Here is a 114275-nt window from a genome sequence, read left to right as displayed (position 1 = left end):
GTCCGGCGCTGAACATCCTTGTGAACAACTGAACCTTCCACAGGGATAAGTCACACAAGTCATTGATTTCAAACAACTCGCAAGCGCCCGATTAAAAAACAGGCAATCCATCATCACCCCACGGCCTTGGCAAACCAGCTACAAACACGGGTTTGCATAGCCCGATTCCCCAGCCCATGTCCAACGACTCTGCTTTCGCCCCACCTTTTTTTATCGCCAAGTGCGAGCCCAGCGGCCAGCAGGTCGATGCATGGGCTGACCAGTCCCTGCTGGACTCTCTGGAAGGCGGCGGCGTGGACTGGCCCAGCTCCTGCCGCAACGGCACTTGCCGCACCTGTCTGGGCCAGATGGTGTCGGGCAGCGTGCGCTATGACATTGAATGGCCGGGCCTGACGCCCGAAGAAAAGGCCGAGGGCTATGTGCTGCCCTGCTGCGCTTTTCCTGAAAGCGATGTGGTGCTGAAAGACGCCCCCTGAGCGGCTTTGCCGCTTCCCCTAAATTGGGAGGGCATCTTCGCGGCGGGACAGCCCTTGCTGGATCCCACTGATTTGAAGTCCGCCCCGTTTTTGCACAGGATCATGGTTTCAGAGGTCACTGCCGCGGCGAAAGCTCGCACTGCAATAGAATGGGGGTTTTCCGCAAGGCCTTGCCCTGCAGAAAGCGGCTTACCCGCTTCACACGTTCTTTGGAAGTCCTGCCATCGCCCTTTTCGCGGCGCTGGCAATGCCTCACTGGTGCGTGTCGTGCGCCAGCCCTGACTGCTTGCATCGCATCAAGATCACGTCCAAGAAGGCATTCCATGAACAGCTCCCTCCAACCCGTGCCCATCTCGCCCGTCGAAGACATCGTGGCGGAAATGCGCGCTGGCCGTATGGTCGTTCTCGTTGATGAGGAAGATCGTGAAAACGAAGGCGATCTGGTACTAGCATCCGACCATGTCACGCCTGAAGCCATCAACTTCATGGCCCGTTTTGGCCGTGGCCTGATCTGCTTGACGCTGACCCGCGAGCGCTGCGAATTCTTGAAGCTGCCCCCCATGGCCGCGCGCAATGGCACGGTTTACAGCACAGCATTCACCATCTCCATTGAAGCCGCCGAAGGCGTGACCACCGGCATCTCCGCCGCTGACCGCGCCCGCACCATTCAAGTGGCCGTGGACAAGAACAGCCAGCCCACCGATCTGGTGCAGCCCGGCCACGTGTTCCCGCTGCAAGCGGTTGATGGCGGCGTGCTTATGCGCGCTGGTCACACTGAAGCCGGTTGCGATCTGGCCGCTCTGGCAGGCTGCTCGCCCTCTTCCGTGATCTGCGAGATCATGAATGACGACGGCACCATGGCCCGCCTGCCCGATCTGCAACTGTTCTGCGCCGAGCATGGCATCAAGATCGGCACGATTGCAGACCTGATCGAATACCGCAGCCGCAATGAATCGCTGCTGCAAAAAGTGGGCAGTCGCCCCATGCAGACGGCCCACGGCGAATTCATCGCCCATGCCTTCCGCGACGTACCCAGCGGCTCTGTGCACCTAGCACTGGTCAAGGGCGAATGGCAGACCAACAACACCGTGCCCGTTCGCGTGCACGAGCCTCTGTCAGTGCTGGATGTGCTGGAAGTGGGTCGCAACCAGCACTCATGGTGTCTGGATGAAAGCCTGAAATACATTGCCGACAACGGCCAGGGCGTGGCCGTGCTGCTGAACTGCAGCGAGTCCGGCGACGAGCTGATGACCCAGTTTGAAGGCAAGGCACGCTCTGCCCAGGCGCCCGAACGCGGCCGCATGGACCTGCGCACCTATGGCGTGGGCGCGCAGATTCTGCGCGAAGTCGGCGTGAGCAAGATGCAACTGATGGGCCAGCCCCGCCGCATGCCAAGCATGGCTGGCTACGGACTGGAAATCACCGGCTACATCCCCAAAGCATAAGAGACGGAAAATACAAGATGCAAAACGCAGAACAAGGCCAAGGCCTGAACATGAACGGCGCTGATCTGAAGATCGGCATCGTGCAAGCTCGCTTCAACGAAAGCATTACCAACACCCTGTTTGCCTCCTGCCGCGATGAGCTGCTGGCACTGGGTGTGAAGTCCGAGAATATCGACCATGTCACAGTCCCCGGCGCACTGGAAGTGCCCGTGGCCCTGCAGACACTGGCCGACACCGATCAGTACGACGCCCTGGTGGCGCTGGGCTGCATCATCCGTGGGGAGACATACCACTTCGAGCTGGTAGCCAATGAATCGGGCTCGGGCGTTACACGCCTGTCCCTGGACTACCGCCTGCCGATCGCCAATGCGATCATCACCACTGAAAACATGGAGCAAGCCATTGCCCGCCAGGTGGACAAGGGTCGCGACGCCGCCCGTGTTGCCGTGGAAATGGCCAATCTGCTCAACGCCTACGACGATAACGAACCATCATGAGTGAAGAACAATCTAGCGATTCCGGCGCCAACCGCCCTGCCCGTCAAAGCCGCACGGGCTTGACCAGCACTGGCGTGCGCAAGGCAGCATCAAAGTCCAACCGCAGCCGCGCACGTGAATTTGCACTGCAAGGCCTTTACCAGCACATCGTGGGTCATAACGAAGTGCTGGAGATCGACCGTTTCACACGCGAACTGGCCGGTTTTCACAAGGCCGATGTGGTGCACTACGACGCACTGCTGCGCGGCTGCGTAGAAAACGAAGCCGCACTGGATGCCTTGATCACCCCCAAGCTGGACCGTGGCCTGACCGCTATCTCGCCCATCGAACATGCCTGCATGTGGATTGGCGTGTATGAGTTCCAGAATTGCCTCGACGTGCCATGGCGCGTTGTGCTGAACGAATGCATCGAGCTGGCCAAGGAATTTGGCGGTACCGACGGTCACAAGTATGTGAACGCCGTGCTCAACGGCCTGGCTCCAGAGTTGCGCGCTACAGAAGTGACGCACGACCGCTCGGCCCAGAAAAAGTCTGCCAGCTAAGCTGAGCTGACCCATGGGCCGTACTTGCGCGGCCCTGCTGCCGCCTCATGCATAGTCAATGCAAATACTGCAACCAGGCCACAGGTGCTATCGTGCACCCGCTGGCTGGTTGCAGTTTTTTATGAGCGCAGCCTTAGAGCATGCTTGCGCCCATTGCTGATTGATTGAAAGATTTTCTTCGTCCATGTCCGTTATTGAGCTTTCCCGCCGCGCCCAACGCATCGAGCCTTTTTACGTCATGGAAATGGCCAAGCACGCGCAGGAAGTGGCACGCCAGTCCAGCGCCAGCGGCTCACCCATGATCTACCTGAACATTGGCGAGCCCGACTTCACCGCCCCGCCTCTGGTGCAGCAAGCCGCTGAGCGCGCCATCCGCGCCGGACGCACCCAGTACACACAGGCCCCCGGCCTGCCCGAGCTGCGCGAAAAGATCAGCGCCTGGTATGCCAGCCGCTTCGGCATCAATGTGCCTGCGCGCCGCATCATCATTACCGCTGGGGCCTCGGCAGCGCTGCAGCTGGCCTGCCTGGCGCTGATTGATGAGGGCGACGAAGTACTGATGCCCGACCCTAGCTACCCCTGCAACCGCCACTTTGTCTCGGCTGCTGAAGGCAAGCCGGTGCTGATTCCCTCATCGGCTGCAGAGCGCTTTCAACTCAGCGCTGCCAAGGTGGAAGCCGCTTGGGGCGAGTGCACACGCGGCGTGATGCTGGCGTCACCGTCCAACCCCACAGGCACCTCCATTGCCCCCGATGAGCTGCGCCGCATTCACGAAGTGGTGCGCGCTAAGGGTGGGCTGACCATCGTTGATGAAATCTATCTGGGCCTGTCTTACGACGACGCCTATAGCAAGTCGGCACTGGAGCTGGGCGATGACATCATCTCCATCAACAGCTTCAGCAAGTATTTCAATATGACCGGCTGGCGTCTGGGCTGGATGGTGGTGCCCGAATCGCTGGTTGCCCCTATCGAGATGCTGGCCCAGCACCTGTTCATCTGCGCCAGCACCATCTCGCAATATGCGGCCCTGGCCTGTTTCGAGCCTGAGAGCATTGCCGAGTACGAACGCCGCCGCGCCGAGTTCAAGGCCCGCCGCGACTATTTCATTCCGGCCCTGGAATCGATTGGCCTGCCCGTGCCCGTCAAGCCCGATGGCGCCTTCTACGCCTGGGCCGACTGCCGCGCCGCCGCTGAAAAGCTCGGCGTCAAGGGAAGCTGGGACTTTGCCTATGCAGTGATGAATCAGGCCCACCTAGCCATCACGCCCGGCCGCGACTTTGGTCATGCCGAGACGGCAAACTATGTGCGTTTTTCCACAGCCAACTCCATGGAGCAGCTGCAGGAAGCCATTGCGCGCCTGAAGAAGCTCCTGGGCTGATGCACCATGGCTTTTGAGTTCCCTATTCGAGTTTATTGGGAAGACACTGACGCAAGCGGCCGCGTCTTCCACGTCAACTACCTCAAGTTCTTCGAACGTGCGCGCACCGAATGGCTGCGCTCGCTGGGCATTGCTCAGCAAAATCTGCGGGAACAAACCGGCGGTATCTTTGTCGTAACCTCTGCGCAGCTTGAATATCTGCGCCCGGCCCAACTTGATGACCAGCTGAGTGTCACCGCAACCCTGAAAAGCGCCGGCCGCGCCTCGCTCGTCATTGAGCAGCAGGCGCTGCTGGTAAACCCCGACAATCAAGCTTTGGAGCCAGCGCTGCTGTGCACTGGCTCCATCCGCATTGGATGGGTGGATGGCAAGACCATGCGCCCCACGAGAATTCCAAACCATATCCTGGAGCAACTTTCATGAACTCCCAAGACATGTCCATCCTCAGCCTCATCATGCAGGCCAGCTGGGTGGTTCAACTGGTCATGCTGATTTTGGTGGTCGCATCCATCGCCAGCTGGGCCACCATCTTCAACAAGGCCAAAACCTTGAAGCGTGTGCGCACGCTGAACGACAACTTCGAGCAAGACTTCTGGTCGGGCACCAGCCTCAACGACCTCTACGCCTCTGCGGCGCAGAACGCCAAGACCGGCGGACCCATGGAGCGTATTTTTGCCAGCGGCATGCGCGAGTATCAAAAGCTGCGTGAGCGCCGCATGGATGATGTTGCCACGCTGATGGACGGCACACGCCGCGCCATGCGCGCCAGCTTCCAGCGCGAGCTCGACGAGATCGAATCCGGTCTGTCCTTTCTGGGTACAGTGGCCTCGGTCTCCCCTTATGTCGGCCTGTTCGGCACTGTCTGGGGCGTGATGCACGCCTTCACCGGTTTTGCCAATATGGAACAAGTCACGCTGGCCACCGTTGCCCCCGGTATTGCCGAAGCACTGGTGGCCACGGCCATGGGTCTGTTTGCCGCCATTCCTGCGGTGACGGCTTACAACCGCTACGCGCACAACGTGGACCGCATTGCCAGCCAGGAAGAAACCTTCATCGAAGAGTTCTCCAACATCTTGCAGCGCAATGTGGGCTCCACCAGCAGCCACAGCGCCTCCGGCCACTGATGACCCAGCGCAAGGAATGACGCCATGGCAGCAATGAGCTCACGCGGCCGCAATCGCCGCACCGTCAACGAAATTAATATGGTGCCCTTCATCGACGTGATGCTGGTGCTGCTCATCATCTTCATGGTGACAGCCCCCATGCTCACGCCGGGCTCCATCAATGTGCCAAGCGCAGGCAAGTCCTCGCGCCCGCCGACCAAGAACATTGCCTATGTGCTGCTCGATAAAGACGGCAGCATACAGTTCAAGAACGGTAGCAGTACACAAAGCGTCAAGCTCGATGACCTCAAGGGCCTGGCCCAGTCCTGGCAAGAAAGCCAGAGCGAAGACAGCGCCATTCAGATCATCGCCGACAAGGGCCTGCCCTTTGAGGACGTCATGAAGGCACACACCACGCTTTCCAAAGCCGGCATCAAACGCATCGCCTTTGGCGTTGTTTCTTCTTCCAGCAATTGAACCCAGTCATAAAGCTCTGCCACGCCACTCTTGAACTCAAGCGTGGCTGCCAGAGCAGACCCCTCATTCACCATGCCTAACCAGCAAGATCGCGATCAGTTTGCGCCCCCCCGCCACCAAGGCCGGGTGCGCTCATGGTCGCTCGCTCTGGCCGTGCACGGGCTGCTGATTGCGGCTCTGCTGTGGACAGTGCGCACCCCCAAAGAAGCCGAGGAAGCCATGGTCGAAGCCGAGGTCTGGAGCAGTTCTGCCCCTGCCTCTGCCGCGGCTGTGACGCCACCACCTCCGCCACCCGATCCCACGCCCGAGCCGGTACCCGAGCCACCTCCTCCGCCCCCCCCTCCACCGCCACCAGAGCCGGTGGTAATGCCGACACCGGCTCCTGCGCCCACCCCAAAAGCCCAGGCCCATGACGACGATCACGAGGCCGAAGTGGCGCTGGCCAAAAAGAAGAAGCAGGAGCAGCTGAAGAAGGAAAAGGCCGAGCAGGAAGCCCAGGAGAAGCGAGAGCGCGAGAAGGATCGCAAGGAAAAAGCGGAAAAGGACAGGGCTGAAAAGGCGCATCAGGACAAACTGGACAAGCAAAAAGCCGAGAAGGCCGAAAAAGCGGAGAAGGAACGCAAGGAAAAAGCCGAAAAGCTCGCCAGGGAAAAAGCAGAAAAGGAAAAATCCGAGAAGGCCGAAAAAGATAAAGCGGCCAAGGACAAGGCCGCCAAGGAAAAAGCCGAAAAGGCTGAAAAAGAGAAAGCCGAGAAGGACAAAGCCGCTAAGGAAGCCAAAGAGAAGGCTGCCAAGGAGGCTAAGGAAAAAGCAGCCAAGGATGCCAAGGCGGCCGATGACCGCCGCAAGGCCGAACTGGCGCGTCTGCAAGGGCTGGCCGGCGGCTCTGGCAATGCCGGCGGCAGCGGTGGCAGCGACCACAGCGGCGCTGGCGGCAGTCGCACCGGCGGTGCGGGCAGCAGCGCCAGCGGCGGCCCCTCTGCCGGCTACGGTGCCAAGGTGGCCGCGCGCGTCAAGCCCAATATCGTCTATCCAGACGCCATCGGCGGCAACCCGCGCGCCGAGGTTCGCGTGCGTACAGCGCCGGACGGCACCATCACCAGTGCCACCATCTCCAAGTCCAGCGGCAATGCCGCCTGGGACGAGGCCGTGGTCCGCGCCCTGCACAAGACCGACAAGCTGCCGCGCGATATCGACGGCAAGGTGCCGTCGGAGCTGGTCATCGGCTTCCGGCCGCAGGACTGACGGCACGCAAGCCGCTGGAAACTATGAAAAACATAGCTTTCAGCGTTTTATAGACAAGGGCTTGAAGGCTAAAAGCCTTCAAGCCCTTTTTTGATTCTGAGACGTTCGGAATGCGTCTGCGATCACCACGCAGTTATTCGCCTCTCGGTGGCCTGCGGCGCAATCGATACGGTGCTCGCATCAGATGAATGCCAGGCGCAACGCCGATTCAATCGCTGTTGGCACTGAAATTCTGCTGCTCGGCAGCAGATTTGAGCGCGAGGTTCATACGCTCAAAATCGGGGCGAAATTCTTCAACGTCCATCCACCAGAGCAACACGCCCCTAAACCTCTCCCCATGCATCAGCCGTGTGCGCGGATGAGAAGTACCCGGCTGCTGCATTGGCTGCAACTCAAAGAAATGCTCGCCGTCAAAAATACGAGGAAAAAACAGCCGCCCACGCCAGCGCAGTTCGCGGGCGGCTTGAACCGTCAGAACCTGCGGCCTGAACTCCATGCGCCTGCCTCGCGAAGACTGCAGCTGGTTGATCAGCCTGCCCCCCTGCACCAGCTCGCCCTGCATGGAAACAATGAACGGGTTCCATTGACCGTAACTCCCGGGATTCCCCAACAGCTCCCAGACTCTTTCCGGCGTGGCGTCGATCTCGATGCAGGTGTGCAGTTCTGCCTGCGGAGCCCTCAAGAACGCCAGCCCCAGCGCTATCGAAAAAATGAGAACCGAAATCAGCAAAATCCCAAGCATGGCAAGCCTTTCAAGTCATGATCGAGAAATGCTAGGCAAACCTCAGCTAAACTAAAATTAGCTAAATACTTGCAATTGATATACAAAAATCAATGAACCAAGCATCTTCTGAGCCCGAGCAGAACAACACGCCAGCACAGCCCAGCTGGGAGCTTTGGCGCAGCTTTCTGGCGGTTGTGGAACACGGCAGCCTCTCTGGTGCAGCCCGGGCCTTGAAACTGACGCAGCCAAGCATCAGCCGACATATCAACGCACTAGAGCAATGCCTAAATGCGGCGCTGTTTACACGCTCGCGACATGGCCTCAATCCCACGCCACTGGCGAATTCATTGCTTGCACAGGTGCAGACCATGGCGTCTGCAGCCAATAGCCTGATGCGCACCGCATCCGCAGCGAGTACCCAGGCACAGGGTACCGTGCGCATCTCTGCCAGCGAAATGGTTGGCACCATGGTCTTGCCTCCCATGCTGGCTGCATTTCGGGAGCAGCATCCGGCCATTGTGGTCGAACTGGCCCTGTCCAACCGCAATGAAGACCTACTGCAGCGTCAGGCCGATATCGCGGTACGCATGCAGCGTCCCACGCAGGCGGCACTGGTTGCACGCCATGTGGGCTCTGTCAAAGCAGGGCTGTTTGCCCACCAGAGCTATGCCCGCAGACATGGCCTGCCCAGCGATTTGCAAGCGCTTTTTATACATCCACTGATTGGTGTGGACCGGGATGAAACGCCTTTGCAGCATCCGGCTCTGGCAAAGCTTGGCCTGAGCCGTGAAAGCTTTGCCCTGCGCTGTGATAGCGAGGTGACGCAGTGGATGGCCGTTCAGGCTGGTTTCGGCATCGGTGCCTGTCAGCTCTCGCTGGTCGTTGGAGACCCCCAATACCTGCATGTACTGCCTGAAGAGGTCCAATGGAACTATGAGATGTGGCTGGCCATGCATGAAGACCAGCGCGACACCTTGCGAATACGCCTGCTGTTTGACCATCTGGCCAATGGCTTGCAGCGCCATCTATCGCAGACGACAACAGTACCTCAGCTACCCGGACCTCACGCCTAGAAAAGCATATACACGCCCAGCGCCATCAAGCTACCCATCAGCAGCTTTTTGAAACGCGCGGTCGAGAGCTTTTCGCGCAGCACCTCGCCCCAGTGCATGCCAGCCAAGGCGGGAATCAGCATCAGGCCCGAAACCACCAGACCAAGACCAAGACCCAGACCGCCCGAAACCGCGCCCTCCTTGCCAAACCACCACATGCCCAGCCCCAAAGCCAGAGTGGACACAGTAAAGCACAAGCCCATGGCCTGCATCAGCGCCGCGCGCGCCAGTCCCAGAGACTGCAAAAACGCCACCGCAGGCACGACAAACACGCCCGTCAGCGCGGTAATGCCTCCGGACACAAAGCCGACGACCAGCCCCAGCCAGGCCTGATGCCGCAGCGGCACCAGCCATTGCGGGCCGCACAGCCCCCAAAGCCCATAGACCACCAGCGCCAGCCCCAAGGCCAGATGCGCCTGCGGCAAGCTGCCCAAGCTGCCCCAAACGGCCATGCCACCCAACGTGCCCGCAGCGATTCCCAGCTGCATGCCGCCCAGACGCTTGAGCAGCGCTGGCAAGGTATTCATTGGCCGCATCTGCACCACATTGGTCACCAATGACGGCAGCAACAATAGCGCAGCCGCCTGCGCTGGCGGCATGAACAGCGCCAGCAGGGCCATGGAAACCGTGGGCAGGCCCAGGCCCACCACGCCCTTGACCAAGCCCGCCACGCCAAATACGCCAATGGCCAACGCAGCCATCCAACCTTCGCTCCACATCATCAATCCTTCGTTTCAGTCTAACCACCAAGCATCAGCAAGAACTGTCAATATTCTTGTGAACGTTGATAATCCGCCGATATGTAGCCAATGACTATCGGGAATTTTGAAAGCAATACTTCGCTAAAAACTGAGGCTTGAACCACCCATGAAAACCCATGCGTTTTGACCTGACCGACCTCCAGCTGTTTGTGCACATCCTCGACAGCGGCACGCTGACGGCGGCGGCACAGCGCTGCCATCTCACGCTGGCCTCGGCCAGCGAGCGCGTGCGCGGAATGGAGGCGCTTCTGGGCACGGCGCTGCTCGTTCGCCAGGCACGCGGCGTGCAGCCCACGGCTGCAGGCCATACCCTGGGCCAGCATGCGCGCCAGGTGCTGGCGCAAATGCAACAGCTGCGCGGCGCCATGGGCGAATTCGGGGCCGGCCTGGCCGGGCAGATACGCCTGCGCGGCAATACCTCGGCCGTGCGCGAGCATCTGCCGCTGGCTATTGGTGGATTTTTGCTGCTGCACCCGCAGATTGCGCTGGAGCTGCAGGAATGTCCCAGCGCCGAAGTGCTGGGTGCACTGCACCAGGGCCTGTGCGATATCGGCGTGGCGGCAGAGCCGCAGGACGCGAGTGCTCTCAGCGGCCTGCACTGCGAGCCCTGGAAAGCAGATCCGCTGGCAGCCGTCTTGCCGCAATGCCATGCGCTGGCCAAACACCAGCAACTGACGCTGACCGAGCTGCTGCAAGAAAACTGGGTTGGCCTGCCACGTGATTCCGCCCTGCAACAGCTGCTGCAGCGCCAGGCCCAGCAGATCAGCGGCCAGCTGCTGCGCACCCAGGTGCAGCTGCCGCATTTCGAGGGACTATGCCAGTTGGTAGGCCAGGGGGTAGGCATTGCGGTGCTGCCTCTGGCCGCCGTGCAGCGCCATGCCACCAGCACCGGCGTGGTGGCTGTGCCTTTGAGCGAAACCTGGGCACAACGCCAGCTGCTGCTGTGCATGCCTGTGTCGACGGCAGCGTTGTCATTGCCTGCACGCCAGTTGTACCAGCATCTGCTACAGACCACGTAGCCTTAGCAAGCCACGGTGAAAAGCGCTATGCGGGACAATAGAGGAATCATGACCCTCAAAGCCCCCGAACTCTTGCTGCCCGCCGGCTCGCTCGACAAGATGCGCGCCGCCTATGACTTTGGTGCCGACGCTGTATACGCCGGCCAGCCGCGCTACTCTCTGCGCGCGCGCAACAACGAATTCCGCCTGGAGCAGATCGGCCAGGGCATTGCCGAAGCGCACGCGCGCGGCAAGAAGTTCTTCCTGACCAGCAATCTGATTGCCCACAACGATAAGGTTCGTACCTATCTGCGAGACATCGAGCCCATCATCGCCATGAAGCCGGACGCCATGATCATGGCCGACCCCGGCCTGATCATGATGGTCAAGGAAAAGTGGCCAGAGCAGGTCATTCACCTGTCCGTACAGGCCAACACCACCAACCACGCCACCGTGAAGTTCTGGCAGAAGATGGGCGTGGAGCGCATCATCCTGTCGCGCGAGCTGAGCCTGGACGAGATCGAAAAGATCCGCCAGGAATGCCCCGATATGGAGCTGGAAGTGTTTGTGCACGGCGCTCTGTGCATTGCCTACTCGGGCCGTTGTTTGCTGAGCGGCTACTTCAACCGCCGCGACCCCAACCAGGGCACTTGCACCAACGCCTGCCGCTGGGACTACAAGACGCATGACGCCAATGTGGACCCCAACACCGGCGAAGCGCTGGGCCAGACCATGGAAAACGGCTTCAACTTCGAAGACGCCAAGAACGACCTGGACAACCAGTTCACCAGCACCTGCGGTGACCAGCAGCGCCACCCTAAAGCTGACGCGATTTACCTGCTGGAAGAAAAAGGCCGCCCCGGCGAGATGATGCCCATCATGGAAGATGAGCATGGCACCTACATCATGAATTCCAAGGACCTGCGCGCCGTGGAGCATGTGGAGCGCCTGACCAAGATTGGCGTGGATTCGCTCAAGATCGAAGGCCGCACCAAGAGCCTGTACTACGTGGCCCGCACGGCCCAGACCTACCGCCGCGCCATTGATGACGCAGTGGCCGGTCGCCCCTTCAACCCCGAGCTGATCACCGAGCTGGAAGGCTTGGCTAACCGCGGTTACACCGGCGGCCTGATGGAGCGCCGCCCCGCCAACGATTACCAGAACTACGAAACCGGCCACAGCGTGCTGCAACGCAGCCACTTTGTGGGCGAAGTGCGTGCTTACGAAAACGGCATGGCCGAAATCGAGACCAAGAACCGCTTCTCGGTCGGCGATACGCTGGAAATCATTCACCCCACGGGCAACCGTCAGATCAAGCTGGAAAAGATGTTTGACCTGGAAGGAAAGCCCGTGGAAGTGGCCCAGGGCAACCCCATCCGCGTGCGTATTCCGCTGGAAGGCCCGATCGAAGGTGCGCTGATTTCGCGTCTGCTGTAAGCTCTGACCACGCTATTTGCCAACGCCCCATACGCTGGGGCGTTTCTCTTTTTTTCATAGCATGTAGCGCCTGTATTTATTGAGTATCAAGCTTTATTCGCCCTCAAACCTAGATACGGCAAGCGCTAGCTGCTCCTCATTCAAAAGCACCCCCATGGAACTCCAAATTGACGAAGGCCTCAAGGCCTATATCGACCCGCTGACCGCTGACGAGCACGAATCGCTGGAGCGCAGCATCCTCGCCGAAGGCTGTCGCGATGCGCTGGTGGTCTGGGGCGAGCTGCTGATCGACGGCCACAACCGCTACGGCATCTGCCAAAAACATGGCCTGCCCTTCAACACCATTCAGGCCACGCAGTTCAAGACCATGGACGATGTGCATCTGTGGATGATCGACCAGCACCTGGGCCGCCGCAGCGTCTCCGACTTCCAACGCGGCGTGCTGGCCTTGCGCAAGCGCGAAATCATTGCTTCGCGCCGTGCAGCAGCCGCCGCTGCGGTGAATGCCGCCAAGGCCTCCCAGCCCGCCAGCGAAGAAGCCCCCTGGGAAGGCGATACCGACCCCGCTGTCGCCCAGGCACTGGCCAGCGTGGCCAAGGTGCCTGATGAGGCGCTGGACACGCGCGAAGCGCTGGCCCGTGCCGCCCGCCTATCGGCTGGTCAGGTCAAGATGATCGAGACGATTCAGGAAAAAGCGGCGCCTGAAGTGGTGGCCGCCGTGAAGGCCGGCGAGCTGTCGCTGAATGCCGCTGCCGTGGTTGCCACCCTGCCCGAGGAAGAGCAGCAGGCCGTGGCCGCCGAAGGTGCCGATGCGCTCAAGCAAGCCGCCAAGCGGGTGCGCGATGCCAAGAAAAAGCCCAAGGCCGCCAAGCCCGAGGCCGATGAATCGGCAGAAGCAGCGCCCGCCGCCAGCGCCGAAGAGCTGCAAGCCCGCGTGACCGAGCTGCAAGCCGAGAATGAGCGCCTGCGCATGCAGGTCAAGACTTTGCAGGAGCTGCTGGCCGAACAGGTTTAAGCAAGCACACAGTCGCAAAACAAGCAGCCTCCTCAGCTGGCGAATGCCGGTTGGGGAGGCTGTTGTATTTTGCGCAGCTGCATAACCACAAACAGCCAAATGACAGCTGTTCTCATTAATATCGGCGCCTGCCTACAAATACCACATAGCCAAGCGCGCTTTTGACGTAGTCCGTGCCGCCACGGAACTACGCCCTGACTGCAAGCCAGCCATTGTGTGTGCACACACAACACCTTATGGCCAACCAAAATCACCCCTCTCATCGCGCATTCCGTTTGAGCTGCGCAGCCGCCGCTGTCGCCGCCGTCTTTGGCAGCGTTGCCAGCCCCGTTCATGCACAGACCACGGCCGCACCCGAAGCCGCCCTGGATTCGGTCACCGTCACCGGCAACTGGCTGGATGGCGACACGCCCAATGCCGAAAAAGTGCTGGAGCACCCCGGCGCCCGCACCATTGTCGAACGCGAGCGTATCCAGGAAAGCGGCGCCACCACACTGCGCGAAGCGCTGCGCCTAGTGCCTGGCGTGCAGGTACAGGACAGCAACGGCACGGGCGGCAGCGATATTTCGCTGAACCTGAGCGTGCGCGGCCTAACAGCACGCCTCTCGCCACGCTCGTATATGCTGCAGGACGGCATCCCCATCTCCTATGCACCTTACGGCCAGCCGCAGCTGTCTCTGGCCCCCGTGGCGCTGGGTAATCTGGAATCCATTGACGTGGTACGCGGCGCCGGCTCTGTGCGCTACGGCCCGCAGAACGTGGGCGGTATCATCAACTTCACGACCCGCGCCATTCCCAAGACCTTCGCGGCCGAAGCCTCCATAGGCACGGAAATCTACGGCCACAACGGCAACACCAAAACCAGCCCCAGCCTGTTTGTGGGCGGCACCAATGAGTCTGGCCTGGGTCTGGCCCTGCTGTATTCGGGCACGCATGGCAAGGGCTGGCGCAGCAGCAACGACAGAACCGATGTCGACGATTTGCTGCTCAAGGGCAGCTACCAGCTCACGAGCAAGAGCAGCCTGTCCGCATCGCTGCACCATTTCGAGGGCAAGGGCCAGATGCCCGGCGGCCTGACCACCAAGCAATACGCGGCCGACCCGTTCCAGAGCACGCGCAACTACGACCAGTTCACGGGCCGCCGCACCGACGGCTCGCTCAAATACAGCTACAAGGACGGCCGCGACAACTTCGAAGTGCTGAGCTACTACGTGGACTCCTTCCGCGGCAGCTACATCGAACGCGACGCCACCGGCGCCAATGCCGGCAAGCGCAGCCTGACGGCCGCGCCACGCAACTACAGCTACTACGGCGTGGAGCCGCGCTATTCGCGCATTTTCGAGACCGGCTCCGTGGTGCAGGAAGTCAGCGTGGGCTACCGTTATCTGAAAGAAAAGAGCTCGGAGACGGCCTTGGCCACCTCGGGCTTTTATGTGCCGGGCCAGGTCAACGCCATGGCGCTGCCGCTGAACGTCACCCAGACCAGCCAGGGCGGCACCACGGCCAATGCTTTCTACATCGACAACCGCATCGACGTAGGCAACTGGACCATCACGCCCGGTGTGCGCTATGAGCGCATACGCTCCTTCAACAATGTGGTGGACTACAAAGGCTCCACCGCTGCGGCCATCTACCCGACGGCCGCCGCCAACGAATGGCTGCCCACGCTGTCGGTGCTCTACCGCGTCAACAGCCAGTGGACGGTGTTCGCCAATGCCGGCAAGTCCTTCGGACCGCAGCAATATGCACAGCTGGCCCAGTCGTCCAACAACCAGCTCTACCCCGAATCGGCCAAGACCTATGAGCTGGGCACGCATTACAAGAGCGACACCTGGAATGGCGAGCTGACGCTGTTCAACATCGACTTCGACAAGGAGTTGTTCCTGGACCGTCCCGGCGACGGCACGGGTAACGGCATCTGGACCGATCTGGGTGCCACCCGCCATCGCGGTCTGGAATCGGCACTGCGCTACGACTTCGGCAAGCACTACCCTGCGCTCAAGGGCTTCTCGCTGGGCGCGACCTACACCTTCACCCAGGCTACCAGCCAGGCCGGGCCGTTTGCCGGGCGCGATCTGCCGCTGTACGCCCGCCACACCGCCGGGCTGTCAGCGCGCTATGCGGTCGATCGCTGGACCTTCAACGCTGAGCTCAACGCCCAGTCCAAGCAACGCTCGCCCGGCACGCCAGGCACCAGCGGCAAGCCCAACTCCTACATCACGCAGGAAGATGCCAACGGCAATCTGGGCGACATCCCCGGCTTCGCGATTCTGGGCCTGCGCACCAGCTATCAGGGCGGCAAGGAGCTGAACAATCTGCGCCTGACTGTGGGTGTGAAGAACGTGTTGGACCGCCGCTACTTCACCCGCTCCACCGACAACAACGGTGGCGGAAAGTACGTGGGCATGCCACGCACCGTCTATCTGCAGGCCTCGCTGCCGTTCTAAGCACCAGCGACCCATGTCATCCAGCCCTCGCGGCTGAATTGCATGGCGCGCGACGACCTCTGACTCCATGACTTCGCTACGTTCTCTGTGGCTGCGGCTGCATCGCTGGTTTGCTCTGAGCCTGGGCTGGATTCTGATTCTGGCCGGGCTCACGGGGGCCGTGCTCATCGCCGCCCAGCCACTCGATCGCCTGGCACATCCCCAGCTATTCAAAGCTCCAGCAGCTACGCCTGCCGCGGCGCTGACACCGATACTGGAGCAGGCGCGCCAGGAGTTCGGCGACAAGGCGAGCTTTCGCTTCAAACTGCCCCAGGAAGCTGGCGACAGCCTCTGGCTCAGGGTGGAGTCGCACAGCTGGCGCGGCACCGTCTACCTGAACCCTGAATCTGGACAAGAGCAAGGCCGCCGCGGCGAGACAGAGGGCTTTGTCAACATCTTGTTCAAGTTGCACAGCACCCTGCTGCTGGACGCCAACGGCAAAGCCCTCCTCGCCTGGACGGCACTGGCCTATGTATTGCTGCTACTGACCGGCATCATTCTCTGGTGGCCAAAGCGCTGGCCTGGCAACTGGCGCATCGAACTGAACAAAAATCTGATGCGCGCCCTGTTCGATCTGCACCGCATCGGCGGTGTGCTCATGGGCTTGCTGATTGCCGTCTTGGTCGTCACCGGTGCCTATATGGCCTGGCGGCCGCTGGGCGATGTGCTCAATATGATTAGCAGCTCCAAAGCAGTCAAAGCCCCCAAGCTGCCGCCGCTTTCCGCAGATGCATTGCCCGCTGCGCCCAGCCTGGATGCCATGCTGGCCAGCGCACGCGCTGCCATGCCCGATGGTCAGGCCAGTTTTGTGCAGATCGCGGCCAAGACCACCGATCCCAAGCAAGCCATGCGCATCCGTTTTCGCGCCCCCGACGAGCCGCACCCCAATGGCATCAGCTCGGTGTGGCTGGACCCACGCACCGGTTCCGTCCTAGCCGTGCAGCGCTGGCATGAGCTGGACCCCGGCGCTGCAGCGGTGGCCATTGCCTATCCGCTGCATACGGGCGAGCTGGGCGGAGTGCTGCTGGAGATCATCAACGGCCTGACCGGCCTGGTGCTGGCTGGGCTGGGCCTCAGCGGCGTCTGGCTATGGTGGCAGCGCCGCAAGGCCAGAAAACTGGCTAAAAGCCGATTGTCCTGAGAGTTCATCTTGGGCAGACCAAGCATCCTCGATGCTCCCACCCAGCGACAACTGACGCGGTCCGGACATTCGAGGCCTCGTCCGCTTGCATCACGCCGCCAAGCACCTCAGCATCGCAACTCCACCAACGCGCAAGCAAGGAGTTCGTGATGGCAATGAATCCCGTAGGCTGGTTCGAGATCTATGTTCAAGACATGCAGCGTGCCAAGACCTTCTATGAGGCCGTTCTCGGCCACCAGCTGCAGGCACTGCCCATGCCCGAGGGCGGCGAGCATCCGGATATGGAGATGTGGGCTTTTCCGGGTCAGCCCGACCAAGCCGGCGCGACCGGCGCGCTGGTCCACATGCCTGGCTGCCCAACCGGGGGCGGCAGCGGCGGCACCATGATCTACTTTGTCTGCGAAGACTGTGCCGAGCAGGCCGCCCGTGTGGCGAAACATGGCGGCAGCCTTCAGCGCGAGAAAGTCTCTATCGGCCCTTATGGCTTTATTGCCCTTGCGACCGACACCGAGGGCAATATGTTCGGCCTGCATTCCATGAAATAGCCTAGTCCAGGACGTAAAAAAGGCCTGCCGCGCAATCGAGCAGGCCTTTTGCTTTTCAGCCGCCTCAGCTCAGCAACTGCCTGAGCACATAGGGCAGGATGCCGCCGTGACGGTAGTAGTCCACCTCGATAGGCGTATCGATGCGCAGTTTGACGGTGACCGTTTTCTTGCTGCCATCAGGCTTGGTGATGATCAATTGCGCATCGCTTTGCGGAGCCAGGTCTGCAGCGGGAATCACATCAATGAACTCCTCACCTGTCAGCCCCAGACTTTGCCAGCTGTCATTGCCCTTGAACTGCAGCGGCAGCACGCCCATGCCGACTAGGTTGGAGCGATGGATGCGCTCAAAGCTGCGTGCCACCACGGCCTTGATGCCCAGCAACTGCGTACCCTTGGCCGCCCAGTCGCGGCTGGAACCTGTGCCGTATTCTTCGCCCGCCAGCACTATGGTGGCACGGCCTGCAGACTGGTACTTCATGGCTGCGTCGTAGATGGACATCTTCTCCACCTTGCCATGGTCATCACGGTAGAGCGTGACACCGCCCTCCTCGCGTGCACCATCGGACTGCGCAGGAATCATCAGATTCTTGATGCGCACATTGGCAAATGTGCCGCGCATCATCACCTCATGATTGCCGCGTCGTGAACCATAGCTGTTGAAATCAGCCTTTTGCACACCATGAGCCAGCAGCCATTTGCCTGCCGGCGAAGTCTCCTTGATGGAGCCTGCAGGCGAGATATGGTCGGTGGTGATGGAGTCTCCAAACAAGGCCATCACACGTGCGCCATGCACCATATATGGATTTGAGCCTTTTTGGCCCGTAGCGCTTTCTGCACCTGTGGAGGGTGCTTTCAAATCAAGAGCAAAATCGGCAAAGAATGGGGGTTCTGCGATATAGGTGCTCTCAGGCCATGTGTAAGTGGCCCCCGTCACGCCCTTGATTTTTTCCCAGAGCTTGCCCGGCTCACTGGCCACCTGCTCATAGTTGCTGCGGAAGGCCTTGCCGTTCATGGCGTACTTGAGCAGACCTTGAATCTCCTCGCTGCTGGGCCAGATGTCACCCAGGTACACATCCTTGCCACCCTTGCCTTTGCCCACGGGCTCGGTCATCAAGTCCTTGCGCACTGTTCCCGCAATGGCGTAAGCCACCACCAGCGGCGGGCTGGCCAGAAAATTGGCCTTGATATTGGGGTGGATGCGCGCCTCAAAGTTGCGGTTGCCCGAGAGCACGGCCGCGCAGACCAGATTGTTCTGCGTGATGGAGGCATTGATCTCGGGCGTCAAATCACCGGCATTGCCAATGCAGGTGGTGCAGCCATAACCGGCAAGGGCAAAGCCCAGCTTTTCCAGGTAAGGCAGCAAACCGGCCTCTGTCAGGTAGCGCGTCACCAACCGCGAGCCGGGGGCCAGCGAGGTTTTGATATGCGGCTTGACCTTGAGCCCTGCCTCCACCGCCTTTTTTGCCAGCAAGCCCGCCGCCAGCATGACACTGGGGTTGGAGGTATTAGTACAGCTGGTAATGGCCGCAATCAGCACATCGCCGCTGCCAATATCAAAGCTCTTGCCGGATGCGGCAACCGCACTGCTTGCATCAACGGCGATAGCGCTGGCCTCGGCCTTATCGGTCGTTGGCTTGTTGCTCACCATCTCGACTTTGTTGCGCTCAGCATTGGCAGGTATCGGCTTGCTCTCGGGCTGCAAGGCCTCTGGCCCATCGGGATGCACAAGATGGCGGCGGGCCAGTTGGTCGGCGGGCAAGTTGAAGCCATTTTGCGCAACCGGTGCGCTGAACAGCTCATCGAACTGAGCAGCCACATTGCCGATCTCGATACGGTCCTGTGGCCGCTTAGGGCCAGCCAGACTAGGCGCGACCTTGCCGAGATCCAGCTTGACCACATGCGAGTAGTCGATATCGCCCACCTTGGGAACGCCGAACAGGTTCTGAGCCTTGAAGTAAGCCTCGAAGGCCTGAATTTCGCTCTTGGTACGACCCGTGCCCTTGAAGTACTCGATGGTTTTTTCATCGACGGGGAAGAATCCCATGGTCGCGCCGTATTCAGGCGCCATATTGCCAATCGTGGCCCGGTCGGGCAGTGAGAGACTGCGCGTGCCTTCGCCAAAGAATTCGACAAATTTGCCGACGACTTTTTCCTTGCGCAGGATTTCTGTGACCGTGAGCACCAGATCAGTCGCCGTCACGCCTTCGCGCAACTGGCCGGTCAGCTCAAAACCCACGACATCGGGCGTGAGGAAATACACGGGCTGGCCCAGCATGGCCGCTTCGGCCTCGATACCACCCACGCCCCAGGCCACGACACCAATGCCGTTGATCATGGTGGTGTGACTGTCGGTACCGACCAGCGTATCGGGGTAGTAGACGCCATCCTTGGTCTTGTGCACACCACGTGCCAGATACTCGAGATTGACCTGGTGGACGATGCCAAACCCTGGCGGCACCACGCCAAAGGTGTCAAAGGCCTGCATGCCCCATTTCATGAACTGGTAGCGCTCCTGGTTGCGCTGAAACTCCAGCTTCATGTTCAGGTCCAGCGCCTTTTTGGTGCCGAAGTAATCGACCATGATGGAGTGATCAACCACCAGATCCACAGGCACCAGCGGCTCAATGGATTTGGGCTTCTTGCCCAGCTTGGCGGCTGTGCTGCGCATGGCAGCCAGATCGGCCAGCAAGGGCACGCCGGTAAAGTCCTGCAGCACCACGCGCGAGACAACAAACGGAATTTCATCGACCCGCTCGCTCTTGGGTTTGGCCTGCCAGCGCGCCAGTTGCTCGACATGGGCTGCGGTGATTTTCTCGCCGTCGCAGTTGCGCAGCACCGATTCGAGAACGATCCGGATCGACACCGGCAATCGCTTGATCTCAGGGAACTGCTTGGCCAGGGTGGGCAAGGAATAGAACTGACCTTTTTTGCCGCTTTCGGTCTCGAAAGACTTCAGGGTTTGGGAATAGGCGTGACGCATCGTGAGACTCTCCATCGAAGAAAATACGGGGATAACTCTGGTGCAGTCCATTGTGCACAGTTCACGACAACTGCGGTGTGGGAGTCCATGCCCCATGAAGACTTAACTGATCAAGATCAGCGCGGCAACCCAAGACACAACGCTGCTTCAAGCCCTCGTTCACCCTTCGCACAATGCTATATATTAAAGAGCACATAAGCCAAATTCTGTAAAGCGCACGAAGCAGCGCTAATGAGAACAGAATCTGACGATCGTGCTAGCTCAGTCGCTGATAAGCCACCTCCACCAACAGCTGCAGAAGCTCGCGCGAAATGTCGGCACCGAGGATATAGCCCTGTGTCACCTACTCGCTGATCCACTGAAAAGCCATGGGTGCTAGCGTTGCCCCTGCTTGGACAACACAGAACCATAAAGCGTCAGACGCTGACCGGCTGCATCTTCGTGCATGAACTGCACACTTGCCTTCACTGTGTCGCCGGGCAGCATGAGCCCTCCATTTGGAACAGGTGGCAGGCTCGGCAAGACCTGCGATCACCACGCCATCAGGCGACTGACTTGTGGCCCTCGTCCGGGCGGGTCCCAGCCGTCAGAAAATCCCGGCCCTCACTCAGAGGTGCAAACCGGTAGCTGGCCGGCGTGCGGCTGAGCTTGATCGGTGCGCCAAGTCCCTGATAGTCCCCCATCCTGACAATCATCTCCCGGTGCTCGGTATGCGGATGCTCCAGCGCCTGCGCCACATTGAGAACCGGTGCCGCAGGCACGCCGATGGCCATCAGCTCATCGGCCAGACTCACGCCATCGAACACCAGCAAAGCCTCTTCCAGCAAGGTCTTGAGTTCGACCCGGTTGACCGATCGCTGGCCGGCCGTGGCAAAGCGTGCGTCCTGCGCCAGCGCTTCACGCCCCACATGGCTGCACAACAGCCGGAACTGCCGGTCATTGCCCACGGCCAGAAAAATGGGAGCACCGCCGGTATTCAAGGCGTCATAGGGATAGATATTGGGATGGGCATTGCCCGAGCGCTGCGGCACCTTGCCCCCCATGAACCAGTTGGCCGCATGCGGGTGCAGCAGCGACAGGCCGGAGTCGTACAGCGAGGCATCCACCAATTGCCCCTGGCCGCTGCGTCCACGCTCATGCAGTGCCAGCAGCACGCCTATCGTCGCGTTCAGGCCGGTAACCATGTCCACCACCGGCAGACCCACGCGCAAGGGCTCGCCATCGGCTTCGCCGTTGATGCTCATGATGCCAGCCATGGCCTGGATGGCTGCGTCGTAACCTGGCAGACTGCCCAGCGGACCGTCGGCGCCAAAGCCGGTGACACGGCACCAGATCAAGTGAGGAAACTCGGCATGCATCTGCTCGTAGCCGATGCCCCATTTCTCCATGGTGCCGACCTTGAAGTTCTCCACCACCACATCGGCTTGGGCCATCAGCTCGCGCACGCGCGCTTGCCCGTCAGCGGCAGACAAATCCAGAAACTGGCTGCGCTTGTTGCGGTTTAGTCCGAAGTAATAGGAAGCCACGCCCTCCTGAAATGGAGGGCCCCAGGTGCGCGTATCGTCGCCCTGTGGCGGCTCGACCTTGAGCACATCGGCACCATGGTCGCCCAGTATCTGCCCGCAAAACGGGCCCCCGAGGATGCGCGACAGATCAAGAACCTTGACGCCTTGCAAGGCTCCTGGGTGGATTGTGGCGGGTTTGTGCATTTTTCAATTCCTGGCAAGGTAGGCGCTTTCGCACCCGACCGATTCTCGACAATCTCTGCTTTACGTGGCGAGCAATGGCTCAAGCCAAGGACTTACGGCCCACGCTCTGGATCAACAGAGTCAGCCGCTGATGGAACAGATTGAAGCTCTTGTCGGACTCCGCCTGCGTGGCTGTGGACTGGCGAACATGCTTGCCTTCTGCTTCCAGCTTGCTGCGGATTTCCGCATTCATCAATGCTTCGCCGACGGCGCTGCGCAATACGGCAACCCGGTCGGGCGGCGTGTTTTTTCTGACGAAGTAGCCGGCGCTGACCGTGTACTCGAAGTCCGGGCTGTATTTGCTCTGCGATATCAAAGGGACATGGCTCAAGTCCTTGGGCAAGGCTTTGGAGAAGCTGGTCAAAATCTTCAGCCGCCCCTGCTTGGCCATGCCTTCAAAGCTGGCCTGGTAGGGCAGGATGGCAAAGTCCACCTGCCCCCCGGCCAGATCCTGCAGGGCCGGGGCTGCCCCCTTGTAGGGCACATGCAGGAACGGCAGCTGCAGCTTGGCGGCCAGCGCATCGCCCATGAGGTTGTACATGGAGTCAATGCCAACTGTCCCGTAGGTCAGAGGCTGACCCTTGCGGCTGCGCGCATAGTCGATAAACCCGTCATAGCTGCTGACGGGCAGACCCTCTCTCACCATCAGCACAATGGCGGCATCCGTCGTAGGCGCCACTTGCATGAAGTCACTCGGCTTATAGCGCGCTGCCGCATTCAGCATCGGGGCCAGGAACACCTCATTGGCCGAGCCGTGAAAGAACATATAGCCATCGGCAGGCGTGTTGAGCACCTTGTTTGCGGCGATCAGACCGGTGCCTCCCCCGAGATTTTCCACAATCACCGGCTGCTTGACGCTGCGCCCAATGGACTCGGCAAAAATTCGCGCGGCCACATCGCTGACCCCGCCGGCGGGGTAAGGAACCATGAGGGTCAAAGGCTTGGAGGGAAAAGATTCCGCAGCCCATGCACTGCGGCCCACGAGCGCGGCAGCACTCGAAAGCGCTGCCGTGTGCTGCAAAAAGGTGCGACGGTGATAGGTGTTCATTTCTGTTGTCTCCTTTTATAGGTATCAGATGTGTCGCTTCAAGCCAGATAGCTTTGCGCCAGATGCACCCAGAAGGCCGCGCCTACAGGCAAGGCCTTGTCGTTGAAGTCATACAGCGGGTTGTGCACCATGCAACCGCCGTCTTCGCCCACTCCGTTGCCGAGACGGATGTAAGCCCCCGGGCGCTTTTGCAGCATGTAGGCAAAATCTTCACTGCCCATCGTGGGCGTACGCTCTCCCACGTTGTCCGTACCCAGCAAGCGAATGGCCGCCTGGCGCGCATACTCGGTCTGCTCCCTGCAGTTCACGAGCACCGGGTACTTGTGCACATAGGCGATCTCGCAACCGAGTTGATAGCTCTCTGCCTGGGCCTGGATAAAGGCCTTGATGCGCCTTTCCACCCAGCTGCGCACATCGGGGTCCAGCGCCCGCACCCCGATCTTGAGTACCGCAGTTTCAGGCACGATATTGAAGACCTCGCCCGCCTGGATGGACCCCACCGTGATGACGGCCGCATGCTGGGCATCTATCTCCCGCGTGATGATGGATTGCAAGCCGAGCACAATGCTTGCCGCGCATTGCATGCTATCGATGCCGTGGTGCGGCATGGCTCCATGGGCGCTGCGCCCGCGCAGCGTCACGGTGACCCGATCAAACGAGGCCATGGCCGGCCCCTGACTGATGGCCATCTTGCCCACCGGCAGACCCGGCGCGTTGTGAAGCGCATAGATTTCATCGCAGGGAAACTGCTCGAACAGGCCCTCATCCACCATGCGCAAGGCGCCGCCCTCGTTTTCCTCGGCGGGCTGAAAGATCAGATTCAACGTTCCGTTGAACTCCGCCTGTTCGGCAAGGTATTGGGCCGCACATAGCAAGATGGCGGTATGTCCGTCATGTCCGCAAGCATGCATCTTGCCCGGCAGGCGGCTGGCGTAATCCAGCCCTGTGCGTTCATGAATGGGCAGAGCATCCATGTCGGCCCGGATGCCCAAGGATTTTCCACCCAGGCCTTTTTTCAGAACGCCGACCACGCCGGTCGTGCCAAGGCCTCGATGCACCGCATAGCCCCAGCGCTCCAGGCATTCGGCCACGATACTGCTGGTACGGTTTTCCTCAAAGGCCAGCTCGGGATGGGCATGGATGCTGCGGCGAATATCCACAAACTCGGCTGCCGTGGCCTGCAGCTGCGCCAGCAAATGGGGAGGGCTTGAAATTGTCATATCCAATCCATGATGTGAAGCCCATGGATCACAGCGATCTCTCTCATGGGCAGTGACGGGCAGAGGGACCGCCTCCAGCGCTGTCAACCGACGAAGGCGCGATGTGCTCATCAATCGAGCTTGACGCCCGCCTTTTGCACCACCTCAGTCCATTTGTCGACCTCGGTTTTCACCAGGCTTGCCAGATAGGCTGGCTTGGTGTCGGCACCGCGCTCCAGCCCCTGGGCGGCAAACGCTTTTTTGACATTCTCGGAGTCCAGGGCCTTGGTATAGGCGCGGTTCAGCAGCTCCACCCGATCTGCAGCCATGCCCTTGGGGCCGACCACGCCAAAGAACACGCTCACGTCATAAGCCGGCAGGCCTTGCTCGGCGATGGTGGGGATTTGCGGCATGGCGCTGGAATGCTTGGCCGTGGCAATGCCCAGGGCCTTGAACTTGCCTGCCTTGATATAAGGCATGGCCGTGAGGATGTCGGTAAAGGCCATGTCCACCTGCCCTGCCAGCAAATCATTGAGCGCCGGGCCCGTGCCCTTGTAGGGCACATGCTGCAACTGGGTACCGGCCATGCCGTTGAACAGCACCCCCGCCAGATGAGAGGAAGCCCCATTGCCGGACGAAGCAAAGTTGAGCTTGCCGGGCTTGGCCTTGTCCAGCGCAATCAGCTCCTTGACATTGCTCACGCCCAGATCCGGGCGCACCACCAGCACATTGGGCAGATAGCCCACATAAATAATGGGCGTGAAGCTGGTGCGCGGGTCGTAATTGATGGACTTGTACAGCGGCTTGTTGATGGCCAGCGGGCCCGAGGTGCCGAACATCAGTGTGTAGCCATCGGGCTTGGCGCGGGCCACGGCATCGGCACCGATATTGCCGCCGGCACCGGCCTTGTTTTCCACGATCACGCTCTGGCCCAGTTCCTTGGTCAGCTCGGTGGCCAGAATGCGGGCCATGGCGTCTGTGGGCCCGCCCGGAGGAAAGGGCACGACAAACATGATGGGGCGCTCGGGAAATTTCTCGGCCGCCACGGCGCCCAGCGAAGTTCCCAGACTCAGGGCGGCACCGGCCATCACGCCAGCGCCCACGAACAGACGACGATTCACACTCATGGCTTGTCTCCTTGGTAAATCTGCCAATCAAACGTTGGCTTATAAAATTGATAGCTGCTAGCGCTTGTCTATATTGCGCTGCAGCCGTATTTCATTCAAATCATGTATTCCACTGCGCCGGCAGCTGGGCCGACTCCAGCGGATCGCGCGACAGCACGCGGTGCAGCAGCACCAGCTGCGACAGGCGCAGGCGCTCGGCCGAGCCGGTCTGGCCCGCCTCCCAGGCCATGGCAATGGCCGTGGTGCAGTTGTAGAGGCCGGTAGCCGCCTGGCGGGCCAGCACATCGCCACCCTCTTCTGCCGCTTTCTCTGCCAGTGCGCCGGCCCGCGCCAGCGCTGCTTCCAGCGCCTGGCGGTAAGCGGCGCTGAGCTGCGCCTCATCCAGCAGCTTCGTCAAATAGGCTTGCAGCACCGGCAGCGAACCTTCGCGCTTGATGGCCCGAATCACATCAAGGGCCACGATATTGCTCGTGCCTTCCCAGATGGAGCCCAGGTGGGCATCGCGCACCAGACGCGGGTCGCTCCACTCCTCGATATAGCCGCAGCCGCCACGCACTTCCATGGCATCGCCCGTGACCTTGCGCGCATCGCGGCAGGCGCGGAATTTGAGCATGGGCGTCAGAATGCGCAGCAGCGCATAGGCATCGGGCTCGCCGGCATCGGAGCGCATCAACGTCTGCGCTGTCTGGAACACCATGCTGCGCGCCTGTTCGGCCGGCAGGCGTAGCTTGTCGAGCTGGCGCTGCATCAGTGGCATGTCCTCAATGCGCTTGCCGAAGGCGATGCGCTCATGGGCGATGAACTCGGCCTCGGCCACGGCGCGGCGCATCATGCCGGCCGAACGCACGCCGTTCGACAGACGTGAGTTGTTGACCATATCGGCCATCTGCACAAAGCCCCGGCCCTGCTCGCCCACCAGATAGGCACGGGCATCGTCCATGCGGATTTCGCCGCTGGCCATGGAGCGCGTGCCCATCTTGTCCTTCAAGCGAACGATGCGGTAATGGTTGTCGCTGCCGTCGTCCAGGCTCCGCGGCAGCAGAAACAGCGAAATGCCCTTCATGCCGGGCGGCCCGCCATCCACGCGCGCCAGCACCATGGCAAATTCCGCATCGGGGTTGGAGCAAAACCATTTGTCGCCCGTCAGGCTCCAGCTGCCATCGGCCTGGGCATAGGCTATGGTCTGGGTGTTGGAGATGTCCGAGCCGGCCGCCTGCTCGGTCATGAACATGGCTCCTTGCGCCTGTTCATCCCAGTCCAGCGACAGCAGTTGTGGCAGGTATTTGTCCACCAGCTCACTGCTGCCGAACTTCTTCAAGGTGCGGGTCAGCGAATCGGTCATGGACAGCGGGCAGCACAAACCGAACTCGGACTGCACGAACAGATAGGTCAGTGCGTATTTGACGATCGGCGGCATCTTGCCCTGCCAGCCCAGCATGTCGTCGCGGTGCGACATGGCCTGCAGGCCGAACTCTCCATAGGCAATTCGCTCCAGCTCTTCATAGGCCGGATGCTTGATGATGCGCTGGCGGTCCTGGCCCGAGCGCGTGCGGTATTCCAGCTCGGGCGGGTTCTTGTCGGCAATGCCGGCCAGCTCGTCGATGCGGCCACCGGCCAGCTCGCCCATGCGCTGGAAGTACGGCTGCAGATGGGCCAGCAGATCGGCTGGCAGATAGAGCTTGAGCAGCGATTGCAGCTCGGCGTCGGTGGCATAGAAATTGGCACCGTGGCGGTCGGGCACCGGGTGAGCCTGGGCGTTGACGGCCTGGGTCACGGCATGCATCTGAGGCTGGTCATTGGCGGACATGAAGGTCTCCTGCTGGAATCAATTACGGTAAATTTCAGCACCCTGGTGTATTCGCGTCAAATATTATTAAAATCTTTATCAATACTTTTTAAATATTATTAACACCATGGAACTGCGGCTGCTGCACTACTTCGTCACCTTGGCCGAAGAGCTTCACTTCAGCCGCGCGGCCCAGCGGTTGTCGATCTCTCAGCCCCCGCTGTCCGTGGCCATCAAGCAGCTCGAGCAAGAGCTGCAGGCCCAGTTGTTCGAACGCAGCAGCAAGGGCGTGCGGCTCACGGCAGCAGGCGAACATCTGCTGGGCAAGGCTCGCCAGCTGCTGGCCCTGAGCCAGCAGGCCGCGCAGGAAACACGTGACGTGGCACAGGGCACGCGCGGCCATCTGCGCCTGGGCTTTGTCGGCTCCAGCCTGTACCGCGGCCTGCCCCAGGCATTGGAGCAATTCCAGCTCCTGCATCCCCAAGTACGTGTGGACATGCTGGAAGCCAACAGCGCCGAACAAATCCTCGACCTGCAGCAGATGCGGCTGGACATGGCCCTGGTCCATTCCATACAGCCGCCCGAAGGCATTGCCAGCCAGCTCATCATGGAAGAGGCTTTCGTGGTCTGCATGCCCGAGCACCATGCTCTGCAGGCCTGCGAAGCCGTTGACCTGGCCGAACTGAAGAACGACCGGCTGATCCTGTTTTCCCCCATGGTTTCGCCGGCCTACCACCAGCGTATCTACGAGATGTGCCTGGCCCACGGCTTTGCGCCCGAGGTGCGCCACGAGGTGCGGCACTGGCTGTCGGTGATTTCGCTGGTTTCGCTGGGCCAGGGCCTGGCGCTGGTGCCCGCTGCGCTGGAGCGCGTGGGTATGCCGCGCCTGGTGTTCCGCCCACTGCAGGGAGCGCACCCCTCGTCCGAGATGCTGGCCATGTGGCGCCGCGATCCCGCCAATCCGCTGGTGCAGACGCTGCTGACCTGCCTGAAGCAGGCCGTGGCAAGGCTCTGAAAAGAGCCGGCGTCCTGGCTCGTCAATGCGAATACACCTGCTTACAGCCCGCATCCAGAGCGCTGGCGCTCGGGAATTGATAGCCATCCTGGTTTGCTGAAGCCAGCCGCGAGATACTTCAGGCTTCGCAAACTCAACGAGAACAACAAATATGCAAGGCCACCCCGCTGTCGTCGACTATCTGAAGGACCTGCTGCGCGGCGAGCTCGCAGCGCGCGACCAGTACTTCGCGCACTCGCGCATCTATGAAGACCAAGGCTTCACCAAGCTCTTCACGCGCCTGGATCACGAGATGCAGGAAGAGACCCAGCATGCCGACGCACTGCTGCGCCGCATCCTGATGCTGGGCGGCCACCCCGACATGCGCCCCAAGGAATTCACGCCCGGCGAGACCGTTCCCGAGATGCTGAGCAAAGACCTGGCTACCGAGTACGAGGTGCGCGCCGGTCTGCAGCAAGGCATAGCGCTATGCGAACAGCACCGCGACTATGTGAGCCGCGACATGCTGCTGACCCAGTTGCGCGATACAGAGGAAGACCATGCCTACTGGCTGGAGAAGCAACTAAGCCTGATCAATATGGTTGGGCTGCAGAACTATCTGCAAAGCCAGACCTGAAGCCAAAAACGCAACTAAAGATTCAAAGGCTGCCGTCATCAGGCGGCCTTTTTCATTGCCAACCGCATCAAGGCGAAAAAAAGCCCCTTCGAGAAGGGGCTTGGATTGCCGCGGCGTGAAGCCGCCTGCTCAGGGCGCAACAGCCGCTGGCGCTGCCGGCATGCGCATGCTGCGCACAATCGTGGCCAGCACCACGCCATAGGCAGGAACGAATAGCAGCAGACTCACAGCCAGCTTGATGACGTAATCGACCATGGCGATTTCCATCCAGTTGGCGGCCATGAAAGCATCGGTGCTGTTCCAGAAAGCAATCGAGAAGAAAGCTGCCGTATCCAGCAGCTGACCGAACACCGAGGCAGCGGCAGGCGCCAACCACCAGGCATGGCTTTTCTGACGAATGCGGTCGAACACCTGAATGTCCAGCAACTGGCCCAACACATAGGCAGCAAAGCTGGCCAGAGCGATGCGAAACACAAAGCTGTTGAAGGACTCCAGCGTGTCCCAGCCATTGAAGCGGCCGTCATGGAACAGCACGCCCACTACATAGGACACCAGCAGCGCAGGCAACATGGCCCGTGTGATGACGCGCCGTGCTTCCACCTTACCGATCAGACGCACGGTCAGGTCGGTGGCCAGGAAGATGAACGGAAAGCTGAAGGCACCCCAGGTGCTGTGAAAGCCCAGCAGCGTGATCGGCAGTTGCACCAGATAGTTGCTGGCGATGACGATGGCGATGTGGAACACCACCAGAAGCGAGAGGTATAGCGGCAGGCGCGACGATGGCGTCTGCACGGCATGAGCGGATGTCATGACAGTCCTTTTTGGTCTATGGGGGCGAGGGAACCCATGGTTGCGAAGAGTGCGCCAGCGCGGCGCAGCCGTGGATTTTAAAGCTTCGAAATTATCTCTGTTGCCCCAGACAAAGTTATCCGCCGAAGGACATGGTTGGTATAACGAAAAACATAGCTCGCAGCGCCTATCAAATCTGGATTTCGATATGAAACCACTCCTACTCCTATTGAATGGCGGGCGCTTGCAGCTCACTTTTTTGACTGAGTCAGACTACGACTCTGGCCGTGGATCGCCAATGCCGAAACGCAGACGGGTTTGCAGCAGCCATCGCAGCCGGAGTAAAAAAGCAAAAGCCCGCAGAACTTTCATCCTGCGGGCTTTGGGAGCAAGGCCTTTGAAAGCCTTGGCTTCTGAGGCTTAGATCTTGGCAGCCACTTCAGCGTACTCAGCGATTTCGTTGAAGTTCATGTAGCGGTAGACAGATGCCTTGTCGGCATCGATCACGCCCATTTCCTTCAGGTACTCTTCCTTGGAAGGCAGGTAGCCCAGACGCGACGCGATGGCGGCCAACTCGGCCGATCCCAGGTACACGTTGGTGTTCTTGCCCAGACGGTTGGGGAAGTTACGAGTCGAAGTCGAGATGACAGTCGCACCTTCGCGCACTTGGGCCTGGTTGCCCATGCACAGCGAGCAGCCGGGCATTTCGGTACGCGCACCGGCGGTACCGAAGGCGGCGTAATGGCCTTCCTTGATCAGCTCGGTCTGGTCCATCTTGGTGGGAGGAGCCACCCACAGCTTGACAGGGATGTCGCGCTGGCCGCCCAGCAGCTTGGCTGCGGCGCGGAAGTGACCGATGTTGGTCATGCAAGAACCGATGAAGGCTTCGTCGATCTTGACACCGGACACGTCGGACAGGGTCTTGGCATCATCAGGATCGTTAGGGCAGCAAACGATAGGTTCCTTGATGTCGCCCATGTCGATTTCAATGACGTGAGCGTACTCAGCATCCTTGTCGGCAGACAGCAGATCAGGGTTGGCCAGCCAGGCTTCGACCTTTTCGATGCGGCGCTGCAGCGTCTTGGCGTCAGAGTAACCGTCGGCGATCATGTTCTTCATCAGAACAATGTTCGAAGTCAGGTATTCCTTGATTGGCTCAGGGTTCAGCTTGATCGTGCAACCAGCGGCAGAACGCTCGGCAGACGCATCGGACAGCTCAAACGCTTGCTCGACCTTCAGGTTAGGCAGGCCTTCGATTTCCAGGATACGGCCCGAGAATTCGTTGATCTTGCCAGCCTTGGCAACGGTCAGCAGACCTTGCTTGATGCCATACAGAGGAATCGCGTGCACCAGATCGCGCAGGGTCACGCCGGGCTGCATTTCGCCCTTGAAGCGAACCAAAATCGATTCGGGCATGTCCAGCGGCATCACGCCGGTAGCGGCACCGAAGGCCACCAGACCGGAGCCTGCGGGGAAGGAGATACCGATAGGGAAACGGGTGTGCGAGTCACCGCCGGTACCAACGGTATCAGGCAGCAGCAGGCGGTTGAGCCAGCTGTGAATCACGCCGTCACCAGGACGCAGGGCCACGCCGCCGCGGTTGGAGATGAACGAAGGCAGTTCGCGGTGCGTCTTCACGTCCACAGGCTTGGGGTAAGCGGCTGTGTGGCAGAAGGATTGCATCACCATGTCGGCGGAGAAGCCCAGGCAAGCCAGGTCCTTCAGCTCGTCACGGGTCATAGGGCCGGTGGTATCTTGCGAGCCAACGGTGGTCATGCGGGGTTCGCAGTAAGTACCGGGGCGCACGCCTTGACCTTCAGGCAGACCACAAGCGCGGCCGACCATCTTCTGGGCCAGTGTGAAGCCAGCCTTGGTTTCAGCAGGCGCTGTAGGCAAGCGGAACACGGTGGATGCGGGCAGACCCAGAGTTTCGCGCGCCTTGGCGGTCAGCGAACGGCCGATGATCAGGTTGATACGGCCACCGGCTTGCACTTCGTCCAGCAGCACATCGCTCTTGAGCTGAAATTCGGCAACGGTTTCACCGTTCTTGACGATCTTTCCGGCGTAGGGCAGCACGTCGATCACGTCACCCATTTCCAGCTTGGAAACGTCCACTTCGATAGGCAGAGCGCCGGAGTCTTCTTGTGTGTTGAAGAAAATGGGAGCGATCTTGCCACCCAGTGTCACGCCACCGAAGCGCTTGTTGGGCACAAAAGGAATGTCAACGCCCGTACCCCAGATGATGGAGTTGGTGGCCGACTTGCGCGAAGAACCGGTACCGACCACGTCACCCACGTAGGAGACGAGGTTACCCTTCTTCTTCAGGTCTTCAATGAACTGCATGGGGCCGCGCTTGCCGTCTTCTTCGGGCTTGAACGCCGCGTCGGGACGCGTGTTCTTGAGCATGGCCAGGTAGTGCAGAGGAATGTCAGGACGGCTCCATGCGTCAGGAGCGGGCGACAGATCGTCGGTATTGGTCTCACCGGGCACCTTGAAGACGGTAACGGTAATTTTTTCTTCAACCTTGGGGCGCGATGTAAACCATTCGGCATCCGCCCAGCTTTGCATCACTTCCTGGGCCTTGGCGTTACCTGCCTTAGCTTTGGTGGCGACGTCGTTGAAGAAGTCAAACATCAGCAATGTCTTCTTCAGAGCGTCAGCAGCCACACCGGCGACTTCCGCGTCGTCCAGCAGCTCGATCAGGGGGTGAACGTTGTAGCCGCCCACCATGGTGCCCAGCAGCTCGGTGGCCTTGGCCTTGGAGATGAGACCCACCTTGATATCGCCGTGAGCCACGGCAGCCAGGAAGGAAGCCTTGACCTTGGCTGCATCGTCCACACCAGGCGGCACGCGATGAGTCAGCAAATCCATCAGGAATGCTTCTTCGCCAGCGGGTGGGTTCTTGATCAGCTCGATCAGGTCAGCAACCTGCTTGGCATCCAGAGGCAACGGGGGGATGCCCAGTGCGGCGCGTTCTGCCACATGGTCACGGTAGGCTTTCAACATGGGGGTCTCTCCAATGGTTTTTAAAAAAGGCTGCGCGGTTAGCGCGAATTACAGGGCTGACACATGTGCGATAGGTCAGCCCTCAGCCTCGCGGGACTTACTTGTTGTCCAGCAGGCTAGGAGGTGGGTTCTTGCGAATGGCTTCAGCGACTTGTTGTTGCTCGGGGCTCATGCATTCGTCAGCCAGGCGCTGACCCGCTTTCTGGTTCATCAGCATCGACTTGTTGGCGATCTGCAGCCACACCGCACCAGCGGCCTTGTCTTCCAGGCGCACGGTGCCGGTCGAGGTCTTCACGGGGACCATGTGGTACTTGAAACCACGGCCGTCCACGATGAAGTAGCCGGGGTTGGCCGTATCAGCGTTCACGTTGACAAAAGCACCCAGTTCGCAGGCGATACGACCTTTGTGCACACGCTCGGCCACGGCCAGATCTTCTGTGCTCAACGCAGCAGAAGCGGGGCCGGCGGCCACCACAGCAGCGCCGCCCGCAACGGCTGCTGCAGCAGCGGCTTTGCCCTTCTTGGCAACAGGAGCCTTTTTGGCAACGGGAGCCTTCTTGGTAGCCACAGTCTTGGCCTTGGTTGCGGTTTCGGCCACAGCAGAGTGGCTGATTGCAAGCAAAGGGGCTGCAATCATTAAAGTAGCGATCAGGGTCTTCATAGGAATAGCTCCTGCAGACTTGTTATGAGTTCGTTTGGGGGTCAGTGCGAGGCAAACCAGGGTTGAACTTCAACTGGCAAGGCCTGCCCCGTCTGGTGAGCGCGCTCAAGCAATTGCCAAAAATAGCGGTAGCTGGCGCGGTCGTGTAGTACACCACCAAAATTGATGGGCGCCCAATTCTGCACTGCTGCAGCGGTAAGAATCTGTGCCGCTTGCTTTACTTCGTCTTCCGCAGGAGAAAAAGCGCGCAAGATGGGCCGAATCTGATCCGGGTGAATGCTCCACATGCGCGTGTAGCCCAACTCGCGCGACGCTTTTTGCGCACAAGCCTCAAGAGCCTGTGGATTCTTGAATTCAGTCACTACGCAATGCGACGGCACTTTGCCGTAGGCATGGCAAGCGGCGGCGATCTCCAGCTTGGCGCGCACCACCATGGGGTGCTCAAACTGGCCCTGCGCCGTCATGGCCGCTGCCGGAATAGCACCACCGTGGGCCGAGACAAAGTCCATCAGCCCGAACGAGATGCTTTGCACGGCCGGGTGGGCGGCAATGTCAAAGGCCTGCTGCACTGCGGCAGGCGATTCAATCAAAACATGTAGCGGTACGCGCTTGCCTGTAGCGCGCTGCAAGGCTTTTTCAGCCTGGAGCACGTCATCCAGACTTTCGACTTTGGGAATCATGATGTGGCACAGGCGCTCTGCGGCGTTGCCAGCAATGATGTCCATATCCTGCTGAAAGTGCTCGTGGTCCACCGCATGTACCCGCGCTGCGACGCGCGCGCCATGCTCAGCGCCGTTGGCCAGCTCGGCCACCAGCTTTGCGTGCTGCGCTTCCTGACCCACGGGGGCACCGTCCTCGCAGTCCAGCGTGACGTCAAACACGCAGGTACCGAACTCTTGCATCATCTCTGCCTGCAACTGCAGGCTTTTGCGCATGCGCACTTCCACGCCGCTGTAGTGATCACAAACAGGCAGACGCTGAGCACCGCCTTGTGCGTCCAGCAAGACCTGAGCAGGGTGAACCAATTCTTTCGTCATGACTTGCGCTGCGCCACTATGAAAAGTCGAGGAAAAGCCAACAGGCGCTTGCCGTCGGCTCGCAGGGGGTAGGCCGCCTCAATGCGGCGCTCGTATTCAGCCAGAAACTCTGCTTGCAACGCGGCGGGCAGGCCTTCTACAAAAGGCTTGAGGCCCGTGCTGCTGAGCCACTGCACAATGGCCGCCGCCGAATCCATGGGGTGCTGGTAGATGGTGTGCCACACATCGACGCTTGCTGCCTCATTCTCGGGCGCAGCCAGTAAATCGTAATAAGCCCCTAGAGGCAAAATTTCGGTTCGCACCTTGTCTGCATCGCCGATGTACCGGGCAAACTGCGGCAATTGCGCGACTTCGCGCATCAGCCGGTGCGAGGGTTGCTGACGGTTGTCAGGCATCTGGATCGCCAGCACGCCACCGGGCGTTAACAGCGAAAACAGACGGGGAATCAGGGTTTCATGCTCTCCGACCCACTGCAGGGAGGCGTTGGCGTAGATCAGATCAGGTGCCGCTTCATTGCCAGCCAAAGTCCAGGTGGCGATATCACCTGCTTCAAACCGGGCCGTGGGCAACTGCTTGCGTGCAGTCTCCAACATGGCCTGAGAGTTGTCGATACCGAGCACGCTCGCATTGGCAAAGCGTGCGGCTAGCAACTCGGTAGAGTTACCCGGCCCGCAGCCCAGATCCACGATGTGGAGGCTGCGAGCCGCTTGCTCGACCAGATTCACCCGTGCCAGCAACTCTGCTGCCGGGCGCGTGCGCTCATTGGCAAAGCGCAGATACAGCGCGGGGTTCCAGTCTTGCATGGTGCTTATTACAGCAGGTGCTTGACGCCGTCTTGCTCGCCTTGCAGCTCAGCCAGAGTCTTGTTGATGCACTCTTGCGAGAAGGCATCAATTTCCAGACCTTCGACGATCTTGTATTCGCCGTCAGCAGTCGTGGTCACGGGGAAGCCGAACACGATGCCAGCAGGAATGCCGTATTCACCGTTGGAAGGCACGCCCATGGTGACCCATTCGCCGTTAGAGCCCAGAGCCCAATCGCGCATGTGGTCGATAGCAGCGTTAGCAGCCGAAGCAGCCGAGGACAGGCCACGAGCCGCAATGATGGCGGCACCGCGCTTGCCAACCGTGGGCAGGAACACGTTGGCGTTCCATTCCTGGTCGTTGATCATTTCCTTGACCGACTTGCCGTTCACGGAAGCGAAACGGTAGTCTGCGTACATGGTGGGCGAGTGGTTGCCCCAGACGGTCAGTTGCTTGATGTCGCCCACAGCGAAGTTGGCCTTGGCAGCCAGCTGGGAAGCAGCGCGGTTGTGGTCCAGACGCAGCATGGCGGTGAAGTTCTTGGCAGGCAGATCAGGTGCCGACTTCATGGCGATGTAAGCGTTGGTGTTGGCGGGGTTGCCCACAACCAGAACCTTGACATTGCGCGAGGCCACAGCGTTCAGAGCCTTGCCCTGAGCGGTGAAAATCTGAGCGTTGGCAGCCAGCAGGTCAGCACGTTCCATGCCTGGGCCGCGAGGACGGGCGCCAACCAGCAAAGCGTAGTCGGTGTCCTTGAAAGCGGTAAGAGGGTCGGCGTGGGCTTCGATACCAGCCAGCAGAGGGAATGCGCAGTCTTCCAGCTCCATGATCACGCCCTTCAGAGCGTTTTGAGCCTTTTCGTCGGGGATTTCCAGCAGCTGCAAAATGACAGGCTGATCTTTACCCAGCATTTCGCCGGATGCGATGCGAAACAACAGGGCGTAACCGATTTGGCCAGCTGCGCCAGTAACGGCGACACGGACGGGCTTCTTGCTCATGGTGAAACTCCAATATTGGAAAAAAGTGAGATGTTATGGGCGCGAGGTAACACCAGCGTAACCACCAGTAGCACAAGCTCCGCAAACATGCGGCAAGTGTACTGCTGATTTCAAATCCCAGTCAATTTGTCTTATGTCTTATATAAGATATGATCCTCACCTAGCGGTCAACGCAAACCTGCTTGTAACCTGTTTGTTTTTGCACATTGCATCGCGGAGGCGATCCCCTCAAAAAACTACTATGGCCACCCTTCACAACACAGTCCCGGACAACAACGCCAGCAATAACACTGGCACCGGCGTCTCCACCCCAGCATTCAGCCCTTTGTATCAGCAGATCAAAGGTCTGATCCTCCAGGGACTGGAAGCTGGCGAATGGCGCCCCGGAGAACTGATTCCCAGTGAAATGGAACTGGCTGCCCGCTTCAAGGTCAGCCAAGGCACGGTGCGCAAGGCGATTGATGAACTGGCCGCTGAAAACCTGGTCATGCGTCGTCAAGGCAAGGGAACGTTTGTAGCCACTCACGCCGCACAACAGGTTCAATACCGCTTTCTGAATCTTCGCCCCGATGCTGGCGATCTGCAAGGCGAAGGCCGCGCAGAGCGCCGCATCCTCGAATGCCGCCGCCTGCGCGCGCCGGCCGAGGTGGCCCGGGCTCTGGCGCTTCGTACTGGCGACGCCGTCATGCATGTGCGCCGCATCCTGTCTTTTGCAGGAATTCCGACTATTTTGGAAGACATCTGGCTGCCAGGCAACGCCTTCAAGGGCCTGACTGCAGAACAAATGTCGAATTACCAAGGTCCAACTTACGCCATGTTCGAGCTGGATTACGGCGTGCGCATGGTGCGGGCCGATGAGAAAATTCGAGCCGTTCTTCCGGATGCAGAGCAGGCTCAATTGCTCAACATTCCGAGTGCCACGCCCTTGCTCAGCGTAGAGCGCACGGCTTACACATATAACGATGTTCCCATGGAGTTACGACGTGGTTTGTACCTCACGGACACTCATCATTACCGCAATGCCTTGAACTGAATCCCCCCGTAAAAGCGTTGATTGCGCCAACCGCCAATCAACGCTATGCAAATTCGGCTAACGGATTCTGCTGCATTGCAATAGAATTTTGTGTCGCTTCGCACTAGCGATTACAACGCAGTTACATCCACGAAAGTACCCTGCCATGACAGAGCAAAAAGCAAAACAGCGGCCAGAGTTCCGCAACATCAACTTCTTCTCGGACCTTCCGACCTATCGCCTGCCTCTGGCAGGCGTCGTGTCCATCTTGCACCGCATCAGCGGTTTGCTGATGGCGCTCTTGCTGCCGTTCATCATCTGGATGTTCGACAACTCGATCTCGTCGGAAATTTCGTTTGATTCCTTCACCTCGGTGTTCGCCGGTCAATTCGGCTGGCTTGCCAAGCTGGTCTGCCTGGCACTGATCTGGGGCTATCTGCACCACTTCTGCGCTGGCGTTCGTCACCTGGTGATGGACGTGAACCACCACGCTGTGAACAAGCAAACCGGCAAGTCCACTGCTGTTGGCGTGCTGGTTATCAGCGTCGCACTGACCGTGGTGCTGGGCGCCAAGCTGTTCGGTCTGTACTGATCGGCCCCGGTTAACAACATCCCACGATAAGGAAACAACCATGTCCGTGAATTACGGCTCCAAGCGCACCGTTGTCGGCGCGCACTATGGCACCCGCGACTTTCTGGCTCAACGCTCTACAGCTGTCCTGATGGCTCTGTACACCGTAGTGCTGCTGGTTCGCTTTCTGACAGTCGGCGGCCCCGTGGGCTACGAGCAGTGGGCTGGCATCTTTGCCCCCCAGTGGATGAAATTTCTGACCCTGGCCCTGTTTGTGGCTCTGGGCTGGCACGCATGGATTGGCGTGCGTGACATCTGGATGGACTACGTCAAGTCTGTGGGCCTACGCCTCTCGCTGCAAGTGGTCACCATTGTCTGGCTGCTCGGATGCGTCGGCTGGGGCATCCAGGTTCTGTGGCGTCTCTGATTGAGACACGGTCTCCACGATTGAAGGTTAAGAATGAGCTACTCCAAAGCAAATATCACCAAGCGCAAGTTTGACGTCGTGATCGTCGGTGCTGGCGGCTCCGGCCTGCGCGCCGCGCTGGAACTGTCGCGCGCCGGTCTGTCGGTCGCGTCCCTGTCCAAGGTTTTCCCTACACGTTCGCACACTGTGGCTGCTCAAGGCGGCGTGTCCGCTTCGCTGGGCAATATGTCCGACGACAACTGGCACTACCACTTCTACGACACCATCAAGGGCTCTGACTGGCTGGGCGACCAAGACGCCATTGAGTTCATGTGTCGCGAAGCACCGAACGTCGTGATCGAACTCGAACACTTCGGCATGCCTTTCGACCGCAACGCTGACGGCACGATCTACCAGCGTCCTTTCGGCGGCCACACCGCCAACTACGGCGAAAAGCCCGTGCAACGCGCCTGCGCTGCCGCTGACCGTACCGGTCACGCCATGCTGCACACGCTGTACCAGCAGAACGTCAAGTCCAAGACCAACTTCTTCGTGGAATGGATGGCTCTGGACCTGATCCGCAACTCCGAAGGCGATGTGGTCGGCGTGACCGCACTCGAGCTGGAAACCGGCGATCTGTACGAACTGCACGCCAAGGCTGTGCTGATGGCAACTGGCGGTGCTGGCCGTATCTTCCAGGCATCGACCAACGCTTTCATCAACACCGGTGACGGCCTGGGCATGGCAGCACGCGCTGGCATTCCTTTGCAAGACATGGAGTTCTGGCAGTTCCACCCCACCGGCGTGGCTGGTGCGGGCGTGCTGCTGACCGAAGGCTGCCGAGGCGAAGGCGCAATTTTGCTGAACAGCGAAGGCGAGCGCTTCATGGAGCGTTACGCTCCTACCCTGAAGGATTTGGCCCCACGTGACTTCGTGTCGCGCTCGATGGACCAGGAAATCAAGGAAGGTCGTGGCTGTGGTCCTAACAAGGACTACATCCTGATGAAGCTGGACCACCTGGGTGCAGACACCATCCGCAAGCGCCTGCCTTCCGTGGAAGAAATTGGCCACAACTTCGCCAACGTGGATATCACCAAGGAACCCATCCCCGTGGTTCCTACCATCCACTACCAGATGGGCGGCATCCCCACCAACATCAACGGCCAGGTTGTGACCTACGACGGTACACAAAACCGCGTTGTGAACGGCCTGTACGCAGTGGGCGAATGCTCTTGCGTGTCAGTGCACGGCGCCAACCGCCTGGGCACCAACTCGCTGCTGGACCTGCTGGTCTTCGGCAAGGCTGCCGGCAAGCACATTGTGGAATTCGTCAACGGCTTTGGCTCGCACCGCGAAGTGCCCGCCGACGGCGCTGACCGCACCCTGGCTCGTCTGAACCAGCTGCAAGACTCCAAGGAAGGCACCTACGCCCAGGATCTGGCAGGCGAAATCCGCACTTCCATGCAAACTCACGCTGGCGTGTTCCGCACCCAGAAGAGCATGGACGAAGGCGTGACCAAGATCAACGCCCTGCGCGAACGCGTAGGTTCCGTGACGCTGAAGGACAAGTCCATGGTGTGGAATACCGCACGCATGGAAGCTCTGGAAGTGGACAACCTGATCGAAGTGGCACAAGCCACCATGACATCGGCCGCAGCCCGCAAGGAATGCCGTGGTGCACACACCGTGTACGACTACGAGCACCCTGCCGACCACGCCGAATTCCCGCTGGGCCGCAACGACAAGGAATGGCTCAAGCACACACTGTGGGATAGCGCCACAAACGGCCTGTCTTACAAGCCTGTGAACCTGAAGCCCCTGACCGTTGCAAGCGTACCCCCCAAGGTTCGTACGTTCTAATCCAGTAGCCCACGAGAGAAGATCAAAATGAAGCGCACATTCAAAATCTACCGCTACGATCCTGATCGGGACGCCAAGCCCTACATGCAAACCGTGCAAGTCGAACTCGACGGTCACGAACGCATGCTGCTGGACGCCCTGGTCAAGCTCAAGGAAATGGATCCATCGATCTCGTTCCGTCGCTCCTGCCGTGAAGGCGTATGCGGCTCGGATGCGATGAACATCAACGGCAAAAACGGTCTGGCCTGCTTGACCAACATGAACACCCTCAAGGGTGACATCGTGTTGAAACCCCTGCCCGGCCTGCCCGTGGTTCGCGATCTGATCGTGGACATGACCCAGTTCTTCAAGCAGTACCACTCGATCAAGCCTTACCTGCAAAGCGATGTGTACGCAACGCCAAGCAAGGAACGCCTGCAGTCCCCCGAAGAGCGCGAAGAGCTCAACGGCCTGTACGAGTGCATTCTGTGCGCAAGCTGCTCCACCAGCTGCCCTTCGTTCTGGTGGAACCCCGACAAGTTCGTGGGCCCGGCCGGCCTGCTGCAGGCTTACCGCTTCATCGCGGACAGCCGTGACACGGCCACGGGCGAGCGCCTTGATAACCTGGAAGATCCTTACCGACTCTTCCGCTGCCACACCATCATGAACTGTGTGGACGTGTGCCCCAAGCACCTGAACCCCACCGCAGCGATTGGCAAAATCAAGGAGCTGATGGTTCGTCGAACCGTCTGATGCTGATGACGAATACTCTGCTCGGTGAACGTGAGCGCGACCTGCTTAAGTGGCGCAGCCGCCGTGGCCTGGTTGAGAACGATCTCTTCATTGAGCAGTTCTTCGCCACCTACGGAAGCCAGCTCACGCAACAAAACGCGGCTGGCATGTCTGCCTTGATGGATCTGGCAGACAACGACCTGATGGATCTTTTCTTGCGTCGCAAGGAACCAGAAGGTCAACTCGACACCCAAGAAGTAAGGGAAGTCCTGGAGATGCTGCGCAAGCGCGTCCCCGGCGGCTCACCCCAGTAGGCTAGGCAATTTAGAGAAGGAAGTTTGAAATGAAACTCGCTGACAACAAAGCAACGCTGTCTTTTAGCAATGGCGCCCCTAGCGTCGAATTGCCGGTCTATCAGGGCAGCATCGGCCCTGACGTGATCGACATCCGTAAGCTGTACGGTCAATCCGGCAGTTTCACTTATGACCCGGGCTTCCTCTCTACCGCTGCCTGCCAGTCCGCCATCACCTACATTGATGGCGACAAGGGCGAGCTGCTGTACCGCGGCTACCCTATCGAGCAACTGGCCAAGAACTGCAACTTCCTCGAAACCTGTTACCTGCTGCTGTACGGAGAGCTGCCAAACGAAGCCCAGAAGGCTGAGTTTGAAAACACCGTGACCCAGCACACCATGGTCAACGAGCAGATGCAGTTCTTCCTGCGTGGATTCCGCCGTGATGCACACCCCATGGCTGTGCTGACCGGTCTGGTGGGCGGCATGTCGGCGTTCTATCACGACAGCACCGACATCACGAACCCTGAGCACCGCAACATTGCTGCCATCCGTCTGATTGCCAAGATGCCTACCCTGGTGTCCATGGCATACAAGTACGGCGTGGGCCAGCCCTACATGTACCCGAAGAATGACCTGTCCTATGCAGGCAACTTCATGCGCATGATGTTCGGCAACCCTTGCGAAGAGTACAAGGTCAATCCCGTGATTGAACGTGCTCTGGACCGAATCTTCATCCTGCACGCAGACCACGAGCAAAACGCGTCGACATCGACCGTGCGCCTGTGCGGCTCGTCCGGCACCAACCCCTTCGCAGCCATCTCCGCTGGCGTTGCTTGCCTGTGGGGCCCTGCCCACGGCGGTGCCAACGAAGCCTGCTTGAACATGCTGGAAGACATCCAGGCCAACGGCGGCATTGCCAAGGTTGGCGAGTTCATGGAAAAGGCCAAGGACAAGACCAGCGGCGTGAAGCTGATGGGCTTTGGCCACCGCGTGTACAAGAACTACGACCCCCGCGCCAAGCTCATGCAGGAAACCTGCAACGAAATCCTGCAAGAGCTGGGTCTGGAAAAGGATCCCCTGTTCGCCCTGGCCAAGCAAGTCGAGAAGATTGCCCTGGAAGACGACTACTTCGTCTCGCGCAAGCTGTACCCCAACGTCGACTTCTACTCCGGCATCGTTCAGCGCGCTATCGGCATTCCAGTGAACCTGTTCACCGGCATCTTCGCTCTGGCCCGTACCGTGGGCTGGATCGCTCAGCTCAACGAACAAATGGGTGACCCCGAGTACAAGATTGGCCGTCCTCGCCAGCTGTACACCGGCGCTGCTCAGCGCGACGTTCAGCCTATCGGCAAGCGTTAATCGCTTTCAGGCCCGGTTACCGGGTCTGCCAAGGTGCAAAAAGCCCGCAGCTTGCAAAAGCTGGCGGGCTTTTTCTTTTACTTGATCAAGCCGCAGCCAGTCGCTATACAAAATAGAAGCAGCTACCGCCTGTAAACAGCGCTCTTCAGACTGATTCGAGCAGAAAATCAATATACATAGGTCGCAAGCAGCTTCCTATTTCATAGCAACCTAGCTTGCTTACGGCACCAGCAAGATAGGCTGAACCGCGCCATGCGCCTCCAGTGCGCGGTGGGCTGCTGCGGCATCTGCCAGCGCAAACTCCTGAGGTACGCCCATGCGAAAATGCTTTTTACGCAGCGCCTCAAACACGCGCTCGGCCATGGCTTCGCGCTCGGCAGGCTTTTTCACAAAATGGAAAACCATGGGCCGACTCACGCTGTTTGACTTGGCCGCAAGCCGCGCAATCTCCAGCGCAGGCACCGGGCCAGACGATTGCCCATATATCACCAGCTGCCCGCCAATGTTCAAACTGGCCAGCGAGCCATCAAAGCTGACCTTGCCCACCGCGTCATAAACCACATCCACGCCTTCGCCATGCGTCAGCTCCAGCACGCGCTCCGCCACATCCTCAGCGCCCTCACCCCGGTAGCGAATCACCTCGACACAACCGACCTGATCGGCCTTCTTCGCCGTGGCATCGCTGCCCGCCGTCCCTATCACCATCGCGCCCTGGCGCGTGGCCCACTGACTCAAAATCTGTCCCATGCCGCCGCCCGCAGCCTGCACCAGAATGCGCGTGCCCTGCCCCACATGGGCTACGCGGTGCAGCAGCACATCAGCCGTTAGCCCGCGCAGCAAGCTGGATGCCACCAGTGCATCGCTCAAATCATCGGGCACGGCAATCAGCTCATCGGCCGCAATCACGCGCTCTGCCGCGTAAATGGCATAGGCCGCAGAGATATAACAAACCCGGTCACCCACTTTGAAGCGGCTCACGCCCTCGCCGACTTCAGCGACCACGCCCACAGCCTCGATACCGGGCGTGCCCGGCAGCGCCAGCGTCTTGTACAAGCCTGAGCGCACATAGACATCGTGAAAATTCACACCAATGCGTGTGTGCTGCACGCGGACCTGACCAGCCGCCAGAGCCTGCGAAGCTACAGAGGCAATCTTCAGCACCTCTGGGCCGCCGTACTCGTTAATCACGATGGCTTGATGCATGGCCTGGCTCATGTTTTTGCTCCTTGTTTCTTGAATGGAATGACTGTAGCTTGTCCCTGCGCCCTGCTGCGACGCGGTAATTCCCGCACAATGCGCCTCCTGCACACTGCTATTGATTCTTTTCATCCTGCCTCTATGTCTTTTGCCCCTCTAGGCCTGCGTGCCGAGCTTTTGAATGCTGCCCAGGACCTGGGCCTGCACAACGCAACGCCGATCCAGACCCAGGCCATCCCCGCCGTACTGGCCGGGCGTGACCTCTGGGCCTGTGCGCCCACGGGCTCGGGCAAGACTATGGCTTACCTGATGCCGCTGCTGCAAGGCTGGATGGCGCAAAAGCGCAACCACACCGGCTTTGTACGCCCACTGGCCACCCTAATCCTCGTGCCCACACGCGAGCTGGCTCAGCAGGTGCATGAAAGCCTGAGCGACCTGACACGCAAACTGCAAGATCAGCCCCGCAGCCGCGTGGTTTACGGCGGCGTATCCATCAACCCGCAAATGATGCAGATGCGCGGCAGCGCCGACTTTCTGGTCGCCACACCCGGCCGACTGCTCGATCTGGTCAGCAGCAACGCCGTGCGCCTGAATGCAGTGCAGCACTTGGTGCTGGACGAGGCCGACCGCCTGCTGGATCAAGGCTTTGCCGAAGAACTCAACCGCGTGCTGGCCCTGCTGCCCGCCAAGCGTCAGACCCTGCTGTTCTCTGCCACCTTCCCACAGAACGTGGAAGCCCTGGCTACTCAGCTGCTGCACGACCCCGTGCGCGTGCAGGTCGATGCCGACAGCACTGCCGAACACTCGGCCAGCCCCGAAAACATCACCCAGCGCGCGATTGCCGTGGACAGCCCTAGCCGTACCCAGCTGCTGCGCAAACTGGTCAAAGATGGCGAAGGCCAACCCGAATGGGAACGCGCGCTGGTCTTTGTCGCCAAGCGCCACACTGCAGAAATGCTGGCAGACAAGCTGTACAAGGCCGGCATCTTCGCCACCACCTTCCATGGCGACATGAGCCAAGGTGCCCGCAAGGATGTACTCGAGCAGTTCAAGTCCAAGCGCTGGCAGCTGCTGATTACCACCGATCTGGCCTCGCGCGGCATTGATATTGCGCAGCTGCCTACGGTCATCAACTACGACCTGCCACGCTCTCCCGCCGACTATATTCACCGTATTGGCCGCACAGGCCGCGCCGGACATGCGGGTGCCGCTATCACTTTTGTTCCACCCGCAGAAACTGCACACTGGGAGCTGATCTGCAAACGCAACCAGCTAGACATTGCACTGGAACAGATTGAAGGTTTCGAGCCCACCGAAGAAGTGCCGCCACCTCCCGTCGCGCAAGACGGCAACGGCGGCATCAAAGGCCGCAGACCCAGCAAGAAAGACAAGCTGCGCGCTGCAGGACTTTTACCTGTCAACAGCAACAGCGACGGAAAAATCTAAATCTGGCATCGCATTCAAACCAAAAGCCGCAGCAATGCGGCTTTTTTGTTGCCGTTCCTCAGAGAGCCACCCCAGATAAAGACATTTGATTACATCCTCGCGGGATTCATTTGTAACTTTACAAAATTGTTCATCGATAAGCTGGACTTAGACGAACCAAGCTGATTTCTCAACAAGGCAGCCTAAGCGCTGAAAATCGATGAAATGCCCTAAAGTGTTTGTGGAGTCATCTCTGTTGATCTTCTGCTCGGCGCTTCACGCTGAGGAGAGTTGGTCTCTCAATCTGCATACGTTCAGCCATCACTTCTCCGAAAGAGCGCATGGCCAAAAATGGAATGAAACCAACCCAGGTCTTGGTCTTAGAAGAGACTTTGGCAGTGACTTCTCCATTCAGGCGGGCTTCTACAAAAACAGTCTCAGCAAGTGGAGCACCTATGCCATTGCAGAGTATTCACCCCTTTCCGTCGGCAGCTTCGATGCAGGCTTGTTTGCAGGCATTCGAACCAACTACCAAAACCCCGTCGAATTCGCTGGTGGTGCGCTCATTCGTTGGCGTGTCACAGAGCACATCGAAATTACCGGCCGCCTAAGCCCCAAAACCTGCAGCTACTGCTCTGGGTTTGTCAGTGCTGAATTGGGCTGGAAGTTCTGATTGGAAGGTCATTGGTTCGCTCATGCAAACCACTTTGGAATGCCCGTCCTAGCAGCTCCAAAGGTACTTTGTACTGGAGGCCCCAAGCTGCACAGCACTGGAGCCATACACTTTTCCCAGTACAGTCAGTGCCAACTGATTGATCTGGGAAACCCATGTCCGCCAACGAGAATTCAAGCGCAGCCTCTGGCTCGGAAGGCAGCGCTTCTGGCGATGCCTTCGCCGCTGTGCCAGCTGCAGTCGCCTTGCCCTCCTCCCCCATCGCCCTACAGCTGGAAAAAAGCCGCCAGTCGCTGCTGGACCTATCCACACGCAACCGGCTGCTGAGCCTGCCGCAGGCCGCCACAGCCAAGCTGCTGCACTTTGCCGATGAGCTGACGCCCGAGATTTACCGCCTGCTGGTGACGGATGGCAAGGCCATGAGCTTTGTGCCGAGCAAGACCGATGAGACTGCGCAGGAAGCCGCCGAAGCACCGCATCCCGCCCTGCCCCAGCCCGAAGACGATGCCTGTGCAGAACGCGACGAGCGCGGCGTGGCGCAACGCCACCGCGACCTGAAGCTGCAGACGCGCCTGAACAGCGAAAAGCTGCAGCGCCGCTTGCTGGACATGCATTCCGATGCCCGCACCTTTGTGGAAGAGCAAGGCGTCAACATCCTGTTTCTGGCCCTTGGTCACCTGCAATGGTTTGACCGCAATGCGCCCGACAAGCCGCGCTTTGCGCCATTGATTTTGCTGCCTGTGGCACTGGAACGCAAAAGCGCTGCCGAGCGCTTTACCTTGGGCTGGCTGCAGGAAGATGCGGCCGAAAACCTTTCGCTTGCTGCCAAACTCAAGGCAGACTTTGGTCTGGAGTTGCCTGAATTCAAGGTCGGCGATGACTTTGACCCTGTCGCCTATCTGGCGCAGGTCAGCAGCATGGCGGCTGCCCAGCCGGGCTGGCAGGTCTTGCCCGATGCGATGACGCTGGGCTTTTTCAGTTTTGCCAAGTTCCTCATGTACCGCGACCTGGACGCGAGCACCTGGCCGCAAGATAAGCGACTGGATCAGCAGGCGCTGATTGCCTCTGCGCTGCAGGATGGCTTTGAGGCCCGCGGCGAAATTTTTCCCGAAGATGCCGATGTGGACGAATTGATTCCCGTCGTCAGCCAGCGCCATGTGGTGGATGCAGACAGCTCACAATCGCTGGCCATCGAAGCCGTGCGCCGTGGCGAGAATCTCGTCATTCAAGGGCCACCTGGCACCGGCAAGTCCCAGACCATCACCAACGTGATTGCCGCCGCGATTGCCGATGGCAAGAAGGTGCTGTTCATCTCCGAAAAAATGGCGGCGCTAGAGGTAGTGAACCGCCGCCTGAAAGCCGTGGGCCTTGGCCCCGCCTGCTTGGAACTGCACAGCCACCACACCAACAAGCGCAAGGTTCTCGAAGAACTCAAGGCCACGCGTGACCTGGGCCGCCCGCGTGTGGAGCACCGCGACCAGATCATCAACGAGCTGACCCACGTACAGCAGCAGCTCAATGCGCACAGCGAAGTCATGCATCAGGCGCTGGTGCCCTGCGCGCTGACGCCTTATCAAATCCTGGGCCAGCTGGCCAAGCTCGATGCGGTGCAAATTGCCCACCTGCCCGACTTGCTGCAAGGTGCGCAGGACTGGACACCCACGGACTTTTCTGCACGCCAGCAAACCGTGCAGGCGCTGCGCCAGGCCGCCAGCAAGGTCATGCCCATTCAGCAACATCCATGGCGCGGCGTCTGCCACCCCGCCCTGCTCAAAATGGATGCCGAACGCTTTGCCCAGCAACTACCTGCTGTGCAGAATTTGCTGCAGCAGACGCTACAAGATAGTGAGCAGCTCGCGCAATCACTGAATGCGCTAGCGCCGCAAAACATTCAAGATATTGAAGAGCAGATTGCACTGGCTCAGCAACTGGCCTCTGCGCCCACGCTAGACAGGCAGTCTGTCGCCAGTGCCATCTGGAGCCATGGCCTGGGTCAGTTGCAAAAGCTGCTGGAAACGGGCCTGCAATTCAGCCAGCAGGCACAAGGCCTGCGCAGCCGCTTTGCAGAGTCAGCCTGGAACCAGGACTGGAACAGCGCCCGCCAAAGCATTGCCGCCCATGGCGATTCACTGTTTCGCCTCTTCAACGGCGGCTACCGCCAGGCGGTTGCCAGCGTCAAGGCGCATCTCAAAGAGGCGCTCCCCAAAACCAAGGCCGAGCGTATTCAGTGGCTGGATGCGCTGTTGCAGGCACAAGGACTGCGCCAGACACTGGCCCAGCAAAGCGCCGATGGAACGGCCGCCTTTGGCCAGCTCTGGCTGGGCGAGCAAAGCGATTGGAGCCAGCTGCAGGCGGTGCTGCGCTGGATGAGCGGCCCGGACGGCCAAGGCCGTAGCGAGTCCTTCCGTCAGCTTTATGCCCAGCTGCCATCGCCTGCGCACTGTGCGGAGCTGGCCGCAACAGCGACAGCATCGCTACAAAGATTTGAGCAAGCAGCGTCGGCCATGCTCTCCAATTACCAGTTAGATACGCCAGAAGCCTTTGGTGCTCCAGCGCTATCCGGCATTGCTTTTACCGCACTGAATGCGCGACTGGCACAGTGGATAGCCCAGCCCGCCGCCCTGCTGGACTGGACCCAATACCACGCCACCCGCGAGCAGGCTCGCGCCTCGGGGCTGGCCCCGTTGGTCGAGCAGTTGGAGCTGGACGCCATCACGCCGGATGCCATGTCGCCCAGCTTTGAGCGCGCCTATTACGAAGCACTGCTGCGCCAGGCCACGCAGACGCATCCTGCGCTGGTGGCTTTCAACGGTGACCAGCACAGCCAGAAGGTGCGCCAGTTCCGCGCACTGGATATCGAACGCATTGAGCTGGCGCGTGCCCAGTCTGCGCTATCGCATTACGAGCAGGTACCGCGCACGGCCTCTGGCATAGGACCACTTGGTGTCATCAATGGCGAGATTGCCCGCAAGCGCGGCCACATGCCGCTGCGCAAGCTCTTCAAGCTGGCGGGCGAGGCGGTGCAGGCCATCAAGCCCGTATTCATGATGAGCCCGCTGTCCGTGGCCCAGTTTCTGGAGCCCGGCGCGGTCGAGTTTGACCTGCTGGTCATTGACGAGGCCAGCCAGATCGAGCCTGTGGATGCGCTGGGTGCCATTGCCCGCTGCAAGCAGCTGGTGGTGGTGGGCGATGACCGCCAGCTGCCGCCCACGCGCTTTTTCTCACGCATGACCAGCGAGCAGGACGAGTTGGATGACGAGGACGAAGAACAGCTCATCGCCGGTGCCGCAGATGTGGAAAGCATTCTGAGCCTGTGCCTTGCCAAGGGCATGCCCCAGCTCATGCTGCGCTGGCATTACCGCAGCCGCCACCAGTCGCTGATTGCAGTGTCCAACCAGCAGTTCTACAACAGCGGTCTGTTCATCGTGCCCAGCCCCTACACGGCGCGCGCGGGCATGGGCCTGCGTTTTCACCATCTGCCAGAGGGTCGATTTGACAGTGGCGGCACGCGCGTCAACCGCATCGAGGCGCAGACCATTGCGCGCGCCATCATGGCGCACGCACTGCAAACACCTCAGCTCAGTCTGGGCGTGGCCGCGTTCTCGCTGCAGCAAAAAGTCGCCATTCAGGACGAGCTGGAACTGCTGCGTCGCCAGCAGCCCGAGGCCGAGTCCTTTTTTGTCGCCCATCCCAACGAACCCTTCTTCATCAAGAACCTGGAAAACGTACAGGGCGACGAGCGCGATGTGATCTATATCTCGGTGGCCTATGCGCGCAATGCTCAGGGCTATCTGCCCATGCGCTTTGGCCCGGTGAGCGCCGATGGCGGTGAGCGCCGTTTGAACGTACTGATCTCGCGTGCCAAGCAGCGCTGCGAGGTGTTCTCGTCCATCACGGCCGATGACATCGATCTGGAGCGCGGCAAAGGCAAGGGCGTGGCCGCCCTCAAGGTCTTCCTCAACTACGCAGCGACCGGCAATCTGGCTGTGGCGAGCATCAGCGGGCGCGATCTGGAATCACCGCTGGAAGAAGATATTTACGAGGCGCTGACCGCGAAACTCACGCCCCTAGGCCTGCAGATCGAAACGCAGTTTGGGATTGCCGGCTTCTTTATCGACCTTGCCGTGGTGGACCCCGAGCAACCGGGCCGCTATCTGCTGGGTATTGAGTGCGATGGCATGAGCTACCACCACAGCCGCTCCGCCCGCGACCGTGACCGTCTGCGCCAGTCGGTGCTGGAGAGTCAGGGCTGGACCCTGCTGCGCATCTGGGGCTGCGACTGGTTTCGCCAGCCACGCGCCGAGACGGAAAAAGTGCTGGCCGCCGTTCAGCGCGCGCAGCAAAACCTTGAACCCAATCTGCCGCAAGCCCAGATTCCATCTGCGCCAGCAGCTATTGAAGTGATAGAGCGCGTCGAGCCCGCAAAAGATGCCAGCAACAGCGACCAGGCAAGGCCTGAAGTCGCCTATGCCGAGGCCAGCCTGGATGTGCCCTCCAAGGATCTGCACAGCCTGCCGACCTCGCTTCTGGCGCAACTGGTGCTGCAGGTGGTGGAGCAGGAAGGCCCGGTTCACTTCGACGAGCTCACCACGCGCATGCGCACTCTTTGGGGTCTGCAACGCGCGGGCAGCCGCGTACGCGATGCGCTGGATGCGGCCCGCCAATCGCTGCTGGCCGATGGCGCCATCACCGCCGAAGCCGATTTTCTCGATCTGCCGGGCCGCACGGTGCGCGTGCGCGACCGCTCTGCCGTCAGCTCGGCAAATCTGCGCCGTCCCGACTGTCTGCCGCCTGCCGAAGTGCGCCAGGCCATCAAGCAGGCGCTGCAGTCCAGTCTGGGCGGCCAGCGCGACGAGCTGCCTGCGGCCGTGGCGCGCATGCTGGGGCTGAATGCCGTCACCGTTGCTGTGCGCGAGCTGATTCTGGGCCAGCTCGATGCGCTGCACCACAGCGCCGAAGTCAGATTCAACGGCACGCTGTACCAGTTGCCTGCCTAATTGGAGGCTTGCAGAAAAACGCCCTGAAGTCCTCAGGGCGTTTTGCATGACAGGCATCCCAAACAGCTTCAGCCCTTGTCCACCTTGTGGTCCTCGCTCTTGGCATCCTCCATCGCTTCGGGCTCCAGCTCTTCGGCAGAGCGGTTCAGGTGCACAAATAGGCCCCAGCCACCCATCAGAACACCCACTGACACCAGCAAGGCAGCTGAGTACAGCAGCTTCTCGGGCTCTTCCTGCGCCTTGAAGGTGGCCACCAGTCCCTCTATCGCCAGGGCCACCACCAGCACCACCATGAAGCGCGACAGAAAGCGGCGCACCCGCGTCGGACCGCTGATATGGGCGTCGCGCATCACCTCTTCTTCCATGACTGTCTGGGCAATCTGCAAGGCCACCACGCCGGAGGCCAGCGTGCCCAGCGCTTCGACAAGGTGCAGCGTGACACTGCCCTCCATGCCGCCATGGATCACCTGCCAGCCTTTGCTGGCCGCCACCCAGACCAGGGCCACGGCGGCAAGCGCGAACAACAAGGCAATCAAAGAATGCAGGGCGATAAAAACAGCGTGCAAAATTTTCATGGGTGCTCTCCTGGGTGCTTCGCCGATATTTGCACTACAGCCTTGGTCTGGTCGTAGGAAATTGTCAGTAGCAGCATCGACAAGCCCAGTACCAGCCTCCAGGAGCACTACCATTGGCATATGCCTCGCCAGAACACCAGTCCCGCAGACTTTCCGCCAGCCATCCTTGCGCAGATCGAACAGCTTGCTCAAAGCATAGTGGCCCAGCGTAAAAGCCGGGGCGAGACGCAGGCCCAGTGGGCGAGCAAACTCGGCATCTCTCAGCCGACCATGGCGCGTATTGAGCGCGGGGACCCGGCAGTGGCGATGGCGACTTATGTGTCTTGCCTGTGGCAGCTCAACCCGGCGCTGGATCTGGGGCAGTTACTCCCAGCCCAAGTGAGCCAGTCCTCAGCCCAGAACGCTTCCATTTCGATAGCTGCTAGCACAATCATTACAAAGGCCAGAGGTCAAAAAGACTCAAAACTGCAGAAAGAAGCCTCTAGCAAAGCAGCCGCCATAGAACAGCAAGCGCAGATTGAACGCAACTTTGCTGCGGCCAGGGCGGCGCTGGATTTCTTCAAGAGCCCGCCATTTTGAAGTTCTGAAGCTCTGAAAACAAAAAACCCGGCCTGCAATTGCGAGCGGGGTTTTGCTTTGAATAATGCCCAGTAAAACGCCTACTAGAGCGCCTAGTAGAGCGCTTCAACCCATGCGCTGCCCCATGGCCAGCACGGCGGCAATATTGCGCGCCGATGAGCGTACGTTGTGCTCGGCCTCGGCCAGCGCATCTTGCAGAGTGCAGATACGGCTGAGCACGCTGAAGATGGCGTCAATGCCATGCTCGTGCACCACTTGCGCATTGGTGCCCAGACCACCGGCAATGCCGATGACGGGTTTGCCAAACTGCTTTGCCACGGTGGCCACCCCAAAGGGCGTTTTGCCGAAGATGGTCTGCTGGTCAATGCGGCCTTCACCGGTGATGACCAGGTCGGCATCACGCACGGCAGCTTCCAGACCCACAGCACGCGCAATGATTTCGCAGCCGGGGCGCAGTTGCCCTTTGAGGAAGGCCATCATGGCCGCGCCCATGCCGCCTGCGGCACCGGCGCCCGCCACGGCATCCACGGCCACACCCAGGTCGCGCTGGATGATGGCGGCAAAGTGCTTGAGGCTGACATCCAGCGACTGCACCATTTCAGGCGTGGCACCTTTTTGCGGGCCAAAGATGGCCGATGCACCGCGCTCACCAGTCAGCGGGTTGTCCACGTCGCAGGCCACTTCAATCTGACATTCGGCAAGGCGCTTGTCCAAGCCACTCATGTCAATGCGGGCCAGCAGCGCCAGCGGCGCACCGCCGCGTGCCAGCTCAACGCCTTGCGCATCCAGCAGTTGCACGCCCAGCGCCTGCAACATGCCAGCGCCGCCATCATTGGTGGCGCTGCCGCCAATGCCCAGAATCAGGTGGCGGGCACCGGCATCCAGCGCTGCAATGATCAATTCCCCCGTGCCGTAGCTGGTGGTGACGTTGGGGTTGCGCTGTGCAGGCGGCACCAGCGCCAGACCGCTGGCCGCAGCCATTTCGATCATGGCGGTGCGGCCGTCGCCCGTCAGGCCGTAGAAGCCGGTGATGCGCTGACCCAGCGGGTCTGTCACTTCGACTTCAACCTGGCGGCCCTGCGTGGCCTCGACCATGGCCTGCACCGTGCCTTCGCCGCCATCGGCCATGGGCACTTTGACGTACTCGGCGTCCGGAAAGATTTCCTTGAATCCCAGCTCGATCTGCATGGCCACTTCCAGTGCGGACAGGCTTTCCTTGTAGGAATCGGGGGCGATCACAATTTTCATGATGCAGTGCTACCGGTTCAGAGCATGAAGGCGCTGGCCACCCAGATGCAGGCGAAGCTGACCATACCCATGACGATGGTGGAGGTGGTGAAGACGCGCAGCGAGTCTTCCATTTCGATCTGGGAGAACTTGGTCACCACCCAGAAGTAGGAGTCGTTGGCGTGCGATGCCACGATGGAGCCTGCACCAATGGCCAGCACCGCGAAGATGCGGCCCGTTTCCGAATCCAGACCAAAGGTGGCCAGGCTAGGCGCAATGATGGCAGCCGATGTCAGCGCAGCCACGGTGGACGAACCCTGCGCCGTCTTGAGCAGCGCGGCAATGATGAACGGCACCAGCAGACCGATAGAGGCATTGCCCAGAGCCTGGCCCAGTGCGCCGCCCACACCGGTTTCCTTGATGATGGCGCCGAACATGCCGCCTGCAGCGGTAATGATCAGCGTGGGGCCGGACTTGATGATGGCCTCTTCCAGCACGGCGCTGAAGTCACCCTTTTTGCCGCCGTTGCAGGCCAGCAGCCACATGCCGCACAACATGCCCACCAGCAAGGCGACAGGGGGGTTACCCATGAAGTGGAAAATGGTGGCAAAGCCATCTTTGTAGCCCAGTGTGGTGAGCAATGTGGAAATCGAGATCAGCACCAGTGGCAGCACCACGGGAAGCAGGGAGAAACCGAACGATGGCAGGTTGGCGGTGGATTGCTGCTCGCTCTCTTCGGCCACGGCAGGTGCGTAGTCCTTGCCCTTGCACATCCAGTTGGCCCAGTAGTAAGCAGCCAACAGACCGGGAATGGCAAACAGCACGCCAGCCAGCACCAGCAGACCCAGATTGGCATTGAGCGTGGTGGCAGCTGCCAGTGCGCCAGGGTGTGTGGGCACCAGGCAGTGCACGGCATACAGCGATGTACCGAGGATGGAGGCGATCAGCGGCATGGGCACCTTGGAGCTGGCGCTGATGCTGCGGGCGATGCCGCTCAGAATGATGTAGCCCGTGTCGCAGAAGATGGTCAGGCCGGGGATGAAACCCGTCCAGGCCATGGCGGGCCTGGCGTTTTGCTTGCCTGCCAGGTTCAGGATGTGGGTGGCAATGCTCAGGGCGCCGCCACTCTTTTGCATGCACACGGCAATCGCCGCACCAAAGATGATGATGAAGGAGATGCCGCCCAGCGTGTTGCCAAAGCCAGTCTTGAGCGCATCCATCACCTTGGGCAGGGGCAGGCTGGTGCCGAACACCGCCAGCAGCAGCGAAACAGCAAACAGCGCGCCAAAGACGTTGGCTTTGAGCTTGGCCGTGAGAAAAATGATGGCCAGAATACTCAGGACCACCAGAATGGAAGAGATAGCAATACTGCTCATGATGACTTTAGATAGCTGAAATTCGGGTCACACGGCCATGCATCGTTCGCAATGGGAACGGATACTGGAGCTACTTCTGAGCCCCGGGCCTCTCCGTGTGAATCGCCGCGAAGGGCTAAAAGCACCTGCAGCAATGGCGGCGCGATTATAAAAGTTACAGGCGACAATGAAGGCTCATGCTCACTTACCCATGAGTCATCCTCACATATAGAAGAGCACCCCGCCAGCTACTGACGTTTTATGGTCAATCAATCCCCGAAGCGCTCCCGGTAGGCCACAGGCGTAATGCCCAGCTTCTTCACAAACAGGTGGCGCAGCGCCTGCTCCGAGCCCAGGCCCACATGGGCGGCCACGGTCTTCAGCGGCCGCTGGCTTTGCGCCTCCAGCAGCTGCTTGGCCGCTTCAAGCCTTGCGTTTTCTACAAAGGCCGATGGGCTTTGCCCTGTTTCTTGCTGAAAGACTCGGCGAAAGTGCCGCTCACTCATCGCGGCCTGCTCGGCCATCTGGGCCAGCGTCACGGGCTTCTCAAGGTGGGCAAGCACCCATTGCTGCACCGCCTGCACACCTCGGTGCTGGGTGGATTGCGCCGCCAGCGGCACGCTGAACTGGGACTGGCCGCCGGGGCGCTTGAGGTACATCACCAGATCCCGCGCCACCTCCAGCGCCAGCGCATGGCCAAAGTCCTGCTCCACCACGGCCAGCGCCAAATCAATGCCTGCGGTCACCCCGGCCGAGGTCCAGATCTGGCGCTCGCCATCGCTGTCTTTCACATCGTCACGCACATAAATGGCATCGGCATCAACCTGCACACGCGGGTAGCGCTGGGCCAGCAGCTTGGCTACGCTCCAGTGCGTGGCGGCGCGGCGCTCATCCAGCAGACCTGCCTCGGCCAGAAAAAAGCTGCCTGAGCACAGGGCAATCAAACGCGGCACGCGAACAGCCATGACTTGCAACCACTGCACCAGCTCGCCCGATGTGCCCAGCACCGTCTCGATATGGCGCGAGCCCACGACGATCACCGTGCAGCCCGTGCCGCGTTCAGCCAGCTCGCCCAGCGACTGCGTGGCCTGCAGCGCCATCAAGGTATCGGACTGCACAACGCCCTGAGCTGCCGACGTGATGCGCACCTCATACCCATCACGCTGGCCGCGTCCGCGCAGGTGGATGTTGGCGTAGTCGAAGACAGACATGGGACCAATCGCCTCCAGCGACTTGAAGCCGGGGTAGACGATCAGATCAATGCGGTGAGGAAGTGTGTGCGGGTGGGAGTGGCGATGTTCCATCAGGCATGGACGAAGGTAAAAACAGGGCTGAATTTTAAAAGCCAGCCACAAAAATGGCCGCAAGCTCAATAAACCACCATATTCGGCCAAAGCCATTGAAACAGCGGCCATGGTCAGGCGTTGTTCAGCCACCATGCCCTACAGTCTGGGCTTCGCTGAAGCGAATGCCGCAGCGCTTCGCCCGCCCCCGACATCCACAGAAAGACAGTCATGAAATCACGCGCCGCCGTTGCCTTCAAAGCCGGAGAGCCCCTGCAAATCGTCGAGATCGACGTCGCGCCGCCCCAAAAGGGCGAAGTGCTGGTCAAGATCACCCACACCGGCGTCTGCCACACCGACGCCTTCACCTTGAGCGGTGACGACCCCGAAGGTATCTTCCCCGCCGTGCTGGGCCACGAAGGCGCAGGCATTGTGGTCGAAGTCGGCGAAGGCGTGACCAGCGTGAAGCCGGGCGACCATGTGATTCCGCTGTACACCGCCGAATGCGGCGAGTGTCTGTTCTGCAAGAGCGGCAAGACCAATCTCTGCGTGGCCGTGCGCGCCACCCAGGGCAAGGGTGTGATGCCCGACGGCACGACCCGCTTCAGCTACAACGGCGAGCCCATCTATCACTACATGGGCTGCTCGACGTTCAGCGAGTACACCGTGGTGGCCGCCGTGTCGCTGGCCAAGATCAGCCCCGATGCCAATCCCGAGCAGGTCTGCCTGCTGGGCTGCGGCGTGACCACGGGTCTGGGCGCCGTCAAGAACACCGCCAAGGTGCAACCCGGTGACACAGTGGCCGTGTTCGGTCTGGGGGGCATCGGTCTGGCCGTGATCCAGGGCGCGCAGCTGGCCCAAGCCGGACGCATCATCGCCATCGACACCAACCCCGGCAAGTTCGAGCTGGCCAAGACCTTTGGCGCCACCGACTGCATCAACCCCAAGGACTTCGACAAGCCGATTCAGCAAGTCATCGTCGAGATGACCGGCTGGGGTGTGGACCACAGCTTCGAATGCATCGGCAACACCCAGGTCATGCGTGCCGCACTGGAATGCGCCCACCGCGGCTGGGGCCAGAGCGTCATCATCGGTGTGGCCGGTGCCGGTCAGGAAATCTCCACCCGCCCCTTCCAGCTGGTGACCGGCCGCAAGTGGATGGGCACGGCCTTTGGCGGCGTCAAGGGCCGCAGCGAGCTGCCCGGCATGGTGGAAGACGCCATGAGCGGCAAGATCCAGCTCGAACCCTTTGTGACCCACACCATGGGCCTGGCCAAGATCAACGAAGCCTTTGACCTGATGCACGAAGGCAAGTCGATCCGCTCCGTTGTCAACTACGCTGAATAATCAAAACCATAGCTGCTAGCGTTTTAAAAGCAAGGGTTTCAGGCATCAAAAGGCTTGAAACCCTTTTTCAACATGCGCATGCAGCTTTCTATTCAGGAGCATCTGATGTCCTCTTCTTTCGAACTCAAGAGCGCCCACGCCTGCTTTGGCGGTGCCCAGCGCTATTACGAGCATTTCTCCAGCGAGATCGGCCTGAACATGAAGTTCTCGGTCTACCTGCCGCCCAAGGCAGTGCTGGGCGAGAAGGTGCCCGCGCTGATTTATCTGGCCGGTCTGACCTGCACCGAAGAAACCTTTATGGCCAAGGCTGGCGCGCAGCGTCTGGCGGCCGAGCTGAACATCGCCCTGATCTGCCCCGACACCAGCCCACGCGGCGCGGGCCTGGCGGGTGAGGCGGACAGCTGGGACTTTGGCGTAGGTGCAGGCTTTTATCTCGACGCGACCACCACGCCCTGGGCGCTTCACTGGCGCATGGAAAGCTACATCCTGAACGAGCTGCTGCCGCTAGTGGGCAGCAAGCTGCCTGTGGACATGGCGCGTCTGGGCATCTTCGGTCACAGCATGGGCGGCCACGGCGCACTGACACTGGCGCTGCGCCACCCCGGCATTTTCAAGTCCCTGTCGGCCTTTGCACCCATTGCCAACCCTGTGAACTGCCCTTGGGGCCACAAGGCATTCACCGGCTATTTGGGCAACGACAAGGCCGAGTGGGCCAAGCATGACGCCAGCGAGTTGATGAACACGCAGACCAGCGTGCCCTACCCCGGCGGCATTCTGATCGACCAAGGTTTGGCCGATAAGTTTTTGATCGAAAAGCAGCTGCTGCCCGAAGCCTTTGAAGCGGCCTGTGCCAAGGCAGCTCAACCTCTGACGCTGCGCCGCCAAGCCGGTTATGACCACGGCTACTACTTTATTCAGAGCTTTATCGACGACCACCTGCGCCACCATGCGGCGCAGCTTGGCCTCTAAGCTTCAGCGCTTGCCCATGCCCACCTGACAGGGCTGAGTCAGGCCATGCCGCACTCAGCCATACCCTGCCTGGCAATGAACATCTGATCCCCGCCCTGAACCTTGGCCATGTACAGGGCTTGATCAGCCCTGCGCATGATGTCTTCCAGACTTGTGTCTGTAGGCATAAAGGATGTGATGCCCAGACTCAGCGCCGGTACAGGCCCGCCTGTGGCATAACACTTCAGCGCCCGCTGACCGGCATCCAGCACTTGCTGCGCCAAGGCGGTGATGTCCACCTCAGAGCACCTGTCGCTCAGAATGGCAAACTCATCTCCACCCACTCGGCAAAACACCTCATCAGGCTGGACCAGCTGGCGCACGGCAGCGCACAGATCTCGCAACGCTTGATCTCCTGCGGGATGACCCAGTCCATCATTGATGGCTTTGAAATAATCCACATCAAAGCTCATGAGGCATGCCTGCTTCCCTTGGAGCAAATAGGCCTGATAGGCCTGCTCCATGGCACACATGAAGCCACGGCGATTTTTCAGGCCGGTCAACTCGTCATGCAAGGCCTGCTGCTGCAGTTTCTGCTGCATTCGCTTGTTGTCCGTGATGTTGCAGGCCACCCAGATGACGGCTCTTTCTCCGTCAAAGCACTCACTCAAGGTGCTGATACGGCCTTCAAACCAGACAGGCTCCACGGGCCCTTCTTTCGGCAGCCCCAGCACGTCGTGCACGCTCAATTCATACTCCAGCACCAGCATCTGTTGACTAGCCAGTGCCTCCTGAATTCTTTGCACAAACCATTGCGCTTTGGCGGGCGACAGCACATCAGCAATGAACTTGCCCACCAGTGAGGTGCCGTCGTGGTAATAGCGCTTGTCTTTGCCACCCAATACCGCTGCATAGCGGCCCGTCTCCGTCAGAACGAAAGCTGGATCGGGCAGACTGTTCAAAATAGCGGCGTACTGGCTGGCCGTAAAAGACTCGGTGTGGGACATGGGAAAACTAAGCGAGAACAGCAGGCTTTTGTAGATTCATTCGTTTACAAATCATACAAGTACACGCTCGCTTCCATATGTCAACCCGTACAAGTGGAGCACTGCACCGGCACTAAATTTCTCAGTCCATCAAACCCTCAGTAGCCGCGTTGCTCACGCTCATACGCACGCTGCGTATTCACATACAGCTGCTCGACCTGCTCGCGCGCCCAAGGCGTTTTGCGCAAAAACTTCAGGCTGGACGCAACACTGGGGTCCTGGTTAAAGCAGCGTATTTGCACGCGGCGACCCAGTTCGTTCCAGCCGTAGTAATCCACCAGATCGGAGACGATGCGCTCCAGTGTCAGGCCATGCAGCGGGTTGTGCGGTTGTTCTTGAGAAGTCATGTGCGCATTGTCGAGGAATCGCCCGGACGAGGTCGCCCAAGGGAAAAGACCAAACAAGCACAAGCCGCATCTCCCGTTTTCTGCTGCTGCCTTGATCCCCAGCCTGCCATGCCGACAGCATGGGCTTGCCCTTTCCTATGCGCCGACGAGAGATCACACTTTTGAGCAGAGCACTGGTCATGCCAAACGGCGCAACAAAAAACGCAGCAAAAGCTCGTTGTATTGAAGGCTTTGGCTGAATTTGAAGGAGCGCAAGATGCCCCACGAACAACAGGCACCCGAAACAAAGGGTGTGACGGTGAAGTTGCTTTCAACAGTCGACCTTGGCCCCGAGATCGACGGCATGACGGGGCGCCAGCTTCGCATGCGGCTGGTGACCATAGCGCCAGGAGGCGTCTTTGGTCCGGTTCACAACCACAAGGACAGACCCGGCACGGTCTTTATTCTTGAAGGCACGATCACCGACCATCGCAATGGCGTGGCGACGGACTATGGACTCGGAGTGGGCTGGCCTGAGGACAGAAACACCACGCACTGGCTTGAAAACCGGGGATCAATCACCGCTGTAGAGATCTCGATCGATATCGTCAAGCAGGGCTGAACGGGACCGCCCATCCACTCAGGTGGCACGCGGCTGGCCGACCTCATACACCCGCAAATCCCTGTCTCCAATCTCCAGCACAGGCCACGCAGCACGCCAAGCCTGGATGTGGGCCGATGCGAAATGTGCATCCAGCGCGGCCTGGTCGCTCCACAGTTCTTTGACATGAATGAGCCCAGGCACAAATACATCTTCCGCGTAGCCATACTCAAGGCATCCCACTTCGGCACGGGATGCCTCTGTCATGGCCAGCATGGCCGGTCTGGCACGTTCAAGATTCTCGGGCGGCAGTCGCACCGTCCCCACGATCAGCAGCATGGTTTATCTCTACAAAGCAAGCGGCCAGCAAAAGAGCCACTGCAAATATCGTAGCAAACAGCGCAATAAAAAGGAGGGCCAAGCCCTCCTTTAAGTCCCATCCACGGGAATCAATTCCATCACGCCAGCATGAAGGCCTCAAAGTACGCGCTCAGCGCGGCGTGGTCGTTCAAAGGCAGAACCTGGGCCACATACTGGTCAGGTCGCACGATGACCAGCGCGCCCTGCTGACGGTCTACACCGCGCATGTCATAGATGTCCTGAGCTGCACTCTTCAGATCAGGGCTGAAGACTTTTTCATAGTCAAGCAGGCCCAGCTTGCCCTTGCTTGGCAATAGCAGCGCGGGCAGCTTCTCCAGCGCCACATCGGTATAAGCCTGCGGAAAAATAGCGCGCACATCAAAGATGCTGTCCATGTCCTGCCCTGCTGGCGTAAAGCGGCGCAGGGGCGATGTAGGGTCAGTCTCCAGATAGCGGCACAGCGCCAGCAGACCGGATTCAGGTTGATCCAGATCCGCCTGGCCTGCAAACGCATACAGACGCCAGCGGCCATCGGCTTTGCCGCAGTGGCCCAGATGCACAGGCTTGGCATCCGACACGCGCACTACAGGTGCTGAGTGAAAGCGCATACCCACCGTAAAACCGCTAGCCAGAGTTTGGTTCGCAGCCTCACCCGTCAGCACGGAAGGTGCGTAATGCGTGCCCACGCCTGCGGTAAAGCGGCCATGCTGCTCAAAGTATTTCTGGAACTCTTTGGGGTCCACACCGCCCTCGCCGCCTTCCTTGGCGCGATCGCTGAACATCTGGGCCCACTCGCGGTCAAAGTCAATCAGTTGCTGGGCAACGACCTGACGCTCAGACGAGTAGGTGTGCAGCAGTTCGGGCACGCATTGCTTGCGCAGCACGGCGGCCAGCTTCCAGCCCAGATTGAAGGTGTCTTGCATGGAGAAGTTCATGCCCTGACCGGCCTTGGGGCTGTGGGTGTGGCAGGCATCGCCAGCGATAAACACATGGGGCAGCGGCGAATCTTCGGTGGCGACGGCATCCGTCACATCGTCGTACTTGTCGCAGATGCGCTGGCCGATCTCATACACCGACCACCAGGGCACATTCTTCACATCCAGCTTGTAGGGGTGAATGACGCGCTGTGCGGTTTCGATCAATTGCTCCACCGTGATCTGACGATTGGCCACGCGCTCGTCCACGCCCAGCTTGTCCATCTCCACATAAAAACGCACCAGATGGCCGCCTTCACGCGGAATGATAAGCACATTGCCATGCTCGGACTGAATGGCAGCCTTGAAGCGAATATCAGGAAAGTCCGTAACCGCCAGAACGTCCATCACACCCCATGCGTGGTTGGCCGAATCACCCACCAACTGGCGTCCCATGGCACGGCGCACATTGCTGCGCGCGCCATCGCAGCCCACCACATAGCGGGCCTGCACGGTTTCGATCTGCCCGGCGTGCTCCGCATCAACGCGCTCCAGCGTCACGTTCACAGGGTAATCTGCAGCACTGTGGTCCACCTTCACATCCACCACGCGGCGGGCGTAGTGGGGCTCCATCTTGCTGGGCGAGTTGCGCATGCGCTCCAGATAAAAGTCATGAATACGCGCCTGGTTCAGGATGACGTGCGGGTACTCCGACAGACCATCTTCCGTGTCCTGCACACGGCCGTGGCGGGCGATGTTGCCGGGAGTCTTGTCATCAGGCTTCCAGAAGGTGACATCGTTGATCCAGCAGGCTTCCTTGATCACCTGATCCGCAAAGTCAAAGGCCTCGAACATCTCCATGGTGCGGCAGGCAATACCGTCGGCCTGGCCCAGTTGCATAGGACCTTCTTTCTGCTCGACGATGCAGGTATGAATGTCAGGAAACACCGCCAGTTGCGCGGCCAGCGTCAGGCCTGCAGGGCCACAGCCCACGATGAGGACATCCACCTTGGCGGGCGCGGTTTCGGTATGGGCATGTGCCAGTGGAGAGGCCTCAGCGACCAGCGGGCTGCCGGGACGAAAACCATTGAGATGAAATTGCATGAAGGCCTCTAGTGCGTCGGGTGAATCTTGTGCGGAAAGCGCTGGCGGGCGGCTTTCGCTTCATTTAGATATGCATGCATATAGTATGCATACATACCAGATGTATGCAGCGTATTATCTGCACATCAAAACGCAAACAAAATAAGGGTTAACCATGAATAAAGCAGACTCTCGGGAGATGGCTTCAAGCAGTGACAACAGCCAACCCGCCTTCCCTCGGCTGGAGGTTGAGACCTTTCCCGGCCATGGCATTCGCCGCCTGCAACAAGTGGCTGTGGCCATGTTTACGCAGGCAACTGATGCATGGGGCATAACGCCCCTGCAATTTGCCGTGCTGCAAAAACTGGTGCACCTGCCCGGCATTGATCAGCGCACGCTAAGTGTGGAAGTAGGCTTTGACAAAGCCACTATTGGCGGCGTCATCGACCGCTTGGAAGTACGCGGCCTGTTGCAGCGCCAACAAACAGCCAAAGACCGCCGGGTGCGCCTGCTTTCGCTTACTGCTGATGGAGAAGCCCTGCTGACCAGCGCTGGCCCAGCCGTGCTGCAAGCCCAGCAGCGCATGCTGGACCCGCTGAGCGAAGAAGAACGGGAGACTTTTGCGCAGCTGATGCGCAAAGTGATTGAACACCATGAGCAGGGCGGCCCAGAGGCCAGCACAGCAGCTGGCGATGTGGCCTGAGCACCAGTCTCGCCAGCGAGTCAGTGCGAAGGCCTTATCAAAAAAGGGCTGCCCCGCTGGCAGCCCTTTTGCATTTTCTTTTCTGCGTCTCTGCCCACATCAAACCGGTTTGCGCCCGGCTCGCATCTCCGCAGCAATGCTTTGCAGCACGGCGGGCAAATCGATCACGCTGCGCACCACGTAATGCGCCCCTGCTTTTTTAAGCTTGGCCTCGGCAGAAGCCACGCGGGCGTTGACTTCACCTGCAGGAGCATTGGCAAATTCCTGCACGCTATAGCCCACTTCATTGCCCGACAGGCTAAGCCCCACGGTCCACATGCCCGCGCGCAGACCTTCTTCAATGCCGGGCACGGTATCGTCCACCTTCACGCAGGCACGCACATCGCCAATGCCCAGCGCCAGCACATTGGCCAGCGCCATGAAGGGGCCGGGACGGCCACCGGCAGCTAGCTCATCACCTGCAACAACATGATCGGGCTTGACACCTGCGGCTTCAGCCTGCGGCAGCAGCTGATTGAGCACTTCGCGCGGATAGCCCGAGCAGGAACCGACCTTCAGTCCGTTGGCACGCAGCCATTGCAGGGTCTGCACCGCACCTTCGATAGGCGCAGAAAACTCGCCCACCTTGGCAATTTGCATTGGCATGAAGCGGGCGTAGATGGCATCCACATCCTCGTTGCTCGGACTGTGGCCAAAGCGGGTCTGCCATTGCGTGGCAATGCTTTCATCCTGCAGCAACTGGTAGATATGGTCCCACTTGGACAGACCCATAGGCCCGCGCGCCTGCGCCAGCGTGATGGTGATGCCGAAGGTGGCAAAGGCTTCCACAAAAATCTGCGTGGGTGCGAGCGAGCCAAAGTCCACCAGCGTGCCGGCCCAGTCAAAGATGACGGCTTGTAGCGGTGACAGGTCGGCTGTGGCGGTAGTGGATGCCTTGGAAACGGCTTGCTCTTCGGAGTGAGTGATGGCGTTCATGATTAAAACTTAGGTTTCGAATTTAAATGCTGCGAATAAAGTTGCGCCCGCGCGGACCGCTGGCGGCCTTGTTCACCATGGTCTGCCAGTCAGCGGAGGCGATGCCGTAATGCGCGGGGTCAGTCGCCACACCCAGCTGCTGCAAAAACTGCTGCAGGCGCTGCACGGCAACGGCAGGTGTCATGGCATCAAAGATGGAGAGCAGCGCCGCGTCCGTCACGGCATCGGCCCCCAGCGCCATCTCCAGCACCAGCGGCAGGCTGAATGAGCAGGCAATGCCATGCGGCACGCCATGCTGCAGCGTGATGTCGTATGAGAGCGAATGCGCCAGCGCCGTCTTGGTATTGGAAAAAGCCAGCCCGGCCAGCAGCGCGGCCTCAGCCATATCGCTGCGCAGTTGCGGGTTGAGCAAATCACGCATCAGCGCGGGCAATGTGGCCAGCGTGCGGCGGGCCGACTGCACGGCCAGCGCCATCGATATGGGGTTACGGTTCACATTCCAGATGGATTCCAGCGCGTGCGATAACGCATCCAGCCCGGAAGCCAGCGAGGCACCAGCGGGCAGACTGGTCATGAGATCGGCATCAATCACCGCAGCCTCGGGCCAGGTGCACTCCTGATGGAGCGAGTACTTCTGACCCGCCGCCTGATCCCAGATCGTGGCCCAAGGCGTCACTTCGCTGCCCGTGCCTGCCGTGGTGGGAATCGCAATCAAATGCTTGTGTGGCGCTGGTAGCAATTGCGCTCCCTGCTGCAAAATCGAGAGCAAATCGGAAAATTTTCCGGATTCTGTTGCGCACAGCAAGGCCTTGGCTGAGTCAATGGCGCTGCCGCCGCCCAGTGCCACGATGACGGGCACATCGGCATGATCGCGCTGCACCTGCTCGTACAGCGGGGCCAGCCATTGCACATCGGGGTTGGGCGAAATGCTGTCAATCACGCCGCGCAGCTGACTGCCCAGCAGGGCTCGCACACGCTGCACCAGCCCCAGACCTTCGGCCTCAGGAAAAGTGACCAGCAGGCAGTTGCGGCCAGCCAGCAAGGCAGGCAGTTGGTTCAGGCTGTTGCGGCCCACATGGGTGTGCACGGGGTTGTGATAAGTCCACACGAGAAAATCCTTTGAAGATTTTTGAGCGAAATCTGCCCTCAGCGCTTTCTATACAAACGCTTTAAGCTCATTTTTTTGAAGATTCAGAAAGATTGCGATGCATGCTGGCATCGCAGCTCTATCAGTGGCGTGCGCCCTGCTGAATGCGGCTGCGCAGCCAGTTGGAAACCATGTCAGCGGCAATCACCATCACCGTGATGACGATGATGCAAGTGGCTGTTTCTTGATAGCGAAACAGCTTGAGGCTGCTGACCAGCTCAAAGCCCAGCCCGCCCGCGCCCACCATGCCCAGCACAGTGGCTGAGCGCAGATTGACCTCGAAGCGGTAGAGCACCACGGCAATCCACGCGGTGATGACCTGCGGCACCACGCCAAAGGCAATGATCTGCAGCTGAGTGGCACCGGCGCTGCGCAGGGCTTGCAGCGGGCCTTCGTCGATTTCTTCAATCGCCTCGGCAAAGAATTTGGCCAGCATGCCCATGCCGTGCAGGGCCAGCGCCAGCACACCGGGGAAAGGTCCCAGGCCCACAGCCGAGACAAAGACCAGTGCCAGAATCAGCTCGTTAATGCTGCGCACCACGTTGAGAAACTGCCGCGTGATGCGGCGCAGCCAGTGCCAGCTGTGCAGATTGCTGGCCGCGATAAAGGACAGCGGCAGCGCCAGCAGCACAGACAGCAAAGTGCCCCAGACGGCAATCTGAATCGTCTCTAGCGCCGGTGCCCACAGGCGCGGCAAGATGCTCCAGTCCGGCGGCACAGAACGCGAGAGAAAGTCGCCAATCTGCGGCATGCCGCCCGCCAGCTCACCCCAGCTCATCTGCGCGCCCTCTGCGCTCCAGTGCAGTACCCAGACTATCGCCAGAGCCAGCCCTGCATACCCCAGCCAGCCGCTGATGCCTGCGGGGCGTGCCGCCGTCCATTGCCAGCGGTCTGGCGTGTTTTTCAAGGGGTGACTGTTCATTGCAAACCTCCTGCAGTGGCTACGGCAGGCATGGCCTTCGGCAACCATGCGCCGGGCGCGGTCAGCGCAATGCCAGCCTCTGCGGGTGACTGCGGCGGATGCTGCACATCACTGCTGTAGATAGCGTTGAGCGCATCTTCATTGAGTAACTCAGGCGCTCCATCAAACACCATGCGCCCTTGCGAGAGACCGACGATGCGGTCGCCAAACTCCTTGGCGTAATCGACCTGATGCAGATTGCAGACCACGGCAATACCCAGCTCCCGCGTGGCTTCACGCAGATACTGCAGCACGCTGCGGGCGGTCTTGGGGTCCAGACTCGCAACCGGCTCGTCCGCCAGAATCACCTGCGGCTGCTGGGCCAGAGCCCGGGCAATGCCGACGCGCTGCATCTGTCCACCCGACAGCGCTTCTGTGCGCTCATCAGCCTTATGGGCCAGGCCCACGCGCTGCAGGCATTCATCGGCTAGCGCGATATCGCTTTGCCTGAACAGCTGCAGCACCGATGCCAGCGTGCCCACCTGCCCCAGCCGCCCGGTCAGAACGTTCTTGCGTACCGATAGGCGCTGCACCAGGTTGTGGTGCTGAAACACCATGGCCACATGACGGGCCAGCTCGCGGCGCGAATGTTTTTGCATCAGGTCAATGCCGCCCACCTGCAGCGTTCCGCTGTCAGGCTGGTTCAGGCCATTCATACAGCGCAGCAAGGTGGATTTGCCTGCGCCGGACAAGCCCAGCATCACTACAAACTCACCCGCCTTCACATCCATGTCGATGCCGTGCAGCACATGGTTGCTGACATAGCTTTTGCGCAGATTGCGGATGGTGATCATTTCATCTTCCCCAGGTCCAGATTCAGGGCCTTGGCGGTGTTGCGCACCACGTCGTAGGCCTGATCGCTGGTCGGGGCAAAGCCATTGAGCTCACCCCGGTCGCCCCAGGGCAGGCCCTTGATTTCGGCCAGCGCGGCGGCGACTTTTTTCTTGGTGGCCTCGTCTAGGTTCTTGCGCCAGGCCATGGGGGACTCAGGGATGGGCTGCGACCGCCAGATGATCTGGAAGTCCTCGGCCTTCACATGGCCCTTGGCAATGGCTGTCTGAAAGATGGGATCGGCTACGGCTGCTGCATCCACCTTGCCGTTGGCCACCGCCATGATGCTGGCGTCGTGGGAGCCCGAAAAAATCACACGCGAGAAGTATTTGTCGGTGTCGACCCCGTCACCCTTGAGACCTGCCTTGGGAAACAGATGACCCGAGGCCGAGCTGGGGTCGACAAACGCAAAGGTCTTGCCCTGCAGCTGCGCCACAGTGGCTGGGCCTTTGTCTTTCTTGCTGATGATCAGGCTCTGGTATGAGCTTTTGCCCGACTTCTTGGCCACAGGAATGGCAAAGGCCTCGGCATTGGCCAGCTGGCTGGCCAGCACATATGAGAACGGGCCAAAGTAAGCCACGTCAATCTTGCCCGAGCGCATGGCTTCGATCACGCCGTTGTAGTCATTCGCCACAAAGGGCTTGACCTTCATGCCGGTCTTCGCAGCCAGTTGCTCCATCACCTGCTGGCTGGCACGCATCATGGCCTGAGCGTCTTCAGAAGGGATCAGGCCCACGCGCAGCTCGGTGGGCTGCTGCGCCATGATGCCGGTGGTAGCTGCCAGGGTCAGGCTGGCGACTGCGGCTTTCAGCCAGGTTTTGCGGGTCATCGTCATGGAGTTCATCCTTTGCATGTGCGTCTGTAGAGTGCGGCTCTCGCCGGAGCCATCGCACCGTTATTGCAGTGCGTTGACGCAAATGTTAGGGACGACATATGACTGTCATGTGAAGGTTTCAAAATCAGTTTTGACAGCTTCTATAGATTCAACCTTGAGATGAGATTTGCATGAGTACCGCCCGCTATCGCGCCTTTATCTCCGTGGCACAGCAAGGCAGCCTGAGCGCTGCGGCCCGCAGCCTGGGAGTGAGCCAGCCTACGGTCTCCAGCCAGATCGCCACACTGGAGAGGCAAAGCCAGATCGAGCTGTTTCACCGTCAGGGCTATCGCATGACGCTGACCAGCGCAGGGCACAAACTGATGGCGCTGGCACAGAAGCTGCTGGCGCTGGAGTCGGAAACCGAGTTCTTTCTGCGTGACTCGGGCCAGCTCAATCAGGGCGAACTCAAGATCGGGGCCGTGGGACCCTTTCATGTGATTGAAATGGTGGCCAGTTACCGCGCACGCCACCCAAAGCTACAGTTGTCTATACGCATGGGCAACTCTCAGCAGGTGCTGCAGGATCTGGAGAACTACACCACCGACGTGTCTGTGCTAGCCGGTCTCTACGACAGGCCCGAGCTGCTGGCCCGCGAATATGCGCGCCACGCCATCATCATGTTTGCCCATGTCGATCACCCGCTGGCACGGCGCGAGCAGATTGAAATTCATGAGCTTCGAGGCCAGCCCCTGCTGCTGCGCGAGCAGGGCTCCACCACACGCTCTGCACTGGAGAAAGCGCTCAGAGAAGCGGGTATTGAGCCCCGCACTTCACTAGAGATCGGCAGCCGCGAAGCCATTCGTGAAGCCGTGGCGCGTGGTCTGGGCGTAGGCACCGTGTCCGAAGCCGAATTCATTGCAGACCCGCGCTTCAAACCCGTTCGGATTGCGGGCGACCCAGCCAGAACTACCACCTATGTGTATTGCATGAAAGAGCGCAGTGAAAGCCTGCTGGTACGCTCTTTTCTGAATGCCATTGAGCGCTCGGAAAGCCCCCAGACAGCAGGCCAGCAAGCCTTTGCTCCAAAACCCTGATCCGTCTGAAGCCATCAAATACTGGCGTCATTCGTCAAGCGGCATCTCAGGGCTCCATCTGAGAATTTTTGACATCGTGTGACGTGGCATTCACCGCTGCGACGCCGGCGCACCCAGAACCATGCCTCAAGCATTTGGGCGTAAGGTTTTTGGGAAACAGACCAGAACAAACGGAGACAACGATGAGCAAGACAATTCAATGGAAAGCGGTCGCGCTGGGTGCCTGCCTGAGTGTGACGGGCGTTGCCACAAGCTTTTCAGCCCATGCGCAAACGCCAGCATGGCCCAGCAAACCCATTCGAATGATCGTGGGCGGGCCTGCAGGCGGCAATGCAGACTCTCTCGCTCGCCTGCTGGCAGACGGCATGCAAAAGCAGCTGGGAAAACCCGTGATTGTGGAGTCCAAGCCCGGCGCTGCCGGAGTGCTGGCCGTGACAGACTTGCTCAATAACGGCAAAGATGCGCATACGTTTTTGTTGATCCAGGGCGGCATCGTCAGTGAAACGCCCCTGGCCTACAAGGTCAACTATCAGCCCTTCAAAGACCTGAAGCCGCTGGCCCAGCTCAGCCGTAACGGCCTGGTACTTATCGCCAACAAAGACTTCCCGGCCAGCAATCTGCAGCAGCTCAGCGCCTATGGCAAAAAGCAGCCAGAAGGTCTGGACTTTGCCTCCTATGCTGCGGGCATGCGCGGCCATACCTCGGGCATGCTGCTGGGGCATCTGATGGGCATCAAGATGAAGCACCTAGGCTACAAGGGCTCGCCCCCTGCCCTGACCGATCTCATGGGTGGTCATATCCCACTGATGATGGACGGTCTCACCACCTCCCTGCCCCTGATCAAGGCCGGCAAAGTCAAGGCTCTGGCCGTGAACTACCCCAATCGTATGGAGCAATTGCCCGACGTACCCACCTTCAAGGAGCTGGGCTACCCACAGCTATCTGAGGTGAGCTGGTTTGGCGTCTGGTCCCGCCCTGACACGCCAGCCGATGTGCAGGCCAAGGTCCGCGAGATTGCTCTGCAGTACTTCAAGCAACCTCAGATCGCCGCCAAGGTCAGGGATATGGGAATGGAATCTGGCACTGATGCAACGTCTGAAGCCCTGATGAGCGAGCTGCAAAAGGCTTATCAGCGCCAGCAGGCGCTGCTCAAGTCGATTGACTATCAGCCTCAGTAATAGCCAGCGTCTGTAAAAACACAAAGGCTGGAGTCATTGAGACTCCGGCCTTGTGCGTTCTTGCTCACCCGGCTGTCAGGTTCGCTCCATCAGTTCACCGCTACGCTCGCAAAATTCACGGCGCGCCAGTTGCTGGGGCTTTGTTGAAACTCTGCATTGAACCAGCGCGTAAAAGAGCTGTTCTCGGCAAAGCCGGTCTGCAGGGCCACGTCGCTGATGGACAGACGCGGGTTCTTCAGCGCCCGGGTCGCAGTCTGCATACGCACGGCATTGAGCGCCAGCTGAAAACTGGTGCCCGAACTATCCAGATTGCGCTGTAGCGAGCGCGTGCTGAACCCAATGGTGCTGGCCACCTGCGCGATGCTATAGCGACCATGGGGCAACAAGGCCTGAATGGCCAGCTTGACCTGCTGCTCAATATCTGGCCGGGCTCGCACAGGCGCCATGGTGTCAAGAAAGTGGCGCGCATACTGCTCCATGCTTTCGTCATAAGCGGGGTGAATCTGGTCAAGGTCTGCGCAAGAAAGCACCAGTCCGTCGAAATCAGAATCAAACACCATGTCCGAGCCAAAGATACGCCGATGCTGCACCGTGCTGATCGGTGCCTCATGTGTGAAATGCGTGCTCATAGGGCACCAGTTGCGACCCAGCTGATGGCGGCACAAGGCCTGCAGCACCGCCACGCCCAACTCCACCGGGTGACGCCCCGGCTGCTCCCGGCCCGTAGTCAAGTGCAGCTGAATGATGGCAACTTTGTTCTGCCGCACCACATTGACGCTAATTGTGCTGCTGAGCAGGTGCGAGTACTCAGAAATGGTAGCAATCGCCTGCCCTAGGCTGGCTTGGTACTGAAGGGCGAGGCTTAAATAACCAAAATCAGAAAGCTTCCACAGCGCGCCCATTAACAGGCCTATCGATGCATTATCAGCAGCGCTGGATGTTTTTTGAAGCAAATGGGCAAAATTGGTTTCAGGCACCCAAATTTCAGAAGCCTGCAGCCAGCTGGATTCAAGCCCCACCTGTCGGAACATTCGTAATTGATCAATTCCCAGATCAGTGGCAATCTGAGAATATTTTTTGAGACTGATATTACGAACACTGCGCTGATTCATGACTTACCCACTTCTGAATCAATAAACAAAGCCATTGGCTTACCATAGAATATTTTCACAAACCCCATTGATCAAGGTCAATCGGGCATCTACTGAGAGCAAGCCTTCCCTTACAAATAAAATGACGCAAAAAGGCAAGAGCTGTCGCCATCGGACAAAAATCATTTAACCATGAATTACCATAATGAAATTTATTAAAAAAAATCACCTACTTATCTGAAAATAAAATTATCGAAATTATTTAATTCATGCAAATTTTAAAATAATACCAAATACATTCAAAAATAATTTTTAGTTTTACCGAATTCTACGCACATGAGTATTAATGATTTAAAAATTGGATGAAAGAGACAACTCTTGAAACATCGCAATCAATACCGTGTCAATCAAGAGTTTTAAATTTTCTATAAAAACAGAATCAAGCCCTTTACTGGCAGGCGTAACACGCTACTTAAAGAAGAGCAAACATTAAACTTAATTCGCACTGACCCAGTGCGAGATGACTTGGCACTTCCGCATCCTTGGCTGACAATACAGGGAATGCACCAATTTGGTGCCTATCTGCATGCCTTGGCCCGGACAACACCGTTGCCCGGGCTTTTGTCCGTTCGCGCAACGCCAAAGCGTCAATTACTGCATCTCGCAAGGGAGTCACACCATGGAGCGCAAGCCCAACATCACTTTGTCGTCTCTGGATCTGGAACGCATCGAAACGCTGCTGGAAAAGAACAACAGCCTGTTTCCGGGCCGTGATGCACTGGAAGCAGAGCTGGATCGCGCAGATGTGCTCGACCCGGAAGATATGCCCCCCAATGTGGTGACCATGAATTCGACGGTGCGCTTCACCATGCTCGAAATCAACAAGAGCAACACGCTGACACTGGTCTACCCCAAGGACATGGATGGCAGCGCCGACAAGGTCTCCATCTTTGCCCCCGTGGGCATTGCCTTGCTGGGTCTTTCTGTCGGCGATGAGTTGAAGATGCCTAGCCCCACGGGTCATCAGGTCACGGTGCGCGTTGATGCCATCGAGTTCCAGCCTGAAAGCTCAGGCGAGTTGCACCGCTAACCCAGCCCAGCCTGCAATCACAAAAAAAGCAGCCTCATCGGGCTGCTTTTTTATGGGTGCCAACAGATTTAACGCAGACCTGCCAGCAAGGTCGTCAGCAAACCGGCACCAATCAGACCCGCCTGCCAGCGCAGTGCCTGGTTCCACGACGAGACATGGCATTCAACCAGCTGGTACAGCGCATAACCCGCCGTCAGAGACAGCACAAAGGCAAACGGAATGCCCACCACGGCCGCTGTGACTGAGCCATGCCAGAAGTGGTTGACCACCGCATTGACCAGCAGACAGATGGAGAAGTGGATGAGAAACACCGAATACGAAATCTCACCCAGTCGACGCAGCGGCGCAAAGCCCTTCCAGCGCGCAATGCCCTCGGTGCGCATGCAGATGATCAGCAGCATGGCCGTCACGCCGGCCAGAAAGATACGGTCGCGCCATTCATAAACCAGCGCACCAATGACCAGTGCGGCAATCAGCATGCCCCAGCTCCACGCCGTGATGCGCTTTTCTGCCGCCACAGCCCAGAAGGCCATCATGCCTATGCCATAGGCACCCATGAAGTAAATGGCCCAGACATCAAGCTCAGCATCCAGATTGAAGCTCAGCAGCGATGCCGACGCGCCCAGCACGACCAGCGCCTGCGCGCCAGTTACGGTCCACGGCCAGCAGCGTGCAACCGCTGCATCGCCCAAGCGTGCAGCAATCCGTTGCTGCAGCCAGCGCACCCCGGCCAGCAGCAATACAGTGCCCGCAAACAGCTGAAAGTCGATGGACACATACCAGACACCGGCAGACAGCGACTCCTCACCCACAATGCCTTGCAGCAGCAGCGCATGGGCCATGAGCTGCCAAAGGTCAGGATCGGCAGAAACTGAATCGTGATCAAACCAGGGACGAATGGCCGCTGAAATCACAATCGTCATCACCAGCGCCACCGCATAGGGAACAAGCAGGCGAACAAAGCGCTTGCCGATCTTTGCCCATGGCGAGTCAAAGCGTGACAGCCCTTGCGGGGCGAGGCTGGCGGCGGCCAGAAAGCCGCCAATCACCAGAAATATCTGCACCGCCATACGGGCGTACTCATACAGCCAGTCCAGCAGGTCTGGCATCACGGGGTGGGCCACATCGGACATCGGGCCGTAAAAAGCGAGGTGATGCCAGACGATAGCGGCGCATGCCAGCCCCTTGGTGCAATCGAGCAGCGCGCTACGGGAATGAGAGGAAATAGAAGTTGAACTTTGGGACATCTGATCACGGCTACCTGCAGCTAGCAAATCACAGGCAACAAAGTGCGCTTTTGATCCAAGACCCGGAAAGGTCAGAAAGCCGACGTAAAAACAGGTGGCGATTTTGCGCCGATTCCCAACAATTTGCTGACGCGTTGCAAGTGTTACGCGACAAGACATGCCAGGAATTACAAAATTTAATGCTTGAAAGTGCAGGAGTTGCACTCTGGCTTGATCCCACGCCCCACTGAGAAGTCCATGCAAAGGCACAATGGAGGCCATGACTCAAGCTAAACCACTGCCGGAACTGAGCAGGCAATTTGTTTCGCATTTTGGTGAAATGGGCAGCCGCTGGGGCATTAATCGCACCGTGGGGCAGATCTACGCCCTGCTGTTTATCTCGTCCGAGCCGCTGAACGCCGACCAGATTGCCGAGACGCTGGAGTTTTCCCGCTCCAACGTGAGCATGGGACTCAAGGAACTGCAAGCCTGGCGGCTGGTTCAGCTGCGTCATCAGCCCGGTGACCGCCGCGAATACTTTCAGGCGCCCGAGGATGTCTGGGAAATCTTCAAACGTCTGGCTGAAGAGCGCCGCCGCCGCGAGATTGAGCCCACACAGTCCATGCTGCGCGCCGCCATGATGGAAGAAGCCAGCTCTGATGAAGAGCGTTATGCCCAGCAGCGCATGCGCGATATGCACGAGCTCATCGACAAGCTGATGAGCTGGTTTGACGATGTGCAGCGCCTTTCGCCCGAAACCGCCATGCAGCTCATGGGCATGGGCTCTACCGTGACCCGCTTGCTCGATCTGAAAGACAAGATTACCGGGCGCGGCAAGTCAGCACCTGAAGCCTGAGCAGCGCACCGCTCAAGCCACTTAAGTCTCTTATCAGGTACTAGATCTGGGCACCAAGGTGAAGCCCAGATCCATGCAAGGCTGCTTGACTGCCTCTCCATCCAAGAGTTGCAGCAACATAGTGGCCGCTTTCTCCCCCACCTCACTTCGTGGCGTATGAATGGTGGTCAGCGGCGGAACCATCTGGTCGCTACCAGGCAAATCATTGAAGCCCGCTATAGCGACCTGCTGAGGCACCTGCACACCCAGACGACTGGCAGCCAGCAAGGCTCCCTGCGCAATGTCGTCATTGCAAAAAAAGATAGCATCTACCGCATGCTGGCTCTTCATCAGAGCCTCAAACTGCCTTGCCCCCAGCGCCATTGATGAGCGCTCGGGGTCAAGGAACTCCAACGCCGGATCATACAAATTGGCCTGCTTAAGCACCTGACGGAACCCCTCCAGCCGCTGCATGACCCGTGCATCGAGCTGGGCCGCGCAAAAGGCAATGCGGCGGTAGCCTTTGTCCAGCAGGTGCTGCGTGATCTCTGCCCCTGCCTGCGTCTGCGAAAAGCCAACGCTATAGGTACCCTGGCTTCGCTCAGTCGGGTGCAGCTCCATCAGATGCACACGCGGCACCGGGTTGGCTGCCAGCAGCTTTCGAGACGCTTCACTGTGGTCAAACCCCGTCAACAGCAGGCCTGCCGGGCGCATGGGCAAATAGGCTCGCAGCAGTTGCTCCTCTTCCTGCGGGTCGTAGTGCGTCACGCCAATCAGCATGTGATAGCCACGCGCAAACAGCACCTTGTGCGCAGCCTCCAGCACATCCACAAACAGCGTGTTTGACAGCATGGGCACCAACACCAGCACCTGCGTGCTTTTTTGCGATGCCAGCGCACGTGCAGCAAGGTCAGGCACATAGCCCAGCGAGGCCGCCACCTCACGCACCTTCTCAACCAGCGCTGGCGCGACTCTGCGCTCCCCCCGCAAGGCACGTGAGACCGTCATTGAGCTGACACCCGCTGCCTCTGCCACATCGCTGAGCGTGACCCTTCCGCTGGCACGTGAGCGACGTGAGTTCGCGGGTTCAGAGCTGCGATCAGCTTGAGGATTTGAGGCGCGAGGCAAGGGAATCTCCTAATAAAACGTGGATTCAGCAATGATATGATAGCGCTAACCAAACAATTTTGATCACCTATCTGCAGCCGGTTCAGCTCTGAAGTCTACGAGTTCTGCGTAGTTCGGAGTTTCTCGCGGCGCATTTTTTTGACCAGCAAGGATAGCGCTATCCAAAATGAATAATAACAAGCTAGACACCCCTCAAACCATGGTCGCACTGGTCATCATGGGTGTTTCCGGCTGCGGAAAATCCAGTGCCGGGCAAGCCATCGCGCAGCAACTGGGCTGGGAACTAGTGGAAGGCGACAGCTACCACTCGCAGCAGAGCGTAGACAAGATGGCGGCTGGCATTGCACTAAATGATGAAGACCGCCAAGGCTGGCTGGAGCGTCTTTCCCTGCGGCTCAGTCAAGCCAGCACCAGCCATAGCGTGGTGCTCACCTGCTCTGCCCTCAAGCACAAATACCGCGAGCAATTGCGCAGCGCCCAGCCTCTGGGCTTTGTGTTTCTGGAGCTGAACTACGAAACTGCTCTGACCCGCGTGCAGACCCGGCCCGGACATTTCTTTTCTCCTGAACTCGTGGCCAACCAGTTCGCCACTCTGGAAGACCCGCGCCTTGAGCCCGACGTGCTGACCATCAGCGCCACCACCGAGCTGGGTGAGATCGCCCGCCAGGTGCAGCAGTGGCTGAGCAACAAAACACCTGCATCGCCAATACAGAAATAACCGGAAGCCAACGATGTCAACAAACAACCCAACAGAGCAAGAGCGCAAGCCACTGCTCAAACGGCTGGCCGAAGGGCTGATGGTGCTGGCTTTGGCCGGCATGGTGATTGCCGTTTTCATCAACGTGGTGCTTCGCTACGTCTTTCACACCAGCATCGTGTCGTACGAAGAAATCTCGCGTCTGCTGTTCGTCTGGCTGGTCGCTATTGGCTCCATCGTGGCCGCGTTTGAAGGCGCACACCTGGGCTTTGACATGGTCACGTCCCGAGTCGGCCCTGTTGCCCGCAAGGTGCTGTTCTGGGTTTCACAGTTGCTGATTACCGCCTGCATGGTGCTACTGCTGTGGGGCTCTTGGGAGCAGGTGATAGCAGGCTGGAGCAGCTACAGCACGGTGCTGGGCTACCCACTGGCGCTGGGCGCCGCGGCAACGCTGGTGCTGGCCATTGGCATGCTGGTCGTGGTGGTGCGCGACATGATTCGCGGCACCCCCACCGAATCTTCGGAAACCAGCGTGGAATAAGGAGAGCGCCATGGTTGTAACCCTGATTTTTCTCGCCGTTCTGATCGGCGGCATGGTCATTGGCATGCCGATTGCGCATTCGCTGATCCTCACCGGCGTGGCCTTGATGTGGCACCTGGACTTCTTCGACACTCAGTTGCTGGCGCAAAACCTGCAAGCGGGTTTTGACAACTTCCCACTGCTGGCCGTGCCCTTCTTCATTCTGGCGGGCGAGCTGATGAATGCGGGCGGCCTGTCGCGCCGCATCATCGATCTGGCCCGCGCCTTTGTGGGCCATATCCCCGGCGGTCTCGGCTATGTGGCCATTGGCGCTGCCGTGCTGCTGGCGTCCATGAGTGGCTCGGCCATTGCCGACACTGCTGCACTGGCCACCATCTTGCTGCCCATGATGCGCGACCAGAAGTACCCTGACAGCTACAGCGCAGGTCTGCTGGCTTCGGGCGGCATCATCGCCCCCATCATTCCGCCGTCCATGCCCTTTGTGATTTATGGCGTGACGACCAACACCTCCATCAGCAAGCTGTTTCTGGCAGGCGTGTTCCCCGGCCTGTTCATGGGTGCCTTCCTCATCGCCGCATGGTGGTTTATTGCCCGCAAATTCAAGCTTGCATCGGGTGAACGCGTGGGCTGGGGTCTGCGCATGAAGGCAATTTTCAAGAGCTTCTGGGCCATGATGATGCCGGTCATCATTCTGGGTGGCCTGAAGGGCGGAGTCTTCACCCCCACCGAAGCTGCCGTGGTTGCCGCTGTCTATGCGCTGTTTGTCTCCATGGTGGTTTATCGCGAGATGAACTGGAACAAGCTCTACGCCGTGTTTCTGGCTGCAGCCAAGACCACCGCTGTCGTCATGTTCCTTTGCGGTGCAGCGACTGTAACGGCCTACATGATCACGCTGGCCGACCTGCCCAATATGCTGGCCGACAGCTTTGCCGGCCTGCTGGACCAGCCCGTGCTGTTCATGGCCGTGATGATGATCTTCCTACTGGTAGTGGGTACCGCCATGGACCTGACACCTACCATCCTGATCTTCGGCCCGGTCTGCGCACCACTGGCCGTCAAGGCGGGTATTGACCCCGTCTACTTCGGCTTCATGTTCATCTATGTGGGCTGTATTGGCCTGATTACCCCGCCCGTGGGCACGGTGCAGAACGTGGTGGCTGGCGTGGGCAAATTGCGCATGGAAACCGTCATCAAAGGCACCAACCCCTTCCTGATGGTTTATGTGGTGCTGGCGGCGTTGTTTGTGATGTTCCCGCAGTTGGTGACAACGCCACTCAAGTGGCTGCACTAAGTCCATCAAACACTCTTGTTTTCATAGCTGGATGCGCAATACCTGCCTGCGTATCCAGCCCATTTCACTTTAATAACAGGGCTCTGGCCCATTTAAGCAAGGAGACGGTCATGCGTATCAAATTTGCAGTCACAGCCCTCACAGCCCTCACAGCCATGTTGCTGGCAACGGGCGCCGTTCAGGCTCAGGACTTCAAGCCCCGCCTTGTGCGCTTTGGCTACGGTCTGGTGGAAGACTCCAACCAGGGCCGCGCCGTGCGCATGTTTGCCAAGGAAGTGGAAAAAGCCACGGGTGGCAAGATGAAGGTGCGCGCCATCGGCAACGCGGCCTTGGGCTCTGACACCCAGATGCAACAAGCCCTGATTGGCGGCGCCCAGGAAATGATGGTTGGCTCTACCGCTACGCTGGTCGGCCTGACACCTGAAATGGCCATCTGGGACACCCCCTTCCTGTTTGCCAACACCAAGGAAGCAGATGCCGTGCTGGACGGCCCCGTGGGCGACAAAGTCAAGGCCAGCCTGGAGCCCAAGGGCATGGTCGGCCTGTCTTACTGGGAAAACGGTTTCCGCAACCTGACCAATAACAAGCGCCCCATCACCAAGCTGGAAGACCTGCAAGACGTGAAGCTACGTGTGATGCAGAACAACGTCTTCCTCGATAGTTTCAAGACGCTGGGCGCCAACGCTGTGCCCCTGCCCTTCTCCGAGCTGTTTACCGCGCTGGAGACCAAGGCGGTGGACGGACAGGAAAACCCGTTCAACACCGTGCTTTCCAGCAAATTCTATGAGGTGCAGAAGTACCTGACGGTCTCCAACCACGTCTACAGCCCCTGGATCGTCACCGTCAGCAAGAAGTGGTGGGACACGCTGAGCCCGGCTGAAAAGAAAGTGCTGCAAGACGCTGCCATCAAGAGCCGCGACTTCGAGCGCAAGGACACGCGTGAAGAAGCCACCAAGGCACTGGCTGAAATCAAGGCCAAGGGCATGCAGGTCAATGAGCTGCCCGCTACAGAAGCTGGGCGCATGCGCGAAAAGCTGAACACGGTGAACGCAGGCATTGCCAAGACCGTGGGTCAAGGCACCTGGGACTCCGTGCAAGCTGCCGTCAAGCAAGCGCGGGCCAAATAAGCCTGCTCCCGCAGTCGCCACGGCCGCAAGCAGCTTCTCTCGTGAGGCGCTCCGTGGCGGCTTTTTTCCCTTCCAGATGCATGAGTGCAAAACGCTCCTGCATCACCAAAGATTCTCATCATGGCAGTCCATCCCGTACTCGCTCAAGTCACGCGGCGCATTCAGGAGCGCAGCCACGCCACCCGCACCGACTATCTGGAGCAGGTTGACGCCATGGCCGCCCGCCCGCCCCAGGTACGTAGCATGGGCTGCGCCAACGTGGCCCACGCCTTTGCTGCGCTTCCCGGTGCCGACAAGATCCGCATCGTTGAAGAAAAAGGCTCCAACATCGGCATCGTCACCGCCTATAACGACGTGCTGTCTGCCCATGCGCCGTTTGCCCGCTATCCCGACATTCTGAAAGACGAAGCCCGCCGCAATGGCGCCACCGCTCAGGTAGCCGGCGGCGTGCCCGCCATGTGCGACGGTGTGACTCAGGGCATGCCCGGCATGGAGCTGAGCCTGTTCAGCCGCGATGCGATTGCCATGTCCACCGCCATTGCGCTGACCCACGACACGTTTGACGCAGCGCTGATGCTGGGCGTGTGCGACAAAATCGTTCCCGGCCTGCTGATTGGCGCGCTGCACTTTGGCCATCTGCCCACCGTGTTTGTGCCCGCAGGGCCCATGACATCGGGCCTGTCCAACAACGAAAAAGCCAAGGTTCGCGAACTAGCGGCACAAGGTCTGGTGGGCCGACAAGAGCTGCTGGCTGCTGAGAATGCGGCCTATCACGACCAGGGCACTTGCACCTTCTACGGCACGGCCAACAGCAACCAGATGCTGCTGGAAGCCATGGGCCTGCATGTGCCAGGCACCTCCTTCATCAACCCCGCCGAAGCCGAACGCGAGCTGCTGACACGCGAAGCCATGCGCACCGTTCTGTCCATCACCGACCGCAAGCGCTTTACGCCTATTGGCCGCTTGGTGGATGAGCGCTGCATCGTCAACGCCATGGTGGCCCTGCTGGCCACAGGTGGCTCTACCAACCACCTGATTCACTGGGTGGCCGTGGCCCGTGCGGCGGGCATCATCATTGACTGGGACGATTTTGAACAGCTGTCCTCCATGGTGCCACTGCTGGCGCGCATCTACCCCAATGGCAGTGCCGATGTGAACCAGTTTCAGCGTGCAGGCGGCCCCGGCTATGTCATCGCCCAGCTGCTGCAGGCCGGGCTGATGCATGACGATGTACTCACCGTGCGCGAAGACGGCATGGCCGCCTTTGGCCGTATCCCCCATGTCGAGAACGGCAGCCTGCTCTGGAAAGAGGCAGGCGCATCGGGCGACGATGGCGTGCTGCGCCCGGCCAGCGCACCGTTTAGCCCCACGGGTGGACTCAAACTGCTCAAGGGCAATATGGGCCGCAGCGTGATCAAGGTCAGCGCCGTGCCCGAAGACCGCCACCACCTGCAAGCCCCCGCATGGGTGTTTGATTCACAGGACGAGCTGCAAGCCGCCTTCAAATCCGGCGCGCTGGAGCAAGCCTGCCAGAGCAATGGCTACAACGGCGTGGTCTGCGTAGTGCGCTGGCAAGGCCCTCAGGCCAACGGCATGCCAGAGCTGCACAAGCTGACCCCACCACTGGCCGTGCTGCAAGGCAAGGGCTACAAAGTGGCACTGGTGACCGATGGGCGCATGAGCGGCGCTTCCGGCAAAGTGCCCGCCGCCATTCACCTCAGCCCCGAAGCGCTGGCAGGCGGCCCGCTGGCCAAGGTGCGCAGCGGCGACCTGATTACCCTGAATGCCAGCACCGGCCAGTTGCAAGCTGAAGTGAGCGAGGCCGAATGGGCATTGCGCGAACTGGCCCAGATGCCTGAGGCCCTGAAGCGAAGCAACGGCCGGGGACTGGGCCGGGAACTGTTTGCCGGATTCCGGCGCAATGCGCTCAGCGCAGAAGAAGGAGCGTGCACATGGCTACTCAACTGACAGCCCTTTCCATCATGCAAGATGCGCCGGTCATCCCGGTCATCGTGCTGCACCAGGTCGAGCATGCCGTCCCCATGGCCAAGGCATTGCTGGCCGGCGGTGTTCGCGTGCTCGAAGTCACGCTGCGCACCCCTCAGGGTCTGGCCTGTATCGAAGCCATTGCCAAGGCAGTGCCTGAAGCCATCGTCGGCGCAGGCACCGTTCGCAATGCAGCAGACGCCGCCGCCGCCGCACGCGCAGGTGCGCGCTTTGCTGTCAGCCCCGGCTACACCAGCAAGCTAGGGCAGGCCTGCCGCGATCTGGACTTGCCCCTGCTGCCCGGTGTAGCCACCAGCGGCGAAATCATGATGGCGCAGGACGATGGCTTTAACGAGCTGAAATTCTTCCCAGCCCTGCAGTCCGGCGGTGCACCCATGCTCAAGGCCTGGCAAGGCCCGTTTGGCGATGTACGGTTTTGCCCCACGGGTGGCATCTCGCCTGCCAACGCGGCCGAATTTCTCGCACTGTCCAATGTGGTCTGCGTGGGCGGCTCCTGGCTGGTTCCCGCCAGTGCGCTGGACAGCGGCAACTGGTCACAGATCACCGACCTTGCGCTGGCCACGCTGACGCTGCGCCAAAGCTGAAAACCCTCAGTACACAAAAAAGCCCGGCTGGCAAAAACCAGTCGGGCTTTTTTGTTTCAACTCACTCAGGCCTCTGGGAGCGAGTTGGTCTCTTCCAGCAGACGACGACGAGTCACCTCATCTTCCGTCAGCTCAAACCACATGGCGTTGAGCACCGCAAAAGCAGCTGCCAGCGGCAGGCCGAGCAACCAGGAGAAATACCACATATTCAGTCCCTTCCTTCTTGTTGATTAGTAAGAGTGACCTTGGCCAGTCGCAATGGCCTTGATATCCACCTTGCCGCGCAGCACCGAGTACACCCAGCTGGTGTAAATCAGGATCAGTGGCAAAAAGATCCCCACGCAGACCAGCATGATGAACAGCGTCATGTGGCTGGAGGACGAATCCCAGACCGTCAGGCTAAAGCGCGGGTCAATGGTGGAAGGCAGGATCATGGGGAACATGGCAGCGCCCACGGTCAAGATGACACAGGCGATGGCCAGACCGCTGCCCAGCAGGCTGATCCATTCGCGGCGACTGCGCAGACCCAAGGCCACGACCAGCGGCATAAGCAGCCCTATGCCCGGAAGCAGCCACAGCAGCGGATAGGCCTTGAAGTTGGCCAGCCAGGCACCCGCAGCCATTTCCGCCGTCTTGTTCAACGGATTGGATGCCCCCAGCGGATTGATGTCGCTGGTAATCACATAGCCGTTGATACCTGTTGCCAGCCAGACGCCTGCTGCAGCAAACAGCAGCGTCGTCAGCACGGCCGCCACCGAGCCATAGCGCGCGGCGCGCGCCGACACTTCGCCTTCGGTCTTGAAGACCAGCCAGGCAGCACCATGCATCAGCAGCATGCAAAGCGACACCAGGCCACACAGCAGCGCAAACGGCGTCAGCAGCCCAAAAAAGGTGCCGTCGTAGTAAATGCGCATGTCATCCGCCAGGCGGAAAGGCACGCCCAGAATCACATTACCCACGGCTACGCCAAACAGCAGCGATGGCACCAGACCCGTGATGCACAGCACCCAGTCCCAGCGGTTGCGCCAGGCCGCATCTTCGTGCTTGCTGCGGAACTTGAAGGCCACGGGGCGCAGGATCAGCGGCACAAGCACGGCAAACATGGCCAGATAAAAGCCCGAGAAGGACACCGCGTACAGCTGCGGCCAGGCGGCAAAGATGGCGCCGCCGCCCAGAATCAGCCACACCTGGTTGCCTTCCCACACCGGGCCCACCGAGTTGATGGCCGTGCGGCGTTCCACATCGGTCTTCGCAGTGGCACGCAGCAGACCCATGGCTCCCAGGTCAAAGCCATCGGTCACGGCAAAGCCCACCAGCAGCACCCCCATTAGCAGCCACCAGATGACGCGCAGCACGTCGTATGTAATCAGTTCATGCAAGATCATTTGCTCATACTCCTTGCGGGCCTTCAGCGGGCACTGGCCAGTTTCTTGATCATGGGCTCGTAAAAGCTCAGGTGCGGCTCACTCTCGTGCTCCGGCCCCTTCTTGATGGCACGCACCAGAAGCTTGAGTTCGATCACCAGCATCACGGTGTAGATCAGCACAAAGCCCAAAATCGTCAGCAGCAATGTGCCGGCGCCCAGGTTGGACACCGCCATGGCCGTGGGCAGCACGCCTTCGATAATCCAGGGCTGGCGACCCAGCTCAGCCACCACCCAGCCGCATTCCGCAGCAATCCAGGGCAAAGGAATGGACAGCACGGCAACCTTGAGCAGCCAGGGATAGGCATCCAGCTTGTGACGCATGGACAGGTAGAAGAAAGTGCCGGTCAGCACGATGAAGAACATGCCCAGTGCCACCATGATGCGGAAAGTCCAGAACAGCGGCCCCACGGGCGGAACGGTGTCCATGGCTGCTTGCTTGATCTGCTCTTCAGTCGCCTTGCGCGGATCATCCACATAGCGCATCAACAGCAGGGCGTAACCCATGTTGGTGCCGTTGTTCTCAAAGCGCAGACGGGCTTCGGCAGGAATTTCCGCATCGCTTCTGGCAGCACGAATGGTCTGCAGCGCGTCATAGGCGTCGATACCGTTGCGAATATTGCCCTCGGCACTCTTGACCAGATCGTTGATACCGGGAATTTCGGTGGTCAGCGAGCGTGTGCCGATCAAACCCATGACCCACGGGATGTGCACCGCAAAATGGGTCTCACGCGCTTCGCGGTCGGGGAAACCGAAGGCGGTAAACGCGGCCGGTGCAGGCTCCGTTTCCCACATGGCTTCGATGGAAGCCAGCTTCATCTTCTGATGCTCGGACGACAGATAGCCCGACTCGTCACCCAGTACCACCACGGACAGCGAAGCCGCCAGACCAAAAGATGCCGCCACGGTCATCGATCGCTTGGCCAGGTGCACGTGTCGCCCCTTGAGCAGATACCAGGCCGATACCCCCAGCACAAACAGCGAAGCCATCACATATCCAGCCGACACGGTGTGCACAAACTTGGCCTGCGCTACCGGGTTGGTCAGCACGGCAAAGAAGTCAGTCACCTCCATCCGCATGGTCTGCGGATTGAAGGCGGCACCCACTGGGTTCTGCATCCAGCCGTTGGCCACCAGAATCCACAGCGCCGAGAAGTTGGTGCCAATCGCCATCAGGCAGGTCACCATCAGGTGCTTGACCTTGCTCAGGCGATCCCAGCCGAAGAAGAACAGGCCCACAAAGGTCGCTTCCAGGAAGAAGGCCATCAGACCTTCGATTGCCAGCGGCGCGCCAAAGATGTCACCCACATAGTGGCTGTAGTAGCTCCAGTTCATGCCAAACTGAAACTCCATCACCACGCCGGTCGCTACACCCATGGCGAAGTTGATGCCAAACAGCACACCCCAGAACTTGGTCATGTCGCGCCATATAGTGCGCCCCGTCATCACAAACACCGTCTCCATGATGGCGATGAGAATGGACAGGCCCAACGTCAGCGGCACAAACAAAAAGTGGTAGAGCGCCGTTACCGCAAACTGTAGTCGCGATAAATCGACGATATCGAGGTCCATGGTCAGGTCCTTTCTCTCGGTCAATAAAAAAACAAGTCACACATTCGGTGTCGCCATTGCTGGTGTCGCTTTCACCGCATCAGCGCGCAAACCGGCAATCGCCTGCTCGAACTCGGGGGTACCGCGCTGGGCATCCATCTGCACGCGCCCGGCTTGCAAGCACACAATGCGGTCGGCCATGAGGGCTTCGCGCTGCCAGTGCGTGGCAAAAACAAGGGTTCGTTCTTTCGCGGCATGCTCTAGCCGCTGTAGCACATCGGCGGCAGTCACGGCATCCAGCCCTTCGGTGGCTTCATCCAGCAGACAGCAAGGCGCATCGCTGAGCAACAAACGCGCCAGCGCCAGACGGCGCGACTGACCGCCAGACAAACCCAGCCCGCCCTCGCCCAGCAAGGTATCCAGCTGCTGTGGCAGCGCCTTCACATCTTGCTCAAGCCCTGCGGCTTGCAGCGCACTCCACAGCTGCTCATCGCTGGCTTGCGGATTGGCCAAGCGCAGGTTGTCACGCAGGCTGTCTTGAAACAACTCGGTTCTTTGCGTCATCCAGCTGCAGCGCTGCGCCAGCAACTGCCCAGACTGCACCGGCAGCTCACCCGCAATGGCATTGAGCAGCGTGGTCTTTCCTGCGCCGCTGGCACCCATTAGCACCACGCGCTCACCCTGGCGAATCGTCAAATCAACAGGGCCCAGCTGGCGCAGCTGAACCTGACGCAGCTCTATGGCGTGATGCTTTGGTTGCGTAATCGTCACCTTCGGCTCTGCATCAGCTTTTTTAGCCAGCGCCGGGCCAAGGCGGCGCACGGCCAGCCATGTGCGCCCGGCTTCTGTCGCGCCACGGCGCAAGGCGGTAAAGGGTTCCATGGCTGACAAGGCCAGCAAAATGCCCAGCGCTGCCACGGGCCCGTTGATGCGGCCCTGCTCCATCAGCCAGGCCATCAAGATCATGGCTGCACTTAAAGTAATAGCAGATACCGCACCATAGGCTTGCGTTACAGCCGCTTCAGACTGGTAAAGCTGCTCATCCGCACGGGTGCCGCGTGCATCTGCACTCAGCACTTTTTGCATCTGTGCGGGCAGCTGGCCTGCCATCAGCAAATCGGTCTGGCCAGCGACCAAATCCACGGTCTGGGCACGCAGCATTTCAAGCGCCATGGCGCGGCGCACAGCGCTCTTGCGGCTGCGCAGGCCATGCCACAAGGCAATACCCCAGCCAGCCAACAGCAACCAGACCCAAGCCAGCAGCCCCAGCCAGCCGTGCATCAAGCCAAAGGCCAGAGCCAGCAGCAAGGCTGCACCGAAGGCGGCAGCAGCGGGCACCAGCAGCCGAAGATAAAGGTTGTCCAGCGCATCGACGTCTGCGGTCAGGCGCTGCAGCAGTCGTGCCGGGCGTTGCAGCAGCAGGCGTGCGGCCTGTGGTGCGGCCCAGCTGCGAAACAGTTTTTCGCGCAGCGCGGCCAGAACGGCCAGCGTGCCATCATGGGTGACCAGTCGCTCGGCATAACGCGCGCCGGTGCGGCCCACGGCCAGCAGGCGAATGCCGGCCGATGGCATGAACACATCAAACACCAGTGCCGTAGCAGGCAGCAGCCCGGCCAGTGCGGTAGCGGTAATGAACCAGCCGGACAAACCCAGCAAGGCCATACCCATGACCACCGTGAGCGCAGCCAGCGCCGCGCCACCCAGCCAGAGTTTGCGGGGCGCCATATGGGCCAGTTCACGCAGGACCTGGCCCAGTGTCTGCAGATTACGGCTCATACACCCTCCTTGCAGAATTCGGCGTCCAGATGAGTGCTCGCACCCACCGCAGACATCGCGATCACCCGGTCCATTGACGATGCTAACTCAGCATCATGGGTGGCAACAATCAGCGTACGCCCTGCTGCGATCTGTTTGAGGGACAGCGCAATCTGGCGGGCAGTCTCTGTATCAAGGTGGGCAGTAGGTTCATCGACCAACAACAGTCCGGCTGACGGATTGACCGCCAGCCGTGCCAACGCCAATCTCACCACTTCACCGCCAGACAGGCCAGAGCCGCCCTCACCCAGACTCATTCCAGGTCTTTCGGCCAGCACCTGGTCCAGCGCAGCTTGGCGAGTAGCTTCGGCGATCTGCTCACCCGTCAAACCTGCGCGGCCCAACCCTATATTGCGCGCTACAGAACCGGCAAACACATGTGGCTGCTGACTCATCCACGCCATGCGCGCGCGCAGCGCTGCGGCGGTCTGGGCATTGAGTAGCAAGCCGTCTATGCGAATTTCGCCCTCTTGCACGGGCAGCAAGCCCGCCAGCTGGGCCAGCAGCACCGATTTGCCACTGCCGCTGGGGCTCCACAGCGCCACATGCTCACCCGCATGCACTTGCAGAGAAACGGAGGCCAGCCTGGTCTGAGCACCAGGGGCCTGAACATTCAGACCCGAAATGCTCACTGATGCGCCCTGGTATTGCGCAAGATGCTCACTTTCTTGCAGCGACTGCACATCACCCACTACCCGCACGGTTTGCTGCTGCAAGTCTTGCAAAGTCTTGAGGGCGGCCTCGCCAGCGGCGCGGTTATGCCAGACGGCAGACAGGTCGCGAAGCGGTTCAAAAAATGCAGGGGCCAGCAGCAGCACAAACAAGCCCTGCCCCAGGCTGAGCTTATCGCCCCAAGCGCCAAAGTTCAGTGTGCCCAGCAGGTGAAAGCCGATATAGACGGCGACCATGGCCACGCCCAGCGCCGAAAAAAGCTCCAGCACGGCAGAGGACAAAAAGGCGATGCGCAGCACGCGCATGGTGCGGGTACGCAGGTCTTCAGCGTGGCTGCGCAGGCGCTGCGCCGTCAAGTCCACAGCGTACAGAGCGCGCAAAGTGCTCAGGCCGCGCAGGCGGTCCAGCAAAAAAGCATTCATGTGACCGAGCTGCAACATCTGCTCTTCGCTGGCGGCCTTGGCACGCCAGCCCACAATAGCCATGAACAATGGAATCAGCGGTGCAGCCACTATCAAAATCAAAGCTGCAACCCAAGACTGGCTGGCCACTGCAGCCACCATGACCAATGGCAGCAGACGTACGCGCAGCATGGCACTCTGATAACGCGACAGCCAAGGGACGATGGCTTCGGCCTGCTCTGCCACCGCACTGGCGGCCAAGCCAGATGGGGCACGCGCTTTATCCAGTGGCGATGCCTTTGCCAGGGCTTGCACAACCTGAGAGCGCAAACGGCTGAGCTGAGTACGCGCAGCGCGATTGGCTTGCAACGCGCCGTGGCCTTCAGCCCATGCGCGCACCAAGCCCAGCAGCAACACACCCAGGGCCATGGGCCAGACGCGGCTTACACCCAGTCCATTCGCCATGGTTTGCACGGCCCAGGCGAGTAAGGCAGCCTGCGGCAGCCAGATCAAACCCGCCAGAACCTGCCACACCGCGCCTGCGCTGGGCCTGCGGATGACGTCAGTCAAGGCAGTTTTTCCCGCAGCGGCATCAGCATCAGAGGTGAATGGGAGCATGTACTGGTTTTCTCAATTTTCAGAAATTACTGAAATTTACGTAATAATACTTTCTTTTGACAATCATCATGACTTTCTTTTCAAAAGCCAACTGCAGGACTTGAACGACATTGACATTCATCAAGCACAGAGCGACTTGATACATGCCAACCTTTTTTACACGTATCCGTCACATTTGAGTAACGTCAAGTCAGCTTGCGCTCATAAAAAAGGCACCCGAGGGTGCCTTTTCTTTGGGTACTGAAGCGCACCTCAAGCCGCCAGCAAATTGGCCTTGGCCTGTGCGTACTCACGCTTGAGACGTGCCACTAGCTCGGCAGTGGGCTGCACCTTCTCCACAGCGGCAATGCCCTGACCGCAGCCCCAGATGTCCTTCCACGCCTTTTGCGCACCGCCACCAAAGTTCATCTTGCTGGGGTCGGATTCAGGCAGGTTATCTGGGTCCAGACCTGCTGCGCGAATCGACGGTGCCAGATAGTTGCCATGCACGCCGGTGAACAGGTTGCTGTAGACCACATCGTCGGATGTGCCTTCGACAATCGCCTGCTTGTAGGCGTCGGTTGCACGCGCTTCATCGGTGGCAATAAAGGCCGAGCCGATATAGGCAAAGTCTGCGCCCATGGCCTGCGCAGCCAGCACAGCGCCGCCGGTGGCGATGGCACCGGACAGAGCCAAAGGGCCGTCAAACCACTGGCGAATTTCCTGCACCAGCGCAAACGGGCTTTTCTCGCCTGCGTGACCACCTGCACCGGCAGCCACGGCGATCAGGCCATCGGCACCTTTTTCAATCGCCTTGCGCGCAAACTTGTTGTTGATGATGTCGTGCAGCACCACCCCACCCCAGCTGTGCACGGCTTGGTTCACGTCCTCGCGCGCGCCCAGGCTGGTGATGACGATGGGCACCTTGTACTTGGCGCAGACCTGCATGTCGTGCTCCAGCCGGTCATTGCTTTTGTGCACGATCTGGTTGATGGCGAACGGGGCCGAAGGCTGGTCCGGATGGGCCTTGTCCCATGCGGCCAGCGTTTCCGTGATCTCGGCCAGCCAGTCTTCCAGCAGCTCAGCCGGGCGGGCGTTGAGCGAGGGCATGGAGCCAACGATGCCGGCCTTGCACTGCTCAATCACGAGCTTGGGATTGCTGATGATAAAAAGCGGCGAGCCAATGACCGGCAAAGCCAGCTTTTTGAGGGCAGGTGGCAGTTTGGACATGTGTTTGTCTCCTTATCAATTTTATAAAAATGAGCTGTAACGCTTATAGATATTGCGCAAGCAGCTCTTATTTCAGAAGCAGCTCTTTGACAGGTCAATGAACTGGCCTGAGGCCAGTTTCACCGGCCTGAATGCCGACTCCTGTCCCGTTGGCAACAGTGCTGATCGCGTGTGTCGTACCACTACAAAAAAGGCCTGTAAGCAGGGTTGCTACAGGCCTTTGTCTTATTGCGTCACCCGCCCTGCGGCATTGACGATGGACAAGTCCACATACTTAGACCCTACCTGACCGGGCTTGAAACTCACCCAGTAGCCGCCCAGGTCATAGGCCTCCAGCCCACGCAAGGCCGTGCTGACTTTCTCAGGCGTGACGGGCTGGCTGCGGCGCATGGCTTCCACGATGACCTTGGCATTCACATAGCCTTCCATCATGGCGAAGCTCACCGGCACTTGCAGCGTCTTACCCGCTGCAATGGTGGCGTCACGGAATTCTTTGTTGAGCTTGCCGGAAACCTTGTAGGGGCTGGGCACGACCTGCGCAATCGACAGGCCGCTCATGTATTCCACCGGCAGGCGCTTGGCCAGTTGCTCGATATCGGCCTCAGCCGTGGCGTAGACCTGCGCCGTGCCACCATCCATGCGGTAAGCCTCGACAAAAGCCGCAGTGGCCGTGCTGGATGCCACCAGCAAGATAGCCTGAGCCGAAGCCTTAGCAGCCTGCAAATCTTGCACGGCCTTGTCAGAACTACCCTTGTTCTTGACCATGGCCGTAGCGACCAGCTTGGCACCACTTGGAGTCACAGCCTTGGTAATCAAAGCGGTCAAATCCTGTGCATCGGGGCGCTCTTCAAAGACCAGTGCCAGACGGGTAATACCGACAGTTGCCAGATGCGTCGAAATCTTGGCGATTTGCTCAGACAGACCGGCGCGCGTGGCAAACAGCTGGGGAGAAGCCATCACGCGAGTGTCCGTGCTTTGATAACCCACGATCGGAATCTGCGAGCCATCCAGCGCCTTGCTCTCCAGCAGCGCCGACAAATTGCGGTTGCCAAAGTAGCCGGCCAGCACCACAGGCTTGGACTCGCTGAGCAGCTTGCGGGTCTTGGCTACGGTTTCGTCGGGGTGACCCAGATCATCCTGCACCGCCAGCTCTACCGGCTGGCCCTGCACACCACCGGCCTTGTTGACCTGATCAAAGTACAGTCGCATACCTTGTGCATAGGCGCGGCCCTGGCTGGCCTCGGACCCTGACATCGGCGCCACCTGACCCACCGTCCAAGCCTGCGCCACCAGCGCCGCCCCTGCGCACAGCGCAACCAATCCCCCACGAGCCCAAACCCAATGCTTGCGATTCATCCAGCGTCTCCCTCTCCAACATGGCAACGGGCCTGAAGTGGCCCATGCTGCTGCGGAATTATTGTTGATGACCTCGGTGCGGCGCAGCTAGCGCGCATGGAAAAAGAGGGGCCTCAAGCCCCTCTTTTGATGTACGCCAAATTACAGCGCCTTGACCAGTTCCGGCACTGCCGTGAACAGGTCTGCTTCCAGACCGTAATCAGCCACCGAGAAGATCGGTGCCTCAGGGTCCTTGTTGATCGCCACGATCACCTTGGAGTCCTTCATGCCCGCCAGATGCTGAATGGCACCCGAGATACCGCAGGCAATGTACAGCTGAGGCGCCACAATCTTGCCGGTCTGGCCCACTTGCAGGTCGTTAGGGGCGTAGCCCGCATCGACGGCTGCGCGCGAAGCGCCGATGGCAGCACCGAGCTTGTCGGCCAGGGGCGACATGACTTCGGTGAACTTCTCGGCCGAGCCCAGAGCGCGACCACCGGAGACGATGATCTTGGCGGCGGTCAGTTCGGGGCGCTCGCTCTTGGTCACTTCGCGGCCCACAAAGGCGCTCTTGCCAGAGTCGGCTACGGCAGCCACGGCTTCCACAGCAGCGGAGCCACCAGTGGCAGCAGCAGCGTCAAAGCCGGTGGTACGTACGGTGATGACCTTGACGGCGTCAGCGGACTGCACGGTGGCAATGGCGTTGCCAGCGTAGATGGGACGCTCGAAGGTGTCGGGCGCATCGACCTTGGTGATGTCGCTGATCTGGGCCACGTCCAGCTTGGCAGCCACGCGGGGAGCCACGTTCTTGCCGGCAGCGGTCGAGGGGAACAGGATATGGCTGTAGCTGGAGGCAATGGCCAGCACTTGAGCTGCCACGTTCTCGGCCAGGCCGTCTTTGAGGCTTGCGCCGTCAGCGTGGATGACCTTGGAGACACCAGCGATCTGGGCGGCCGCAGCGGCGGCCGCAGCAGCGCCTTCGCCAGCCACCAGCACATGGACATCACCGCCGCAGGCAGCGGCAGCCGTCACAGTGTTCAGGGTCGCAGGCTTGATTGAAGCGTTGTCGTGTTCAGCAATAACGAGGGATGTCATTTGTCGTTCTTCCTTTAGATCACTTTGGCTTCGTTCTTGAGCTTGTCGACCAGGGCCGCCACATCGGCCACCTTGACGCCAGCGCCGCGCTTTGCGGGCTCTGCCACCTTCAGGGTCTTGAGGCGGGGAGCAACGTCCACGCCCAGGTCTTCAGGCTTGAAGGTATCCAGCTGCTTTTTCTTGGCCTTCATGATGTTGGGCAAAGTGACGTAGCGGGGCTCGTTCAGGCGCAGGTCGGTGGTGATGATGGCGGGGATGGACAGAGACAGAGTCTCCAGGCCACCGTCCACTTCACGGCTGACGCTGACCTTGTCACCAGCGACTTCGACCTTGGAGGCGAACGTGGCCTGGGGCAGATCGGTCAGCGCCGCCAGCATCTGGCCAGTCTGGTTGTTGTCGCCATCAATGGCTTGCTTGCCCAGAATCACGAGACCGGGCTGCTCCTTGTCGACCAGGGCCTTGAGCAGCTTGGCGACGGCCAGAGGCTGCAGGTCCACATCGGTTTCCACCAGAATGCCGCGATCAGCACCGATGGCCATGGCGGTGCGCAGAGTTTCCTGGCACTGAGCCACGCCGCAGGAGACGACGATGACCTCGGTCACCAGGCCTTTTTCTTTGAGGCGCACGGCTTCTTCGACGGCGATTTCGTCAAAGGGGTTCATGCTCATCTTGACGTTGGCGATGTCTACACCCGTGCCGTCCGATTTGACGCGGACCTTCACGTTGTAGTCCACCACGCGCTTGACAGGGACCAATACCTTCATTGCTGCGGCTCCTTAATGATTACTGCATTGACGTTTACGTAAACTGAATTCATTTTATGCGGCACTGCAACACTCTCCACACAAGTTTTCAGTCAATCTGACCGGGTATCTGTGCTTCAGCCTTGTCTGGCGGCATGGCATAAAAAAGAACGACCGTTCAATTTTATGCACAAGCAGTGTGAAATCACGGGTCTCAGATGGGTCAACCCAGGGTAAAACCTAGGTCAAAATCAAGCCATGAGCCTCGTGGCAACACCCGGCAAGCCCACAAGGTACCACTGGCAAAGCCTGTGCTCGTCGTTCAAACGGACGGGCTGCGTGATTTGGCAATGCAAGTGCACACCTGCGGGCGGCGAAACGCGGTCCTCTCGCTACCCCAAACTATCGCCACTGCGGCTTGCGCTTTTGCGCAAACGCCTGAGCCCCCTCCTGCGCAGCCACATCCATCATGTTGATGGCCATGGTCTGCCCGGCCAGCTGGTAGGCAGGCTCCTGCCCCATTTCACGCTGACGATAAACCAGCTCCTTACCCATTTGAATGGCGATGCGGGGCTTGCTCACAATTGCAGCCACCACCGCTTCCACTGCACCGTCCAGCTTATCGGGACTGGACACACGATTGAGCAAGCCGTAGTGCATGGCTGTTTGCGCATCGATGAAGTCGCCGGTCAGCAGCATCTCCATGGATTGCTTGATGGGTATATTGCGCACCAGCGGCACGCTGGGCGTGGAGCAGAACAGTCCGTACTGAATGCCGCTGGTGGCAAAGCGTGCATCGCTGCTGGCCACCGCCAGATCGCACTGCGCCACCAACTGGCAGCCTGCAGCCGTCGCAATACCTTGCACCCTCGCAATGACGGGCACAGGCAGCTTCTGAATCGATAGCATCATGCGGCTGCACTGGGCAAACAGCTGCTGGTAGTACGCCAGCTCTGAATGTGCTGCCATGTCTTTGAGGTTATGCCCGGCGCAGAAGGCCTTGCCTTCAGCCGCAAGCACCACCACACGGGCCTGTTCATTTTGGGCAACCGCATCCAGCGCCGCTTGCAGCTCGGTCAGCATTTCGCTGCTCAGCGCATTGAAGTGCTGCGGGTCGTTGAGAGTGATGCGCACCACGCCGCGCGCATCCTGAGTCATCAGCACTAACGAATCGCTCATCGTTGTCACCCTGTATTCAGACTAGATATCGGCCAGCACGCGCAGATGCGCTTCCACACTGCGCGCCAGTGGGTCCATCACATAGCCGCCTTCAAGGCAGGAGACGATGCGTCCCTTGGAAAAGCGCCGGGCAATGTCCTTGATGCGCATGGTGATCCAGGTGAAGTCGTTTTCCGTCATGCCCAGTTGGCCCATATCGTCTTCGCGGTGGGCATCAAAGCCTGCACTGATGAAGATCATTTCGGGCTTGAAGGCTTCAAGGCGCGGAATCCACATCATCTCGACGATCTCGCGGATATCCATGCCCTTGGTATAGGCCGCCACGGGCACGTTCAGCATATTGGCGGCCGGTTCCTTGTCGCCGCTGAACGGGTAGAACGGATGCTGAAAGATGCCGCACATCAGCACGCGGTCATCGCCCGCCAGAATGTCTTCGGTGCCGTTGCCGTGGTGCACATCAAAGTCAATCACTGCCACGCGTTTGAGGTGATGGCGATCCAGCGCGTACTTCACGCCCACGGCCACGTTGTTGAAAAAACAAAAGCCCATGGCCTGGTTGCGTGTGGCATGGTGACCCGGCGGGCGTACGGAACAAAAAGCATTTTCCAGATCGCCCGCAATCACCGCATCGGTCGCCGCCAGCGTCGCACCCGCAGAGCGCAGCGCAGCCTTGAAGGTGTAGCGATTGATGGAGGTGTCGGTATCGAGCTGGCGGTACTCAGGCCCTCCTGCGGCCAGCTCCTGCTCCAGCCTGTCGGTCAAGCCCTGCAGGGCGGCGATGTGCATGGGGTCATGCGCCAGTTCCACCTCGGCCAGAGAGGCCAGAGGTGCCTCGTAGCGCGCCAGCGCGTCGCCTACACCGGTGATGAGTAATCGGTCTTCTATCGCGTCAAGCCGCGCAGGGCATTCAGGATGGCCTGGACCCATCTCGTGCAACCAGCAGTCCCGATGGGTGAAATAACCTGTCTTGCCCACAGTCATGTCTCCGCTATCGCTTATTTAGGATATGTTTCTGTCATGCATGCACAGAACACAATTAATGCGCTTTTGAGTCAGCTTAACACGGTGATGGAGGGTAAACCGGATCAGGTCAGAGAAGGCGTGGCATGCCTGCTGGCGGGCGGTCACTTGCTGATTGAAGACGTTCCCGGCGTCGGGAAAACCACGCTGGCCCACGCTCTGGCGCACAGTTTTGGCCTGCAATTTTCACGCGTGCAGTTCACCGCCGACCTCATGCCCAGCGACCTTACCGGCGTCTCCATTTACGACCGTGGACGAGAGGCTTTTGTCTTCCACCGCGGCCCGGTGTTTGCACAAGTGCTGCTAGCCGACGAAATCAATCGCGCCAGCCCCAAGACCCAGAGCGCACTGCTTGAAGCCATGGAAGAGCGCCAGGTCACCACCGAGGGCAAGACCCACAGCCTGCCCGCACCGTTTTTTGTGATTGCGACGCAAAACCCGCTGGATCAACTGGGCACCTTCCCCTTGCCTGAAAGCCAGCTGGACCGCTTCCTTATGCGCATCAGTCTGGGCTACCCCTCACGCGACGCCGAGCGCAAACTGCTGACGGGTAACGGTCGCCGCTCTGCCGCTGATGCGCTGCAGCCCGTCATCACTCAAGAGCAGTTGCAGCGACTGCAAACGGCCGCATTGGCTGTGCATGTCAGCGATGCGCTGCTGAACTATGTGCAAGACCTGATTGCCGCCACGCGCAACGGTCAATGGTTTGCACAAGGCCTATCGCCACGCGCAGGCATTGCGCTACTGCGCGCCGCCAAAACCATCGCCTTGATGGAAGGCCGCGACTATGTGGCGCCTGATGATGTGCAAGCCATCTTGCCGCAGGTGATTGCCCACCGGCTGGTGCCAGTAGGCCATGCTGGCCGGGGCGCGGTGGAGCAGGTGCGCGCCATGATGCAGGCCGTTCCGCTGTCTTGATGATGACGATGCACTTGCTCATGAATTTTATAGCATGAAGCGCCCCATCCCAAAGGGCGAGAAGCCAAAAACATCAAACATCTTTCAGAGCCTGTCTCCACGCGCCAAATTCCGCGAATGGATGTTTGCACGTCTGCCACGCTCCGACCAGCTGACGCTGACACAGAGCAATGTCTACATCCTGCCTTCAAAGGCAGGCTGGGCCATGCTGGCTACGCTGATCGTGCTGCTGGTTGCGGCCATTAACTACCAGCTCAACCTTGGCTATCTGCTCACCTTCTTGCTGGCTGGCAGTGCCGCCGCCAGCATGGTGGTGGGCCACGGCAATCTGCGCGGTCTGCAACTCAGTCTGCAAACAGCAATCTCACCCCGTGGCCATGGCGGCTGCTTTGCCCACGCTCCTTGCCCCCTGCATTTCAAGCTGCACAACAGCCGCCGCACGCGCCGCTGGGGCATAGGGCTGGCACTGCATCAGGCGCGGCAAAACGCTGATCATTCCGACGCTTGGAGCTGGGTTGATGTGCCTGAACTTGGCAGCACCGACGTGCAACTGAGCTTTGTGCCCCAGCAGCGCGGCCTGCATGATTTACCCCCTGTCTCCATACTCACGCGCTACCCGCTGGGTGCCTTTCGCGTCTGGGCACTGTGGCGGCCAAAAACACCGATCTGGGTCTATCCCGACCCTGAAGCGAATGCCCCCCCTCTGCCGCCCGCCAGCCCTGAAGCCGGAGGCCGCAGCAGCGCGCAAGTGCGCAGCGGCGAAGAATTTGATGGCGTGCGGGCCTATCAGACAGGCGATCCGCTCAAGCTGGTGGTGTGGAAGAAAGCCGCCCAGTCTTTTGCTGCAGGCAGCCACCAACTGGTCAGCCGCGACCGGCCGTTTGCCCACCACCACCGGCTTTGGCTAGACATTCGCCAGACCGGCCTTTCTGACCACGAAGCCCGCCTGTCGCGCCTGACCGCATGGGTGCTCATGGCAGAGCAGCAAGGCCGCACCTGGGGCCTGCGCCTGTCCGGCGGCAAAGAAATTGCCCCCGGAAGCGGTGCGCAACACACCACGCGCTGCCTTGAAGCATTGGCGGCTTGCCCATGACTCGTTTTAAAACCCTCAACCAGTCTGCAAACAACCACTGGCTCCAGCAACTCTCAGCCCTGCCCCGCGATGCGCGGGACACTTTGTTTTTGCTGGCCGTCATCGCATGGATTTTGCTGCCGCAAATTCAGCAAATGCCTTGGTGGACCAGCGCCTTCGCTGCAGCCCTGCTGCTGTGGCGCGCACGCCTGGCTCTGACCGGCGCGGCGCTGCCGAGCCGCTGGGTGCTGGCAGGCGCGCTAGCCCTTGCGATTGGAGCCACCTGGGCCACGCACAAAACCATTGTGGGCCGCGATGCAGGCGTGACGCTGGTCGTCATGCTGCTGGCACTCAAAACCCTGGAGCTGCGCGCGCGGCGCGACGCCATGGTGGTTTTCTTTCTGGGCTTTTTTGTACTGCTCAGCAACTTCTTCTATTCACAGTCTCTGCCCATCGCCGTCGCCATGGTGCTGGGCCTGATGGGGCTGCTCACCGCACTGGTTAACGCGCACATGACGGCGGGCAAACCGCCTTTAATGCAGGCGCTGCGCACGGCTGGCTGGCTGGCGCTCTGGGGTGCGCCGGTCATGGTCGCGCTGTTTCTGTTCTTTCCGCGCATGGCGCCGCTGTGGGGTGTGCCCTCTGACGATATGGCGGGTCGCTCGGGTTTGTCTGAGAATATGCGCGTGGGCGAGGTCGCATCGCTGGCCATGGACGACAGCGTGGCGCTGCGCATTCGCTTCGAGACACCGGGCGAAAAGGAGCCGCCGGGCAACACTCTGTACTTCCGTGGCCCTGTACTCAGCCAGTTTGATGGCCGCAACTGGCAGGCCGACACCATGGCAGAAGCCATGACCGCGCCGCAGCTGCGCGTGCGCGGCGAGCCCATTCGCTACCAGATGCTGATCGAGCCCAGCAAGCGCCGCTGGCTGACGCTGCTGGACGCCGTCAAGACCGAGCCGCAGACACCGCCCGGTGCCTCCATAGGCCGCACGCGCATGACATCCAGCCTGCAGTGGCTGACCTGGCGCCCCATCACCGATGTGCTGCGCGTAGATGCGCAAAGCTATCTCGACTTCAGCTACGGCCCGCTACAGGCCACGCCAGAGCTGCAGCGCTACCTGCAACTGCCGCCAGGCAGCAACCCGCGCACACAGACGCTGGGTGAGCAACTGCGTGCCCAGTTGGGTGCCGATGCAGACACCGGCACGCTGATTGCCACAGCGCTGCAACGCCTGAAAACCGGTGGCTACACCTACACACTGGAGCCCGGCGTGGTGGACAGCGTGCATACCGCCGACGACTTCTGGTTTGACAGCAAGCAAGGCTTTTGCGAGCACATTGCCTCGGCCTTTGCCGTGCTAATGCGCGGCATGGGCGTGCCTGCACGCATCGTCACCGGTTATCAGGGCGGTGACCGCAACAGCGTGGACAACTACTGGACCGTGCGCAACAGTGACGCCCACGCATGGACCGAGGTCTGGATTGCCGGCCAGGGCTGGAGCCGCGTGGACCCCACCGGCGCTGTGTCACCCGGCCGCGTCGGCCAGTTTCAGCGACTGAGCGCACCGCGTGGCGCGCTTGCCAGCGCCATGGGCAATTTTGTCGATAGCGGCACGCTGGAAAAGCTGCGCGCCTTATGGGAAGCCGTGAATGGCCGCTGGAACCAGTGGGTCATCAACTACACGCAAAGCCGCCAGCTCAATCTGCTGCAAAACCTGGGCTTTGAATCACCCAGCTGGACCGATCTGCTGCGCCTGCTGGCCGGCAGTCTCAGCGCCCTTGCGCTGCTGTGGCTGGTCTGGGCTCGCTTCACGCGCCCCCAGCGCGACGGCTGGAGCCAGCTGATGCACACGGCGCAGCAGCGCCTGCAGCGCGCAGGCATTCAAAGCAACGCCAGCGACTCTGCCCGCAGCCTGGCATGCCGCGTGCAGAAGCAGTGGAGCGCAAATTCTCCTCTGGCAGCGACCTTATCTGACTGGCTACTAGACATGGAGCGGCTACGCTATGCAGCGCCGTCCCAATCTGACGAGACCACCCTCAAAACATTGCGCCAGCGCTGGCAAACCATCAAACGCCAGAGTTGGCCTACTATTCCGAAGAACTCCGAAGAACTAAAAACATGAGCATCAACCCAATGAGCAGCAAGCGCTTCAACGCAAAAACACTGAGCGCTTTGGCCTTGTGCCTGCTGACGGCCAGCGCCATGGCCGCACCTGCAAAAAAGACGCTCAAGAAAGCCGCACCGATTGCTGCCGTAGCGGCAGCCTCCGTGGCCTATGCCAGCCGTGATGACGCCATGCAACTGGCCGCTGACATTGCCAGCCGCCGCGACCTGCCCGCCGACTGGGTGCGTGCGCAGCTGAGCGAAGCGCGCAACCTGCCCGTGGTCACACGCCTGATGACACCCGCTGGCAAGACCTTTGTGAAGAACTGGACGGTGTACCGCAGCCGCTTCATCGACCCCGTGCGCATTCGCGCTGGCGTGCAGTTCTGGCAGGCCAACCGCCAGGCGCTCGCGCGTGCTGAGCAGCAGTTTGGCGTGCCCGCCGAAATCATCGTCGGCATCATCGGTGTAGAAACCATTTACGGCCGCAACATGGGCAACTTCCGCGTGATGGATGCGCTGGCCACACTGACGCTGGACTTCCCGCAATCTCACCCGCGCGCACAGGCCCGCACCGATTACTTCCGCGGCGAGCTGGAGCAGGTTCTGGTCACCGCCAACCGCACAGGCTCTGACCCGTTTGCACTGCGCGGCAGCTACGCCGGGGCCATGGGTCTGGGCCAGTTCATGCCCAGCAGCTGGGACAAATATGCCGTCGATTTTGATGGCGATGGCCGCATCGACCTGTTCAACAGCGCGACCGACGCGATTGGCTCCGTGGCCAACTACTTCATCGGCCACGGCTGGAAGCCCGGCCTGCCCACGGCCTTCACCGTAGACATGCGCGCTCAGGGCGAGAACCTCGCCACCCTGCTGGCCCCCGACATCAACCCGACCTTCACCGCCACGCAAATGGCCGAGCGCAATGTGCGCGTGCTGGGCGCTGAAAGCTATGAGCGCCCTCTCGCGCTGATCGAGCTGAAAAACGGCAGCTCGGGCCCCACCGAATACATTGCGGGCACGGAGAACTTCTACGCCATCACGCGCTACAACTGGTCGGCGTTCTATGCGCTGTCCGTGATCGAGCTGGGCCGCGAAGTGCATGAGGCCTATCTCAGCAATCAGACTGCCAAAAATTAAATAAAATCAGGCTGCTAGCGCTTAATTTATAAGCGCTAGCAGCTATTGATTTGATAGTTTTCAAGCGTTTTCAAAACCGCTTCATCTGGCACTGACTGGGCATCTCGGCCTTGGCGGGCGCAATCTCGCGCACCACATTGAAGCCGTAGCCCGAGCCTTCGACATCAAAGTCCACGCCAGCGCTGCCCTGCCTTTCCATCATGCCCACCACCAGCGATTGCTGAAACTGGTGGTCTGCCGCTCGCATGCTGCCTGAGCGGCCCGCGAGCTGCACCTGGGCCTGCTCCATGGCGCGGGCCACGGCCACAGTGTCGGTGCTGCCGGCTTTTTCCAGACTCTGGGCCAGCGCCTCGATCATCAGCTGCATGCGCATGTGCACATAGTCGTCTCGCGGATCCGGAAAGCGCTGACGGAAGGACTGGTAAAACGCCCGGCTCTGGGCCGTTGGCACATTGGGCAGCCAGTCCGCCACAGCCAGCACCTTGCCCACGCCCGCATCGCCCAGCGCCGCCGGTGCGCCCAGCGCATTGCCGTAGAAGGTATAAAAGCGCCCTTCGTAGCCCGCCTCTCGGGCCGCCTTGACCAGCAGCATCAAGTCATTGCCCCAGTTACCCGTAATCACGGCCTGCGCACCGCTTTGCTTGATCTTGACGGCATAGGGCGCAAAGTCTTTGACCCGCCCCACAGGGTGCAGCTCATCGCCCACGATACGCACATCGGGCCGCTGCGCCGCCAGCTGGCGTCTGGCCTCGCGCAGCACGGCCTGACCAAAGCTGTAGTCCTGTCCGATCAGATAGGCGCTGTGCACCACCTTATCGTCCTTGATGACCTCCATCAGCGCCGCCATGCGCATGTCGGCATGGGCATCAAAGCGGAAATGCCAGAAGCTGCAGCGCTCATTGGTCAGCGCCGGGTCTACCGCCGAATAGTTCAGATACAGCACACGGCGCGACGGGTCACGGCTGTTGTGCTTTTCAATCGCATCAAGCAGCGCCGCCGCAGTGGCCGATGAATTGCCCTGCATGATGATGCGCGCACCGTTGTCTATGGCTGCGCGCAGGGCCGACAGCGCTTCCTCGTTCTGGCCCTTGCTGTCAAAGCGTTCAATCACCAGTGTGTGATTGCCATCCGGCAGGCGCACGCCGCCGCGCGCATTCACGCGCTCGGTCGCCCACAGCAGGTTGCGAAACACGGCTTCTCCCGTATTCGCAAACGGGCCAGAAAGACTCTCCACCAGCGCCAGCTTGATGGGCGGCAACGCCTGCTTTTGAGAAGCGGCAAAAGCAGCACCCACTGCCCCTAACGGCGCGCATAGTAGTGGCAACTGCAGATATTTCAAGACATCACGACGCAATTTATTCATCAAAAAAACCTCTTGAAATGCGCTTGTTACGACCTACCTGTGAATCAAGCGGCAACAACGCAAGCCGCGCAGTTTAAAGGAGTTAAACACCATGTTCTTCGCCCCTGTAATGAGCCGTAATACCTTTGTATCCCCTCGCGCCGCCGACCTGGCCCTGCAGCGTTTTCTGCAAGACAGCCTGGGAGCCGCAAGCCCCGTGCAACGCCAGGTTCAAGTCAGCCGCGATGAAAAGTTCACGACCTTGACGCTCGATGTTCCAGGCCTGGCACGCGAGCAGCTCAAGCTCTCGATCGAAGGTGCGCTGGTCAAGCTCGAAAGCGTGGAAGGTGCGCCCCGCCAGGTCCGATACACCTGGGAGCTGGACCATGAAGTCGATGCTGCCAACAGCAAGGCCAAACTGGAGCATGGCGTGCTGACGCTGGCTCTGGCCAAGCTTGAACCACAGTCCAAGGCTGTGAACTTGAGCATCGAGTAAGCGCTGTTTACCGCCGACCAGTCAGCCTCATCCTTTCTTCCATCTTCTCTTAGCAGAGGCTGACCGGAAAGCAAAAAGCCCGCAATGCGCAAGCACTGCGGGCTTTTTCAATGCCTGCTCAGAAATCCTCGCAGCCTGGGAACGGGAAGGACCTGATTCGGCATCCTGGCCTACAAGCGCAAGCTGACAACACAGGCCACACGGTCACATCAGTTTTCTACACTGTGCAGTCTCCTTTGTGCACCAGTTGTGCGCGTCATCTTTCACCCCTTCCTGAGGAATTCACACCATGGCAAAAGTGCTTGTTCTCTACTACTCCATGTACGGTCACATCGAAACCATGGCCCAGGCCGTGGCAGAAGGGGCGCGCAGCGTTAGCGGAGCTGAGGTCACCATCAAGCGTGTTCCCGAGACCATGCCCGAAGAAGCCTTCAAAAATGCGGGCGGCAAGGCCAATCAGGCTGCAGAAGTCGCCAGCCCGGCCGAGCTGGCCGATTACGACGCCATTTTGTTTGGTGTGCCCACGCGCTTTGGCAATATGCCGGGCCAGATGCGAGCCTTCTTCGATCAGACCGGCGGACTGTGGGTCAAGGGCGCGCTGATCAACAAACTCGGCAGCGTTTTTACCTCAACCGGCACCGGCGGCGGCCAGGAAATGACGGCCACCACCACCTGGGCAACTCTGGCGCATCACGGCATGATCATTGTGCCGCTGGGCTACCCGTTGCCCGAACAGACCAATCTGAGTGCCGTCAAGGGTGGCAACTCGCCTTACGGTGCCTCGACGATTGCAGGGGCCGACGGATCACGCCAGCCTCACCCCGACGAGCTGAGCATTGCCCGCTACCAGGGACAGAATGTAGCCAAACTGGCAGTAAAGCTTGTGGGATAAGCGTGAGCAGCTATGGAAAAAGCAGCCTTGAGGCTGCTTTCTTATTGACCTGCTCTGGATCGCTTACTTGAGCGAGTCCAGCGGCCAGCGCGGCCTCACATCAAACGCGTATTCATGCTGGGCTTGTTCACGCCCAGCCTGTATGCGCATGGCGGCGGCCATGGCAATCATGGCGCCGTTGTCGGTACAGAGATGCAGCTCGGGATAGTGCACGCGAATCTTGAGCTTGGCGCAGGCTTCGTTGAGCTGCTCACGCAGATGCTTGTTGGCACCCACGCCACCGGCCACGACCACGCGCTTCATACCAGTTTGCTTAAGAGCGGCCATGGTCTTCTTGACCAGCACTTCCACAATGGCGGCCTGCGTGCTGGCGGCCAGATCGGCCTTGCGCTCTTCCAGCTCGTCGCCCAGCTTTTTGGCCTGCGTCAACACAGCGGTCTTCAAGCCAGCGAATGAGAAGTCCAGATCCCCTGAGTGCAGCAAGGGGCGTGGCAGCTTGAAGGCCTTGGGGTCACCAGCCTCGGCCAGTTTGGAGAGCACGGGGCCACCGGGATAAGGCAGACCCATGAGCTTGGCGGATTTGTCAAAAGCCTCACCCGCCGCGTCATCAATGGTCTCGCCCAGAATTTCGTATTCGCCCACGCTATCCACACGCATGATCTGGGTGTGTCCACCCGAAACCAGCAAGGCGATGAACGGAAACTCAGGCGGGTCTTCGCTCAGAAAAGGCGAGAGCAAATGCCCTTCAAGGTGATGTACGCCCAGCACAGGCTTATCAAGCGCCGCCGCCATGGCACAGGCTGCGCCAGAGCCCACCAGCAGAGCGCCAGCCAAGCCGGGGCCGCGCGTAAAGGCGACGACATCCACGTTATCCAGCTCCACGCCTGCGTCGGCCAGCACTTTCTCGGTCAGAGGCAGCACACGGCGAATATGGTCGCGGCTGGCCAGCTCGGGCACCACGCCGCCATAGGCGCGGTGCATTTCAATCTGGCTGTGCAACGCATGGCTCAGCAAGGTGGGCACACCTTGGCCGTCGGATGTGCGCACCAGGGCCACACCGGTTTCATCACAAGAAGATTCGATTCCCAGGATCAGCAAACTCATGGCCGCAAGTGTAGAACTTGCGCCCTCCAGATGCAGGAAAGGCGGACATTAGCCCTGTCCGCCTTCACTATTCAAACGATAGCTGCTCGCGCTTATTTGACGTGCGGTGAGCCGGAAATATAGTGTTCCAGCTGATCGATGGTGAACTGCTGCGCCGAGATGATTTCCTTGACGATGTCGCCAATGGAGATCAGCCCCTGCAGCGTGCGGGACTCGTTGATCACGGGCAGGTGGCGCATGCGGTTGCTGGTCATCAGCGCCATGCACTCTTCGCTGGTCTGGCGCGGCAGCACGCAGTGCACCTTGCGCGTCATGACCTCATCCACCCGGGTGCTGGCAGAGCTGCGGCCCTGCAGCGCGATCTTGCGGGCGTAATCACGCTCGGTCACGATGCCTGCGATCTCGCCACCTTCCAGCACCAGCAACGCGCCAATGCTTTTATCGGCCATGAGCTGCAACGCAGTCAGCATGGTGTCGGAGGGAGAAACGCTGTGAATGGTGCTGTTGCCCTTGGCACGCAGAATTTCAGCTACGGTCGTCATCTGATTCTCCTTTCAGAATAGGCAGTCATGCACAACGCATGAGAACACAACCAGTGTGAAAGCCTTGCTGCATTGCGGCAATCAGGCGATGCCCGCATAAAAAAAGGCAGCCTAAGCTGCCTTTTTTGTGCAATGCGGCTGAGCGCTTAACGACGGCCACCCAGCAGGCTGCCGCCCAGCTTGAACAGATCGCCCACATCCAGCTTGCCGTCACCATTCTGGTCAAGCAGGCTGCCCAGAATGCCGCCTTGCGACTGAATCTGGCTGCGCTCCTGACCCAGAGCATTGCCCAGATCATTAGCGCCCATGCCCTGCGACTGCACGCGGCTGGCCAGAAAGGACATGACCAGCGGAGCCAGCAGGGCCAGCAGTTGACCCGAGTTTCCGCCCAGGCCGGTAGCTTGGCCCAGCTGGGACTCAGCCTGCTGCTGCTGGCCGCCGAAGATATTGCCCAGAATCGAGCCACCTGCGCCAGCACCACCACCGGCACCTCCTAGCAAGCCGCCAAGCAGACCGCCCAGACCACCAGCCGCGCCCGCACCACCGCCTGCGCCACCGAGCAAACCGCCCAGCAGACCACCCAGGTCCATCGCACCATTGGCGCTGGTGTGATCACGCTGCAACGCACCAAACAGATCGGCCGCACCCTGAGGCTGCGCCGCGTTCTGGCCCAGAGCACCGAACAGCATGGGCAGTGCCACGCCCACGGCTTGCTCGGTCTGCACAGAGTCCAGGCCCAGTTGCTGGGCCAAGCCTTGCATGGGCGCGCCTTGCAGTTGGCCCATCAATTCGTCGGTCAAAGATGCGGTCATGTCGATTGCTCCTGAAAAAACAGCGCTCATCGTAAGCGTGTAGCGTGACCAAAAATTGTCATCAATGTTCAGCGGCTGTCAATGCCTCAAAAACACCATGGGCCATGCCGAGCAAACCAGACGCCAAGCCACCGCCTCATGAAAGCCTAAGAAGGCATAGACCAATGAAAGCTGATGGCGCACGAAAGATAAATATCAAGCGACGCCATGCATGCGCTGCCATGCCTGATAACGCTCAATATTTGGGTCGACCGAGGCGTTTGCTTGCCCTTGATATCGCGTAGTTAACAAGACAGTAAAGCGCCGCCACAACCAGGTACACAGGCACCAGAGAGTTGTAGTTGGCAATGAGCACCTTGGCGTTCTGCATGAGTTCACCATAGGTGACAACGTAGCCGAAGGTGGTGTCCTTGACCACAATGACCAGTTGCGCGACCAATGCTGGAACAATGTATCGGAGGGCCTGAGGGAACACGACGAAGAAAAAAACCTCGGCTTCTGTGAGCCCAAGACTTCGTCCGGCATCGGTCTGACCACGGGGGACGGCGAGCACGCCTGCACGGTACACCTCGGCCACTACGGCCGCGGTACTCAGGCCAATGGGCAAGGTCAGCATCCAATAGGTGCTCAGCTTCAGCCCGACAGACGGAAGCACCAGGAAACACACATAAATGAGCAGCAGCGTCGGTGTGCCGCGCAAAAACTCGATGACCGCGATGCTTGGCCAGCGCACAAGCCGTGACCTGGCGAGCCGCCCCAGCAGCAGCACCAGCCCGAGGGTCAGCGCGATAACGGCAGCCATCGCCGCCGATGCCAGCGTACCGAGCAGACCTTTGGCGAGGAAAGCCCAGGTCGTAGACCAGGCGAAGAATTCCCAGAATGAGGCTTCAAGCTGCCCTGCGGAATGAAACTGGAGCGCAACACCCCCAGCCAGCAAAAGCAGCACGATGACCAAGATCACGTTCATCACCCGGGTAGTGAGCTTGGCCTGTGGGCTTGGAGCCCCAAACAGAATGCCTTCCACAGGGCGGCTCATCGCAATACCCGCACTTTCTTTTCCAGCGTGGCGCCAGCCCAGGCGATCAACAACCCCGTCAGCACGTACATGGCCGCAGCCACTGCAAATGCGGCAATGCCTATAGCAGAATCGTTCGCGATTTTGGACACAAGCGTGGTGAGCTCCCGGCCCGGGAATGGCACCTGCGACGCCAGCGAGGTCGAAAGCATCAGCGCAATGAGCAGCGAGGTCATCGGCTGCACCACCGCGCGCATTGCCTGCGGCAAGACCACAGCAGAGATGATCTGCATCGGCCGCATGCCAAGGCTGAGTGCGGCCTCAACCTGGCTGCCTGGAATGGTGTTGATGCCCGCGCGCAGATAGTCCGCCGTGAATGCAGAGCAGACCAGCGTCAGCGTCAGGATCACGCTGGGCTCATAGTCAATCAAGATGTTGAGATCAGGCAGCGCGAATACGATGAAGATCAGCAGCGCTACGCTGGGAATATTGCGAAATATCTCGACATAGCCGGTCAGAACAAAGCGCAGCGGAGGCAACGGCAGAAGCCGAAGCACCGCCACAGCCACACCCAGCAAAAACCCGGGCACGAACGAGACGAGCGTGAGCTTCCATGTCAGCAAGAGGGCCTGCCCAAAGGCAGGCCCATGGTCGGCCAGCAGCCTGTAAACATCGCCCATCGTTTATGGGAGAGCGGGCGGCGTCGGAACCGCCGTGCTACCGGTACGTTGTCCGATAGAAACCATCCAGAGTTTGGCCCAGGTACCATCGGCTTCCAGCTTTTTCAGGAAGGCATTGATGAAAGCCACGCCGTCAGAGCCCTTGGGCAGTCCAACGCCATAGGGGTCCAGCGCACCAAATGGCGCACCTGCCAGCCGTGCATTGCTGGCACCAAGGCTCAGGGCATTGAGCAGCAACGTGTAATCGGTCACATAGGCATCCACGCGCCCCTGGCGCATGGCATCAAGCGACTCCTGATGCGTCTGAAACTCTTGGACGACAGCCTTGCTCGCGTATTGCGCCAGAATTGCAGGCCCTGTGGAGCCGGCCTGCGTGGCGACCTTCTTGCCTGCCAGATCGTTGTACGACTGGATCGTCTTGTTGTTCGCCTTGACCAGCACCCCCGTCTGGGAGTCGTAGTAAGGGCCTGCGAACGAGATTTTTTCAGCGCGGGCGGGGGTGATGGAGTAGGTGGCGAACACCATGTCCACCTGATTGTTGATGAGTACCTGCTCACGCGTGGACGAAGTCACCTGTGTGAACTGGTACTTGGCCCCATCGCCCAGGATGTAGCGAGTGATGAGCTGAGCCAAACCCATGTCAAAGCCACGAATCTTGCCGTCTTTTTCATTGAGCAGCGAAAACAGATTCGAGGTTTGCGTGCTGCCAAGGCGCAAAGTGCCGGCCTGCTTGATCTTGCTGGCCCAAGTGCTTGACGCAATGGTCGCAGCGCTGGCAACCGGACCCTGAGCAACCAGCGCGTCGTACGCCGCTGCATTGATGGGTGTGCCTTGTGCGAAAAGTGTCCCGCTGGTGACGAGTGCCAGAGCCATCACAGTCGGTTTCAGAATTGCTTTGATCGACATGCGACCCTCTTAAATGATGTTACTTCAATCAAAATATAGCAGTTATGAATGCGTGAGCGGGCATACGGTCAGCCGCTCCTTCTGATTTAGATATAACCAAATGGTCTGATGGAGCATGTTTTTTATGGCGACAATTACATGAATCATGAGCATCAGCCATTACATCAAGGAAATCGGTCGCGGCACCAAGGGTGCGCGTTCTCTTACGCGCGCGCAAGCCTGTGATTTGATGGGCCAGGTACTGGACGGCCAAGTCAGCGATCTGGAGCTGGGCGGCTTTTGCATTGCCATGCGCTTCAAGGGCGAGAGCACCGAAGAACTGGCCGGCTTTCTTGATGCCACCCAGCAGCGCCTGCCCGCATGGCCGCAGTCGGCCACGGCCCAGCCCGTGGTTGTCATCCCCAGCTACAACGGCTCGCGCAAGCTGGCCAATCTCACGCCGCTGCTGGCCGGCCTGCTCACAAAAAAAGGCCTGCCCGTGCTGGTGCACGGCTGCGATACCGACGACAAACGCCTTGGCACGAACGAGGTGTGGCAGCAGCTGGGCTGGACAAGTGTTGACCGCCCCACCGTGCTTGAGGCCGGAGACAAGGTCTGGATGCAGACCCGCCACCTGCTGGCACCGCTTGCGCGGCTGCTGCAAATTCGCCGTCAGATGGGCCTGCGCAACCCGGCACACAGCATCGTCAAGCTGCTGGACCCCATTCATGGGACTGATACGGCGCGCTCCGGTCTGGTGCTCGCCAGTTACACCCACCCGGCCTATGCCCTGCCCATGGCCGAGACATTGGCCCTGCGCAACACCAGCGCCCTGCTGGTGCGCGGCACCGAGGGCGAAGCCGTAGCTGCCCCGCACCGCGAGCCTGCCAGCATGGGCGTGATAGCCGGTGAGATTTGTTTTGAGCGCTCTGCCATTCATAGCAGCCAGCTCATATTGGGTGCGGATAACACCCCGCCAGAGCAAGATTTAAATGCCCAGCAAACCGCTCAGCTGACTGAAGAAATGCTGAGCGGCCAGCGCCCTGTACCCGCGCCCATTGCGCAACAGGTCGAACAAATTATGGCGCTGCACCACGCCATGCAAAACAACAATGCGCAAGGCCGCGCTTCACTGCAAGCCTTTAACCGCAGCCCCGACTGAAAGCACCCACATGTCCGCCCACATTCCCACGACACTCTCTCACGGCTCTTGCACATTGGTGGGCGCGGGCCCTGGCGACCCGGACCTGCTGACCATCAAGGCGGCCAAAGCCATTGCTGCAGCCAGCGTGCTGTTCGTCGATGATCTGGTCAGCGATGCCATCATGGCCCACGCCAGCCCCGAGGCACGTGTCGTTTATGTCGGCAAGCGCGGCGGCTGCAAGAGCACGCCCCAGGCCTTTATTGAGAAGCTGATGATTGCCGCCGTGAATGAGGGCGAACGCGTGGTGCGCCTCAAGGGTGGCGACCCCTTTATCTTTGGCCGCGGCGGCGAAGAAGTCGAGCACCTGCGCGAGGCAGGCATTGCGGTAGAGGTTATCAACGGCATCACCTCCGGCCTTGCCGGGCTGAGCAGCCTGGGCGCCCCGCTGACCCACCGTGACCGCGCCCACGGCGTTCTCTTCATGACCGGTCACGCCAAGCCCGGCGACAGCGGCCCCGACTGGCGCCAGATTGCCGCCACCGCCCATGCAGCCAAGCTGACGCTGGTGATCTACATGGGAGTGAGCAGCGTGGAACGCATCAGCGACGAGCTGATGAGTGGCTTGCCCGGCAGCACTCCTGTGGCAATCATCCAGCACGCAAGCTTGCCCCATCAGCGCCACGCGCTCACTTTTTTGAAAGATTTACCGCAGTGCATTGCCGATGAAAAACTGGGCAGCCCCAGCATCATCGTAGTAGGCGATGTGGTGCGAGGCATTGCCGCATGGCAGGTAGAGCATGGTCAGCGACTCGTCGCCTGAGCATGTACCTAGCAAAAAGGCCGCATCAAGCGGCCTTTTTCAATCGAGTGTTTCCGCTTAAGCAATATCCGTCGCGCCGGTTTCCACGCGAATCTGGGCAAAGCGCTCGGCCATGTCCTTGCGCAGTTCCTTGCGGATGATGGCGGCTTGCCAGCGACGCTTTTGCTCATCGCTCTCCAGTTGCAGCTGGGGCACGGGTGCCGGCTTTTTGTCGTCATCGACCGCCACCATGGTGAAGAAGCAGCTGTTCACATGGCGCACCACCTTGTCACGGATTTCTTCGGCAATCACCTTGATGCCGATTTCCATCGATGACTTGCCGGTGTGATTCACGCTGGCGAGAAAGGTCACCAGCTCGCCCACATGGATGGGCTGCAAAAACATGACCTGATCCACGCTCAAGGTCACCACATAGCGGCCGGCATAGCGACTGGCGCAGGCATAGGCGACCTGGTCAAGCAGCTTCAGGATGGCTCCGCCGTGCACATTGCCGGAGAAGTTGGCCATGTCAGGAGACATGAGCACGGTCATGCTGAGCTGGTGGGAAGGTGTATTCATGGGCCGCGATTCTAGAAGTGATCCTTTGCTCATGCTTGGCGCCCGCACATACCCCAACAGCGCAACAGGCTGCATGCGGACTGTCCTCCGAGCATCCCCCGAACAGGACGCTCGGGCACAGCAGGCATATCTCCTTCGGGGATTTCTGGGGCTTTGTGGTGGACGAGCCGGGAATCTGAGCCATCTGGGACAATCTGCGCTTCCCTTTTCGTGCTTCAGCGCCCTGCCCGCCGTGTCTTCCTCCCCTCAGGCCCCCTCTCAGATTTTTGACACCATCATCATTGGCGCCGGTGCCGCCGGCCTGTTCTGCGCTGCCCGTGCAGGCCAGCAAGGCCTGAAAGTGCTGCTCATCGACCACGCACCCAAAGTGGCTGAAAAAATCCGCATCTCGGGCGGCGGTCGCTGCAACTTCACCAACCGCGATCTGGATGTGCGCGCACCGCACAAGCACTTTGTCGGTCAGAACCCGCAGTTCTGCCGCTCCGCCCTCTCGCGCTTCACACCGGCAGACTTCATCGCGCTGATGGACAAGCACGGCATTACCCACCACGAAAAGCACAAGGGCCAGCTGTTTGCCGACCGCTCGGCCGAGGACATCATCGCCATGCTGCTGGCCGAATGCAGCTCAGGCGGCGTGCAGCACTGGCAGCCTTGCCAGGTCAAAAAAATAGCGTTTTCGACCTCAACCTCAGACATATCAAGCGCAAGCAGCTATCAAATTGAGACGGATCGCGGTCTGGTGCAGACGAGCAATCTGGTCGTCGCGACCGGCGGCCTTAGCATTCCCAAAATTGGCGCGACGGATTTTGGATATCGGCTGGCCCAGCAGTTTGAGCTGCCGCTGATTGAACGCACACCCGGCCTCGTGCCCATGACCTTTGATGGCGACGGCTGGCAGCCCTATGCCGGACTTTCGGGTCTGGCTCTGCCGGTAGAAATCAGCACCGGCAGCAAGAAGGAACGCATGGCCTTTAATGAAGACCTGCTGTTCACCCACCGCGGCCTGTCTGGCCCGGCCGTGCTGCAAATTTCCAGCTACTGGAAGCCCGGCACCGCGCTGCAGATCAATCTGCTGCCCGGTGTGGACCTGCTGGAAGTGCTGACCCAAGCCAAGCTCAACTCGCGCAAGCTGGTGGCCAATGAACTCGCCGCCCATCTGCCCGCCCGTCTGGCCGATGCCTGGGTGAGCTGCATGCCCGAACTGCAGCGCCCCATCAACGAAGCCAGCGACAAGGCTCTGACCAAGCTGGCCGAGCAACTGAGCCGCTGGGAAATCACGCCCACCGGCACCGAAGGCTACAAGAAGGCCGAAGTAACCTTGGGAGGCGTGGATACCAAGGTGCTGTCTCAGCAAACCATGGAATGCAAAACCCAGCCCGGCCTGTACTTCATTGGCGAGGTGGTGGACATCACCGGCTGGCTGGGCGGCTACAACTTTCAATGGGCCTGGGCCAGCGCTGCAGCCTGCGCGCAGGCCATGGCCGAGAAAAACAACGTATAAACGGGCTTCAGCCCTTGTACTGAAAGCGGTAGCTGCTATAAAAAAAAGGATGGCCTAGCCATCCTTTTTTCGTTCAGATCCCGAATAGATCAGGCAGTGAACTCCGGCCCCACATAGTTTTCCGGCACCTTGAGTGACCCCACCACAATCGCAGCCGAGGTCTTGGCCACGCGCTCGCGCACGCTGGCAGCTACATCCTTGCCCATGGTCAGGCGCACGGCGGCCGGGTCGCTGAGGCCGATCTTGTGAATACCGGGGCCGGGCGCGCCGCGCTGCTGCATGTCCTTGACGGCCAGGAAAGCGCCAATCCCCACATCGGCCCAGGCCGAAGCCACGAATACCTGCGAATCCACCGCCGTCCAGTCGATCACATTGCCGATCTGGCGCGTGCCGGCCTCGCGGCAAGCCTGAGTCACGCCATTGCGGCCGGAGTTGAGCATGGTGAAGATCACATCGGCACCCGCGGCCATTTGAGCCTTGGCAATGCGGTGCGACAGGGCGTTATCGTCCTGATCGCCCGAGAAATTCGTCAGCAATTTGACCTTGGGGTCGGTATCGCGCACGCCCGCCGCATAGGCAGCACGGCCCTTGAGGCCTGGCGGCACGCGAATGCCGGACATATGGCCGACCACACCGGTCTTGGTGGTGAGCGCGGCCAGCACACCGGCCAGATAGGCCGACTCTTCCTGCAGCACGTCGTAGCTCGAAAGATTGGCGGCCTGCACCGCCCCCTGCGTCACCACAAACTGGGTCTTGGGGTTGCGCGCAGCGGCCTCCACGGCGGCCTGATTGTTCTGACCACCATGCGCGATCACCAGCTGCGCGCCCTGCTCGGCCAGTTGGTTGAGCGCCGGCAGCAGCAGCTCTTTGCGCGGTGCCATGCCATCGAGAAAACGGGTTTGCACGCCGAGCTCCTCACGCGCCTTTTCAAGGCCGCGCCAACCGGCCTCCATAAAGCCCTTGTCACTGCGCGAACCGGCAAACAGTCCACCCACTACCAAAAAAGATGCCGGCGCAGCTTGTGCCGACACACCGGCTTTGCTGGCGCAAGCCGTCAAAGCCAGCAAGCCCGGTACGGCAACGCTTGTAGCCAGCCATTGACGACGCGAAAGAAGAGACGAATGAGAACGACTGGACACGATAAAAGCTCCTGGGACACAGAAAACCGTCCCGCACATTGAGACGGAACCACTCATTCCTTGACCTCGGTCATGAAATTCATTTCCCAAACTGTATGCACTTTTGGTGCACAGATCGCTACCAAGAAACCCCCGATCCTCCACCGCCAGACATTGCATTCGGGCAGCACGACCTTCTTGTATTTCGTATTCGCGATAATCAGCAGATAAAGCTTGCCCGGAATCCGAAACGGCTCAGGTAGTACGACGAAGCCTCGTCACATGCTGCTCGGCACTGCGAAAACAGCGGGACATACTCAAAAGCGAGCACCATCGCTATGCAATCCGCCAAGTGCTCAACTCTTGGTTTATAATGCTCGACTTTGCTGGCATTACCCCGTCGGCCATACTAGTTAAAAAGTGGCGGGGAAAACCGCTGTTCATGGCTCTCAGGCGCGATCTTCCCGGGAACCCTCTGTCGGCACAGATATATCTGGAAATTGAATGACTACTATCCGCGTCAAAGAAAACGAACCTCATGAAGTTGCTCTGCGCCGCTTCAAGCGCACTATCGAAAAGCTGGGTCTGCTGACCGACCTGCGCGCACGTGAGTTCTACGAAAAGCCTACAGCCGAGCGCAAGCGCAAGAAGGCTGCTGCCGTGAAGCGCCACTACAAGCGCGTTCGCAGCATGCAACTGCCTAAGAAGCTGTACTAATCGTTGATTAGGACTAGCCGGCCGTAAAACAGCCGAAAACCCGCGCTCGGGACGCCAGGCGCGGGTTTTTTGTTTTCTGGCCACTGCGGGTAATGTTGATTGCTGCGCAGTGACCTCCCAAGCCAATGCGCAATCAAGCGTATGCAACAAGGCAGTCGTTTGATTTCACAATGGCCCACACCAAGGAGAAAGCCATGAGCTTGAAAGCCCAGATTACCGAAGACATGAAGACCGCCATGCGCGCCAAGGACAGCGTTCGCCTTGGCACCATCCGCCTGCTGCAGGCCGCGATGAAGCAAAAGGAAGTGGACGAGCGCATTGAGCTGGACGACGCAGCCATCATCGCCATCGTCGACAAGCTGCTCAAGCAGCGCAAGGACTCCATCACCGCTTTTGAATCCGCCAACCGCCAGGATCTGGCCGATGTGGAAAAGGCCGAGATGGAAGTGCTCAAGGTCTACCTGCCCCAGCGCATGACCGAAGCCGAAATCACCGCCGCCGTGCAAGCCATCGTGGCTGATCTGGGTGCCACCGGCCCTGGCGACATGGGCAAAGTGATGGGCGCTGTCAAGACTCAGCTGGCTGGCAAGGCCGATATGGGCCTGGTGTCTGCCGCTGTAAAGGCTGCATTGAGCCAATAATCAGCGCGCATCAAAATCAGAAGCTGCTTGCGCTGGTATTGC

105 protein-coding genes are annotated in these 114275 nt (G+C 59.8%); 54 read left to right on the top strand and 51 right to left on the bottom strand.

Annotation, left to right across the window (positions count from 1 at the left end; translation table 11 throughout):
- The first annotated feature begins 176 nt into the window (after nt 1–176).
- The 9 genes from CLU84_RS05230 (at nt 177) to tolA (ending at nt 7163) form a co-directional block, all read left to right on the top strand.
- Nucleotides 177–476 carry a 2Fe-2S iron-sulfur cluster-binding protein gene (locus CLU84_RS05230; protein WP_099736280.1) on the top strand — a complete coding sequence of 100 codons (300 nt, stop codon included), beginning with the start codon at nt 177–179 and terminating at the stop codon, nt 474–476.
- A 323-nt stretch (nt 477–799) separates the two neighbouring features.
- The gene (gene ribBA / locus CLU84_RS05225; protein ID WP_099736279.1) at nt 800–1921 is read left to right on the top strand and encodes a bifunctional 3,4-dihydroxy-2-butanone-4-phosphate synthase/GTP cyclohydrolase II; all 1122 of its coding nucleotides are present in this window, start codon (nt 800–802) and stop codon (nt 1919–1921) included.
- Between the two features lie 17 nt (nt 1922–1938).
- On the top strand, nt 1939–2418 hold the full coding sequence (gene ribH / locus CLU84_RS05220) for a 6,7-dimethyl-8-ribityllumazine synthase (RefSeq protein ID WP_099736278.1): 480 nt from the start codon (nt 1939–1941) through the stop codon (nt 2416–2418).
- Entirely contained in the window at nt 2415–2960 is a 546-nt protein-coding gene (nusB, locus tag CLU84_RS05215) for a transcription antitermination factor NusB (RefSeq protein ID WP_099736277.1), read from the top strand. The genes ribH and nusB overlap by 4 nt, the downstream gene beginning before the upstream one ends.
- Before the next feature lie 184 nt (nt 2961–3144).
- Entirely contained in the window at nt 3145–4338 is a 1194-nt protein-coding gene (locus CLU84_RS05210; protein WP_199173688.1) for a pyridoxal phosphate-dependent aminotransferase, read from the top strand.
- A gap of 6 nt (nt 4339–4344) precedes the next feature.
- Nucleotides 4345–4761, top strand: coding sequence for a tol-pal system-associated acyl-CoA thioesterase (gene ybgC, locus CLU84_RS05205; RefSeq protein ID WP_099736276.1), 417 nt, complete (start codon nt 4345–4347; stop codon nt 4759–4761).
- Nucleotides 4758–5462 (top strand): protein TolQ, encoded by a 705-nt coding sequence (tolQ, locus tag CLU84_RS05200; RefSeq protein WP_099736275.1) that lies wholly within the window; start codon nt 4758–4760, stop codon nt 5460–5462. Before ybgC ends, tolQ begins: the two co-directional genes overlap by 4 nt.
- Nucleotides 5463–5486: 24 nt before the next feature.
- Nucleotides 5487–5918 (top strand): biopolymer transporter ExbD, encoded by a 432-nt coding sequence (locus CLU84_RS05195; protein WP_099736274.1) that lies wholly within the window; start codon nt 5487–5489, stop codon nt 5916–5918.
- Between the two features lie 72 nt (nt 5919–5990).
- A complete protein-coding gene (gene tolA / locus CLU84_RS05190) occupies nt 5991–7163 on the top strand; it encodes a cell envelope integrity protein TolA (protein WP_099736273.1) in 1173 nt (390 codons plus the stop codon).
- A gap of 208 nt (nt 7164–7371) precedes the next feature.
- Here the strand turns inward: tolA and CLU84_RS05185 are convergent, their stop codons facing one another.
- Nucleotides 7372–7905 (bottom strand): SRPBCC domain-containing protein, encoded by a 534-nt coding sequence (locus CLU84_RS05185; RefSeq protein ID WP_099736272.1) that lies wholly within the window; start codon nt 7903–7905, stop codon nt 7372–7374.
- Between the two features lie 92 nt (nt 7906–7997).
- Here CLU84_RS05185 and CLU84_RS05180 point away from each other — a divergent pair, with 92 nt between their 5' ends.
- Nucleotides 7998–8960 (top strand): LysR family transcriptional regulator, encoded by a 963-nt coding sequence (locus CLU84_RS05180; RefSeq protein WP_099736271.1) that lies wholly within the window; start codon nt 7998–8000, stop codon nt 8958–8960.
- Here CLU84_RS05180 and CLU84_RS05175 read toward each other — a convergent pair.
- Nucleotides 8957–9718 (bottom strand): sulfite exporter TauE/SafE family protein, encoded by a 762-nt coding sequence (locus CLU84_RS05175; protein WP_099737871.1) that lies wholly within the window; start codon nt 9716–9718, stop codon nt 8957–8959. The genes CLU84_RS05180 and CLU84_RS05175 overlap by 4 nt on opposite strands.
- A 158-nt stretch (nt 9719–9876) precedes the next feature.
- Between CLU84_RS05175 and CLU84_RS05170 the strand changes: the two genes are divergently transcribed.
- The 6 genes from CLU84_RS05170 to CLU84_RS05145 all read left to right on the top strand — a co-directional run bounded on the left by CLU84_RS05170 (nt 9877) and on the right by CLU84_RS05145 (nt 17382).
- Nucleotides 9877–10779 carry a LysR family transcriptional regulator gene (locus tag CLU84_RS05170; protein ID WP_099736270.1) on the top strand — a complete coding sequence of 301 codons (903 nt, stop codon included), beginning with the start codon at nt 9877–9879 and terminating at the stop codon, nt 10777–10779.
- A 27-nt stretch (nt 10780–10806) separates the two neighbouring features.
- Nucleotides 10807–12195 carry a tRNA 5-hydroxyuridine modification protein YegQ gene (yegQ, locus tag CLU84_RS05165; protein ID WP_099736268.1) on the top strand — a complete coding sequence of 463 codons (1389 nt, stop codon included), beginning with the start codon at nt 10807–10809 and terminating at the stop codon, nt 12193–12195.
- 154 nt (nt 12196–12349) lie between these two features.
- Nucleotides 12350–13210 (top strand): plasmid replication/partition related protein, encoded by an 861-nt coding sequence (locus CLU84_RS05160; protein WP_099736266.1) that lies wholly within the window; start codon nt 12350–12352, stop codon nt 13208–13210.
- Between the two features lie 236 nt (nt 13211–13446).
- Nucleotides 13447–15657 (top strand): TonB-dependent siderophore receptor, encoded by a 2211-nt coding sequence (locus CLU84_RS05155; protein WP_099736264.1) that lies wholly within the window; start codon nt 13447–13449, stop codon nt 15655–15657.
- A gap of 67 nt (nt 15658–15724) precedes the next feature.
- Nucleotides 15725–16837: a PepSY domain-containing protein gene (locus CLU84_RS05150; protein ID WP_099736262.1), complete on the top strand. Its 1113-nt coding sequence runs from the start codon at nt 15725–15727 to the stop codon at nt 16835–16837.
- Between the two features lie 149 nt (nt 16838–16986).
- The gene (locus CLU84_RS05145) at nt 16987–17382 is read left to right on the top strand and encodes a VOC family protein (protein WP_099736260.1); all 396 of its coding nucleotides are present in this window, start codon (nt 16987–16989) and stop codon (nt 17380–17382) included.
- A gap of 64 nt (nt 17383–17446) precedes the next feature.
- Here the strand turns inward: CLU84_RS05145 and CLU84_RS05140 are convergent, their stop codons facing one another.
- The 6 genes from CLU84_RS05140 to CLU84_RS05110 form a co-directional block, all read right to left on the bottom strand.
- Nucleotides 17447–20362 (bottom strand): aconitate hydratase, encoded by a 2916-nt coding sequence (locus CLU84_RS05140; protein ID WP_099736258.1) that lies wholly within the window; start codon nt 20360–20362, stop codon nt 17447–17449.
- Nucleotides 20363–20904: 542 nt separating this feature from the next.
- Nucleotides 20905–22071, bottom strand: a complete 1167-nt coding sequence (locus CLU84_RS05130; RefSeq protein WP_099736257.1) for a CaiB/BaiF CoA-transferase family protein — start codon at nt 22069–22071, stop codon at nt 20905–20907.
- A gap of 79 nt (nt 22072–22150) precedes the next feature.
- Complete coding sequence (locus tag CLU84_RS05125) at nt 22151–23158, bottom strand: tripartite tricarboxylate transporter substrate binding protein (protein ID WP_099736256.1); 1008 nt, start codon at nt 23156–23158, stop codon at nt 22151–22153.
- A gap of 38 nt (nt 23159–23196) precedes the next feature.
- On the bottom strand, nt 23197–24378 hold the full coding sequence (locus tag CLU84_RS05120; RefSeq protein WP_099736255.1) for a M20 aminoacylase family protein: 1182 nt from the start codon (nt 24376–24378) through the stop codon (nt 23197–23199).
- A 110-nt stretch (nt 24379–24488) separates the two neighbouring features.
- Nucleotides 24489–25445: a tripartite tricarboxylate transporter substrate binding protein gene (locus CLU84_RS05115; RefSeq protein WP_233210076.1), complete on the bottom strand. Its 957-nt coding sequence runs from the start codon at nt 25443–25445 to the stop codon at nt 24489–24491.
- 139 nt (nt 25446–25584) lie between these two features.
- Nucleotides 25585–27291: an acyl-CoA dehydrogenase family protein gene (locus tag CLU84_RS05110; protein ID WP_099736251.1), complete on the bottom strand. Its 1707-nt coding sequence runs from the start codon at nt 27289–27291 to the stop codon at nt 25585–25587.
- 106 nt (nt 27292–27397) lie between these two features.
- Between CLU84_RS05110 and CLU84_RS05105 the strand changes: the two genes are divergently transcribed.
- Together CLU84_RS05105 and bfr are read left to right on the top strand one after the other, a co-directional pair.
- Nucleotides 27398–28285 (top strand): LysR family transcriptional regulator, encoded by an 888-nt coding sequence (locus CLU84_RS05105; protein WP_099736249.1) that lies wholly within the window; start codon nt 27398–27400, stop codon nt 28283–28285.
- Nucleotides 28286–28436: 151 nt separating this feature from the next.
- A complete protein-coding gene (bfr, locus tag CLU84_RS05100) occupies nt 28437–28901 on the top strand; it encodes a bacterioferritin (protein ID WP_099736248.1) in 465 nt (154 codons plus the stop codon).
- Nucleotides 28902–29030: 129 nt separating this feature from the next.
- Here the strand turns inward: bfr and CLU84_RS05095 are convergent, their stop codons facing one another.
- The 6 genes from CLU84_RS05095 to CLU84_RS05070 all read right to left on the bottom strand — a co-directional run bounded on the left by CLU84_RS05095 (nt 29031) and on the right by CLU84_RS05070 (nt 36195).
- The gene (locus tag CLU84_RS05095; protein WP_099736247.1) at nt 29031–29711 is read right to left on the bottom strand and encodes a 7-cyano-7-deazaguanine/7-aminomethyl-7-deazaguanine transporter; all 681 of its coding nucleotides are present in this window, start codon (nt 29709–29711) and stop codon (nt 29031–29033) included.
- Nucleotides 29712–30110: 399 nt separating this feature from the next.
- Entirely contained in the window at nt 30111–32696 is a 2586-nt protein-coding gene (gene acnB, locus CLU84_RS05090) for a bifunctional aconitate hydratase 2/2-methylisocitrate dehydratase (RefSeq protein ID WP_099736246.1), read from the bottom strand.
- 97 nt (nt 32697–32793) lie between these two features.
- The gene (locus CLU84_RS05085; RefSeq protein WP_099736245.1) at nt 32794–33357 is read right to left on the bottom strand and encodes a hypothetical protein; all 564 of its coding nucleotides are present in this window, start codon (nt 33355–33357) and stop codon (nt 32794–32796) included.
- A gap of 41 nt (nt 33358–33398) precedes the next feature.
- Entirely contained in the window at nt 33399–34394 is a 996-nt protein-coding gene (locus CLU84_RS05080) for a CoA ester lyase (protein ID WP_099736243.1), read from the bottom strand.
- Nucleotides 34391–35197, bottom strand: coding sequence for a trans-aconitate 2-methyltransferase (tam, locus tag CLU84_RS05075; protein ID WP_099736242.1), 807 nt, complete (start codon nt 35195–35197; stop codon nt 34391–34393). Before tam ends, CLU84_RS05080 begins: the two co-directional genes overlap by 4 nt.
- 8 nt (nt 35198–35205) lie before the next feature.
- Entirely contained in the window at nt 35206–36195 is a 990-nt protein-coding gene (locus CLU84_RS05070; protein ID WP_099736240.1) for a malate dehydrogenase, read from the bottom strand.
- A 241-nt stretch (nt 36196–36436) separates the two neighbouring features.
- Here CLU84_RS05070 and CLU84_RS05065 point away from each other — a divergent pair, with 241 nt between their 5' ends.
- The 7 genes from CLU84_RS05065 to CLU84_RS05035 all read left to right on the top strand — a co-directional run bounded on the left by CLU84_RS05065 (nt 36437) and on the right by CLU84_RS05035 (nt 42409).
- Nucleotides 36437–37228 carry a GntR family transcriptional regulator gene (locus CLU84_RS05065; RefSeq protein WP_099736239.1) on the top strand — a complete coding sequence of 264 codons (792 nt, stop codon included), beginning with the start codon at nt 36437–36439 and terminating at the stop codon, nt 37226–37228.
- A gap of 145 nt (nt 37229–37373) precedes the next feature.
- Complete coding sequence (sdhC, locus tag CLU84_RS05060) at nt 37374–37799, top strand: succinate dehydrogenase, cytochrome b556 subunit (protein WP_099736237.1); 426 nt, start codon at nt 37374–37376, stop codon at nt 37797–37799.
- 40 nt (nt 37800–37839) lie between these two features.
- Nucleotides 37840–38205, top strand: a complete 366-nt coding sequence (gene sdhD / locus CLU84_RS05055; RefSeq protein WP_099736236.1) for a succinate dehydrogenase, hydrophobic membrane anchor protein — start codon at nt 37840–37842, stop codon at nt 38203–38205.
- Between the two features lie 33 nt (nt 38206–38238).
- Nucleotides 38239–40044 (top strand): succinate dehydrogenase flavoprotein subunit, encoded by a 1806-nt coding sequence (sdhA, locus tag CLU84_RS05050; protein WP_099736235.1) that lies wholly within the window; start codon nt 38239–38241, stop codon nt 40042–40044.
- A gap of 27 nt (nt 40045–40071) precedes the next feature.
- The gene (locus CLU84_RS05045; RefSeq protein ID WP_099736234.1) at nt 40072–40776 is read left to right on the top strand and encodes a succinate dehydrogenase iron-sulfur subunit; all 705 of its coding nucleotides are present in this window, start codon (nt 40072–40074) and stop codon (nt 40774–40776) included.
- On the top strand, nt 40776–41069 hold the full coding sequence (locus tag CLU84_RS05040; RefSeq protein ID WP_099736232.1) for a succinate dehydrogenase assembly factor 2: 294 nt from the start codon (nt 40776–40778) through the stop codon (nt 41067–41069). Before CLU84_RS05045 ends, CLU84_RS05040 begins: the two co-directional genes overlap by 1 nt.
- Before the next feature lie 29 nt (nt 41070–41098).
- A complete protein-coding gene (locus CLU84_RS05035; protein WP_099736231.1) occupies nt 41099–42409 on the top strand; it encodes a citrate synthase in 1311 nt (436 codons plus the stop codon).
- Between the two features lie 219 nt (nt 42410–42628).
- Here CLU84_RS05035 and CLU84_RS05030 read toward each other — a convergent pair whose 3' ends face one another.
- Nucleotides 42629–43624, bottom strand: a complete 996-nt coding sequence (locus tag CLU84_RS05030) for a quinone oxidoreductase (protein WP_099736230.1) — start codon at nt 43622–43624, stop codon at nt 42629–42631.
- Between the two features lie 123 nt (nt 43625–43747).
- On the opposite strand from CLU84_RS05030, the gene CLU84_RS05025 reads away from it, so the two are divergent.
- The 3 genes from CLU84_RS05025 to CLU84_RS05015 all read left to right on the top strand — a co-directional run bounded on the left by CLU84_RS05025 (nt 43748) and on the right by CLU84_RS05015 (nt 50701).
- Nucleotides 43748–45052 carry a DEAD/DEAH box helicase gene (locus CLU84_RS05025; protein WP_099736228.1) on the top strand — a complete coding sequence of 435 codons (1305 nt, stop codon included), beginning with the start codon at nt 43748–43750 and terminating at the stop codon, nt 45050–45052.
- Between the two features lie 199 nt (nt 45053–45251).
- Nucleotides 45252–45704 (top strand): hypothetical protein, encoded by a 453-nt coding sequence (locus tag CLU84_RS05020; protein ID WP_099736227.1) that lies wholly within the window; start codon nt 45252–45254, stop codon nt 45702–45704.
- A 155-nt stretch (nt 45705–45859) separates the two neighbouring features.
- On the top strand, nt 45860–50701 hold the full coding sequence (locus tag CLU84_RS05015; RefSeq protein ID WP_099736225.1) for a DUF3320 domain-containing protein: 4842 nt from the start codon (nt 45860–45862) through the stop codon (nt 50699–50701).
- Between the two features lie 68 nt (nt 50702–50769).
- Here CLU84_RS05015 and CLU84_RS05010 read toward each other — a convergent pair whose 3' ends face one another.
- A complete protein-coding gene (locus CLU84_RS05010) occupies nt 50770–51276 on the bottom strand; it encodes a hypothetical protein (protein ID WP_099736224.1) in 507 nt (168 codons plus the stop codon).
- Between the two features lie 120 nt (nt 51277–51396).
- Here CLU84_RS05010 and CLU84_RS05005 point away from each other — a divergent pair, with 120 nt between their 5' ends.
- Entirely contained in the window at nt 51397–51855 is a 459-nt protein-coding gene (locus CLU84_RS05005; protein WP_099736222.1) for a helix-turn-helix domain-containing protein, read from the top strand.
- 105 nt (nt 51856–51960) lie between these two features.
- Here the strand turns inward: CLU84_RS05005 and CLU84_RS05000 are convergent, their stop codons facing one another.
- The 3 genes from CLU84_RS05000 to CLU84_RS04990 form a co-directional block, all read right to left on the bottom strand.
- Nucleotides 51961–53103, bottom strand: coding sequence for a glycerate kinase (locus CLU84_RS05000; protein ID WP_099736220.1), 1143 nt, complete (start codon nt 53101–53103; stop codon nt 51961–51963).
- Nucleotides 53104–53120: 17 nt separating this feature from the next.
- On the bottom strand, nt 53121–54458 hold the full coding sequence (locus CLU84_RS04995; RefSeq protein WP_099736218.1) for a GntP family permease: 1338 nt from the start codon (nt 54456–54458) through the stop codon (nt 53121–53123).
- A 248-nt stretch (nt 54459–54706) separates the two neighbouring features.
- On the bottom strand, nt 54707–55741 hold the full coding sequence (locus CLU84_RS04990) for a GlxA family transcriptional regulator (protein WP_099737870.1): 1035 nt from the start codon (nt 55739–55741) through the stop codon (nt 54707–54709).
- 210 nt (nt 55742–55951) lie between these two features.
- On the opposite strand from CLU84_RS04990, the gene CLU84_RS04985 reads away from it, so the two are divergent.
- Both CLU84_RS04985 and fghA read left to right on the top strand, forming a co-directional pair.
- A complete protein-coding gene (locus CLU84_RS04985) occupies nt 55952–57067 on the top strand; it encodes an S-(hydroxymethyl)glutathione dehydrogenase/class III alcohol dehydrogenase (protein ID WP_099736217.1) in 1116 nt (371 codons plus the stop codon).
- Nucleotides 57068–57172: 105 nt separating this feature from the next.
- The gene (fghA, locus tag CLU84_RS04980; protein WP_099737869.1) at nt 57173–58036 is read left to right on the top strand and encodes an S-formylglutathione hydrolase; all 864 of its coding nucleotides are present in this window, start codon (nt 57173–57175) and stop codon (nt 58034–58036) included.
- A 38-nt stretch (nt 58037–58074) separates the two neighbouring features.
- Here fghA and CLU84_RS04975 read toward each other — a convergent pair whose 3' ends face one another.
- Nucleotides 58075–59022 carry a sensor domain-containing diguanylate cyclase gene (locus CLU84_RS04975; protein ID WP_099736215.1) on the bottom strand — a complete coding sequence of 316 codons (948 nt, stop codon included), beginning with the start codon at nt 59020–59022 and terminating at the stop codon, nt 58075–58077.
- Nucleotides 59023–59159: 137 nt separating this feature from the next.
- A complete protein-coding gene (locus CLU84_RS04970) occupies nt 59160–59408 on the bottom strand; it encodes a VF530 family DNA-binding protein (protein ID WP_099736214.1) in 249 nt (82 codons plus the stop codon).
- Between the two features lie 256 nt (nt 59409–59664).
- On the opposite strand from CLU84_RS04970, the gene CLU84_RS04965 reads away from it, so the two are divergent.
- On the top strand, nt 59665–60009 hold the full coding sequence (locus CLU84_RS04965) for a cupin domain-containing protein (protein WP_099737868.1): 345 nt from the start codon (nt 59665–59667) through the stop codon (nt 60007–60009).
- An 18-nt stretch (nt 60010–60027) separates the two neighbouring features.
- Here CLU84_RS04965 and CLU84_RS04960 read toward each other — a convergent pair whose 3' ends face one another.
- On the bottom strand, nt 60028–60327 hold the full coding sequence (locus tag CLU84_RS04960) for a putative quinol monooxygenase (RefSeq protein WP_099736213.1): 300 nt from the start codon (nt 60325–60327) through the stop codon (nt 60028–60030).
- A 119-nt stretch (nt 60328–60446) separates the two neighbouring features.
- A complete protein-coding gene (locus CLU84_RS04955) occupies nt 60447–62366 on the bottom strand; it encodes an FAD-binding monooxygenase (RefSeq protein WP_099736212.1) in 1920 nt (639 codons plus the stop codon).
- Nucleotides 62367–62520: 154 nt separating this feature from the next.
- On the opposite strand from CLU84_RS04955, the gene CLU84_RS04950 reads away from it, so the two are divergent.
- Complete coding sequence (locus CLU84_RS04950) at nt 62521–63048, top strand: MarR family winged helix-turn-helix transcriptional regulator (protein WP_099736210.1); 528 nt, start codon at nt 62521–62523, stop codon at nt 63046–63048.
- A gap of 99 nt (nt 63049–63147) precedes the next feature.
- On the opposite strand, the gene phnX is transcribed toward CLU84_RS04950, so the two are convergent.
- From phnX to phnD, 5 genes are all read right to left on the bottom strand, one after another.
- Complete coding sequence (gene phnX / locus CLU84_RS04945; protein ID WP_099736208.1) at nt 63148–64023, bottom strand: phosphonoacetaldehyde hydrolase; 876 nt, start codon at nt 64021–64023, stop codon at nt 63148–63150.
- A gap of 22 nt (nt 64024–64045) precedes the next feature.
- Complete coding sequence (psrA, locus tag CLU84_RS04940; RefSeq protein WP_099736207.1) at nt 64046–65131, bottom strand: iron-containing alcohol dehydrogenase PsrA; 1086 nt, start codon at nt 65129–65131, stop codon at nt 64046–64048.
- Between the two features lie 121 nt (nt 65132–65252).
- Nucleotides 65253–66092, bottom strand: a complete 840-nt coding sequence (gene phnE / locus CLU84_RS04935) for a phosphonate ABC transporter, permease protein PhnE (RefSeq protein ID WP_099736206.1) — start codon at nt 66090–66092, stop codon at nt 65253–65255.
- Nucleotides 66089–66925, bottom strand: a complete 837-nt coding sequence (gene phnC / locus CLU84_RS04930) for a phosphonate ABC transporter ATP-binding protein (protein WP_099736204.1) — start codon at nt 66923–66925, stop codon at nt 66089–66091. The genes phnE and phnC overlap by 4 nt, the downstream gene beginning before the upstream one ends.
- Entirely contained in the window at nt 66922–67797 is an 876-nt protein-coding gene (phnD, locus tag CLU84_RS04925) for a phosphonate ABC transporter substrate-binding protein (RefSeq protein ID WP_099737867.1), read from the bottom strand. The genes phnC and phnD overlap by 4 nt, the downstream gene beginning before the upstream one ends.
- Before the next feature lie 170 nt (nt 67798–67967).
- Here phnD and CLU84_RS04920 point away from each other — a divergent pair, with 170 nt between their 5' ends.
- Together CLU84_RS04920 and CLU84_RS04915 are read left to right on the top strand one after the other, a co-directional pair.
- Nucleotides 67968–68873 (top strand): LysR substrate-binding domain-containing protein, encoded by a 906-nt coding sequence (locus tag CLU84_RS04920; protein ID WP_099736203.1) that lies wholly within the window; start codon nt 67968–67970, stop codon nt 68871–68873.
- A gap of 182 nt (nt 68874–69055) precedes the next feature.
- On the top strand, nt 69056–70051 hold the full coding sequence (locus CLU84_RS04915; protein WP_099736202.1) for a tripartite tricarboxylate transporter substrate binding protein: 996 nt from the start codon (nt 69056–69058) through the stop codon (nt 70049–70051).
- 89 nt (nt 70052–70140) lie between these two features.
- On the opposite strand, the gene CLU84_RS04910 is transcribed toward CLU84_RS04915, so the two are convergent.
- Nucleotides 70141–71163, bottom strand: coding sequence for an AraC family transcriptional regulator (locus CLU84_RS04910; RefSeq protein WP_099736200.1), 1023 nt, complete (start codon nt 71161–71163; stop codon nt 70141–70143).
- A gap of 658 nt (nt 71164–71821) precedes the next feature.
- Between CLU84_RS04910 and rnk the strand changes: the two genes are divergently transcribed.
- The gene (gene rnk / locus CLU84_RS04905) at nt 71822–72232 is read left to right on the top strand and encodes a nucleoside diphosphate kinase regulator (protein WP_099736199.1); all 411 of its coding nucleotides are present in this window, start codon (nt 71822–71824) and stop codon (nt 72230–72232) included.
- Between the two features lie 68 nt (nt 72233–72300).
- Here rnk and CLU84_RS04900 read toward each other — a convergent pair whose 3' ends face one another.
- Nucleotides 72301–73479 (bottom strand): acyltransferase, encoded by a 1179-nt coding sequence (locus CLU84_RS04900; RefSeq protein ID WP_099736197.1) that lies wholly within the window; start codon nt 73477–73479, stop codon nt 72301–72303.
- A 250-nt stretch (nt 73480–73729) separates the two neighbouring features.
- On the opposite strand from CLU84_RS04900, the gene CLU84_RS04895 reads away from it, so the two are divergent.
- Nucleotides 73730–74314 (top strand): GbsR/MarR family transcriptional regulator, encoded by a 585-nt coding sequence (locus tag CLU84_RS04895; RefSeq protein ID WP_099736196.1) that lies wholly within the window; start codon nt 73730–73732, stop codon nt 74312–74314.
- Between the two features lie 33 nt (nt 74315–74347).
- On the opposite strand, the gene CLU84_RS04890 is transcribed toward CLU84_RS04895, so the two are convergent.
- Entirely contained in the window at nt 74348–75421 is a 1074-nt protein-coding gene (locus CLU84_RS04890; RefSeq protein ID WP_099736195.1) for a LacI family DNA-binding transcriptional regulator, read from the bottom strand.
- 166 nt (nt 75422–75587) lie between these two features.
- Here CLU84_RS04890 and CLU84_RS04885 point away from each other — a divergent pair, with 166 nt between their 5' ends.
- The 6 genes from CLU84_RS04885 to eda all read left to right on the top strand — a co-directional run bounded on the left by CLU84_RS04885 (nt 75588) and on the right by eda (nt 81668).
- Nucleotides 75588–76139: a gluconokinase gene (locus CLU84_RS04885; protein WP_233209928.1), complete on the top strand. Its 552-nt coding sequence runs from the start codon at nt 75588–75590 to the stop codon at nt 76137–76139.
- Nucleotides 76140–76152: 13 nt separating this feature from the next.
- Nucleotides 76153–76659 (top strand): TRAP transporter small permease, encoded by a 507-nt coding sequence (locus tag CLU84_RS04880; protein ID WP_099736194.1) that lies wholly within the window; start codon nt 76153–76155, stop codon nt 76657–76659.
- Between the two features lie 10 nt (nt 76660–76669).
- Nucleotides 76670–77950, top strand: a complete 1281-nt coding sequence (locus CLU84_RS04875; protein ID WP_099736192.1) for a TRAP transporter large permease — start codon at nt 76670–76672, stop codon at nt 77948–77950.
- 110 nt (nt 77951–78060) lie between these two features.
- Nucleotides 78061–79077, top strand: a complete 1017-nt coding sequence (locus CLU84_RS04870; protein ID WP_099736191.1) for a TRAP transporter substrate-binding protein — start codon at nt 78061–78063, stop codon at nt 79075–79077.
- A 120-nt stretch (nt 79078–79197) separates the two neighbouring features.
- Nucleotides 79198–81045, top strand: coding sequence for a phosphogluconate dehydratase (gene edd, locus CLU84_RS04865; RefSeq protein WP_099736190.1), 1848 nt, complete (start codon nt 79198–79200; stop codon nt 81043–81045).
- The gene (eda, locus tag CLU84_RS04860) at nt 81030–81668 is read left to right on the top strand and encodes a bifunctional 4-hydroxy-2-oxoglutarate aldolase/2-dehydro-3-deoxy-phosphogluconate aldolase (RefSeq protein ID WP_099736189.1); all 639 of its coding nucleotides are present in this window, start codon (nt 81030–81032) and stop codon (nt 81666–81668) included. Before edd ends, eda begins: the two co-directional genes overlap by 16 nt.
- A gap of 65 nt (nt 81669–81733) precedes the next feature.
- Here eda and cydX read toward each other — a convergent pair whose 3' ends face one another.
- The 11 genes from cydX to CLU84_RS04800 all read right to left on the bottom strand — a co-directional run bounded on the left by cydX (nt 81734) and on the right by CLU84_RS04800 (nt 94690).
- Nucleotides 81734–81874 carry a cytochrome bd-I oxidase subunit CydX gene (gene cydX / locus CLU84_RS04855; protein WP_099736188.1) on the bottom strand — a complete coding sequence of 47 codons (141 nt, stop codon included), beginning with the start codon at nt 81872–81874 and terminating at the stop codon, nt 81734–81736.
- A gap of 24 nt (nt 81875–81898) precedes the next feature.
- Complete coding sequence (gene cydB, locus CLU84_RS04850; RefSeq protein ID WP_099736187.1) at nt 81899–83053, bottom strand: cytochrome d ubiquinol oxidase subunit II; 1155 nt, start codon at nt 83051–83053, stop codon at nt 81899–81901.
- 23 nt (nt 83054–83076) lie between these two features.
- A complete protein-coding gene (locus tag CLU84_RS04845; protein ID WP_099737865.1) occupies nt 83077–84663 on the bottom strand; it encodes a cytochrome ubiquinol oxidase subunit I in 1587 nt (528 codons plus the stop codon).
- Between the two features lie 36 nt (nt 84664–84699).
- Nucleotides 84700–86418, bottom strand: coding sequence for an amino acid ABC transporter ATP-binding/permease protein (locus tag CLU84_RS04840; RefSeq protein WP_099736186.1), 1719 nt, complete (start codon nt 86416–86418; stop codon nt 84700–84702).
- Nucleotides 86415–88148, bottom strand: a complete 1734-nt coding sequence (cydD, locus tag CLU84_RS04835; protein ID WP_099736185.1) for a thiol reductant ABC exporter subunit CydD — start codon at nt 88146–88148, stop codon at nt 86415–86417. The genes CLU84_RS04840 and cydD overlap by 4 nt, the downstream gene beginning before the upstream one ends.
- A 252-nt stretch (nt 88149–88400) precedes the next feature.
- Nucleotides 88401–89357: a nitronate monooxygenase family protein gene (locus CLU84_RS04825; RefSeq protein WP_099736183.1), complete on the bottom strand. Its 957-nt coding sequence runs from the start codon at nt 89355–89357 to the stop codon at nt 88401–88403.
- Nucleotides 89358–89582: 225 nt separating this feature from the next.
- Entirely contained in the window at nt 89583–90713 is a 1131-nt protein-coding gene (locus CLU84_RS04820; protein WP_099736182.1) for an ABC transporter substrate-binding protein, read from the bottom strand.
- A gap of 141 nt (nt 90714–90854) precedes the next feature.
- On the bottom strand, nt 90855–91787 hold the full coding sequence (locus CLU84_RS04815) for an electron transfer flavoprotein subunit alpha/FixB family protein (protein ID WP_099736181.1): 933 nt from the start codon (nt 91785–91787) through the stop codon (nt 90855–90857).
- 14 nt (nt 91788–91801) lie between these two features.
- A complete protein-coding gene (locus tag CLU84_RS04810; RefSeq protein ID WP_099736180.1) occupies nt 91802–92551 on the bottom strand; it encodes an electron transfer flavoprotein subunit beta/FixA family protein in 750 nt (249 codons plus the stop codon).
- A gap of 381 nt (nt 92552–92932) precedes the next feature.
- Complete coding sequence (locus tag CLU84_RS04805; protein ID WP_099736179.1) at nt 92933–93709, bottom strand: enoyl-CoA hydratase; 777 nt, start codon at nt 93707–93709, stop codon at nt 92933–92935.
- Between the two features lie 21 nt (nt 93710–93730).
- Nucleotides 93731–94690, bottom strand: a complete 960-nt coding sequence (locus CLU84_RS04800) for a histone deacetylase family protein (RefSeq protein WP_099736178.1) — start codon at nt 94688–94690, stop codon at nt 93731–93733.
- 36 nt (nt 94691–94726) lie between these two features.
- Here CLU84_RS04800 and CLU84_RS04795 point away from each other — a divergent pair, with 36 nt between their 5' ends.
- From CLU84_RS04795 to mltB, 4 genes are read left to right on the top strand one after another with little or no spacing between them, the layout of a single operon-like run.
- Complete coding sequence (locus tag CLU84_RS04795; RefSeq protein WP_099736177.1) at nt 94727–95647, top strand: MoxR family ATPase; 921 nt, start codon at nt 94727–94729, stop codon at nt 95645–95647.
- 34 nt (nt 95648–95681) lie between these two features.
- Nucleotides 95682–96740 carry a DUF58 domain-containing protein gene (locus tag CLU84_RS04790; protein ID WP_099736176.1) on the top strand — a complete coding sequence of 353 codons (1059 nt, stop codon included), beginning with the start codon at nt 95682–95684 and terminating at the stop codon, nt 96738–96740.
- Nucleotides 96737–98845: a DUF3488 and transglutaminase-like domain-containing protein gene (locus tag CLU84_RS04785; protein ID WP_099736175.1), complete on the top strand. Its 2109-nt coding sequence runs from the start codon at nt 96737–96739 to the stop codon at nt 98843–98845. The genes CLU84_RS04790 and CLU84_RS04785 overlap by 4 nt, the downstream gene beginning before the upstream one ends.
- Complete coding sequence (gene mltB / locus CLU84_RS04780) at nt 98842–99966, top strand: lytic murein transglycosylase B (protein WP_099736174.1); 1125 nt, start codon at nt 98842–98844, stop codon at nt 99964–99966. Before CLU84_RS04785 ends, mltB begins: the two co-directional genes overlap by 4 nt.
- Nucleotides 99967–100036: 70 nt before the next feature.
- Here the strand turns inward: mltB and CLU84_RS04775 are convergent, their stop codons facing one another.
- Nucleotides 100037–101329, bottom strand: a complete 1293-nt coding sequence (locus CLU84_RS04775; protein ID WP_099736173.1) for a branched-chain amino acid ABC transporter substrate-binding protein — start codon at nt 101327–101329, stop codon at nt 100037–100039.
- A 91-nt stretch (nt 101330–101420) separates the two neighbouring features.
- Between CLU84_RS04775 and CLU84_RS04770 the strand changes: the two genes are divergently transcribed.
- Both CLU84_RS04770 and wrbA read left to right on the top strand, forming a co-directional pair.
- Nucleotides 101421–101804 (top strand): Hsp20/alpha crystallin family protein, encoded by a 384-nt coding sequence (locus CLU84_RS04770; RefSeq protein WP_099736172.1) that lies wholly within the window; start codon nt 101421–101423, stop codon nt 101802–101804.
- A 289-nt stretch (nt 101805–102093) separates the two neighbouring features.
- Entirely contained in the window at nt 102094–102696 is a 603-nt protein-coding gene (gene wrbA, locus CLU84_RS04765) for an NAD(P)H:quinone oxidoreductase (RefSeq protein ID WP_099736171.1), read from the top strand.
- 63 nt (nt 102697–102759) lie between these two features.
- Here wrbA and tsaD read toward each other — a convergent pair whose 3' ends face one another.
- From tsaD to CLU84_RS04735, 6 genes are all read right to left on the bottom strand, one after another.
- Nucleotides 102760–103800, bottom strand: a complete 1041-nt coding sequence (gene tsaD, locus CLU84_RS04760) for a tRNA (adenosine(37)-N6)-threonylcarbamoyltransferase complex transferase subunit TsaD (protein ID WP_099736170.1) — start codon at nt 103798–103800, stop codon at nt 102760–102762.
- A 92-nt stretch (nt 103801–103892) separates the two neighbouring features.
- Entirely contained in the window at nt 103893–104342 is a 450-nt protein-coding gene (locus tag CLU84_RS04755; RefSeq protein ID WP_099736169.1) for a CBS domain-containing protein, read from the bottom strand.
- Between the two features lie 146 nt (nt 104343–104488).
- Complete coding sequence (locus tag CLU84_RS04750) at nt 104489–105160, bottom strand: DUF937 domain-containing protein (protein WP_099737864.1); 672 nt, start codon at nt 105158–105160, stop codon at nt 104489–104491.
- A 229-nt stretch (nt 105161–105389) separates the two neighbouring features.
- Nucleotides 105390–106190 (bottom strand): amino acid ABC transporter permease, encoded by an 801-nt coding sequence (locus tag CLU84_RS04745; RefSeq protein ID WP_099736168.1) that lies wholly within the window; start codon nt 106188–106190, stop codon nt 105390–105392.
- Nucleotides 106187–106849 carry an amino acid ABC transporter permease gene (locus CLU84_RS04740; RefSeq protein ID WP_099736167.1) on the bottom strand — a complete coding sequence of 221 codons (663 nt, stop codon included), beginning with the start codon at nt 106847–106849 and terminating at the stop codon, nt 106187–106189. Before CLU84_RS04740 ends, CLU84_RS04745 begins: the two co-directional genes overlap by 4 nt.
- A gap of 3 nt (nt 106850–106852) precedes the next feature.
- Complete coding sequence (locus tag CLU84_RS04735; RefSeq protein WP_099736166.1) at nt 106853–107755, bottom strand: glutamate ABC transporter substrate-binding protein; 903 nt, start codon at nt 107753–107755, stop codon at nt 106853–106855.
- Between the two features lie 145 nt (nt 107756–107900).
- Here CLU84_RS04735 and ybiB point away from each other — a divergent pair, with 145 nt between their 5' ends.
- Both ybiB and cobA read left to right on the top strand, forming a co-directional pair.
- Nucleotides 107901–108896 (top strand): DNA-binding protein YbiB, encoded by a 996-nt coding sequence (ybiB, locus tag CLU84_RS04730; RefSeq protein ID WP_099736165.1) that lies wholly within the window; start codon nt 107901–107903, stop codon nt 108894–108896.
- Nucleotides 108897–108906: 10 nt separating this feature from the next.
- Nucleotides 108907–109698 carry a uroporphyrinogen-III C-methyltransferase gene (gene cobA / locus CLU84_RS04725; RefSeq protein WP_099736164.1) on the top strand — a complete coding sequence of 264 codons (792 nt, stop codon included), beginning with the start codon at nt 108907–108909 and terminating at the stop codon, nt 109696–109698.
- A 57-nt stretch (nt 109699–109755) separates the two neighbouring features.
- On the opposite strand, the gene CLU84_RS04720 is transcribed toward cobA, so the two are convergent.
- Complete coding sequence (locus CLU84_RS04720; RefSeq protein WP_099736163.1) at nt 109756–110256, bottom strand: acyl-CoA thioesterase; 501 nt, start codon at nt 110254–110256, stop codon at nt 109756–109758.
- A gap of 232 nt (nt 110257–110488) precedes the next feature.
- On the opposite strand from CLU84_RS04720, the gene CLU84_RS04715 reads away from it, so the two are divergent.
- Nucleotides 110489–111757 (top strand): NAD(P)/FAD-dependent oxidoreductase, encoded by a 1269-nt coding sequence (locus CLU84_RS04715; protein WP_099736162.1) that lies wholly within the window; start codon nt 110489–110491, stop codon nt 111755–111757.
- Between the two features lie 89 nt (nt 111758–111846).
- Here CLU84_RS04715 and CLU84_RS04710 read toward each other — a convergent pair whose 3' ends face one another.
- Complete coding sequence (locus tag CLU84_RS04710; RefSeq protein WP_199173687.1) at nt 111847–112896, bottom strand: BMP family protein; 1050 nt, start codon at nt 112894–112896, stop codon at nt 111847–111849.
- Between the two features lie 483 nt (nt 112897–113379).
- Between CLU84_RS04710 and rpsU the strand changes: the two genes are divergently transcribed.
- Both rpsU and CLU84_RS04700 read left to right on the top strand, forming a co-directional pair.
- The gene (gene rpsU / locus CLU84_RS04705) at nt 113380–113592 is read left to right on the top strand and encodes a 30S ribosomal protein S21 (protein ID WP_099736161.1); all 213 of its coding nucleotides are present in this window, start codon (nt 113380–113382) and stop codon (nt 113590–113592) included.
- Nucleotides 113593–113786: 194 nt separating this feature from the next.
- Nucleotides 113787–114233, top strand: coding sequence for a GatB/YqeY domain-containing protein (locus CLU84_RS04700; protein ID WP_099737862.1), 447 nt, complete (start codon nt 113787–113789; stop codon nt 114231–114233).
- The last annotated feature ends 42 nt before the right edge of the window (nt 114234–114275 follow it).

This window comes from Comamonas sp. 26 (assembly GCF_002754475.1).
Classification (GTDB): Bacteria; Pseudomonadota; Gammaproteobacteria; order Burkholderiales; family Burkholderiaceae_C; genus Comamonas.
The sequence above is the reverse complement of the archived record's forward strand: the minus strand, read 5'-3'. Positions and strand labels throughout refer to the sequence as shown.

Bases quoted from the DNA above. Each gene is read 5' to 3' on its own strand.
- CLU84_RS05130 (WP_099736257.1), bottom strand. From the start codon at position 22,071: ATGCACAAACCCGCCACAATCCACCCAGGAGCCTTGCAAGGCGTCAAG.
- CLU84_RS04735 (WP_099736166.1), bottom strand. From the start codon at position 107,755: ATGTCGATCAAAGCAATTCTGAAACCGACTGTGATGGCTCTGGCACTC.
- fghA (WP_099737869.1), top strand. From the start codon at position 57,173: ATGTCCTCTTCTTTCGAACTCAAGAGCGCCCACGCCTGCTTTGGCGGT.
- rnk (WP_099736199.1), top strand. From the start codon at position 71,822: ATGGAGCGCAAGCCCAACATCACTTTGTCGTCTCTGGATCTGGAACGC.
- CLU84_RS05155 (WP_099736264.1), top strand. From the start codon at position 13,447: ATGGCCAACCAAAATCACCCCTCTCATCGCGCATTCCGTTTGAGCTGC.
- CLU84_RS05065 (WP_099736239.1), top strand. From the start codon at position 36,437: ATGGCCACCCTTCACAACACAGTCCCGGACAACAACGCCAGCAATAAC.
- CLU84_RS05000 (WP_099736220.1), bottom strand. From the start codon at position 53,103: ATGAAAATTGTGATCGCCCCCGATTCCTACAAGGAAAGCCTGTCCGCA.
- CLU84_RS05110 (WP_099736251.1), bottom strand. From the start codon at position 27,291: ATGTCCGCCAATGACCAGCCTCAGATGCATGCCGTGACCCAGGCCGTC.
- CLU84_RS04955 (WP_099736212.1), bottom strand. From the start codon at position 62,366: ATGCAATTTCATCTCAATGGTTTTCGTCCCGGCAGCCCGCTGGTCGCT.
- CLU84_RS04815 (WP_099736181.1), bottom strand. From the start codon at position 91,787: ATGACATCCCTCGTTATTGCTGAACACGACAACGCTTCAATCAAGCCT.
- ribBA (WP_099736279.1), top strand. From the start codon at position 800: ATGAACAGCTCCCTCCAACCCGTGCCCATCTCGCCCGTCGAAGACATC.
- CLU84_RS04775 (WP_099736173.1), bottom strand. From the start codon at position 101,329: ATGAATAAATTGCGTCGTGATGTCTTGAAATATCTGCAGTTGCCACTA.
- CLU84_RS05040 (WP_099736232.1), top strand. From the start codon at position 40,776: ATGCTGATGACGAATACTCTGCTCGGTGAACGTGAGCGCGACCTGCTT.
- phnX (WP_099736208.1), bottom strand. From the start codon at position 64,023: ATGAACGCCATCACTCACTCCGAAGAGCAAGCCGTTTCCAAGGCATCC.
- CLU84_RS04875 (WP_099736192.1), top strand. From the start codon at position 76,670: ATGGTTGTAACCCTGATTTTTCTCGCCGTTCTGATCGGCGGCATGGTC.
- CLU84_RS05145 (WP_099736260.1), top strand. From the start codon at position 16,987: ATGGCAATGAATCCCGTAGGCTGGTTCGAGATCTATGTTCAAGACATG.
- CLU84_RS05210 (WP_199173688.1), top strand. From the start codon at position 3,145: ATGTCCGTTATTGAGCTTTCCCGCCGCGCCCAACGCATCGAGCCTTTT.
- tsaD (WP_099736170.1), bottom strand. From the start codon at position 103,800: ATGAGTTTGCTGATCCTGGGAATCGAATCTTCTTGTGATGAAACCGGT.
- CLU84_RS04795 (WP_099736177.1), top strand. From the start codon at position 94,727: ATGCATGCACAGAACACAATTAATGCGCTTTTGAGTCAGCTTAACACG.
- CLU84_RS05125 (WP_099736256.1), bottom strand. From the start codon at position 23,158: ATGAACACCTATCACCGTCGCACCTTTTTGCAGCACACGGCAGCGCTT.
- CLU84_RS05115 (WP_233210076.1), bottom strand. From the start codon at position 25,445: ATGGCCGGTGCCGCCCTGAGTCTGGGAACTTCGCTGGGCGCCGTGGCG.
- cobA (WP_099736164.1), top strand. From the start codon at position 108,907: ATGTCCGCCCACATTCCCACGACACTCTCTCACGGCTCTTGCACATTG.
- phnD (WP_099737867.1), bottom strand. From the start codon at position 67,797: ATGACGATGACCCGCAAAACCTGGCTGAAAGCCGCAGTCGCCAGCCTG.
- ribH (WP_099736278.1), top strand. From the start codon at position 1,939: ATGCAAAACGCAGAACAAGGCCAAGGCCTGAACATGAACGGCGCTGAT.
- CLU84_RS04975 (WP_099736215.1), bottom strand. From the start codon at position 59,022: ATGTCCCACACCGAGTCTTTTACGGCCAGCCAGTACGCCGCTATTTTG.
- CLU84_RS04970 (WP_099736214.1), bottom strand. From the start codon at position 59,408: ATGACTTCTCAAGAACAACCGCACAACCCGCTGCATGGCCTGACACTG.
- sdhD (WP_099736236.1), top strand. From the start codon at position 37,840: ATGTCCGTGAATTACGGCTCCAAGCGCACCGTTGTCGGCGCGCACTAT.
- CLU84_RS04880 (WP_099736194.1), top strand. From the start codon at position 76,153: ATGTCAACAAACAACCCAACAGAGCAAGAGCGCAAGCCACTGCTCAAA.
- CLU84_RS04805 (WP_099736179.1), bottom strand. From the start codon at position 93,709: ATGAGCGATTCGTTAGTGCTGATGACTCAGGATGCGCGCGGCGTGGTG.
- CLU84_RS05095 (WP_099736247.1), bottom strand. From the start codon at position 29,711: ATGACATCCGCTCATGCCGTGCAGACGCCATCGTCGCGCCTGCCGCTA.
- eda (WP_099736189.1), top strand. From the start codon at position 81,030: ATGGCTACTCAACTGACAGCCCTTTCCATCATGCAAGATGCGCCGGTC.
- CLU84_RS05010 (WP_099736224.1), bottom strand. From the start codon at position 51,276: ATGAAAATTTTGCACGCTGTTTTTATCGCCCTGCATTCTTTGATTGCC.
- CLU84_RS05160 (WP_099736266.1), top strand. From the start codon at position 12,350: ATGGAACTCCAAATTGACGAAGGCCTCAAGGCCTATATCGACCCGCTG.
- CLU84_RS04720 (WP_099736163.1), bottom strand. From the start codon at position 110,256: ATGAATACACCTTCCCACCAGCTCAGCATGACCGTGCTCATGTCTCCT.
- CLU84_RS04920 (WP_099736203.1), top strand. From the start codon at position 67,968: ATGAGTACCGCCCGCTATCGCGCCTTTATCTCCGTGGCACAGCAAGGC.
- sdhC (WP_099736237.1), top strand. From the start codon at position 37,374: ATGACAGAGCAAAAAGCAAAACAGCGGCCAGAGTTCCGCAACATCAAC.
- CLU84_RS04950 (WP_099736210.1), top strand. From the start codon at position 62,521: ATGAATAAAGCAGACTCTCGGGAGATGGCTTCAAGCAGTGACAACAGC.
- CLU84_RS05140 (WP_099736258.1), bottom strand. From the start codon at position 20,362: ATGCGTCACGCCTATTCCCAAACCCTGAAGTCTTTCGAGACCGAAAGC.
- CLU84_RS05230 (WP_099736280.1), top strand. From the start codon at position 177: ATGTCCAACGACTCTGCTTTCGCCCCACCTTTTTTTATCGCCAAGTGC.
- CLU84_RS04755 (WP_099736169.1), bottom strand. From the start codon at position 104,342: ATGACGACCGTAGCTGAAATTCTGCGTGCCAAGGGCAACAGCACCATT.
- CLU84_RS05045 (WP_099736234.1), top strand. From the start codon at position 40,072: ATGAAGCGCACATTCAAAATCTACCGCTACGATCCTGATCGGGACGCC.
- rpsU (WP_099736161.1), top strand. From the start codon at position 113,380: ATGACTACTATCCGCGTCAAAGAAAACGAACCTCATGAAGTTGCTCTG.
- CLU84_RS05005 (WP_099736222.1), top strand. From the start codon at position 51,397: ATGCCTCGCCAGAACACCAGTCCCGCAGACTTTCCGCCAGCCATCCTT.
- CLU84_RS04785 (WP_099736175.1), top strand. From the start codon at position 96,737: ATGACTCGTTTTAAAACCCTCAACCAGTCTGCAAACAACCACTGGCTC.
- CLU84_RS05120 (WP_099736255.1), bottom strand. From the start codon at position 24,378: ATGACAATTTCAAGCCCTCCCCATTTGCTGGCGCAGCTGCAGGCCACG.
- CLU84_RS04985 (WP_099736217.1), top strand. From the start codon at position 55,952: ATGAAATCACGCGCCGCCGTTGCCTTCAAAGCCGGAGAGCCCCTGCAA.
- tolQ (WP_099736275.1), top strand. From the start codon at position 4,758: ATGAACTCCCAAGACATGTCCATCCTCAGCCTCATCATGCAGGCCAGC.
- yegQ (WP_099736268.1), top strand. From the start codon at position 10,807: ATGCGGGACAATAGAGGAATCATGACCCTCAAAGCCCCCGAACTCTTG.
- CLU84_RS04995 (WP_099736218.1), bottom strand. From the start codon at position 54,458: ATGAGCAGTATTGCTATCTCTTCCATTCTGGTGGTCCTGAGTATTCTG.
- CLU84_RS05150 (WP_099736262.1), top strand. From the start codon at position 15,725: ATGACTTCGCTACGTTCTCTGTGGCTGCGGCTGCATCGCTGGTTTGCT.
- CLU84_RS05105 (WP_099736249.1), top strand. From the start codon at position 27,398: ATGGAACTGCGGCTGCTGCACTACTTCGTCACCTTGGCCGAAGAGCTT.
- CLU84_RS04910 (WP_099736200.1), bottom strand. From the start codon at position 71,163: ATGAATCAGCGCAGTGTTCGTAATATCAGTCTCAAAAAATATTCTCAG.
- tam (WP_099736242.1), bottom strand. From the start codon at position 35,197: ATGCAAGACTGGAACCCCGCGCTGTATCTGCGCTTTGCCAATGAGCGC.
- CLU84_RS05180 (WP_099736271.1), top strand. From the start codon at position 7,998: ATGAACCAAGCATCTTCTGAGCCCGAGCAGAACAACACGCCAGCACAG.
- CLU84_RS04790 (WP_099736176.1), top strand. From the start codon at position 95,682: ATGAAGCGCCCCATCCCAAAGGGCGAGAAGCCAAAAACATCAAACATC.
- CLU84_RS04895 (WP_099736196.1), top strand. From the start codon at position 73,730: ATGGAGGCCATGACTCAAGCTAAACCACTGCCGGAACTGAGCAGGCAA.
- cydX (WP_099736188.1), bottom strand. From the start codon at position 81,874: ATGTGGTATTTCTCCTGGTTGCTCGGCCTGCCGCTGGCAGCTGCTTTT.
- cydD (WP_099736185.1), bottom strand. From the start codon at position 88,148: ATGCTCCCATTCACCTCTGATGCTGATGCCGCTGCGGGAAAAACTGCC.
- CLU84_RS04845 (WP_099737865.1), bottom strand. From the start codon at position 84,663: ATGGACCTCGATATCGTCGATTTATCGCGACTACAGTTTGCGGTAACG.
- phnE (WP_099736206.1), bottom strand. From the start codon at position 66,092: ATGAACAGTCACCCCTTGAAAAACACGCCAGACCGCTGGCAATGGACG.
- CLU84_RS04770 (WP_099736172.1), top strand. From the start codon at position 101,421: ATGTTCTTCGCCCCTGTAATGAGCCGTAATACCTTTGTATCCCCTCGC.
- CLU84_RS04740 (WP_099736167.1), bottom strand. From the start codon at position 106,849: ATGGGCGATGTTTACAGGCTGCTGGCCGACCATGGGCCTGCCTTTGGG.
- nusB (WP_099736277.1), top strand. From the start codon at position 2,415: ATGAGTGAAGAACAATCTAGCGATTCCGGCGCCAACCGCCCTGCCCGT.
- CLU84_RS05080 (WP_099736243.1), bottom strand. From the start codon at position 34,394: ATGACGAAAGAATTGGTTCACCCTGCTCAGGTCTTGCTGGACGCACAA.
- CLU84_RS04965 (WP_099737868.1), top strand. From the start codon at position 59,665: ATGCCCCACGAACAACAGGCACCCGAAACAAAGGGTGTGACGGTGAAG.
- CLU84_RS05030 (WP_099736230.1), bottom strand. From the start codon at position 43,624: ATGAGCCAGGCCATGCATCAAGCCATCGTGATTAACGAGTACGGCGGC.
- CLU84_RS05025 (WP_099736228.1), top strand. From the start codon at position 43,748: ATGTCTTTTGCCCCTCTAGGCCTGCGTGCCGAGCTTTTGAATGCTGCC.
- CLU84_RS05020 (WP_099736227.1), top strand. From the start codon at position 45,252: ATGAAATGCCCTAAAGTGTTTGTGGAGTCATCTCTGTTGATCTTCTGC.
- CLU84_RS05070 (WP_099736240.1), bottom strand. From the start codon at position 36,195: ATGAGCAAGAAGCCCGTCCGTGTCGCCGTTACTGGCGCAGCTGGCCAA.
- CLU84_RS05170 (WP_099736270.1), top strand. From the start codon at position 9,877: ATGCGTTTTGACCTGACCGACCTCCAGCTGTTTGTGCACATCCTCGAC.
- wrbA (WP_099736171.1), top strand. From the start codon at position 102,094: ATGGCAAAAGTGCTTGTTCTCTACTACTCCATGTACGGTCACATCGAA.
- phnC (WP_099736204.1), bottom strand. From the start codon at position 66,925: ATGATCACCATCCGCAATCTGCGCAAAAGCTATGTCAGCAACCATGTG.
- CLU84_RS04745 (WP_099736168.1), bottom strand. From the start codon at position 106,190: ATGAGCCGCCCTGTGGAAGGCATTCTGTTTGGGGCTCCAAGCCCACAG.
- CLU84_RS04700 (WP_099737862.1), top strand. From the start codon at position 113,787: ATGAGCTTGAAAGCCCAGATTACCGAAGACATGAAGACCGCCATGCGC.
- CLU84_RS05015 (WP_099736225.1), top strand. From the start codon at position 45,860: ATGTCCGCCAACGAGAATTCAAGCGCAGCCTCTGGCTCGGAAGGCAGC.
- cydB (WP_099736187.1), bottom strand. From the start codon at position 83,053: ATGATCTTGCATGAACTGATTACATACGACGTGCTGCGCGTCATCTGG.
- CLU84_RS04900 (WP_099736197.1), bottom strand. From the start codon at position 73,479: ATGTCCCAAAGTTCAACTTCTATTTCCTCTCATTCCCGTAGCGCGCTG.
- mltB (WP_099736174.1), top strand. From the start codon at position 98,842: ATGAGCATCAACCCAATGAGCAGCAAGCGCTTCAACGCAAAAACACTG.
- CLU84_RS05175 (WP_099737871.1), bottom strand. From the start codon at position 9,718: ATGTGGAGCGAAGGTTGGATGGCTGCGTTGGCCATTGGCGTATTTGGC.
- CLU84_RS04960 (WP_099736213.1), bottom strand. From the start codon at position 60,327: ATGCTGCTGATCGTGGGGACGGTGCGACTGCCGCCCGAGAATCTTGAA.
- CLU84_RS04885 (WP_233209928.1), top strand. From the start codon at position 75,588: ATGAATAATAACAAGCTAGACACCCCTCAAACCATGGTCGCACTGGTC.
- sdhA (WP_099736235.1), top strand. From the start codon at position 38,239: ATGAGCTACTCCAAAGCAAATATCACCAAGCGCAAGTTTGACGTCGTG.
- CLU84_RS04870 (WP_099736191.1), top strand. From the start codon at position 78,061: ATGCGTATCAAATTTGCAGTCACAGCCCTCACAGCCCTCACAGCCATG.
- CLU84_RS04840 (WP_099736186.1), bottom strand. From the start codon at position 86,418: ATGAGCCGTAATCTGCAGACACTGGGCCAGGTCCTGCGTGAACTGGCC.
- CLU84_RS05035 (WP_099736231.1), top strand. From the start codon at position 41,099: ATGAAACTCGCTGACAACAAAGCAACGCTGTCTTTTAGCAATGGCGCC.
- CLU84_RS05195 (WP_099736274.1), top strand. From the start codon at position 5,487: ATGGCAGCAATGAGCTCACGCGGCCGCAATCGCCGCACCGTCAACGAA.
- edd (WP_099736190.1), top strand. From the start codon at position 79,198: ATGGCAGTCCATCCCGTACTCGCTCAAGTCACGCGGCGCATTCAGGAG.
- tolA (WP_099736273.1), top strand. From the start codon at position 5,991: ATGCCTAACCAGCAAGATCGCGATCAGTTTGCGCCCCCCCGCCACCAA.
- ybgC (WP_099736276.1), top strand. From the start codon at position 4,345: ATGGCTTTTGAGTTCCCTATTCGAGTTTATTGGGAAGACACTGACGCA.
- ybiB (WP_099736165.1), top strand. From the start codon at position 107,901: ATGAGCATCAGCCATTACATCAAGGAAATCGGTCGCGGCACCAAGGGT.
- CLU84_RS05085 (WP_099736245.1), bottom strand. From the start codon at position 33,357: ATGAAGACCCTGATCGCTACTTTAATGATTGCAGCCCCTTTGCTTGCA.
- bfr (WP_099736248.1), top strand. From the start codon at position 28,437: ATGCAAGGCCACCCCGCTGTCGTCGACTATCTGAAGGACCTGCTGCGC.
- CLU84_RS05185 (WP_099736272.1), bottom strand. From the start codon at position 7,905: ATGCTTGGGATTTTGCTGATTTCGGTTCTCATTTTTTCGATAGCGCTG.
- CLU84_RS04915 (WP_099736202.1), top strand. From the start codon at position 69,056: ATGAGCAAGACAATTCAATGGAAAGCGGTCGCGCTGGGTGCCTGCCTG.
- CLU84_RS04825 (WP_099736183.1), bottom strand. From the start codon at position 89,357: ATGTCCAAACTGCCACCTGCCCTCAAAAAGCTGGCTTTGCCGGTCATT.
- CLU84_RS04810 (WP_099736180.1), bottom strand. From the start codon at position 92,551: ATGAAGGTATTGGTCCCTGTCAAGCGCGTGGTGGACTACAACGTGAAG.
- CLU84_RS04800 (WP_099736178.1), bottom strand. From the start codon at position 94,690: ATGACTGTGGGCAAGACAGGTTATTTCACCCATCGGGACTGCTGGTTG.
- CLU84_RS04990 (WP_099737870.1), bottom strand. From the start codon at position 55,741: ATGGAACATCGCCACTCCCACCCGCACACACTTCCTCACCGCATTGAT.
- CLU84_RS04820 (WP_099736182.1), bottom strand. From the start codon at position 90,713: ATGAATCGCAAGCATTGGGTTTGGGCTCGTGGGGGATTGGTTGCGCTG.
- acnB (WP_099736246.1), bottom strand. From the start codon at position 32,696: ATGTTGAAAGCCTACCGTGACCATGTGGCAGAACGCGCCGCACTGGGC.